Source organism: Paenibacillus sp. J22TS3, assembly GCF_018403205.1.
Lineage (GTDB): Bacteria > Bacillota > Bacilli > Paenibacillales > Paenibacillaceae > Fontibacillus > Fontibacillus tuaregi.
The window spans coordinates 57672-173014 of the sequence record NZ_BOSF01000002.1 but is presented as its reverse complement, the minus strand read 5'-3'; the positions used below and the strand labels follow the sequence as shown (position 1 = coordinate 173014).

The window sequence follows — 115343 nt, the reverse complement described above, 5'->3', positions numbered from 1 at the left end:
GATTGTGTACTGGACTGTGATTGGCCATCGGTTCCTGCGGTCTATGAGGACGTGGATACGCTCTGCCCATCAGCTAGAACACGCCGTGCGGTTACGAAAGTCCGATCCCAAGCGCTCCCCGCAAAATTCGAAATCGTTACACCGATACCCACTCTATACGTATGAAGAAGCTTTCCATTCCCCATATAGATGCTTACATGGTTGATGACGCCATCCCGGTTCGTATCACTGAACACCAAATCGCCCGGCTGCAGCTGATCCTTGGACACCGCTCTGCCTACACCCGCTTGTTGTCTCGATGAACGTGGCAGATTAATCCCATTTTGCTTGAACACGTACTGGGTAAAAGACGAACAGTCGAACGCATCCGTCCTCCCTTCTTGAGCTCTAAAGCGGTAAGGAACTCCAAGAAATTGCTTGCCTGTTGCAATAATGCTGGCAGCCATCGAAGTGCTGGCCGCTGCCGCCGCATGTACGGCTCCAGGTGTAACTAGCATGCTTCCCGACAAAGAAACCAGAAGGCTAAGACTGATTCCTACGATTGTTTTACCGATACGGTTATTCTTCGTGTTGTTCATGTCCTACTCCCTTGTGTATGGATTTGAGGTGTTCACCACCTGAAACTAAAGTAACACACGCTAAACTTCCAGGAAGTTCCACCACCTAGGCAAACTACCATTAGACAAGGGTTTATTAGGATTTATGAAAAGACTATTAAAATTCTCTAATCCAATTGTCATTGACAAGTTGTTTGGCTAAATCCCCTCTCCTACCTTCCCCATAATATAGAAAGGGAAAGTCGCCCTCTCGGATGCCAAGGAGTTAGCGCTCTATCCTTCATGTGCATCCCCCTAAATTATCTCTATTGATCTTATGCTATCATGAGAAATAACAACAGAATGCAGCTTTAATTAAGGAGTGGAATATTTTGAAACAGATCCTTATAAATAACTTTAAATGCTTAGAAGGCAGTTTTATTTACGGTCTTCATGAAAATGCTCACTTTGACGTATCTGCTTTTTGGGACTACTACAATTCTCTGGTCTTTATCACCAAGGAGACCAAAGAAAACCGGGATTTAGATAGAAAAACTACAGATATGGTGTGTTATACATATTCATATATCATGAGAAGTCTGGTGTGGAATTTTTGCCCAGATGACTTGTATTCTATTTCTAATCTCCCTGCCGATGACCTTAACCTGTACGTAGAGCGATTGGAAATTGCTTTTATGGGCTATATCAAAGGACAAGTTATTAATGATAGCAGCTTTGAGCTTGTGAACCCGACCAAACAGTAGCAATTTACTTGAAACAGATTATCGTCACCCGATAGACGTGTAAGAGGTAGAGGTGGCAGGAATATCCTGCCTTTGTCGAGTTGCGAAGTGTTCTAAGTACTTCTGCTTTTACATATATTGAAGCGGCGTGATGCCCAGAAAGAATCAGGGACACATCACATTATCGCTCTCTATTTTGCCAGAGTAACACATTCGCTTCGCCTATAATATGATGAGTCTAGAAACCTAAAGAGGTGAGCCAATGGCAGTCGTAAAAGCCAGAAAACAGGATATTGATATGTTGGCAAGGTTGCTTCGAGCTGAGGCTGAGACCGAAGGCGAACAAGGCATGCTCCTTGTTGGAAATGTGGGCATTAACCGAATAAGAGCGAACTGCTCCGATTTTAAAGGAATCCGGACGATTCCCCAAATGATCAACCAGGCGCACGCGTTCGAAGCATTGCAGCATGGTTTGTACTATCAAAAAGCAAGAGATAGGGAACGCCGGCTGGCGCAGCGGTCTGTGAATGGGGAGCGGAGTTGGCCAGCCAAATTCTCCCTTTGGTATTTCCGTCCAGGAACGTTCGAAAATCCCGGACCATGTCCGCCAACCTGGTATAATCAGCCTCTCGCAGGACGTTGGAAGAAGCACTGTTTTTATGAACCGACCGCGGAAGAATGTGAAAATGTATATAGTACGTTTTAATTTGCATGGAGCGATACCGGCGTGACAGGCGGAGCGATGCTGGGTGACCAGAGCATAATAAACGTTAGAGCCGAACGGGCAGTTAGCGTGTGTGCTGATTTAGACTTTACTTTTGTCTTTGAATGGTTGGAAATAGCTTAATAAACCGCCCTTTACGGGGCGGTTTATTTTTTGATTAAAAATCAACATTAAGATTTAGCCTAGCCTTCAACCTAAGCCGATTGAATCCCTTTCTCCGGCTGCGTAGCCACCTTGGTATGGGTGATGCTGCGGCGGCCGTCGATGCTGACCGGCACATCCCCGTCAATCGTGACTCTGCGGACAACCCGGTGCTGATCTCCATAATCATTCACCGCGTAATGCTGGGTTGCCCGGTTATCCCAGACCACCACGTCCCCGGCGGACCAGCGCCAGCGCACCGTGTTCTCCAGCTTCGTAATGTGGGATTGGAGCAGCGAGATCAATTGGGCGGAGTCATTGGCAGAGAGCCCTTTGATCTTTTTCGCAAAATGGCCCAGCAGCAGCGACCGCTCCCCTGTCTCCGGGTGTACCCGGACTAGCGGATGCTCAGTCTCATACAAGGTAGAGACGAACACCTCCTTATGATGGCGGGCCGCCTCTTCGGATACGTGCTCCCGGTGTGCCGCATAATCATATTGATTCGTGTGAACCGCCCATAAATGGTCCACGAAATTCCGCAGCTCTTCCGGGAGATTCTCATAGGCCGCCACCGTGTTGGCCCACACCGTGTCTCCTCCTGCGGCTGGCACTACAACAGACCTCAGAATGGATGCTTGCGGATAGGCATCCACAAAACTCACGTCCGTATGCCAGGAATCCGCTCTCCCGCCATGTGAGGAGTCCAGCTCAAGCACATAATTAGTTCCGTCTTTGATCGGTACCGTCGGATGAGCCACCGGAGCGCCGAAAATTCCGGCAAGCGCTTCCTGCCCGGCATCGTCCAAGTGCTGCTGTCCACGGAAAAAGATCACCTTGTACTTTAGCAGCGCCTCCCGGATCGCTTGCACCGTATCCGTGTCCAGATCGGCACTTAAATGTATACCGCGGATCTCTGCACCAATTCTCCCGCCAACCGGATGAACCTCAATACCGACATTTACGCTTTCGTTAACCAAATGACTCATTCACCATTCCTCCTTATATTGGATCCTGATTAGGGTTGAAACCACTCATTAAGAAGTCGCCTGTGAAGCGGTATAGGTAAAAGCTGCCGGATGCTCGGGCCGTCTCAGCCCCAGGTGATCCCTCAGCGTTGTTCCCGAATACTCGGTGCGGAACAATCCGCGCCGCTGCAGCTCGGGCACAACCAGATCCACGAATTCCTCCAAGCCTCCTGGCAGATAAGGAGGCATAATATTGAATCCGTCTGCGGCCCCACCGCGGAACCATTCCTCCAATTGGTCCGCAATCTGGACCGGGGTGCCTTTGATCTCGCGGTGCCCCCGAGCTCCGGCTATCCGCTGGTACAGCTGGCGGATCGTCAGCTGCTCCCGCTCGGCCAGATCCTTCAGCAGCGTAAAGCGGGTCTTGCCGCCGTTAATCTCCGCCAGGTCAGGCAGGTCCGGCAGCGGCCCGTCAACCGGATATGGCGAAAGGTCCACACTGATAAGCTGGGACAGCAGGCTTACCCCTGCCTCCACAGGGATCAGCTGCTCCAGAAGCGCCTTCTTCTCCTCAGCCTCCGCTTCCGTTCTTCCGATAATCGGGAACACACCCGGCATGATCTTAAGGTCGTCCGGCGAGCGCCCGTATTTCGCCAGCCTTCCTTTCACATCGCTGTAGAAATGCTGGGCTTCCTCCAAGGTCTGCCAAGCGGTGAAGATCACCTCGGCTGTGCGGGCGGCAAGCTCCTTGCCGGGCTCCGATGAGCCGGCCTGGATAACAACCGGATATCCTTGAACCGGGCGGGCCACATTGAGCGGGCCTTTCACCGAGAACCACTCCCCTTTATGATGAAGGGGATGCAGCTTGCTCCGGTCAGCAAAAGCCGCGTTATCCTTATCGTACAAGAACGCGTCATCCTCCCAGCTGTCCCAGAGGCCTGTCACCACGTTCAGGAACTCTTCCGCCCGCTCATACCGGAGGGAGTGAAGCAGATGCGCCTCCTTGTTAAAGTTATGGGCTTCGTCCGGGTTCGCCGACGTTACCACATTCCAGGCTGCCCGTCCGCCACTCAAATGATCCAGGGAGGCGAACTTCCGGGCGACATGGTAAGGCTCGTTATAGGTGGTGGATACGGTTGCCGCCAGACCGACATGATCGGTGACCGCCGCGAGGGCGGACAACAGGGTGATCGGCTCAGGCCGCACCGTGACCGTCTGGGCGATGGCTTCGGGATATTTGTCCGAGACGGAATATCCGTCCGCAAGGAAAAGCATGTCGAACTTCCCCCGTTCCGCCGTCTGGGCCAGCCTCTTGTAGAACTTCAGGTTCAGAACCTCAGAGGCTTCCGCCCCGGGAAAGCGCCAGGCTGCCACATGATGACCCGGGGTCATCAGGAAGGCGCCCAGCTTGATCTTCCGCTGCTCACTCATCGATATATTCCTCCTTAAGATTCGCGTGTGAATTAATGTATTCCAATTAATTTACTTGGTTTTGGTGATGTAAGGTATACCCTCTGATCTGTGTACGACCTGTTCCCAGTACAGACCCTAACAAACAAGCAGTTCAACAGCTCAGTATCACAACAATCAAGCAACCGAACAACCAATTCATCTTTATCAGACTCACTCTATTTATCAGACCCTACGAATCCTCTGCTAAGCTCTACCGTATCCCTCCTTACCCTTCATTCACTCTGTGTCTGCTTCCAGGAAGTCAGACGCCTCTCCAAGGTAACCAGTGCATAATTAAGCAGGACACCAAAGATCGAGATGGTCAGAATTCCGGCATACATTTCAGAGATTTGGAAGCTGAACTGAGTGTACTGTACGAAATAGCCGAGGCCGGATTTCGCGCCGGCCATCTCCGCCGCAATCAGCACCAGAATGGAGGCGGCACCGGCCTGCCGGATGCCTACGAAAATCGTAGGTACCGACGCCGGCAAGACAACTTTCAGGAACAATCCCACCGAAGTCAGGCCCATGGAACGGGCAGACTTGATCAGCAGCGGATCCACATTACGGACCCCACTGATTGTATTCAGCAGCAGCGGGAAGACGCAGGCATAGAAAATAATTGCGATCTTCGAGGTCTCTCCAAGCCCAAGCAGCATAATAAAAACGGGAAGAAGTGCAAGTACGGCGGTATTGCGGAATAATTCGAGCAGCGGGTTCAAGTATTGTGCCGCCGTCTTCCACCAGCCGATAGCCAGCCCGAGCGGAATGCTAACAAGCAGAGCCAGCAGGAACCCTCCGAGAGATCGGGCCAGACTGACCTGAGTATGCTCCGCAAGCTCTCCTGAAAGAAGCAGCCTCCACCATGTCTTAAGAACCTCGGTAAGAGGAGGAAGAAACGTAGCGTTGGTCCAGCCAAGCCGCGGGGCCGCTTCCCACAGTGCCAGAAATGCGGCCAGTACGATAACCGCTTTAAAGACCCGGTGAATCCTTCCAAGTCCCCATCCCAACAGACTCCTTGCCCTGCCTGGCGAACTCCTCCTGCCGCCCTCAAGACGGACCAGCGCCTCTCCTGTACTTGGATTAGCCATTGAACCCTGCCCCCTTCATTGGTATTTTGGAGCCGGCTGCCTTCAGCCCACGGCTCTTCTCCTGCTCTTGTGCCCGCTGTACCTCATCCTTTAGCAAATCCCAGATTTGGTGTCTTACCCGCACAAAGTCCGGGTGGGCGCGCAGATCCTCCTCCGAGGTTCTCGACTCGAACGGAACCGTAATCACTTCCTTAATCCTTCCCGGACGGGAGGTCATGACCGCAACCCGCTGGCCCAGATATACCGCTTCTTCAATTCCGTGCGTGATGAACAGAATCGTCTTACCCGTAGCTTCCCAAATTCGCAGCAGTTCACTCTGCAGGGTCTCCCGGGTCTGGGCATCCAAGGCGGCAAAAGGCTCATCCATCAACAGCACATCCGGATCATACGCGAGGCTCCGGGCAATGGCGATCCGCTGCTTCATGCCGCCCGAGAGTTCATGCGGATACCGGTGCTCGAACCCGGCCAACCCGACCAGCTGGATGTATTCCAAGGCAAGCTTCCTCCTTTCCTTACGTGGAACCCCCTTGGCCTCAAGACCAAACTCCACATTCGCCAGAGCCGTCTTCCAGGGGAACAAGGCGTACTGCTGGAACACAATGCCCCGGTCAAGGTCAGGACCGGTAATCGGTCTTCCATCCAGAAGAACCTGCCCGCTGCTCGGCTTCGTCAGGCCTGCAACCAGATCCAGCAGGGTGGATTTGCCACAGCCGGATGGTCCTACAATCACCATAAACTCCCCAGTGTGGATGTCCAAATTAATATTCTGGAGTGCGGTAACCGGCTCCGAGCTGTCCCTGGATTGATCTGTATTCCGCCTGATCCGAAAAGATTTATTTACATCCTGTATGCTGATTTTTACGGGTAGGGCAGTGCTCGACATATCAAACCACTTCCTCTCATTTCACTGGTATTAATCAAACCTCTTCACAAGTTCTGCCTGTTTCACTTCCCGTTCGCATAGGGGTTGAACTCATTGGTATACAATTCCTTCGGATTCAGTTCCCCCTGCTTTAGCGTGCCTTCCTTCACCAGCCAATCGACCCAGGTGCTGAACTCCGCCTCTGAGATCGTTCCTCCCTTTCCCGCAACTCCTGTGCTCTTCCAGAACTTAATGGCGGTGGTGTCTTCCTTGCGGCCACGGCTGTTAATAATCTTCTCGTATCTGGCCACGACCTCATCGCGGGGTGTAGTCCGTGCCCACTCAATCGCTTGGGCTGTAGCTTCCACAAATTTGCGCGCTGCTTTCGGATTTTGCTGGATAAATTGCTTGGTCAGCACATAACTTCCGGCACTAAAGACACCGAACAAATCCTTATCTGTGAACAGCGGATGAATGCCTCCGCGCTCCAACGCTTTATCTCTCAAAATTCCGCCAAGGGTGGCCACATCAATTTGCTGGGCCCGCAGTGTCTGTTCTGAGGTGACCGGTGGAACAATAACCAGGGTCACTTGATTGATTTCCTCCTTCGTTAATCCCTGACGGTGCAAATATTCCTTGATCACGAACTCATGATGGGCCCCGAGCGTATTGACGGCGATCTTCTTGCCAATCAAATCTCTGGCCGTCTTAATCGGACTCCCGTCCAGCACGTAATAACCTGTCCATGTGTTGTCATCCACACCGTAATAAGCAATCACGGGCGTAATTGGGGCCTTGGCTGCAAGCAGCTTTACAATCGCTCCGTTAAAAGCGCCCCCGAAATCCGTATCCCCGGTAACAACTGACTGGATATCCTGAGGTCCACTGATCGTATTTCCGATGTACTTAAGTTTCAGCGGAGCCAGATAGCCCAAATCTTCAGCCAACTCGGGATAAGTAACTGCGCCCACGCTCCCTTGATACCGGAGCTCGGATACCTCGAGCCCGCCCTGTCCAGCGGCGCTTGCCGTGGTTGTCTTGCTTCCGCCGCATCCGGATATAACCAGTGTTGACACCAGCAGCAGGGCTGCGGCTGTGGTACCTGCAATTTTGGAAACAGCAATCATGAGCATGACCTCCATCTCAAATCAAATTTTCATTTTCCATACTGCCAGCTCGTTCAACCAATCAACCAAAGCGGAATGTGACAGGGAACAAAAAAAGACACATTCATCTCGGGGATGATCGTGTCTCCGGTGGTCCGGTCGATTAAATTAACAAATACCAATAAGATTACTAAGATTTAAAGGTGATATTACAGTCTCTCACCTATGTAGTCAATACCTTTTCTGGAAAAAATATTATTCGCCCTCTTTCTACATTTCCTGCCAAGCGAACCTGTAGCCTATGCCTGGCTCCGTCAGGATATATTTCGGCCTTGCCGGATCTTCCTCGATTTTCTTCCGCAAATGGCCAACATACACCCTCAGGTACTGGCTGTCGGACTCATACTGATGACCACCCCATACCTGCTTCAGCAGCTGCTTGTGGGTCATGACACGTCCCGCGTTAATGGCCAGGACTTTAAGCAGATCATATTCTGTCGGTGTCAGCTTCAGCTTCTCACCATGAAGCTCCACCAAGCGCTGGGACAGATCGATGACCAGTCCGCCCAGCCTTAACACAGGCTCATCCTGGGTCTTCGCGGTATGCCTGAGAGCGACCCGCATGCGGGCAAGCAGTTCACCCATCCCAAAGGGCTTGGTGACATAGTCGTCCGCCCCCAGGTCGAGCGCCTCCACCTTGTCCTGCTCCTGATCCAGCGCCGTAAGAATAATGATCGGCATCTGTGCCCACTCGCGGATCTGCCTAAGTACCTCCATCCCGGTAATATCAGGCAGTCCCAAATCCAGCACGATCAGATCTGGGCGGATCATCGTGGCCTGAACTACCCCTTCCTGTCCAGTCGCCGCCTCTGAAATATCATAACCGTGTGCGTTCAACGTCACTCTTAGCAGCTTGCGAATCTGGGGTTCATCATCAATGATTAGTATCTTCGCGCCTGATAGGCTCATATCTTCCCATCCTCTCCCTCTGCCATGTGGACCGGCAGAAGAATTACAATTTCGGTCCCTTGTCCAGTCCCACTTCGTGCGGTAATTCTTCCTCCATGTGCTTCCACAATGCTTTTGCAAATGGCAAGCCCAAGTCCTGTTCCAGGAATTGAGCTGGTTGCCTTCCCCCTGTAGAACTTCTCAAACACCATCTGAAGCTCGCCCGCCGGGATTCCTTTACCCTCGTCGCGCACCTTCAGCTCCAGCATTGCCCCGCTTCGGCCTGCCTCAATTAGAATCCGGCTGTTCTCCGGCGAATATTTCACCGCATTGCTGATCACATTGATCAGCACCTGCTCCATCAGCACTTCATCTAGTGGAACTGAAGGCAGATCCGGGTCAAAACGGACGTCCACCACCCGCTGCTGTAAGCTGTCCTTCAGCTGGGTAAGCGCAACGCCTACGATATCCTCCACCCCGCACCAATGCTTGTTCAAGCGCAGCATGCCGCTCTCGATCCGGACCATGCCCAGCAGGTTGCCGACCAGCCTGTTCATCCGGCCCGCCCCCTCACGTATCGTGACCAGCAGCTCCCTGCGATCTTCCGGGGTAAAGAGGGACTCGTGTTCCAGAAGACTGGTCACCGAACCGGTAACCGCCGCAAGCGGGGTCCGCAGCTCATGAGAGAGTGAATCGAGCATCGCCGTCCGCAGCTTCTCCGACTCCGCCGAGAGCTGGGCAACCTTGGCTTCACTGGCGAGCTTCACCCTAGAGATGGCCACGGCCACCAGGTCTGACAAAGCTTCTGCCGTCAGGATTAAACCCGGCATCTCGGCCAGCGGAATGTCCCCAACACTAATAACCAGGACACCGTGAACCTGACGGCCTGTATGCAGGGGGACATACAACTCCGAAGCTTCCCGTAGGGACTTGGTCCCCCGTCCTGCGATGGCATTATGCCGGTATACCCAGGCGGCCACCGACACATGGGCCTCATCTGCCGCCCATGCTTGCGCATCCATGGGATACACCTCCATGGACATCGGCTCTACTCTAGAGGGCAGCAGCACGGCGGCCTGCGCCTTCAGCATTTCCGAAATATGAGGCACAACCTCGGCCAGCAAAGCCTCCAGGTCCGACACAGCTGTAATCTTGCGGCTCAAGGCATACAGCGCGGCCGTGCTCGCTTCTCTCTGCCGGGCCTGAACTATTTGGCTTCTCAGCTTGGAGGCAAGCCCTGCTGTCAGTCCGGCTACGGACATGAATACTATAAATGAGATCAAATATCTTAGATCCGATACCGTAAAGCTGAATACCGGGGGCACGAAAAAGAAGTCAAAGGCGAGAATGCCTATCCCCGCAGTGAAGAATGCAGGTCCCCTTCCCCATCTCACGGCACTGTACAGCACAGGCACCAGATATAGAAGCACCGCATTAACCTGGTCAAAAAAATCCCTGGTGGCCCGAAGGCCAATCGTCATCAAAACAATAAACAGCACCGTAATCAAATACGGTTTCCATATGAATGATTCCGTCGTTTTCTGTTCCATATTCCTATTTTATCCGATTTCCGCAGGATTGCCACGTTCCCGAATCAGCTGTGATCAGCACGTCGATATTTCGGGTTAATGGCAGCAGCCTCCGGGTCACGGACAGGTCCTTCCCGAGAATAATCTGTGTGGCCCCGGCTGCCCTGGCCTGATCAGCGAACAAATAAGGAATCCGCTTGGCACTCTCCACCTCGTGAACAGAGAATTGGCCGCCCAGCCGGACCGTTAGCTTCTCCAGCTCGGTTAACCGGCTGCCCAAATCTTGTGCCTGTCTGTTTCGAAGAACACAGCTTACATGCCACTTGGCCTTCAGCCGATAAGCAATCCGGAACCCTCGGCGGATTAACCGCTCCGCCTGGCACTTCGCCGTCACACACACATAGATGACTTCGGTTCTCCGCCAAGGTCCCCGCAGTGAGTGATTCCGCTCCATGGACTCAAGCCTCTCATCCACATCATCTGCAATCTCGCGCAGAGCTAGCTCCCTGAGTGCGATCAAATTGCCTGTCTTGAAGAAGTGATTCAGAGCCTGGTCCACCTTGGCCATTGCATATATTTTCCCTTCCCGCATCCTCGTCTGGAGGGCTTCAGGTGACACATCAATCAACTGGACCTCGTCTGCAGCACGCAGGATGCTGTCGGGAACCGTCTCCCGGACCCGAATGCCTGTGATATGCTCCACCGCATCGTTCAGACTCTCCAAGTGCTGAACATTGACGGTCGCAATCACGGAAATCCCTGCATCCAGAATATCCAAAACATCCTCGTACCGCTTCTCGTTCCTGCTGCCGGGAACATTCGTATGGGCCAGCTCATCCACCAGCACCACCTCGGGGGCGAGACGGATAATCGCTTCTGTATCCATTTCCTCCAATCTGACATTCTGATAGAGGACTTCCTTGCGGGGAATCACCTCAAGACTTCCGAGTTGGGCGATCGTCTCCTCCCGGCCATGCGTCTCCAGCAGCCCGATTCGGACGTCCACTCCTTTTTTGAGCAGGTCATTCCCCTCCCGCAGCATCGTATAGGTCTTGCCTACCCCTGGGGCGGCACCGATATATACCTTGAATTTCCCGCGGGTAATCTGCCCGATCTTCTCCTCGACCTCCTGGCGGCTCAGCCTGCGATAAGCCGTAGGCTCTTTGCTTTTACGCAGGCTTGCCGGCAGAATCCTCTCCCCCTCCTGCAATGCCCGGTCAGCCACTACGAACACATCCAGATGGGAGGACTTCCGCAGCACCTCATCGACGATGGAGCCCTGCCACAAGGTCTGCCAGGGAGTCTGCCTGGAGTGGCCCAGCACCATCCGGGTCACCCGGTTCTTCATGGCATAATCGACCAGAGCCCTTGAGATACCGCGACGGGAGTGAAAAGGCAGCTCCTCGAACTGCCCCCCCACCTTATCCACCAGCTTCATAATAGATTTGCAGAAGGCCACGGCTTCCTTCGACAAGGGTTTGCGAAAATTGCGGAGGGTTACCACAAGCAGCTCTCCGTTCAACCGTTTAGCAATCTGCTGTCCTCGCCGCACATAGATAGAGCCGTTCCAGTGATATTGGGTGGAAACCAGGATACGCTCGGAAGCTCCTGAAGGCCCCGTAAAGCCCATCTTCTCCCGGTGGGCCTCCAAGGACTCGTTCACCCCTTCAGCCACAAGACGCAGGGCAAGCTCCCGAAGAACGCCCAAGTTGCCCCTCTTGAAAAGATTTGATGACAGGCTGCGGTCAAGGTGTCCGTCCTCAAGCCGTCCTAGAATGGTTTCAGGCGTGACGTCAATCAGTCTGACTTCATCGGCCAGCTCCAATGTATCAGCCGGCACATACTGGCTCACCTCAATGCCGGTCAGCTTCTGGGCCACCTCCATCGTCTCTTCCAGTTCATAGACATTGACCGTGGTGATCACGCTGATGTTATGGGACAAAAGGTACTTGATATCCTCGAGTCTGCTCGGATTCCGGGCTCCCGGCCGGTTCCGGTGGGCCAGATCATCAACCAGCACCACCTCAGGATTCCGCTCGATCAGCGCCTCGATATTAAGGTCCTTGCACTCCCTTCCATCCTTGGTCCAATGAATACTAGGGATTCGCTCCAGGTTCCCAAGCTGCTCCACGGTTTCCGGACGTTGTAGCGTGGATACCGCACAAATCACAACATCAATGCCCTGCTGTCTGAGCGCCTGACCTTCCCGCAGCATATGATAAGTCTTGCCAGACCCGCTTACCGCACCGATATAGATCTTAAAGCTTCCCCTGTGCAGCTTGGAAATAGACTGCAGAATCTCCTCCGGCGACTTTCTATGAAAACCCTCCATGCCGATCTCCCCTTCTTCTCCGCTTTGTCCGCATTCTCCGCCGTTCAATATTCCCTGTTCTTAGGAATTATGTACAACCGTTTGCTGCTCCATTACTCTACACTTCAGCATTTCTGCCTATGGCGTGCGGTGCTGTTCCGTTACTTCGCCCTGCCTCGACCTGTACAGCTCCAGTTACACACAGAAGCCACCCCCGGTATTCCGGGAGCGGCCGTCGTTTTATTTCATTTCACTGAGAAGCGCCTGGTTCAGCTCCAGCACATTCACCCGGGGTTCGCCAAACACACCGAGCTGTCGGCCCGTTGTATGGTCGTCGATCAGCCGGTTCAGCTGCTGTTCGCTGATTCCAGTCTCCTTGCTGACTCTCGGAATTTGCGCCTTGGCCCCTTCCGGGGACAGGTCCGGGTCAAGACCCGAGCCGGAGGCGGTCACCAGGTCCGCAGGCACGGACTGAAGTCCCGGATTCTCTTTGTAGAGGCTGGCTATCTTCTCTTTCATCTCCTTGGCATACTCGCTTGAGGCAACCGCCCGGTTCGAACCGGTTGAGGCCGCCGCATCATAATCCCCGGCGGACGGACGGGAATGGAACCATTTTGGCGAATCGAACTTCTGCCCAAGCAGCTCCGAGCCGATCACCTTGCCGCCGGATTCCACAAGACTGCCATTCGCCTTGTCATGAAAGACCGCTTGGGCAACACCTGTCGTAACAAGCGGATAAACCACTCCGCAGATCAGCATGAGCACCAAGGATAGCCGAATCGCTATAGTCACAGATTTAAGCATGTTATCTCCCCGTTTCTTGTCATCGCATCCATTTTTACACCAGATTCAATCCATGCAGCAGCATGTCAATCAGCTTGATACCTAGGAACGGCACCACAACCCCGCCGATGCCGTAGAGCAGAACATTACGCAGCAGCAGCTTATCAGCCGACACAGCCCGGTACTTCACACCCTTCATCGCTATAGGAATCAGCAGCGGAATGATAATGGCATTGAAGATCAGAGCGGAGAGAATCGCCGATTCCGGCGAGGCCAGCCCCATGATATTCAGCCCCTGCAGCTGGGGCATAGCCAGAATGAACATGGCCGGGATAATCGCAAAGTACTTGGCGATGTCATTGGAAATCGAGAACGTGGTCAGTGCCCCCCGGGTAATGAGCAGCTGTTTGCCTATGGAAATGACAGACAACAGCTTGGTTGGATCGGAATCCAGATCAATCATGTTGGCTGCCTCCTTGGCGGCCATAGTCCCCGAATTCATTGCCAGACCCACATCGGCCTGAGCCAGAGCCGGGGCATCATTCGTACCGTCTCCGGTCATCGCCACCAGCTTGCCCTCCTGCTGCTCCTTTTTGATAGCGGCGATCTTATCCTCCGGCTTCGCTTCGGCAATGAATTCATCCACTCCGGCCTCAAGGGCAATCGTAGCTGCAGTCAGCGGATTATCCCCGGTGCACATAACCGTCTTGATGCCCATAGCACGCAGCTCAGCGAACCGCTCCTTAAGTCCTGGCTTCACCGTATCCTTAAGGTAGATCACTCCATATACCCGGTCGTTTACCGCTACAGCCAGCGGGGTTCCTCCGGCTTTGGCTATGGTGTTTGTTATGGATTCCAAATCGGCAGGTGCTTTGCCGCCAAGAGAATGGACATGATGAACAATAGAATCAACCGCCCCTTTGCGAATCTTCGTCCCATCCGCAAGATTAAGCCCTGACATCCGGGTCTCTGCCGTAAATTCCACCACTTCGGCTCCTTCATAGGCAGGCTCTGGCCAATTCTCGCCAAGCCGGTGCGCCAATTCAACAATCGATCTGCCCTCTGGCGTTTCGTCCTTCACTGAGGCTTGAAGGGAAGCGAAGGTCACCTCTTTGCCGCTAACCCCGCTCACCGGTACGAATTCGGAGGCCATCCGGTTCCCGAACGTAATCGTTCCGGTCTTATCCAGAATCATCGTATCAATGTCGCCCGCCGCCTCCACCGCGCGGCCAGACATCGCCAGCACATTATATTGAGTCACCCGGTCCATCCCCGCAATCCCGATAGCAGACAACAAGCCGCCAATAGTCGTGGGAATCAGACAGACAAGCAGGGCAATCAAGGTCGAAATTTCAAGCTTTACGCCCAAATATTGAGCCATGGGAACCATCGTGACAATTACGATCAGGAAGATCAGGGTGAGCACGGCAAGCAGCGTGGTCAGCGCGATCTCATTTGGCGTTTTCTGCCGCTTGGCTCCCTCCACCAGCGCAATCATCCGGTCCATGAAAGACTCGCCGGGATCAGTCGTCACCTTTACAACAATGAAGTCGGAGGCAACCCGTGTCCCGCCGGTAACCGAGGAGAAGTCGCCTCCAGCTTCCTTGATCACAGGCGCGGATTCCCCGGTTATAGCCGACTCATCGATGGAGGCCAGGCCCTCAATAATCTCTCCGTCAGAAGGGATTACTTCCCCGGCCTCTACCCGGACCACATCGCCAATGCGAAGTTGGGTAGAGGAGACTTCCTTATAGGAGCCATCCTTCTGAACCACTCTGGCCATCGTATCCGACTTGGTCTTCCTCATGGAATCGGCCTGGGCCTTGCCCCGTCCTTCAGCAAGCGCTTCGGCGAAGTTGGCGAACAGCACAGTGAAGAGCAGGATCAGGAACACGGCAAGATTATAACCGCGCCCCACATCTGTCGCTCCGAACAAATCTGGCACAAGAGTCAGAATCAATGTGATCACAGTCCCGATCTCCACCACAAACATAACTGGATTCTTCATCATCACAAGTGGGTTCAATTTCTTAAATGCATCTATAACCGCCCGGTTCACGAGCTCTTTATTCAGCGTTGGTTTTCGTTCCACAACACGCCAGTCCTCCTTCTCTATTACACTTTCCGTTATAATGCGGCCATATGTTCAGCAATCGGTCCCAGCACAAGCGCCGGGAAGAAAGTAAGCGCCCCGATGACCACTATAATCATGATCAGAATCCCGGTGAACAGTGGCGTATTCGTCCGCAGCGTTCCCGAGGTCACCGGAACAACCCGTTTAACTGCCAGCGAACCTGCGATAGCGAGCATCACAATGATTGAAATATAACGGCCCGCAAGCATTACAAGTCCGATCGCCACATTATAGAAGACCGTGTTGGCACCAAGTCCGGCAAAAGCCGAGCCATTGTTGGCAGCTCCAGAAGCGAAGGCATACAGCACTTCCGACAAGCCGTGCATGCCCGGATTCGCTATGGAAGCCGTAGCACCCGGAAGAGCCAGGGCCAATGCGGTAGGGGCCAGGATAATTAACGGATGAATAAGGATGGCCACAGCGGCCAGCTTGACTTCGCGCCCCTCGATCTTTTTCCCCAGAAATTCCGGTGTCCGTCCCACCATAAGACCGCAGATAAATACCGATAGGATCAAGTACAGCAGTCCATTCAGCAGCCCTACCCCTTTGCCCCCGAAGACGTTATTCAGCATCATCTGGGCAAGCGGGACGAATCCGCCCAGCGGGGTCAGAGACTCGTGCATATTATTGACACTACCTGTCGTCGCCGCTGTAGTTACCGTAGTGAACAGGGCTGATTCCGAAGCACCCAGCCTGACTTCCTTGCCTTCCATATTTCCTTGAACCCCAACCGCCTGAACAGCAGGCACACCCCGGTATTCCGAATAGAGTACGGTAGCCAGCATAACCAGAAAAATAAGTCCCATGGCGGTGAATAAAGCCCAGCCCTGACGTTTGTCTTTAACCCACAGTCCGAACGCGTATACAAGTGCCGTTGGCAAAAGCATCATGCAGACCATATGCACCACGTTCGACAGCGGTGTCGGGTTCTCAAACGGATGAGCTGCGTTCGTACCGAACCAGCCGCCCCCATTCGTACCCAAATGCTTGATCGATTCAAAGCTGGCCACAAGGCCTCGCGTAATGGTCTGACCTACCCCATCCAGCGTCGTCGCATGCACCGCTCCAAGCAATGTTTGTGGAACCCCCTGCGCAACGAGGACTATAGCTACCACAAAACTCAAAGGAAGCAGAACCCGCGTAATCGTGCGGGTCAAATCAACATAGAAATTCCCCAAGTTGTCCTGCCGGCCAATCAATCCGCGGATAAAAGCCACCGCGATGGCAAATCCCGTGGCCGCTGAGGTGAACATCGGGAATGTGATAGCGATCATTTGTGACAAGTACGACAGCGTGTTCTCCCCGCTGTAGGCCTGCCAGTTCGTGTTCGTAATGAACGACACCGCCGTATTAAAAGCCAGGCCAGGCGGCACATTGTCCAGCCCGTCCGGATTGAGCGGCAAATATTTCTGAATGCGGAACACGATGTACATCAGAACCAGCATGACGAAGTTGACCAGCAGCACAGCTCCCGCGTATTTTTTCCAACCCATTGATTCCTGCTCGCGCACACCCATAATCCGGTAGATTACCCGCTCCACAGGGCCGAACACCTTACCCAGCCTGCTCTCCTCATTCCCGAACACCTTGACCAGATAAATGCCCATCGGCTTTACGAGAAGCAGAAAAATTATGACGATAATTCCAACCTGCAACAATCCCATCCCCATATCAGGTCTCTCTCCTTGCTCACATTAGTTCAACTTCAAGATCAAAATTTCTCAGGCTTGATCAGCACAAATCCGAGATACACCATAATGGCTAACGCAATCAGCCCCATTACGATCACAGCTGCTTCCCCCTTACGCTTTCTCACTTAATTTCACAATTCCCCAGAACCCCAGGAAGCTTAGTACAAGCAGTCCGAGCATCACCAGATCATTGTCCACAGCCAGCACCTCCCTGCCATGGACTCATTGTAGCGCCAAGCCGTATAAAAAAGCGGTTAAGAATCCCTGGCGTACCTGTAAAAAAAACATAAAAATTGGGCGAAATCCGGTCATTTCAGCAAGCCCGCAAGCAAAGAAACTGGAGTATAACAAACAAGAGACTGCCAGGCTGTATGCCCGATCAGTCTCTTGTTTTGAATTTGGACGAGGGTTATACATTCCTCTAATTTTCACAAAATTAGTTGGATAATAATACAAATTTATCCTATCCAAATGCTTGAAGAAGTGAAACTTTAGGATTAGAATAAGTACCTGTCAGGAGGAATTACAATTAATGGATTAAATAAATATTTAAGGCAATTACCGAAATAAAGGCGGCTTTAATTAGGTAAGTCCGTCTCTATAGATGTCCCTTTTTCCGGCAAGAGAGAGTGCCCGTTGGATTCCATGAAAGGAGGTGAACTAAGCAACACACGGAATCTGCAAGGCATCTTGGGCGTCATGTTCAATGGATATCCGAACATGCCCGTTCAAGCATTTCAAACCGAAAGAAGGGTGAATAATGCACGTAAAGCAAATTAAGAAAAAGGCCTTATTCGTATTGCTAAGCTTTCTTCTGATTCTCTCCTCCTGGACACTCACACTGGGAACCGGCACCGCCCGGGCCGAAGCCGGAGGCTCCTCAAGCTCCTCCTATAAGGTTGTTGGATATTACACCAACTGGGGCATCTACGATCCGAATTACCAAGTAGAGAATATCAATGCTTCGAAATTAACACATATCAATTACGCTTTTGCCGATCTGTGCTGGAACGGGCGACACGGCAACCCTTCCCCGGACCCCGGCAACCCTAACCCGAAAACATGGAACTGTACCGATAAAGGAGTTCCAACCCAGACCGGGTCAGTGCCTAACGGGGCAATCGTGCTCGGCGACCCTTGGGCGGATGTGAACAACAGTGACGGAGTGCCTCTCGAATGGGAGGAGTGTGAAAAAGGGAAATGCGGGAACTTCTACAAGCTTCAGCAGCTGAAGAAGTCCAATCCGAATCTCAAGACGCTGCTGTCCGTTGGCGGCTGGACTTGGTCCAACCGGTTCTCGGATGTCGCCGCAGACCCGGTAACCCGGACGAATTTTGCAAACTCCGCCGTAAATATCATTCGCACTTATGGTTTCGATGGCATTGATATTGACTGGGAATACCCGGTAAGCGACGGATTGCCGGATAACAGCCGCCGCCCGGAAGATAAACACAACTTCACACTGCTTCTTCAAGAGACCCGCGCCAAGCTCAACGCCGCTGGTGCCCAGGACGGCAAATCGTACCTGCTGACGATTGCAAGCCGTGCAAATGAATCCTATACCCAAACCACTGAAATCTCCACGATCGCCCAAATTCTTGACTGGATTAACATTATGACCTATGACTTCCACGGAGACTGGGAGCAGAGCACCAACCACAATGCCCCGCTCTATTCTGATCCAAGCGATCCAGATCCTAATAAGCTCAGTGCTGATTATGCCATCAATGCCTATGTGAACGCAGGAGTCCCAACTTCCAAGATTGTGCTCGGTGTCCCATTCTACGGCCGCGGCTGGAAGAACTGCGCGCCAGGACCAAACGGTGACGGCCAGTATCAGGCCTGCACCCCGGACTTTAACGGCAGCTATATCCCTAACGGAACCTGGGATACTTTCGAGACCGGCGCCTCCGGCATGTTCGATTATGGCGACCTCGCCGCGAACTATGTGGGCAAGAACGGGTTTGTAAGACACTGGAATGCAGCCGCCAAAGTTCCTTACCTCTATAACCCTACAAGCAAAATTTTTATCAGTTATGAAGATTCACAATCCTTGACAGCCAAAACCAGCTACATCAAAACCCGTGCGCTCGGGGGAGCTATGGTCTGGGAGCTCAGTGAGGATTGCCGGACAAGCCCGAAATATGCATGTACGGGACCGAAGCTGCTGGACCAGCTCGCCACTGAACTCGGATCATCTTCCATACCTGTCGATACTACTGCACCAACCATCCCATCCAATCTAATCTCACCGTCGCAATCATCGAACTCGATCACTCTGAAATGGGACCCATCCCAGGACAACGTAGGTGTCACCGGCTACGACATTTATCAAGGAAACACACGACTTACCCGCACTACAGGCACCACCTATACCGTAAACGGACTTACTCCGCAAACGTCTTATACTTTTACCGTTAAAGCCGCAGACGCCGCAGGCAACATATCGGCTGCCAGCACACCTCTTACCGTCTCTACCAAAGCTCCATCCGCAGATACGCAGGCGCCTTCAGCCCCGGCGAATCTGACATCTTCAAGCCATACGGATACAACCGTTGTTCTCCAGTGGTCCGCTTCCACGGATAATGTTGGGGTCACCGGTTATGACATTTACAAAGGCTCTGCGTTGGCAGGCTCGGTATCCGGCTCCACGCTTACCTATACCGCTACAGGCCTGACTGCCGCAACGGCTTATACCTTTACGGTCAAGGCCAAGGATGCCGCCGGGAATATATCCGCTGCCAGCAACGCGGTTACGGTTACAACTGATTCCTCAGGTCCAGTTACCGCACCTGCCTGGGCTCCTAATACAGCCTATGCGCTAAACGCCGAAGTCACTTACAACGGAGCTGTCTATAAATGCCGATTGGCTCACACTTCCTTAACGGGCTGGGAGCCGCCGAATGTGCCTGCACTCTGGAGCAAGAAATAAAAGATCTAAGGATACAGGGAATCTAAGGGATCTAAGAGACTTAAGAACTTGGAATTAAACAATGTGATTTATATTAAGGGGGCAAATCCATGCGCGGAAGCAGGTTATGGAAGACGGCTCTATTCACACTGCTCAGCTTTTTAATTTCCTTCTCTCCGATCCTCCAAGGGGAGACTAGCGGCACTGCCGCAGCTGCCCCGGCTAACAGCAATTACAAAATCGTTGGCTACTTCCCTTCCTGGGGAATCTACGGCCGGAGCTACAACGTGTCTGACATCGATGTATCCAAGGTCACACATATCAACTATGCTTTCGCGGATATTTGCTGGAATGGCAAGCACGGGAATCCGTCCACCGATCCGTCGAATCCGAACAAACAAACTTGGCCGTGCACCCAAAGCGGAATTCCTCTCCAGTCAGGCAATGTGCCGAACGGCAGCATTGTACTTGGTGATCCCGACGCCGATGCGCTCCGTCCTACTCCAGGTGGACCGACAACGGGCTGCTGGGCCGACGCGGCCTGCGGGAATTTCGGAGCCCTCCGCGCCTTGAAGGCCAAGAACCCGCAGCTCAAGACGATTCTGTCGGTTGGCGGCTGGACCTGGTCTAACCGATTCTCGGATACAGCAGCGACCGATCAGACCCGGAGAACTTTTGCCAAATCGGCCGTGGATGCATTAAGAGCCTACGGATTCGATGGCGTCGATCTTGACTGGGAATATCCGAATGTCGAAGCCATTCCTGGCAACAGCTACAGCCCAGCGGATAAAGAGAATTACACCCTGCTCCTTCAGGAAGTCCGCAATCAACTGGATGCCGCCGGCGAACAGGATGGGAAGCGATATCTTCTTACCATCGCTTCAGGGGCCAGCCAGAGATTCGTGGACAACACCGAGCTGGCCAAGATTGCCCATATTCTCGACTGGATTAATATCATGACGTATGATTTCCACGGCGGATCTTTTGAAGATACAACCAGCCACAATACCGGCCTCTATGGAGACCTGAGGGACCCTTACCTCAGCTCCAACTTCACAGTAGACGGTGCGATTCAGGCATATCAAAAAGCCGGAGTGCCTCTGAACAAAATTGTGCTCGGCCTGGAATTCATGGCGCGGAGCTGGAAGAACTGTCCGCCTGGGCCGAATAATGACGGACAATTCCAGACCTGCGCAGCGGACCCAAGCTCAACCTACAAATGGTCTCCCGTAGGAACCTGGGATGACCAGAACTCTGGCAACACGGGTGTGTTCGATTACGGAGATATTGCAGCCAATTATGTGAACAAGAACGGATACACCCGTTATTGGAACGATACGGCCAAGGTGCCGTACCTGTACAATCCGAGCACCAAAATCTTCATTTCATATGACGATGTGGAATCCATCGGTTACAAGACGGCTTACATCAAGAACAAATATCTGGGCGGAGCGATGTTCTGGGAATTCAGCTCAGACTGCCGGATCAGTCCGAAATTCAGCTGCACCGGACCGAAACTGCTCGATAAAGTGGTCAGCGATCTGAGCACAGGAACTCTCCCGGCAGACACCACCGCACCAACCGCACCAGGGAATTTGACCTCGCCAAACCACACAGACAAGAAGGTCACCTTGAGCTGGACCGCATCCACAGACAATGTCGGGGTGATGTCCTATGAGGTATACCAAGGCAATACTCTGGTCAAAACGGTGGATGGAGCAACCACAACCGCGCTCGTTAAAGGACTAACCGGCAGCACCTCCTACACCTTCACCGTTAAAGCCAAGGATGCTGCGGGCAATACATCACCCGCCAGCAATGCCTTGACTGTGGTGACTGCCCCACCGATCGTGGATCATGAGCCGCCAACCGTGCCTGCAAACTTAACTGCTGCGGCCAAGACGAAGACCTCCGTCACTTTGACCTGGAGCGCCTCTACGGATAATGACGACATCGGCAGTTATGACATCTACCAGAACGGAGATCTGGTCAAGTCCACCCAGGATACCAAAGAGACGATCACAGGATTAACGGCGGGAACCACCTACAGCTTCTATGTAAAAGCGAAGGACCTGTCGGGCAACGCCTCAGCGGCCAGTCCGAGCATCAGTGTAACCACCCAGGCCGACCCGAATTATCCGGTCTGGCAGCCAAATACGGCTTATACCTCCGGTTCCTATGTGACTTATAATGGCAACCTGTACAAATGCATCTATGCCCATACTTCACTGACCGGCTGGGAGCCTTCTTCCTCGCCGACCTTGTGGCAGCTTCAAGCCGCACCTCCTGCAGACACCCAGCCACCTTCGGCACCAACCGGTCTGACTGCTGCAGCACAGGGTGCGGGATCGGTGAAGCTTACCTGGACTGCGGCCAGCGACAATCTTGGCGTCACCGGCTATGATGTCTACCAGGGCAGCGCCCTGATCGGCAGCGCGGCCGCTACGACTTACACGGTGAACGGGCTTGCGGCCGGAACGGCCTATGCCTTCACCGTGAAGGCCAAGGATGCCGCGGGCAACGTATCCGCGGCGAGCAATGCGGCCACGATAACCCTGCCCGCGTATGACACCACTGCGCCCTCTGCGCCGGCAGGCTTGACCGCGACAGCCAAGACATCCACCTCAGTCACCTTGAAGTGGTCGGCTTCCACCGACAATATCGGAGTCACCGGCTATGAGGTGTACAGCGGAAGCACGCTGGCCACCTCCGTGAACGGAACCACGCTCACGGCTACGGCAACCGGCCTGACACCAAGCACGGCGTACGCCTTCATCGTGAAAGCCAAGGATGCCGCGGGCAATGTATCCGCAGCCAGCAATGAAGCCGCCGTGACGACGGACGCTCCGTCTTCGGATACAACGCCGCCTACAGCGCCAACAGGTTTGGCCGCTGCGGCCAAAACGCAGACGAGTGTAACCCTAACCTGGTCGGCTTCCACCGACAATACCGGGGTCACCGGATATGACGTGTATCAGGGAAGCACGCCCGTCACTTCGGTAAACAGCAGCACACTTACCGCTGTGGTGAATGGGCTTACCGCAAACACCGCGTATACTTTCACAGTGGTGGCGAAGGATGCGGCCGGCAACGCTTCACCGGCAAGCAGTCCTTTGACGGTAACGACTGACCCTGCCGCTCCCGCCGCTCCGGCATGGGTGGCCAACAAGGCTTATGTGAAAGACGACCTGGTTGCTTATTCCGGCAAGGTGTACAAATGCACACAGCCGCACACCTCGCTTCCAGGATGGGAACCGCCGAACGTCCCGGCCTTATGGAGCCTTCAACCTTAAAGCCATAAGCCCTTAGCTGCCGCTGATCGACAAGAACAAAATTCCCAAATTCGCCGCTTCCCCGGAGACGTCCTCCAATCTGCCATGGTTTGGCCAGCAGATGTCAGAACAAACAGCTGTTTGCTTGCCTGGCCCAGGTCAACAACTGGTTGTAAAACCTACAATTTCGCCATTCGTTAACATAAAATGAACATGCAAAAAGGGTACCCGACAGGCTCTAGTCAGTCGGATACCCTTCTGTTTGTTTAACGTTGCACATGCGCTCTCCATATTAGCTCAAGTTAACCTGCCGGGCTCTTTTTCGGACAGATTCCCCTTTGATGAGTGTGACATAGATGCGCTCATGCTCCACTTCCTCGCCGGATAAAATCTTGATCAGCTGCTCTGCCGCCAGCGTCCCCCATTTGCGTTTGGAGTAGTTAATGGTCGCCAGGCGCGGCTGCATGTAGTTCGTCAGCTCAATATTATCAAAACCGATCAAATGCACATGCTCCCCGATCCGGTAATCGGTCTCCGCTAGCCGGTTGCAAAAGCCGATGGCCATTTCATCATTGAGACAAAACACGGCCGCCGGGCCGGTATACTCCACGATGACCTGTTCGGCAGCGCGTTCCCCCCCACTTTTTTTGAAATTGCCGGGGATCTCGATCCATTCCACATCTTCCGTGCGGTCCGCAACCATTTTGACCGCCTTCATGCGCTGTATGGAGTCAAATGAGTCATCAGGTCCCGTCACGATGTAAATCTTCTTATGGCCTTGCTCAACCAAAAATTCAGTGGCCAGCGTAGCCCCTGCCTTATTATCCAGCAGCACCTGATTGATGTTGGGATGCTCCAGTTCCCGGTCGAGCACGACGATTTTGTGGTTCCGCTCAGCATATTTGAGCAGCTCGGCGCTCGTAAAGGCATGATCCAGAATAATGGCCCCGTCGATCATCCGCTCCGGAAGCATCCGATGGGACTGCTTGCCGCTGCATACGATCAGGTCGTAGCCCTGGGCGTTACAGACTTCCTTCATTCCGTCGAGCAGGTCCCCATACACGTCCCCCTTAAAATCCGTCAGAAATACCCCGATGATGCGGGACTCCCGCTTCTTCAGCGATCTCGCAGCCGCGTTCGGCACATAGTTCAGCTCCTTGGCGATCGCCAAAATTCTCGAGCGGGTCTCATCCGTCACCTTGCTGCTGCCGTTAAGGGCATATGATACCGTCGATATGGAAACCCCGGCTTTTTTAGAAATATCTTTAATACTAACCAATGTTCCTCTCTCCCCCGTATCAAACCATTCCTATATAAAATGAACTTATGAAAGTTACCCTAATCGGGGCGCTGCGATGCCGAGTGTTCTTTAAGGCCACGGTTGTCTCGGAAATGCTTGAACTAGATATCCAAACAGAGGCATTTCGGAGACCAAAGCGGACGCTCCGCTTACTTCAGAATCACTCGGGATCGAAGCTGAGATTGGTTAATTCTAAAGTTCATTTTATATAGGTCAAAATTATCATTCCAGTTCTCATGGAAAAGGGCGATCTCTCAAGATCGCCTTAAACTGCTATATAAAAATTTCAACCACATTGTGGTGGTCCGGCATCATTCCCTGCTCGAACAAATCCTTCGAAATCCGCAGACCGCCCTCGCGGTACGGGTTGCTCACCGCAGAAGCTTCCAGCTCGCGGCCGTTCAGCTTCACGCGACGCTCGCCGGTGCCCTTCAAATGGTAAATGAAGGCTACGTCCTGTCCGTCGTAGCGGAATTCGAAGCGCAGGCCATCCAGCGCCTTCGGCAGCACCGGGTCCACGATGAGATCCTGCTGCTCCTGGCGGATGCCCAGCGCGTTCGAGATCAGCTGATTCATGTAAATCCCCGGGCCGCTGGAGTAAATGCGCCATCCGCCTTTCACCTGCACGCTGCCGCTGCGCAGCTCATCGAAATGCTCCTGAGCGTCATAACGCGTGTTGAACTTCCCGTCAGAGCTGCTGAAATAAGCGTTGCTTTGACGCAGCTCGGCGTTCGGCACCACGTTCCGGATCCCGACCGGATTGATCACGTTCAGACCGTTCCATACATCCTCGGCATGCCCGAGCTTCGCCATCGCTTCGATGAAGCGGATATGGGCGTGAACATACTGCAGGCCCACTTCGCGCCCGAAGTTCGACGCCTGCTCCGCCCGCTTGAAGTGCGTGCTGACGCCGCCGGCATACTGGGCAGGACGGTCCATCAGACGGACGCCGTCCGGGAAGATGAGCTTCTCTTTGATCAGTTCATAATGAGCCTTCGCGTGCTCCGGATCCAGCAGCTCAGCAATCATACTGCGGGTCATCGGCAGCAAACGGTACTGAATGCCGGTCTCCTTGTCGGTCAGATGGAGCATCAGCTTCACCTCAGCCGGATTCTCCATATAGAGGAACCCGGGAATGACATCCGTTCCGAGTATATATTTTTCGTAATCGCGCTTGATTCCCTGTGCCATGTCTTGAAGCTCCTGAGCCAATTCCGGCTTGGCGGATTTCAGAGCGTCTGATAGCTGGCTCATTGTCTGGTACGTCAGGGCGACGGTCCAGCTGCTGACCATGTACTGCTTCAGCTGGGCGTTGGCCGGCTGCAGCGTATCGTCCCAATCCCCATCTCCATAGGAGGACAGATGGGTATCATGCAGGAAGTGACTGCGAATGTAACCGATCTCCTTGTACACGTGATCCAGAATTGCAGCTGTTTCTTCGGTAAAATGGAACTTGTGCTTGACCGTATAAGGCACCTTCTCCTCGAGAATGCCGAAGTCTTCAGTCGCCCGCAGGTAATCGCTGAGCACCTTCAGCGGCCATACGATGATGTCGCCGTGGCTTTCCTCCTGCTGGACAGTAAAGTAGTTGTCGAACATAAACCACTGCGGCCAGTTGCCGTCGTCTTCGTATTGGTGAGAGTACACCATTTTCAGAATATCGCGGACCTGTTCGAACTTCTGCGTTGCCATAAAATACTCGGTCGGCCCCTGGCACACGTCCCGCGTTCCCCAAGCCGCGCCTCCGTACTGTTCCAAGCCATGCGGCACCGAATAATGGACCAACATGTTATGCGTGTACCACCAAGCCAAGGCGTTCACTTTGAAAAGGTCCTTGCCTTCCGAACCATCCCTGCCAGTTAAGCGGAAACCATTCATCACGTCCCGGAAGAACTCCCGGTACTTCGCGATTTCCTCCTCTGCGCTGCGGTTTGCCTCAGGAAGGTCTTCCCCGTCCAGCAGCCCCTGCATCGTTAAAGTCCACTCCGCGGCAGCTTCCAGCTTGTGTGTTACCACCGACGCTTCCCCAGCACGAACGCCGCTTGCGAGTGCCGTTTCATCACTAACAGCCACCTTGGCGCCGTCGATCCGCATGGTGTATTTCAGGTGCGGATAGGCGTCCTTCCGGAGCGCATCCTGGGCGCCGTGGAACGTCAGCACACCCGCTGATTCCGTCATGCGGACCGGCGCTTCGAACTCGTTGACATCCATGGTGACCTGACTGGCCACCAGGAATTTATAGGCTTTGCCGCTCTCCGAGCGCACATGAAGGCGTACTTCAGGGGCATCCGCCGCTGCAAAATTGGTGATTACCAGCATGTCATCCGCTGTTTTGTAATACCAGCGCACGTAGTTGAAGCCGATCTCGAACAGGGATGGCATGGTCAGAAGACGGTACGTTCCCCCAATGTCCACATATATCCGCTGTCCTGCGGTTTTCGGCACGTTCAAGGCGCTGCGGGCATTGCTCATCATTTTGTTGAAGTTGGTATTGCCCACCACCAGATGGGAGTTGAAAATGCCGTACATATAAGAAGTCGTTGTTACGACTTTGGCCCCCAGCTTCACGCTGCCGCCGCTCATCAGGATATGCCCGTGCGGACGCTCCACGCGCAGCTCCTTCTCTTTCAGCACGACATGCTCATAGGTGTCGGTAAAGAACGCGAGAAGCTGTCCGTTCTCGGTTTCCTCCTCCTGTCTTCCAGCTGCTGGGAAAAGAGCTTCGAGCTCCTCAGCGGTCAGCGGCAGGGTATGCAGCGGTTCGCCGATTTCCGGATTCAGGCGGACCTTGGGCAGTTCATGCAGGGGACCGGCTGAAGCAGCAAGACTCTCCTGCACCTGATCCCAGGCCTTCAGAACCTCATCCTTGAATTCCAGCTCGGTTACCGCAGCCGCATGATCCGGCTTGAACAAACCGTAGAACACGAAGCGCGCTTCCCCGTCAAGCGTTACCGCTTCGGACTGGAGTGCCGTGTAGGCGAATTCGTATTGGTAGACCTCGCCTGCCAATTGAGGCTGGCTGAGGCAGGCCGGCACGTTCGTTTCTTTATAAGACAGACCGAAGAACTGGAAGCCGTCCGTAGAGAACCCCGCGGCACGCGTCAGCGAACCCTGCTGTATGTAAGGGAACGCACCGCCCTGCGGCTGGTTTTGGCGCGAGCACACCACATAGCCGTGGTCTTTGTCTTCGAAGACCGTATGGTCGATATATTGGGACAGGTACGCCTCGTTACTGCGAACGGCGCCCGTATCCGCGTCCCCGATATCCTGGCCGTATACAACATCGATTTTGAGGCCATGACCTGCCGTCCGGACGTCCCAGAACCATACGCCGAGCGGGCTAAGTGCAAACGTCACGCTGTACGCTACCCCTTCGGCTTCGCCTGTCCAGACGATGCGTCCCTCGCCTGAGCTGACCCGGCTGTCCGAACGGATGCCGAGCAGCGGGTAGAAGCGGATAGCGGAGTCGTCATGGATGCGCAGATACAGATTATTTAAAGCTCCGTCAAGGGGGCTGCTCATTAGCTGGTTGATCATCGTCTTGCCGCTGACGGCCTGGAACAGGTCGCCGCTTTCCCAGAACGTAAAGATCAGCTCGCCGGCCTGGACGTGAATCTTGGAATTCGTAATGGTTGTCATGGTTATTCATCCTCCTATCCACGAAGCCAACCGAACCTGACCGGTACGGCTTCAAGGCAGATTTTTACAGTATTTTTCATCCTACATCGTCTTGTTGTCAGCTCTCTCCAAGACCATGGCTGTTCTTTGTGTGCGCGCATGGTCGGCTGTTCAATAAACCATCTGGAACGACTTAACCAGGGGGTACCGGCTGGTAGACCGACAAACACCTGGAACGTTCCCGGATCGCTGGCTTGGGTAAGATCGGAAATGATGATAACGGAGCGCCAGCGGTCACCATCGATTCGGTGATCCCTATCGCCTCCATACAAAAATCGTATGATGTTCAGGCCTTCCGGATACGAATTGTCAGGCTCTTTCAGACCCCTTCTCCTTTCTCAGGAGCTTGCACAAAACCTGGCTGATAAGAGCAGCAAGGATACAGCTCGATCTTGGTTGTTTATCTTTTGTGCAAATTCCTCATTAAGAAAAGCGTCTATCGATGTACATTCATAGAAGACAGACCGCATTTAGCGGTAGTTTTTCTTGCGAGATACTGATGTTTAACCTCTGAGGCCTATACTTGCTTATCTCTAATGAAAAGCGTCTATCGATGTACATTCTATAATCTAAAGAAGAATCATTACTGTCTCCCCTCCCTGTGGCCAGGCGGACCTAATTTTAATAGAAGAAACCCGCCCGGCACCACCGTGGAAGAGAAGAACCCGGCTGCATCAAATCTGCTGCACACCGGGTTCCTTAGACTCGGACTGCGTATAAGTTCTCTGTGCTTATCTTGATTTCAAATCTATTGGTTACTTGGCGAACTTGCTGTTCAGTTCATCCAGCACTGGCTGAACGAGGGACTGCTTGCTTTGTACCCATTTCTTCCAGTTTGCTTCCAGATCGCCGCTTTGCAGAATCAGGTTGGCATACTCGCTTTGGTAGTCAAAGGATGCCTGGCTCTTTGCTTTGGAATCGTACAGCTGCACATCCCAGTCGTAGGTTGCCAGCTTACCGCCTTCGCTGCCCAGCTTCGCTTTCTCTTTGAACAGCTCAACGGCGCGGTCGCGGTATTCCTTCTTGATCGAAGGGTTCACGATACTGAAGTCGTCGCCCAAAATGTACAGTCCTTCAAAACGTGCCGGATATTTGTCTTCCAGGGTCTTTCCTTCCGGAAGCAAGCTGACCGGCTCCTTCTTATCATCGTACTTCCAGTCCTTACCTTCAAAGCCCATGTTCAGGAGCAATTGTCCTTCTTTGGTCGTCGAATAATCGATGATATCCATGATGCGTTCAAATTTCTCTTTGCTGATTTTCGGTGAGAAGATGAGCGCGGACCAGAAGTTCGGCTGCTCCAGGTTGCGGTATTTGCCGTCGTCACCCAGGACGATCGCCGTATGGACGAGATCATCGCTGCTTACGCCCAGGTTCTTCTGCATATTCTTTTCCATGTCCTGTCTGTACGAAGCCAAGCCGCCCAGGGACATCATCGCAGCAACGCCTTTGACTCTAAAGTTGTCGCTGCCCTCGTTGTTTTTCCAAGTATAGAATTCTGGGTTGAGCAGGCCTTCTTTGTATGCTTTTTGCATCAGCTTCAGACCGGTCAGCGTCTCCGGATCGGCTGGTCCCCAATGGAACTTGCCGTCTGCTCCCTTGTAGAAAGCTGATTCCACACGGGAATGCTCGCTGTTGGCCATGATGATATTAGTCAAGGCATCATCCGCCGTATAAGAAATCGGAACAAGTTTGGAACCGACCTTCCCTGGATCTTTCTCTTTGACCAGTTCCGCATAATGGATCAGTTCGCTTGTCGTATAAGCATCCTTCAATTCAAACCCGACGGCTTTGGCCCAGTCCTTGCGGATGGCGATGACGCCGATTTGGTTCACAAGCGGATCAGCCGGCTTGTTTTGGAAGTACACCGGTTTTGGCAGAATGTAAGTGCCGCCTGTCAACTGTTCCAGCTTGTCGCCTAGGCCGGTCAGCTTGTAGGCCGCCGCCACGTTCGGCCAGCGCTCTTTCCAGTCATCCGGGAATTTATAGAGCAGTCCCTGATCGACATAGTTCACGAAATCGCCGTGCACATAGTTCCAGCTGGCCACGTCAGGCAGATCGCCGGAGTTGATCCACAGGCGGAGCTTCTCCGGCCAGGAATCCCATTGTACATAGTTGTAATCCCAATCGACGTTGAATTTGTCCTTCCAGTACTTGTGGAACTCGTTGTCGAGCACGCCGGGTTTCACTTCCGTGGTCTGTGCGACGGAAATTTTCAATTTGTCCTTGTAACCTCCGGCCGCGTCTTTTTGGTCACCACTGGTTGATGCCGAGTCTTTCCCGCAGGCTGTGACCGTCAGCATAGCTGCAGACAGTACAACAGCCAGTAGCGGCTTGAACATTCTTTTTGTGTTCATGTTTTTTCCCCTCTTTTGATCAGATTTTTTTGCGGTAAAAAATCTATTGTGTAATCAGGTCTTGATAGCCCCTGTTAACACCCCTTTGGCGAAGTGCTTTTGCAGCATCGGGAAGAAGCACATGATCGGCACCATCGTTACGAAGACCGAGGCCATCTTCATTCCCGTGGAAAAACCGGATTTGTTCAGGGCGTCCACGCTGCCCGCATTCGAAACGTTTGTCGTTGATTCGACGATAATGGTCCGCAGGACGTTTTGCAGTGGAAGCATATCCGCTTTTCGCAGGAAGATCATCGCATCATACCATCCGTTCCAGAAGGCTACGCCGTAGAACAGCGTAATGGTCGCCATAATCGGCGCCGCCAGTGGAAGGACGACGGAGAACAGGATGCGCCATTCGCCCGCCCCGTCAAGCCTTGCTGATTCCATCAAGGATTCCGGCAGGCCCTGGAAGTAGTTCATCATCAGGATCATATTGAAAGCGCTGAAGCTTCCTACCAGGATGACGGACCACAGGGAACCGGTGAGGCTCAGCGATTTCATAACCAGGTACAGCGGCACGATTCCGCCGTTAAAGATCATGGTGAACAGGACAAGGAAAAAAATGAACTTTTTCCCCGGGAACCTGTTGCGGCTGAGGCCGTAAGCCATCGTAGTTGTCAGGAACAAGCTCAGCGGCAGCCCGATCACCAGAATTTGAATGGTGTTCCAGAAGCCTGTCAGCAGCCTGCCGTCTTGGAACAGCTCCCGGTAGGCATCCAGTGTTGGATGCTTCGGCCACAGCATCATCGGATTATCTGCATATTCCTTCTGCGAGGCGAGTGAGACCGCGATCACGTTCAGGAACGGAATCAAAATGATTAAAGCCAGAACAATCAGCACTGTAAACAAGATGTAATCGAGAAGCGTCATTTTACCGATCCGGTATTTATGCCGTTTCTCAGCATGCGTACTCATCTCTTTAACACTCCTTTCCTAACGGAACAATCCGTCTCCGCCCATCAGTTTAGCCACGCGGTCCGCAGCAAGCAGCAGAATCATGTTCACAAGCGAACGGAACAAGCTAACCGCCGTCGAGAACGAGAAGTCCGTCGAAGACAGGAACGTGATCCGGTAAATGTACACGTCGAGCACCTGGGACACGTTCTGCGTCGCCGCATTCGCCAAGTTGAAGATCTGGTCGAAGCCAGCGGACATCAGGCCGCCCACGTTCAGGATGAACATGACCGTAACGGTCGGCAAAATGTTCGGCAGCGTAATTTTAAAAATTTGCTGCATCCGCGAAGCGCCGTCGATCTGCGCCGATTCGTATTGGTCCTGGTCGATCCCCGAGATGGCCGCCAGGAAGATGATGGCCCCCCATCCGGTGGATTTCCAAATGTCTGTCAATATCAGCATCGGCAGGAACATTGGCTCGGAGCCGAGGAAGTTGATCGTTGGAAGTCCAAGAAGCTGCAGCACGCTGTTCAGCAGACCGTCATAGGAAAGGACATTGATCACGACCCCTGAGACAATGATCCATGACAGGAACTGCGGAAACGTAAAGATTGTCTGGAACAGCTTCTTCGTCTTCCGCATACGGAGCTCGTTCAGCAGGAGCGCCAGCAGAATCGGGAACGGGAAGGTGATAATCAGCTTGATAATGTTGATGTACAGTGTTCTCCACACCGCTTCGGCAAACATGGGGTCGCGGAAAACATACTTAAAGTTCTCCAGGCCGACCCAGGGGCTGCCCCAGATTCCCATGTTGGCTTTGTAATGCTTAAATGCTAGCGACAAGCCGCCCATTGGCAGATAAGCAAACAGGATCAACCAGATTAGACCGGGAATAAGCAGCGTATACGTCATCCGGTGCTTCCAAATTTCCGTAAACAGATTGCCGGTTTTGGAACGCCCCTTTGTATTTTTGTTTGGCCCTAAGGCTGCAGGTTTCAATTGGCATCTCCTCACTATTCTTGGGTCTTGTCTTTAAACAGAAAATCAAAAGCTGTCTTCAAATGCTCTTCCCAAAAGAGCCAGTCATGCGTTCCCGTCCCTTCAACGTACCGGAAATCGAACGGGCTGTGCTCCATGTAGCCGGCAAACTGCCGATTCATCACCACGAACGGATCTTCCGAACCGCAGCAGCACAGCACCTGAGGCAGCCTCCGGCCCTCTTCGATCAACTTCGCGGACAGCGCATACAAATCCTGATCCGGCTTCACCTCAAGCTCCGGTCCGAAGACGGCCTGCATCTCCCTGCGCATCTCTTCCGGCATCTCCGGGTCAGCCAGACGCTGGCGGATGTCGGTCGGGCCCGAGAAAGATACCGCTTTGGCATATCGCTCCGGATAAGTGAGCGCGCATTTGAGCGCTCCGTAGCCGCCCATCGACAAACCCGCCACAAACGTGCTTGCAGGATCAGTATTCAAGTGCAGAAGGCGTCTGCACAACTCCGGGAGCTCCTCCGTAATGTAGTGGAAATAGTCCAGCCCATAAAACATGTTGGTATAAAAGCTTCGTCCTGCTTCCGGCATGATCACCGTACAGCCGTACTTCGCCGCATACATTTCCACGGTCGTCAGGCGGTGCCAGGTGCTGGCGTTGTCCCCCGCTCCATGCAGGAGGTACAGCGTGCTTGAAGTGGGGACGCCGGTATCGACCGGAGAGATCACATGGATGTTGGTCGTCATCCGCAGCGTTGGTGAGCCGGTATCGATCATTAAGTGCGCCACTTGTAACCCCTTTCATTTCAGTTCGACTGCTCTATTGTGTTGTCCGCCTTAGTCAGCGGCAGCCCCCTTACGGGAAGCCGGTTCGGCTGAGCCGATAACGGACAGTTTCGGCCCGTCATTGGTTCTTGTGATCACCATTCGCGTTCCTGCCAAGCAAGATCCGATTTCAGCCTTATCAAGCATTATCGGGGTAGATGCTGCAGGTCGTTAATAGCGATGAAAGCGATTTTTCGAATCGTTTCGATTACATCATAATCCCGTTGCCTAAACCTGTCAACAATCTTTTTTAAAAAGGCCCAGCGATCTGTATTTTTGTGCAAATCCCTGATTTCCCCTGCGTTAACAAGACAAAATCCTCGCCGAAAGATAGATAGTAACCGCTTACAAATTATGGTTGACAAGAGGGAGCGATCTGTAATAATCTCAAGATTAACGAGTAAATATGAAAACGTTTCTATAAATTTCATCCTATTCCACACGGCCGGAACGGCATATGACCTGTTTTAGTCATGGGAATCAAGCGGAAGGAAGGCTTAACGATGACATTTCAAATCGGCGGTTTTGTCGATTACCTCACCATGAGAAAACTGAACGTCTTATCTGTCCGGGTGCTGCAAAAGGAGCAGCTGCTGGGGCAGTGGGACCGGGATGGTGACGCCCGCCGGCTTCAGCATTCGGTTAGCAAGTCCTTTACAAGCATGGCGGTCGGACTTGCCGTTGCCGAAGGAAAGCTGACGCTGGATGCACGGTTAAACGATTTTTTCCCGGATTACGGGAAGTCGGTAAAGGATTCGCCCTATCCTCCGGGAGAGCTGACGCTTAGGAATCTGCTCCGGATGACCTCCGGCCACGATGCACCGCCACTCTCTGTGGAAGAGCGGGAAACGCTGCAGGAGAAGGATTGGATCAAATACTACATGTCTCTGCCCTTGGACCGGCTGCCCGGAGAGATCTTCACATACAGCAGCGGCGATACGTTTATGATCTCGGCCATGGTTCAGGCCGCGGTCGGGGAGACGGTACGCGACTATTTGGTGCCGCGGCTGTTCGAGCCGCTCGGCATCCGGGATGTCCGGTGGGACACGTCACCGCTCGGCATCACACTCGGCTGCACCGGGCTGTGGCTCACCTGCGAAGAGCTGAGCCGGTTCGGCCAGATGATGCTGCAGAAGGGACGGTGGCAGGGCGCCCAGCTGATCCCGGAGGAATGGGTCGGTGAGGTTACGCGGAAGCAAATCGATACGCCGGGAACGGCAGACTGGGGCGCGGGATACGGCGGCCAATTCTGGATGTGCACGCACGAAGCCTACCGCGCTGACGGCATGCACGGACAGTTCTGCGTCGTCATCCCGGACAAAGAGACTGTGATCGCCATCAACAGTGACGAGGATGATATGCAGGGCATTCTTGATGCCGTCTGGGCGGATATTTTTCCCCAGCTCTAAGCGGATTACATTTTCGTGATATGTCAGAAAATACAACAAAACGGTGCGTCCTATTTATGAGGACAGCACCGTTTTTCTTGCTTGGGATTGAATCTGGATCTTACATGTCTGTCATTCCATTAAAAAATGACCCTTTTGATTCGAAACGTTCCAATTCGGTGAACCCCGACTCTGCGTAAAACACAGGGCGGGGGTGTTACTTTTAATAACGCTCTACAGAAGCTAAGAAAAACATAGGACGGCGGGTCTCTTCCTGCCAATCCGGATTTCTCTTCAGCATCTCTTCCGTCGGCTTAAGCTCGGAAATTTCTTTAACAACAAAGCCGGCTTGGATTAAGGAATTGATTATAGAAGCCACAGTTCGATGATACTTGACCACTTCATGATCTAAAAAAATGGTTCGCCGTAGTCCTTCCTGGTGATAGTGGTCAACCGGCCAGTGCAATTTCTCCCCTTGTGGCCCATAGAACCAGGCTTGCTGCGCAAGAGCCGTATAGATTGGATGTTCAACGGACATCACAAAGCTGCCTCCGGGCACAAGACAATGATGGATTTTGCGGCAAATAAGATCGAAATCTTCAACATAGTGAAGGGCAAGAGAGCTTATAACTACATCAAACTCCCCTTCGTTGAAGTCAATATCTTCAATCGCAAGGCGGCGGTATTCAATGTTTGGATCGTCAGTCATTATTCTGGCGCGTTCCAGCATGTTCTCAGACAGATCGATTCCCACTGCGGAAGAAGCTCCCTGTTCACGGGCAAATCGGCAGTGCCAGCCGAAGCCGCACCCCAAATCGAGCACCTTTTTATCCCGCAGATCAGGCAGCATGGACCGGAAAGTCCCCCATTCCCCAGCAGCGTCTAATCCCCCGGTGGAACGGGCCATTTGACTGTAGCTTGTAAAGAAACCCGTCTCATCATATTTGTTTTGCTTCATGATTATATCCTTTCCTGACAGCGGCCGGCCCGACTACCAGTAATTATCAGTCATTGTGTTTCTATAATCTATTCTAAATTATGGGAGCAACACCGTACAATTGTATACTTTAGCTTAAATCAAATTATACCCTTAGCCTAATCAGAGTCCTTACCCTACTAAGAATCCCTACACTTCTCTCACGACTTCCTAACAAACCACACAAAAAATCCGCGGAGCCTTTCCCGCGGACTAACACTATACATGAACAGGCTTAGTCAAGAGATGTTTCTGGAATTCTAGCTCCCCACGCACACGGTCAAACGACAGCTGCGGCGAAGAATCCCAACTCATTGAATCCTGCTTAATGTGGGACAGCACTTCCTCACAGCTTTGGCTAAACCTCTCCGTAGCAGAGTGACCTGAACTGGTCATTATTTCAGCAGCCTCTTCCACAAGCTTGATGTACACGGAATACAGCTTGCATTGAGCTTTCCTTCCCGGCTGTTCAAGCTTCGACCAGGTATAGGCCCCCGTGTCTACCACTTCCACCGATCCCTCCATATAACTCAGTTCAGAGTACTCAAGAAGGAAAATCCGAAGCTCATCTTCCACAGTCTGGTAGCGTTCCAACAAAGATTGTACATTGTTCATAAATCGCCCCAATCTCACTTCTAAATGCGGCAAGGGCCCCCTAATGCCACAGCGACCGGGAGCCCTTGAAACTTCTAACGCAAATAGTAAGTTGACCTAAGTATACCTTAGCTGGGATAAAAAGTATACCCATTTCCATTTATGTGGAAAAGTAGATATCCTGCTTCCCTGTTGGTGGAGTCGTTGCATTCCATACTGCAGCCAGCGTATCCGGCAAACTTGTGGCCGCCGTAATATAATCTCCGATCAAGGCCACCGGCGTTGGAGAGTTGCCATTCGGATCGAAGGACGCGTCGGTAAGGCGGCGGTTCGTAAACGATCCACCCCCGTTAAAAGATTCAGCCACGAACACATCCAGAAGGAAACCATTGACTCTATTCGTGTAATAGATTACCCTCACTGTCCCCGTGGAGGGCGATACCGTAATCGCGGGGAAAAAGTTCTGGGTTCCCGGTGGTGCACCGGTAATACTCTTCGGTATTGACCAAAGCTGTCCGTCCGGTGAGATCGATAGAAATATGTCCGCATATCCGTTCCGGTAATCATTCCAGGCGGCGTAGACGTTACCACTCCCAAGTCCGCTTGAAATATCCGCCCCCAGTGTCAGATTCGTCTGTACGCGGAAGCCGTAGCCGGTAACTGGAAGCGGAGATGGCACTGGGACCACAGATGAAATCAGGAGTGATTCCCTCGCAATATCCGGGTAATAGCTCACTCCTCCGTTATAAGAAATCCGCAAATTCGCCGCAGGATTCACAGGTCCGGTCAGAATGTACCCGGAGTACACCTCACCGGACAGGCCAATAGCCACAGCTGCCCTGTCATGAAATCCTCGTGGATCACTCAATCTCTGCGGAGTCTCCCAAGTAGCTCCTTCATTCAGAGATCGCTGGATAAAAATTGCTGAGTAGTTAAACAGCGGAGTGTAGCTTACATAGGCATTTCCCCGATATGGACTGCCCGGTGAACGGTCCACCGCAATGAACGGTTCATCATTATGGATGATCGTGCCATATCCCCGCTGTACAATCACAGGCGGATTGAAGTTGGCTCCGTTATCAAATGAAGTATAACTGACAATCGTTCCGTCATTGAAGTCATTATACACGTGGCAGGCCACTATGAAAGTATTAGGAAAGGTATAATCAATCGTCGGGGCCTCGGCACTTGCATATCCTGGCGGCTGTGGAAGAATCGCACTGGTCCACGTCTGGCCCCCATCCGTTGACCTTGACACGCCGATCCGTCCGGTCCCCAGACTGTCATCCACATAGACAACACACATAAAGTTAGCCAGTACCGAGTTTACTGCGATGGAAGGCTCGAAATGATTGCCCGGCAGAGCCGCGGTAATATTTACGACAGGCACAGGTATCGCTCCTTTCACATAGATTTAAGGAAGATTCGTCAGCCGGTCAATTTGGCTCATTTCCCATTGCAGCACTCTCTGCACAACGCCTCCAACCGCATCCAGACCAAATACATTGACCACAGCGCTTGTTGCACTGAAGTAATCCACTTGCACCTCATAATACACTGCCGCGTTCAGCGGATACGTAAAGCTCTGAACAGCCTGGGGAGGCAGCGCAATCAGGTTATGCCCCAGCGGGGTTCTCGGCCCATCCGCGACTCCCCATTGGAACACCTCAAGTTCAATGTTGGCTGTCAAATTGGCGGAGTCATTAATGCAGACCACCAGGATCTGGCCTGCTGCAGTAGGGACTGTTGAGGGATTATATATAGCTCCGGTTGTATACGGCATTCTCCATCCTCCTTTCGCGGATTTATCACCAAGAGCCGCATCAAGACAGGCATTTTAGCCTCTTATTTATAAAATATGCAAATAGCCGGACAGTGAACAGGCATTCCGGCAATAACTTTCGCTGTCTATTTGCGGGCATGGCCAAATAAACAAGAAGATAGGGAAACTCCGCATATCCTGTCGGTGTAGGATATTTCCCCCGCAGGAGGTGATTAGATGACTCTATCGATCGTTGATTTTGGAAGAAGTATTCCAAACAGCTATACCTTCTCTACCAATATTCCTCTTGTCGCCACGCCAAGCGCCAACACCTTGGCCAACTTCGGCATATTGGCTTACACAGGTGGCCTGGTTGAACTTCACGCAAGCATAGGACTGCAGGCCACGGCTGGCTCCCCTTTTGTTCTCCTGTCCATTATCCGGGATGCCACTGAAATTGCCACAACTCAAACCGCTATCTTCACCAGTACTGCTTTGGAGACGTTAAGCTTTACATTTGTGGATACGAATGCGGTGAGCGGTTACCACTCCTATATCCTTCAAGCCTCCGTCTCGAACAACTATGCTGTTAACAGGGCGAATGTTATTGGCCCTATTGTATTCACTGGCACTTCCCTGGTGTGACACGGATGGCTTCCTGGAATGCATGCCTAGAATACCCCCTGATGCACGTTCCTAGGTTACCTTCTCCGTGACACAACAAAGCCGGAAGCTCATCATGAGCCTCCGGCTTTGTAAATTCCTATTCCTGATGATTCCCAGCTTCCTTATAGCTGATATTCAGAAGTTCACCCGTGTCTTCATTAAACCTCACATTCACATATACCCCGAACTCCTCAAGGGGCTTCTTAACTATAAGCTTAAATTTCTCTTCGTAGACGTGGTCACGGAGCGTTTTGCGTCCGATATGCTTGTAGTCCGTAATCTCAGCATTATACTTCTTCTTCGCCTCAAGAACGGCTACTCGTCCCCACTCCGCATAGGACGGTTCTGCTTGGGCATGATGAGTTCCCCAAACTGTCACGCCTGCACTTAATAGCAGCCCCGCGATTAGTGTAACTACCCATCTTCGCGCTGATTGCATGATCCATCGCTCCTGTCTTTTGGAATTGAGCTTATTATATGGATCTTTGTGAAATATTAACCGGATTGCGTATATCACAAGTGAGCTTATTCTATTCTCTAGAAGCTGCGCTGTATTCTAATCTTCGTTTATTTCATCTTGCACAAAATTAAGCACCCGTTCATCCAGCTTCGCCGTGTCCCCAAGATCCGGCCTGTCATCAAACTGAACCGCAGGCACGCCCGGACAAGCATGCAGCTCGAAGATCACAATTTCATTGGTCCCCTGCTTGAGCAAAGGCCCCGGTACATACAACGCCTTCTGTGGACCAGCTTCCCAATATCGTCCCAAATTGAAGCCATTGATCCAAGTCACACCCTTCTTCCATCCGCCCACCCGCAGGAATGTATCCCCGATGATGTCCACCTCAAAGTGTCCACGATAGAATGCCGGCTCTTCCCGTACTTCTACTGCTGTCTGAGCTTGCCCTGTCCCCTGCACCACCGCTTCGGTTCTTGTATAAACAACCTTGGACAGGCATTCGGGTTTCATCGGAAGCGGCAGCACCGTCCAATTATATTGGAACTGGTTATCAATTAGCACACCCTCTGTTATGCCTTTAGGGTCTCTTAAGTAAGGGCCGTAATTTACCCGTCCCATGTTCTCGACCAGAATATCCAGCCGGGCTCCCTCCTCCGGCACGCAGATATCCAGCGGCTGTGGATTCCAGCGTTCCACCACACCCAGCAGCTGCCCGTTCAAGAACACCTGGGCCCGGTCGCGGACTTCCCTGATATACAACTTCTGTCCGGTACGCGGTCCCCGGACCCAGGTTGAGTACAGAATGAATCCGTAAGATTGGCCGAGTTTCTCCATAGGCAGAATCGAAGTGCTGTCCACCCGGCTGCCGGACCAGCTCTCAAGCTGCAGCTGGCTGAATAACGTCCCTTTTTCCAGGAGCTGCACCGTTCCATAAGCAATCTTCGCTGCCGGTTCGGGAAGCGGGCTGGCCGGACTGGCTCCATGCTTCAGCATAACTTCACGGACAGCCTTATACTTAGGGGTTATATCCCCCCACTCAGTGAGGGGAGAGTCATAATCATAACTGGTTACGGTAGGCTCATAGGTGTGAATATGATTCGCTCCATTATAAAATCCAAAGTTGGTGCCCCCGTGGAACATGTACAAATTAACCGATGCTCCGCTTTCAAACATCTCATCCAGAACCGAGGCCACATCATCCCCGTCCCGGACATGGTGCGGCTCCATCCAGTGGTCAAACCATCCATTCCAATACTCCATACACATCAGCGGTTCATTCTTCCTGTACTCCCGGTACTTGTCAAAGGACTCTTTCACCCGTGAGCCGAAATTCACGGTAGCATGCACACCCTCAATGGTTCCTCCAATCAGCATCTCATCCGTAGGTCCATCTGAGGTGAAGAGCAGCACATCTATGCCCCGGCGGATCAATCCGTCCCTCAAATATTCCAAATAGGCAGTGTCGTTCCCGTAGCTCCCATATTCATTCTCCACCTGGACCGCGATAACCGGCCCGCCGTGGGTGGACTGAAGAGGCACGAGCCTTGGAATAAGCTCATCATAATAGCGGTCCACTTTGTCCAAATAGGCTTTATTCATACATCTTAGCTGGATTTCATCATACTTTAACAACCATGCCGGGAGTCCACCAAATTCCCATTCCGCACATATATAAGGGCTGGGCCGGACAATAACATGCAGTCCGAGCGAACCGGCAAGCTCAATGAACTTGACCACATCGGCCATTCCAGTGAAATTGAACCCTCCCTCTTCGGGCTCGTGCACATTCCAGGCAATATAAGTCTCCACAGTATTAAATCCACAGGCTTTAAGCTTCTCCAGCCGGTCACGCCAATACTCCGGCACCACGCGGAAATAATGAATCGCTCCTGACCAAATCCGAATAGGCTGCCCATCTAGCAGGTACTCCCCATTGTTCCAATCCAATCGGCTCATGTTTCTTCCTCCTTGTCCCTTCTAGGGTCTTGAATACAGAAGAGCTTGGAGCGGCCTTTGGAAATCTCACTCCAAGCGCTCCAAGCTCTTGATGGTATTTGCGGATCGGCAGATATGGACTATTTGGATTCTTTCTCTTTAATCACTTTTGTCGCTTCATCTACCATCCACTTCTGAACTTCTTCAATAGGGGTGTTCCCCAGCATGAACTTGCTGAACCCATCGTCCTCAATGCTCATCATCTCGGAGTCGGTTGTGCTGACAACCTGAGAAGCTTCCAAAAACTGATTATGCTCTCCGAAGAGGGTGCTCTTCAGGGAATCCACATCATACATATTGCTGTTCTTGCCAATCAGACGGTTCAATACGGCATTGTTGTCGGCTTTCTTCCAGCCGGAGAATTCCATCTTCGAGTCGGAATCCACAGTGGTCATAAAGCGCATCAGCTTGAAGGATTCCTCTTTGTGCTTGGAGCTTGCGCCCATTACAACATGGTTACCGCCGACAAAATATTTTCCACCTTCATAATCCTTAGGCTCGGCATTCTTAGGAGGCAGTGGCACTGGAGCAAAAGCTGTCTTGAACGTGTGCGGATACTGCTCCGTATTCCCCGGATCCGGTGTCATGAAACTGCCGGACAGAATCATAGCCGCATCCCCGTTAAAGAATTCCGTACGGTAATTCAGCTTGGCCGCAAGCACATCAGAGTATGGCTTAGCCGATTTATCAACGGTTTCCATATCCTTGCGCAGCTGGAAGAAATACTTGTAAGTAGGATCAGAGAAGTTCGAAGTACCATCCTCGTAACGGAATGGGTTCTTCATAACCGTCTGTGCAGGAGCATTCATGTACAATTCCCAAGTATGGAAGTAGGAGCCGTAACGCTTATCGACGCCCTCACCCTTGGTCAGCTTCTTCGCATAATCCCGGTAGTCATCCCAAGTCCATCCGTAAGTTGGAACCTTCAGTCCTGCCTCATCCAGTGCATCCTTGTTCAAGAGCACATATTGATAACTGTTTGTAAGCTGCATGCCATAGTACTTGTCCCCAATTTTCGGATTGACATAATACTCGTCTTCAGGAACCAGATTGCTGGCTTTATAGTAATCATTCAACGGGGCAAGAGCTCCTCTGGCAGCCCGCTCGTTAACGGCTCCAAGACTCGGCATGGCCACCACATCTACCGCTTCACCGGAAGAGATGAGGAAGTCCAGCTTCTTCAGCATTTCCTGGGAGTTCCCCGGCACCAGCACCACATGCTCTACCTTGATGTTCGGATTCTCCTGCTCGAACTGCTTCAGCAGGGCATCCGTCTTTGGCGTCTGATCCGCATTATCCCAGTTATAGTATTTGATCGTAACCTGTTCGTTTTTTCCGCCGCTTCCGCTGTCTGCGGCACTAGTATCTGTACCCGTTTTGCTGCCACATCCGCTTAAGAGGAGTGTGAAAGTCAGCATCAGACATGCCGCGATGGAGAGCTTGCGTTTACCCTTTTGATTCATTTGTGTTATCCCCCTTTGTTTAAGCGTTTGTTAACCGCTTACATCGTTTAGTATAAGGACTGCGCTGCCTTGCCAAGTGTGTAATTTTGAGGTGTGAAGATAACATTTTTGACTTTTTGACACAGACTGCTTAACCCTTGACTCCGCCTAAAGCGATTCCGTTAATGACCTGCTTCTGAAGAATCACAAAGAGGATTAGCAGCGGAACGATCGCAGACAGTGAGGCCATCATCATTATGGCATCGTTGTTGGTATAATCATCCCTGAACAATGTCATTCCTAGCGGAATAGTATACAAGTCCTTGCTCAGCAGGAAGATCAGCGGATTCTGGTAGTCATTCCAGGTCCAGATAAATTTGATAATCGCCACGGTCGCCAAAACCGGTCTGCACAGCGGAATCATGATCGATACGAACGTCCGCATATGACCTGCCCCGTCGATTCTTGCGGCTTCAATGAACTCATCGCTTACCCCGGCCATAAATTGGCGCAGCAGGAAAGTGAAATAAATCGAGAACATGCTCATCAGAATCAACGAGCCATGGGTGTCATAGAGACCGATCCAGCGAATGAGCAGAAACCGTGGGATCAGCGTCGCCTGATCCGGAATAATCATGAAGGAGATCAGCGCAAGGAACACCAGATTTCTGCCTTTGAAGCGAAGCTTCGTTAGAGAATAGGCCGCCATGGACGAGATGACCAGGGTGATCAAAGTAACGATAACCGCAATCTCGATTGAATTAAAGTAGAACTGATAGAAGGGGACACGCCCCATCCAGACTGTTTTAAAATTGTAAACCACATTTATGGATTTGGGTATCCATTCAATCGGGAACCTCATGACATCCTTTTCAAACTTGAAGGCAGATGAGAGCATCCAGATGAACGGGGTTAGAAAGAAGATGGACAACCCGGCCATAAGCACGGTAATTATCAGTTTGGAACCATTTTTCTTGATGTATTGCACCTGTATTCCCTCCTTGATCTAGATCGCATCGTCTTGTCTCAACTTCCATGTAGCCGCGGTGATCAGCCCGATAATGGCGAACAGCAGCCAGGAGATAGCCGAGGCGTATCCCATGTTGTAATTTTTGAAGCCTTCCTCATAAATCCGGAATACAAGTACCGTTGAAGCATTGTCCGGACCACCTTCGGTAAGGAAAGAAATAATATCGAACACTTTGAACGAGCCGATCAGCATCGTAATGAACAGGAAGAACGTTGTTGAACGGAGCAGCGGAACCGTAATCCTGAAAAATTTCTTCAAAGATGTGGCTCCGTCAATCTCTGCTGCCTCGTACAGCTCGTTAGAAATATTGGATAATCCGGCAAGGTAGATGATGATTGTGTATCCAAGCCCTGCCCAGATACTGATGATCGCAATCGATATTAGAGAAGTCTTCGGATCAACCAGCCATTTTGGCGGGTTCTGGATTCCGAGATCCATCAGAAACTGGTTGATTGGACCCAATGACGGGTGGAAGAGCGCACTCCATACCGCAGCAATGGCAATAATGGAAGAGATATACGGAATGAAGAATACAACTTTGAAATAGTCCTTCACGTATACCTTGCTGTGAATCAGGACAGCCAGCACCAGGGCAATGGCGATGGGAATTGGAACTGTCAGCACGGTGTACAGTAAGTTATTCTCGAGCGCTTTCAATACAGTAGGGTCCTTGAACATTTGAATATAGTTATCCAGTCCAGCGAACTTAATGCCGGAGACGCCTGACAGCAGGTCCCACTTGGAAAAACTCAAGTACAAGGAGAAGCCTAATGCGAACACGTTCAGCATGATCATTCCTATGATTTCCGGTGCCAGAAACAACCAGCCAATCAGAGCTTCCTTCCGCTTGGGGCTCCAAAATTTTCGGGTCTTGTGAAGTTGTTCTGGAGCTATCATTGGTTTTGCAGCTTCCACTTTGTATCACCTCAGCAATTTAATATGTTGGTATGTAATTATGATAAAATATTGTCCTTCTCTCCAAGGGATGGATTATGACCAGGAAGGAGTAAGATTTTGACCTCTTGCCAAAAGACCTTGTTTTAAGCCAAAGCTATATAAAACGAACTTTAAAAATTAGTCGTAAGAACACTCGGCTCGCAGCGCCCCAAGGGTAACCTTCATAAAGTCATTTTATATAGACACAAAAAAAATAACCTGTCCGTTATATCGGAACAGGTTATTGCTCAATTAGTGCTTAACCGGGGTGTACTTGGCCTTATACTCGCTTGGCGTCAGCCCCATATATTTCTTGAATACTTTCGAGAAATAGGTTCTGTCTGAATAACCAAGCTCTGCGGCAAGATTCTCCAAGGTCTGGCTTGACGATTTCAGCATCTTGGCGGCAAGCTTCATCTTGTATTGATGGGTATAGTCCGTAAAATTAATCCCGGTCAGCCGCTTGAAATACCGGGAGAAGTAACTTGGATTCAAATACAGATAACGAGCGATATCAATCGAAGTCACATTCTCGGATAAATGCTGGTCGATAAACTGCTGGATGACCTGCAGCTTCGGCTCCTGCACACCTGCATGAGTGTCCTTGGGCCGTTCATGGGCAATGCGGGTCAGCTTATGGCTGACCAATTCGGCCACATCCCGCAGCGTTCTAGCTGAGCTTAAATAGAAATAATATTCCTCGTCCGACCGCCATTTAGCGAATAGCAGCTCTACACTGCGAAGTAGTAGAGAAATCTCCTGAATGAACTCGCCGGGCTCAATCCGGCTTCTCTTCGCTGTGTCTTCCAGCTCCCGCATGATCCGATGGATCTCCCCCGGATCATTCTTTAATACCACGCGTTCCAGCTCAGACTGGTAGGGTTCAAGAAGTCCCTGGGGTGAAGGATGATAGGTCTCTGGTCCGAAATGATCCAGGTTAAGATCCGTCTTCCCAGAGTCGGCCTCATAGAAACCGTACTTGGTTTGGCTTAACCGTTCATACCAGGTTCCAACCGCCGGCAGCTCAAGCTTGTCCTTCACGGTGACCGTGTTCAATTGAACCTTAATTAGCCTTTCACACTGCCATCTCAGCTCCTGCAAATAATTCTCAAAGTTCTGATGAGTGTTCTCGACTAAATTGAACCGGTAATTATATAAAACAATCAGGTTGTTATCTTGTCCCATAAACGTCGTGATTCCCTCGTAGGACGCGGACAGTTCACTCGCAATGTTGCCGATAGCATACCGGATTACAGACAGATTGCTGTATTGATAATACTTCACGTAACTGGAGAAATGAATGCTAACGATCCCGAACATAAAGCAAGGGTAGCTCCATGAGATACCGATCCTTGAAGCGTAGGAGGCCGCTGCATCCAGGCCAACCCCATCAAGCACTCTTTGCCACAAAGCTTGTTTAAGCAGCTCCTTGTTGTGATTCAGCACCTCATTATCCATTCCGGTAGTCCGCAGCTTGATCATTCCAAGCGACTTCTTCAGGCTTGACGTCAACTGATCAGGGGTCAGCTGATCCTTTAACAGATAATCGTCGGCATTCAGCTTAATCGCCTGCTGCGCATAATGAAAATCCTCGTGGCACGTTAGAAAAATAACGCGGGTCTCCGGCTTCAATTGGGTGAACACCGAGGCCAGCTCAATTCCGTTCTGCTGGGGCAGGCCGATATCCGTAATTACGATATCCGGCAAGCTCTCCTTGAACAAATGTAATGCTTTTACACTGGAATAAGCAGTTCCCACGATCTTTAGATCGAGTTCCTCCCATTTAATCATTCTTTGCAGTACTTTCAGCATCGGGACATCATCATCAATCAACATTACTTTGTGCATTATCCCTGACCTCCCTGTAAGAAAGCGACTCTGTCCGTCACCGGTATATTCAGATAGACTGTGACGCCGCCTTGGCTGTTACCTCCTAGATGAATGAAGGCCCCTGTTCCATAGGTTAACTTCAATCTCTGCACCACGTTGATCAAGCCAACTCTTGGGTAAGAGCCGAGCTGCTCCGGATCACCGGACTGCAGCCGCTGGTTCAGCATGGCCAATTGCTGCTCCTCCATGCCCTCCCCATTGTCTCCGATCTCGATAATAATCTGGTCCGCCTCTCTCCTTGCGCCCACCCGGATTCTGGCATCAGGGTGATCCACCAGTCCATGCACGATAGCGTTTTCAACCAGCGGCTGAAGCAGCAGCTTCGGGATAACGAACCGGGCCAAATCAGGCGGAAGCTCCACCTGAAGCTCCAGCGGAATTTCATTGCGGATCTTCATAATATCGACGTAATGACCGAGCAGGCTGCACTCTTCCTGAAGTGTGGTTGGTTCATTGATCTTCAAATAGGCACGGAGCAGACTCATCAGGGAGTCGATAATTCCACTGTGCATCCGATCCTCCTGCAGCAGCAGGCTGCATTTGATGGAATTCAGCGTGTTCATCAGGAAGTGGGGCCTGATCTGCATGAACAGAGCCTCAAGCTCCATAACCCTCTTCTGCTCCTGCTCCTGCTCAATATCCAAGATCAGCTGCTGAATCTGATCCAGCATTCCGTTCAGACTGCTTCCAAGCTCGGCAATATCATCTTTTCCCTTGACATCCAGTCTCACTTCCCGGTTGCCTTTCACGAACTGGCGGACCACCCGCTGCAGCTTAAGAATCGGGCTGTGCAGCCTCTTGGCGAAGACCATCGACGTAAACAGGAAAATAATAAAGAACAAAATGACCCCGCCGATCCCGGCATAGAACGTGCGGGAGATTTGGCCGGTGAACACTTCCTTGGAAGCCCCGTATACAAGCGTCCAATCTGTTTTATCCAGAGCCACGACCGAGCGCAGCCCTGAGTCCGCAGTATCCTTCGAAACGCGAAGAGGCAGCTCCGCACTCCCGGCAATCCGGCTTCCAGACGCGTCGAACAGGGCCAGCTTGCCGAACTCCACAGGCTTCAGCACCCCTTCAAAGTAAGAAGCGGATATGCTGATGAGAAGTACGGATACATAGTTGCTCTCGGCATTGTCCCGAATCACCCTGGCGATGTAATAAGCTCCCCCGCTGCCCGAGGGGTCACGGACCATTCCGAGCCATTGAAGGGCCTCCGGTTTGTTCAGGTCTACCCGCTTGAACAGCCCATCAATGCTGCCGTTCACTAAGGTCAGATCATCCGCTGTGGAGGAAATGACGAACTGCCGCCGATTGATCAGGTACATTCGGATATTATTGTTCAGCGGTTTGGAGGTGATCAAGGAGAAGCCGTCCTTGATCTGGGTATAATTAACATAATCGTTATAAGTTCGGATCCGGTCCGTATCCGCAAATTTTTTCAAATATGTTCGGAAGCTCGTATCGTTGACAATGAAGTGGGAGGCGAATGTTACGTCATCCACCGTCTTGCCAATTTCCTTCACAATCACATTCAGCAGATTCTCATTACTGAGCTGCAGCTTCTCTACCATCGTCTCCTTAATTAGGACAAAAGAAATGACCGACACCGTTAATACTGGCAGAATAATGAACAGAAGAAACGACAATTGAATTCTGCGGTAGTAGGTCAGCTTAAACATTAATTATCGCGCCTCTTTCATGCTGCATAATGTACTATTATAGTGCAGTAATAACGGGCGGTCTCTACCAAATTTCAAGCAAAAGAACGGTTATTTCACCACGATCATTTCACTTTCTTCCAGTCCTTGGTTGATAACCACCACTTCTCCGAAAATCTGGTTGCCCTCTATCACGTAAGAGTCTAAAGGCCCCGCAGGCGCGTGGTGACAGACCGCAACCAGTACAGTGCGAAGCGAGGCTGGCAGCTGAATCCGCCAAGCCAGAACGTCTTCATCCGAAGCTGGCTCCCCGGTATAGCGGCAGACCGGGACTTTCTCCACAACTGGAATCTGCTCATCCCCTGGAGCCAGCGGATACAAGACCTGCATCAAGGATGTCACCTTAGTCCCTTTCCGTTCATATTCCACATAAGAATGAGGCTCTGCCCAATTGTACTCGCGGGACAACGTGCCTGCATGGAGCCCGGCCCGCAGATGATCAGGCTCTGCCGGAATGATGGCAAAGTTCGGCTCTCCTTTTCCGTTCTCTGTCCGGCATATGCCGCTATCCCCGTCCAAACAGACTTTTCCCGGTGCAAAATGAAACAATTGACTGTAGCTGTGCAGCTCCCCGCTTATAAATGTATCTATCAGAATCCAGAAACCCGGCTTGATAAATAGAATTTTCCGGATGGGACGGACAGGATCTTTCAGGCCAAAATATCCATCATGGCTTCCTTCGGCATAGTCGATATCCCGCCCCGGAATCCATCTTGTACCTGAAGGATGTGCGATTCGTCCATACGCCCACGTGCCGGTGACCTCTGTGAAGTCCACCCCATCCACGAGCGTTGTATTATGCGCACGGCAGCATTTGAGCTCCCGCCGAAGCGGCGTATGCTCGCTGTAGTTATAGCGGCCTAAATCCGTTAGAAAGTCCCGGCCATAAGCATGAACATCGATATGCAGCATGTCCGCATGGCCGTGTCCTCCACCAAGCGGCCCGCAGTGGAAGTTCAGATACATCGCATGCTCATCCCAACCAGATCGCATAATGTAGTGACCAGCATGCTCGAAGCCATGGGAAATCTGGGTCGGGGCAGATAACGGCATTTTGGCATACCTCCTTACTTCCTCTATCCCAAAGCTCCAGGCATTGTCATAATCCACCTGGTCATATCCCCCGAACCTAAGCTCCGCATCTCCGAACAAAAGTGCCGCTGCAGTAAGAACCGATCTGACATCATTATCATCGCTGTCTCCCCGCAGAGGCTGCCTATGGTTCGGCTTGGCTTCCAGCAAAGAGGCATAAGCCATCTTCCTCGCCGCTTGGATTACCACCCCAGGCAGCGGGATGGCCTCTTGGCAGGCCACCCGGATTACGTCCAAGTAGCAGTTCAGCACTTCATGATGATAGGTCGGAGACTGCTCCCAATGAATTCCGTCTTGCAGTACTTGCAGCCGTGCGGTCTCTTCCAACCTCTGAAGGCTGAGCTGCCTCCAGAGTGGGGCACGCCGAAATTCCGGGGCGAATACAGAGACCATGAATAGGCCGCAGCTTTCCAGAACTCCCCAGTTGCTGATCCTCTTCCACCCGCTAAATGAGGAAGCTAAATACTCAGCATGCTCATGAAGCGATACCAGCACTTTAGCAGTAAGCCGGGGTGTCATATGCGAACTGCGCAGCAAATAAGGCAGAGATTTAATCCAGTTCACACAACGAAGTCCCGCCTCAATGGAGCGCCAGGCAAGCGTTTCGTTCTCCGGAATCGCATTCGGGCTAGAGTGCTGTGGTACAGGATTTCTGTCGATCCAATCCTCCATCTGCTGGCAGCACACCGCCGCATATTTCCCTTCTCCCGTTAACAGATATGCCTGGCCTAGAGCTATCCAATAGCGGTGCCGGTTCAGCATGTAAGACCATTCCACGTCCCGGTCGGGCACATGATTCCAGTCTACCAGACCGCTGAAGGTGACTGGCACACGCGTGCGTTCCATATCCCAGGGGAAGCGGAACAAAAAGGTGCCCGATACGACTTCATCCGCCGTCCGCATCGCCTGCTGAAGCGCTTCGCCGCCGTATTGTCTGACATACCGGCAAATCTCTTCCGTCTCTTCCTGTCGAACAAACATGACCAGTACCTGTTTTGTGATCCAGTGCTGCTTTAGATCCGCGTATATTTTATCTGGCTGTTCCCCCTGGCCTGCGGCTTTCCTCACCCGGTCGAGACTTGGATGCCTCAGGTCCAGCATATCCATTAGGCGGGACTCCATCTCCATGGGTGCCGGTGTATTAGCGCTCATACCAATATCCCCCGGCTCCCCTTTCCAGTCTCATCAAAGCTTCCAGGTAGAAATAGTCCCCCCAGATGACATAATCATCCGGCGAAATCCCTCCGCGCACATGGTAGGAACCGCGCTTAAGCAGACCTTCTGCTTCCGGTTCATCCGCAGTTGAATAATTATTTATGAGTGAGGTCATCTTGTTCATTAATGCTCTCTCGAAATAAGCCCGGTCTAAATCGTCTTCCGGTAAACAAGCCAGCAGCTCCTGAAGGCCGGCGCATACAATAGCTGAAGCGGAGCTGTCCCTGTAAGACCCGATCCCCGATTCTTCCACCGGAACATTGAAATCCCAATATACCACATGGTCCTCCGGCAGGTGCTTCAGGAAATAGTGGGCCATGCGCTTGGAAGTCTCCAGAAATGCGGACTCCCCGGTATAACGGTAAGACAGCGCGAACCCGTATACACCCCATGCCTGCCCGCGGGTCCAGGTCGAACCGTTCGTATAACCCTGATGCGTGGACCCTCCAATCGGCTCTCCGGTCTTCGGATCGAAGAAAAAGGTATGATAAGAGCTGTCATCCCCTCTTACAAGATAACGCCTGGTTTTCTCGGTCTGTAGAACGGCCGCTTCCTGGTAACGTGAATCTCCAGTCTGCTCCCCCGCCCAGTACAGCAGCGGCAGATTCAGCAGACAGTCGATAATAATCCGTCCGCCCTCCACCGGGTCCCCTTCCGGTCCCCAGGCTTGGATATAACCTCCCGGCTCACGCCAGCGCCTCAGCAGCACATCCGCCGCCTGCAGAGTCAGCTGCCGCGCAGCCTCATCGCGCTCCAAAATCCACTGGGCCTTGGAAGAAAGCGAATACAAAAATCCGATGTCGTGATGATCCAGAACCACATGCTGCTCCATGCGTCGCCGAAAGCTGGCGACGGAACGCTCCGCAGCCTTCTTGAACCGATCATCCCCGGTATATTCATAACAGAGCCACAGAATTCCACTCCAAAATCCATTGGTCCAATCCTCATTATCGATAAGCTGATACACGCCATTACTGCTTACATGAGGGAATTTCTCTCCGAATTTGTCCAAATTTCTCCGTGTCTTTGCAACAGCGTCTTCAATTGCGGCATGCCACATCACCCTTGTCTCCCTTCCTGAGCTGAACCTTGTCGTTACTTACAAACCTGACTGAACCTTGCAGGCAGAAGTATACTATCGGTGGCCCGTTTAGGCGGGTACGAATTTTGCCGGGAGTGTGCACAATTTTGACCTATGCAGAATTGTGCAGTTCCCATTCCCTAATCGCCAAGGCCCATCCGCTAGCCTGCGGCCCTTCAACAGAGTAAGGTCTGCCACCTTCATGAGCGGCAGACCGAGTAAAGAAAGCTGCGTACGGAAGCGTCATTATGCTCCGTTCTTGGCTTCCCGGAAAGCCCGCGCATACTCCGATGCTTTCTTGGCTACAAGGGTGTAATCCCCCGTCGAAACGGCTTCCGTGGTCAGATCTGATCCGATCCCCACAGCTGCCGCACCGGCATTCACCCACTCCTTCAGATTGTTCAGCGATACCCCACCGGTCGGCATTAGATTCGCCTGAGGCAGTGGACCCTGAATCGCTTTAATCACGGAAGGTGAATACAGATTGCCGGGGAAGAGCTTCACAATGTCAACGCCCAGCTCAAACGCTTCCTGGATTTCCTTCACGGTCATGGCCCCAGGCATCACCGGAACCCCGTACCGGTTGCATAATCTTACGGTGTCCGGGTTCAGAGACGGGCCTACGACAAACTCTGCTCCGCTTAAGGTAGCAGCCCGGGCCGTCTCCGGATCAAGCACCGTTCCCGCCCCAATAATCGCCCGATTCCCCTCGTCCTCCGCGTTCCAGCTGTACCTGCGTGCCAGCTCCTCGATGGCCTGCAGCGCGAACGGTACCGTAAGCGTGACTTCGATGACTTTAATTCCCCCAGCGATGGCCTGCCCGGCCATCTCTACGACCTGCTCGGGAGAATTCCCCCGCAGAACAGCAACGACCCCATATCCCGTAATCGCTTGAAGCACTTGAATTTTTTTCATATCCTCTTCCCCTTCTCCACATGTTTACAAACACAATGATTATGTCTTCCATTCGCCCGAGACTCGCAGTCTTATCCTCATTCGATCCGTCTCTCGTCCCGGAATCACAAATATGCTTAGCGCTCCACATGCTCCAAGCCATCCATATACGCCCTGACCTCTTCTTTCAGCGGCAGCCCCTCCCAATCTCCAGTCACTTGAATCACCATGGCTCCGACCAGATTGCCGAGCTTAACCGCATCGGCGGCCGTCTTTCCTTCCAGCAGACCTGACAGAAAGCCCGCACAGAAGCCATCTCCCGCTCCAACCGTATCTGTAACATGATCCACCTTGTAATAAGGGATCGGAGTAATCAGCCCTTCCTCAACGAGCAGAGTCTCATCCTGCCCTCCCTTAATGACGGTGATCGCTGACAGCTCGTTCAGATAACGGAGAATCATCCCCATGGATTCCGTCTGATAGAGCAGCTTCAGCTCATCATAACCAGGCAGGAAGTAATCGACTTTCCTCAGCAGCGGCAGAATAACGCGCCGTGCCTCTTCAGCGCTCCACAATTTAAGCCGGATATTCGGATCGAAGCTGACTTTCACGCCATTCTGCTTGGCTATGTCAACGGCGGCTAGAACCGTGTCCAGACAAGAAGGGCTGAGCGCCATGGAAATGCCGGTCAGGTGGAGGATCGAGGCTTGCTTGATATACTCCTCGTCCAGATGCCCCGGAGTCATCCGGCTTGCCGCCGAGTGCTTACGGTAATAATGCACTGAAGTCCGTCCCCGGATCTGCTCACGCATCATAAATCCTGTTGGCGCATCCACAGCCAATGCAGCGCGGGACACATCTACCCCCTCCCCTTGGATCGCTCTGAGAATTTTTCGTCCGAATGGATCATCCCCAAGCCTGCCGCACCAGCCAACCTTGTGGCCGAGCCTAGATAGGCCGATGGCAACATTGCTCTCCGCCCCGCCGAATGAGGAGTCCAGGACCGCTGAATATTCCAGCCCTTTAGGGCCTTGAGGCATCAAGAGTGCCATTGATTCTCCAAAAGTTACTACCTCCGGGCTTCCTGATAATTTCGAATGAAATGATTCCATCTGCGATTTCTCCTTTGTACAGTACAAAAATTAGAGCGTCAAAGACTGGGACTTCTCCCTCATCCTTTACCACTCTCTCTTTTTGGTTTATATTACTTCCATTTCACTTGAATTACAAACAAAAATAATATAATATGAACACAAATGAACAATAAAGAACAACAAAACACACAGAGGAGATTTTAATATCATGGAAAATCGTTATGCTTCCCACCCCAATGAAGTCAAACAATTCAATACGGAGCGTCTGCGCCAGGAATTCCTGATCGAGAGTCTGTTTGCTCCTGAGCAGTTAAATCTAGTCTATTCGCATGTGGACCGCTTTATCGTTGGTGGCGCTTATCCGATACACCAGCAGGTTGTTCTTGAAGCCGATTCCAAAGAAATTGGAGCGGATTCGTTCTTGGAGCGCCGGGAGATTGGAATTATCAATATAGGGGGACAAGGCATCATCACCGCAGATGGTACCGATTATGTATTAGAGCCGCTGGAGTGCTTGTACATTGGCCTTGGTGTCAAAGAAGTTGTGATGAAAAGTACGGATGCCGCACAGCCTGCTAAGTTCTACTTCAACTCCACACCTGCACACCGCAGCTATCCGATCGCCAAAACCGGGCCGAATGAAGCATTCAATATGCATTTGGGAGACATCGTGAATTCAAATGAACGGACACTGTACCGTTTTATTCATGAGAAAGGCATTCAGAGCTGTCAATTGGTCATGGGCATGACCATGCTGGAGAAGGGGAATATGTGGAACACCATGCCGGCTCACACGCATAACCGCCGCTCTGAAGTATATTTATACTTCAACCTGCCAGAGGATGCTGCTGTGTTCCATATGATGGGTGAGCCACAGGAGACAAGACATATTGTTATGCGCAACGAACAAGCCGTTATTTCACCAAGCTGGTCCATTCATAGCGGAGTAGGTACAAGCAATTATACATTTATCTGGGGAATGGCCGGAGAGAATCAAGTCTTCGAGGATATGGACGGCGTGGCCATGAAAGACTTAAAATAGAAGCTAAAGATTTGATATAGAACGGATGGACAAGAATGAATTCAATTCGACGATTCGAAAAAATCATGGAAGTGCTGCTCAACGAGAAAGAAGTTACCGTCAACGAACTAAGTGAACGCCTGGCTGTCACTGGCAAAACAATTCGTGATGATCTGAGCAAGCTCGAACAGCAGGGGCTGATCCGACGAGTGCATGGAGGAGCGATCCTGGCCCAGAGTGACCAGTTCGGCATCCTCTCTACCCCGGAATCCCAAGTCAAGCATTTGGCCGAGAAGAGCCAGATTGCCGAAAGGGCGATCCGGCACATTGAGCCCAAGGATATCATCGCTCTCGACGGGGGGAGCACGCTGCTGGAGCTTGCCCGCAAGCTCCCCGAGCTTCCGCTGACCGTTATTTCCAATGACGTTCATATTATCAATGAGCTGACACCCAAGGAACACATTCGTCTCGTCGTGCCCGGCGGTTACCGGGTACGTAATATGCTGGTTGGGCCGGAGGCCGTCACCTATATCCGCAATCTCAATATTAACAAGGCTTTCATTTCTTCTACCGGTGTTCATCTGGAGCAGGGACTTTCGGTGTACACAGGGGATCTGATTGATTACAAAAGAGCACTGATCGAGACGGCGGCCCGCTCCTATGCCGTGGTGGACAGCCACAAATTCGGCCAGAGCGCGCTGCGCAGCTTCGCCGCTCTGACCGAGATGACGGCTCTGATTACGGATAACGGACTTTCTCCCGAAGTAATCCAGCAGTACCGCAGCGCCGGGGTAAACCTCGAAGGATAGCAGGCTAAGCCATTGCGCCTTCGGTAATTACAGCCATAATACGGAGGTTACCCTTATGAACATATTTGATCTTAAAGGCCGTACGGCCCTTGTGACAGGCGGTTCCAGCGGGCTTGGGCAGGGCATTGCACTTGGGCTTGCTGAAGCAGGAGCGGATATCATATCTGTCTCCAGAACTTCAAGCCGTGAAACCGTTGAACAAGCCCGCGCTTACGGAGTGCAAGCAGCCGATATTCAGGCCGATCTTAGTGATCACAGCCAGCTGGAAGCAGTATTTCAAGAAGCTCTCGGCCTAAACGGGCATATTGATATTCTTGTTAACAATGCCGGAATTATCCGCAGAACCCCCGCAGCCGAGCACAGCAGACAAGACTGGTTCGATGTCATTAATCTGAATTTGAGCACGGCTCACTTCCTCTCCCAGCTTGCAGGCGGGCATATGATCAGTCGCGGAAGCGGGAAGATTATTAATATCTGTTCCATGCTCTCCTTCCAGGGCGGCATTAACGTTCCAGGTTATACCGCAAGCAAGCACGGGATTGCAGGCTTGACCAAGGCGATGGCCAATGAATGGGCCAGCCGGGGCGTGCAAATCAACGGAATTGCTCCTGGATACATGAGCACAGACAATACCACTGCCATCCGCGAGAATGCAGCCCGGTATGAATCGATTTCGGAGCGGATTCCGGCAGGAAAATGGGGCACGCCCGATGATCTTAAGGGTGCTGCGATCTTCCTGTCCTCCTCCGCCTCCGATTATGTGAACGGGCATATTCTATGTGTGGATGGCGGCTGGCTGACACGTTAGTTCATAAGAATAACAACCAAGCGGCCCCAGGTGCTCTCTTACAGCACCCGGGGCCGCTTGTTTTATGAAGCTATCATGAAGTGGCGGCTCCTACAATGTCCCTGATCTTGATCCATTGCCAGTCCTGACCCAGCTGCAGCTTAATTTCCCGGCTGTGTGTATGGATGGAGGTCACAACTCCCCGCAGCTCCACGTCCTCATATTCGCCCCAGAGCCTTACGGTTACAGCGGTGTGTCCCCGCAGAGACTCACTTAAGGCACGCTCAATCAGCTCCAGCTCCTGGGCATCTATGATCGGCCTTATACGCCGGTTCAGCTCACGCCCTGCCCTGATAATCGCCTCCTTATGCTCCGGCAGCATCATTCTTGAGGATTCCCACAGCCCATTTGCTTCCAGCTTACCTGCCATCTTCCATTCCTCCTTAACAGAATCAGCTCTTTTATATATACGAACATTTGTTTGTATTATATCCGCAATTTCAGAATTAAATCAATGTAAATTCACACCAAAAAACCTCCAAGCAGTACCCGGAAGGTAGGATGATAACCCGCGCGGGTTAAACGATCGTATGGAAAAGAGTCTGAATAAACAATATACTAGCTATAAAGTTATTTGTTGAGGTGAATATCAGATGGATGAAGTCGATGAATCAAAACAAATTGTATTACAAATCGGCGGTGCCTTGAAAAAGTACAGAAAAGAAAAAAATATGAGCTTAGACGACTTAGCGGAATTAACCGGCGTAAGCAAGCTTACTCTAGGAAACATCGAACGTGGCGATACGAATCCAACTTTGGCTATTATATGGAAAATTTCAAAAGGCATATCTTTACCGCTATTAGCTTTGTTCAAAACAGAGGACCCTGTTAGTATGTATCGGGCAGGCGAAGGACTGCGGTTTTCTAACGATCAAAAAAATTGGACCATTGAACCCATCTTTAAAAACGCAAGCAATGACATTGAAATGTGTCGGGCTTACTTACAGCCACATAGCTCGTATCACCCTGAAGGGCATCACGAGAATACAACTGAAATTGCGACAGTCATGACGGGTTCCATTGAAATCCAAGTCAATGGAGAGCTCTACACATTAAATCAATATGATACGATCAGTTTTCGTGCAGATTGTCCTCACTCTTATACCAATCATACGAATAGCGAAGCAGTGCTGCATATATCCTTAAAGTATGGTTTCTAAAAAGTCGAAAGTTCCACACCCTAAATACAACTTCGAATTCCATAACGGGAATTCAGAGTTGTATTTTTGTTTTCAGATAAGTTTTGATGAATTATAAAATACTTCTTGTTAAAATCAGTATACTATAATATACTTTTGTTGTTCGCGCGGATATTATAACATAGTTTTTTCAATCAGTATGTAACAAATATTACGTAACAACTCAGGAAGGAGAAAATGAAGAATGCCGAACAAACAACAAACTAAAGCCGTACCCTCCTCTATAGGGTTGATCATACTCGGCATTATTTTTATTGCAGCCAATTTACGTACTCCCTTAACCTCAGTCGGTCCTTTAGTGAGTCTTATAAGGGATAACGTTCATATTTCAAATACATTAGCAGGCCTGATCACAACGGTACCCTTGCTTGCTTTTGCTCTATTATCGCCTCTAGTACCAAAATTGGGACGAAGGTATGGGGTTGAACGTATCATTTTGATTGCCCTAATCTTCCTGACTATTGGTATAGTAATACGTTCTTTATCTGGCGCAGCTAATCTGTATATTGGGACAGCCATTCTTGGATTCGCAATTGCCGTATGTAATGTATTATTGCCAAGTATAATCAAGAGGGATTTCCCAAATAAAATTGGCTCCATGACAGGTGTTTACTCCATATCAATGAGTTTATGTGGAGCCATCGCATCGGGGATGAGTGTGCCGCTAGCCGTGAACGCAGGGCTAAAATGGCAGGGAGCACTGGGAATATGGGGGATCCTAAGCTTTGTTTCGATCCTCTGTTGGTTGCCCCAATTAAGAAATCAAAAGAAGCAAACAGCCACGACGAGTCAACAGATGGCCGGCAACGATGTGAATGTTTGGCGTTCCCCTCTTGCCTGGCAAGTAACCTTGTTTATGGGTATACAATCTATGGTTTTCTATGTGTTGATCGCATGGTTGCCTGAAATTTTAAAGCAGCAAGGAATTGACTCAAACCAATCAGGGTGGTACCTCTCGATCATGCAGTTAGCTCTGCTTCCATTTACCTTTATTGTGCCTGTTATTGCTGGGCGCATGTCTAACCAACGTTTGTTAGTAGTCATCACAACCATTTTACTTGTGACGGGAACGCTCGGCCTTCTTTATGGAAGCTCCGATTTGATTCTGTTGTGGATCATAATCCTTGGAATTGGTGGAGGCTTCGCCTTTAGTTTGTCCATGATGTTCTTCGGATTACGTACTGAAAATGCGCACCAAGCAGCAGAACTGTCTGGCATGGCACAATCGATCGGATATCTTCTTGCTGCGGTCGGTCCTGCCCTAATAGGATATTTACATGATGTCACAAATAGTTGGAACCTGCCACTTTTCATTCTGCTTGGCGCTTCGGTCTTACTCTTGGTAGTCGGTAAAGGAGCAGCAAGAAACCGTTTTGTAGGCAGCCGAAATAGTTATGAGCTGCCACGGAGAGGAGAATAAATATGTTTGACACAATTATTGTGGCCATTGATAAAGCTGAGATCACGAACAAACTCCTTGATGCAGCCGTTGAAATAGCCCGAAACAAACAAATCCGAGTTACCTTGGTTAATGTCAGTCCGGAATATGTATCGAATGGCATGACATATATACCAGAGAATTTCTTGGAAGAAGTATTAAATGAAATGGAGAAAGCGAGTTTGGAGCTGTTGCAGCAAGCCAAATCTAAATTAGAATCTGCGGGGATTAACGCGGAAACCGTTCATCTTAAGGGAGATCCTGCACATGAAATATTAAATTATGCAAGAGATACCGAGCAGCAGCTTATTATTATTGGAAGCCGTGGGTTAAGGGGCATCAAAGAAATGATGCTTGGAAGTGTCAGTCACAAGGTTTCCCAGCTATCAAGCTGCCCAGTCCTTATTGTACATTAACCCCTTCGGGAACTGCAGAGATGAGGCGTAGTAACTAACGGGGAACGTTATAGTTGAAATATACAGCGGCATTCTAGGATATTTGTGTCCTACAATGCCGCTGTTTTTCAATGAGTTAAGCGCTTAGACAAGCAGCCTGTCCGCCATATGGTCTGCAGCCGCCTTACCGTGCTGGATACAATCTGGAATACCTACACCGTCGTATCCGGAGCCGCAGATCAGCACACCAGGATACCGGCTCTCCAATGCTTCGCGTAAATGTCCTATCCGCTCCTTATGGCCAACCCTATACTGGGGCATGGACTCCGGTAACCGGGATACCACAGCAAGTTCCGGCTTGGCGGTGATGCCCATGATCTCTTTCAGCTCTTCCCTGACCCGGGCCACGGTCTCCCGGTCATCCATGGTGGCCGAAGCTTCGGCTCCCGCCCTGCCGATATAGGCACGCAGCAGAACTTTTCCCTTCGGTGCGGTGTGAAGCCATTTGGATGAAGTCCAGGTGCATGCGGTCATCATTCTCCCCTCAGTCCGGGGAATCACAAAGCCCGATCCCTTCAGATCGTGCTGAAGCTCCTCCGCCCGGTAGCCTAGCGCAACATTTGCAACAGACACATACGGAATGGAATCGAACACGTCCGCAGCCGAGAACGGCTCCAAGAGCCTGCCGCAGGCATATGCGGGCAGGGCCATAACAATCCCGTCTGTCTCACAGACCTCCCCGTTCTCCAGCGTCACCCGGTATCCGTTCTCATAACGCAGTACAGAACGGACTCCGCAGTTCTTAAGGATTGTTGCTCCAGACAGCTCTTCCTCCAGCTTCTCGACCAGAGTCGAGAGCCCGTTCTTGAACGTCAGAAACATGCTTCGTTTCGCAATTTCGGGAAGCTCCTCCGGGCCTGTCTTGGTTGGAGCGGTCCGGCCCGCGATCATGCCCAGAATCAGGCTGCGGTACTTCCGTTCAATATCGTGGAACTGTGGAAAGGTCGCCTGAAGGCTGAGATTCCCCGTATCTCCGGCATAAATACCGGCCAGCAGCGGTTCAACCAGCCGCTCCAGCACCTCCCTGCCAATCCGCCGCTCAATAAAAGCGCCAAGTGCCTCATCGCCCACGGTCTTTCTTCGCGGCAGCAGAAGATCCATGGCGGCTCTTGCCTTACCCGCCAGCGAGATCATGTCCGTCTTGATGAAGGGTCCCACCCGCGTTGGAATGCCAAGAGCCAGGCCGGCGGGCATGGTGTGCAGCTTGCCTCGATGCAGGATATAATTTGTCCGGGCCAAAGGGTTCGTTCCGGTCAGCTCCTCTTCGAGCCCGAGGGACTTGGCCAAATGGAGCGCAGCCACTTTCCGCCCGAGGAAAGAGTCCGGCCCGGTCTCAATCACATATCCGTCCTGGCGGAGCGTCCGGATTCTTCCGCCGAGCCTGTCACTTTGCTCGGCAACCGTAAGCTTGAGCGGGACTCCCTTGTCCTTAAACCGCTCTTTCAAATAATAGGCTGCACTGAGCCCGCTGATCCCCCCGCCGATGATAACAATCCTTTTTGCCTCCATAGCTATCCCCTTATTCAAGCATTTGCTTTTAACTTAGCATAGGTGGAACCGGGCAAATTGTGATAATGATCACAACCCTAATCGCATATCATCTTGGGTATCTAATCCGCACATCATCTTGCAATTAAGTCGTTATATGGAATTCTCCAGGGATATATGCACAATAGGGATCACTCTCCAGATAATCTCCCGTCACTGCGTAAGCTCTGGCCCGGGACCCGCCGCACAGCGCTTTGAACTCACAGGAGCCGCACTTGCCCTTCAGCCGGTTCTTGTCACGCAGCTCTTTCATAACCGGGGAATGACGATAAATTTCGCCCAGGGTCATCTCCCTCACATTCCCGCAGATCACCGGCAGGAATCCACTCGGGTACACCTCCCCGGTATGACTAATGAACACAAATCCATCCCCGTCGTTCACACCTTGAGGCGCCCTCCCGAGCACATCCCTACGCTTTGCGACCGGTATGGCGGCACCGGCATCAGGTGTGCCATCATCCGGTAAGGCTCCCGCTCCAATCTCTGCCCCGATCCCTGCTCCAACCTCTTGCTCCGCTCCGTCACTCATCCTTCTTCCGGCCATCTGGCCCTTGGCAGCTGCCCGGCCTTCCCCAAGTTCCCTCCGCTGCCGGTTCATCTCCTGGACATATACCCGCCGGTAATGGGGAGCTTCCGTTGCTTTGATCCCGTAGGGCATGGACGCTGACAGCACCGCGAGCCATTTCATCACTTCTTCATGCTGCTCCGCCGAAATCATGTCCTTGACCATCCCGCGGCCGGTTGGAACAAGGAAGAACAGGCTCCACAGCACCGCCCCCATTTCCCGGACGATACCTGAGATCGCTTCAAGATCGTGCAGATTATACCTGGATACCGTCGTATTAATCTGAATCGGAAGCTCAAGCTCCCTAAGCCATTTAATCCCTTTCATCGTCATCTCAAAGGAACCCTTCGTCCCGCGGAAATGATCATGAATCGCTGCAGATGAACCGTCCAGGCTGAAGGCCCACCGGGATAGGCCGGCTTCCTTGACCCGCTCGATCGCCTGCCTTGTTACTCTCGGCGTTGCACTCGGTGTCATGGACACAGACAAATGCTTCTCCTCTACAGCATACTTAATCAAGTCATACAGATCAGGACGCATCAATGGATCTCCACCGGTGAACACCAGCAAGGGGTTATCCAGCTCAGCGATCTGATCGATAAGCGCCCTTCCTTCCTCTGTCGTTAACTGTCTGGGATCGGCCGCATACTGGGCTTCTGCCCGGCAGTGTAAACATTTCAGGGCACAAGCTCTTGTAACCTCCCAAATTACAATAAAAGGGGAATCGGCATAGTTCCTCTTCCCAATTAGTTCCCTCAAGCTACAGCTCCTCCTAACTTGGACTTTTTAATTCCAAGCTATCACAAACCCCTTGTTCATCTTGTGACTGCTCTCACTCTGGGTTCCCGAATATAACGGAATATTTTACAAACCTTCCGGGAACAGTACGGATAAATGACTTTGGAAAGCCGGGTGACCTATATGCCTGCCACTGCGCAAACTTCAACCTCATCCTTATCCAGCAATGTTAAATATATAGAAGAAGCGTTGTTTAACACCAACGATCTCAAGCAAAGAACGCTGAGGGGCCCAAATACATCCGGCACTCTTCTCTATCTGGAGTCCCTTGTTGATCCTATGCTTATTGAACGGAATATCATTATACCGTTCAAACATCAGGAGGATAAGGAACTGGACGAGCTGTTTACCACGCTTGAATATGAGCAGCAAACAGATCTATCCAAAGGAGTCGACGGGCTCATTCAGGGAAGCTGTGTATATTTTCAGGAGGGCAAACCGGAATTTTATATCCTTGCTGCGCCTGCCAAATATGATCGGAGCATTACTGAGCCTGAGAACGAAGGAATCATTCGGGGACCCCACAACGGGTTTATCGAAAGTCTGACAGTAAATTTGTATTTGATCCGCAAGGCGATCAATGCATCAGATCTCATAGTTAAATACTATACTCTGGGCAGCACCGCTCCCAGAAGAGTAGCCCTAATCTATCTGCACAGCCTTGCCCAACCGGAAACCGTACAGAAAGTAGAATCGAGACTTGAGAGCATCTCCATTGATTCTGTGATCTCCACCGGTTTCCTTCAGGAAAATATGGAGGATAACCCCTATTCAATTTTCCCGCAGCATCTGAACACCGAACGGCCTGACCATGCCAGTTCCTACCTGCTCACCGGGAAAATCGCTATTCTGCTGGAGGGCGATCCGACGGCATTGATTGTGCCTGCAAGTTTTTTTGCTTTTTACCAGACACCTGATGATTACAATAACCGCTGGATAATCGCCTCCTTCGTCCGGATTATCCGTCTGATCAGCTTTATCACCGCCTTCCAGCTTCCTGCCATTTATATCGCAACCGTCTCTTTTCACTCGAACGTGCTGCCTCTTCAGTTATTCTTCACGGTTCAGGGATCGCTGACACGAGTGCCCTTTCCGCCTTTGGTTGAGGCTATGCTGCTTGAGTTGATATTCGAGCTGCTCCGTGAGGCCGGGCTCCGTCTACCCAGCCGGGTTGGACAGACTATCGGCATTGTCGGCGGTCTCGTAATTGGGGATGCGATTGTTAAAGCCGGACTCGTCTCCTATACCATGATTATTGTGGTCGCCCTTACCGCCATCTCCTCCTTCCTCATCCCTTCCAACGAGATGAGTTCTTCGATGCGGATTCTCCGGTTTCCACTTATGGTCATGGCGTCAATGTTCGGGTTCATTGGAATTTCGTTTGGCCTAACCATCATGTTCATCCATCTATGCAAGCTTGAATCTTTCGGGAAGCCTTACTTCTCTCCTCTGGCCCCCTTGAAATTCAAAAAATTAAAGGATACCTTTGTGCGGTTTCCGATCTGGAATTTATGGAAGAATTCGGATTCTCCCGGCAAAGGAAACTAACCTTCATCGATGATACCCTGAACTAAGGAGGAACAGCTGTTGACTCATAAAGAAAAGATGATATCAAGAGACCAGCTTTTCCTGTTCATTATCCAGGCGCAAATCGGAGTAGGGGTTCTATCCCTTCCTTATAAACTGAATAATTCCGCCAAAGGTGGCGGCGGTCTATCCGTACTTATAGCCGGGATGATCACCCAAATGATTATTATCCTGATGTGGGCCATCATGAAGAAGTTCCCTGGGCTCAGTCTGTATAACATCTGCCTTAAGCTTTTCGGGAAATTTATAGGACGGATCTTCATCATAGCCTATATCGGATACTTCGTTCTTCTTGGGGCCAACATCATGCTCAGTGCCGTCGAGGTGCTGCATCGGTGGCTGCTGCAATCTACGCCCCGATGGGTCTCACTGGCTTTGTTCTCCGCCATGACCCTGTATCTTGCCAGAGAGAAGCTGACTGTCCTGGCCAGGTTTTACACTTTGGCCACCTTCTTGTTCATTCCTTTAATTCTGCTGATCAGTTATGGGCTTACCCAGGCCCATATGGAGTATATGTTCCCTCTGATGGAAAAAGGAATTGTGAATATCATTAAGGGGGCTAGAGAAACAACCATTTCCATGTATGGATTTGAATTAATGCTGATCATCTATCCGTTCTCACAAGGAACGGACAAACAGAAACTCCTTTCCATCAGCTTGGCCAACTTGTTTGTGACCCTGTTCTACGTATTTGTCGTGGCAACCTGTCTGACGGTATTTAATTCCGAACAGTTGAAGTACATTCCCGAACCAGTGATCTATTTGATGAAATCCCTTAACTTCTACATCGTGGACCGTGCAGACATCCTGTTTCTACCCATTTGGGCCATTACACTCGTGTGCTCGATCGTCAGTTATTGCTATGGAGCCGCAGTTGGGATGAGCGTTCTGTTCGGCAAAAAGGAACATACGCCGTTCTCCCCTTTGGTTAAAGTTTTAACTTTTTCGATTGCCCTTGCCCCCATGACCCCAGCTGCTGTTCACAAGCTGGATAAAATTTCAGAGTACACTGCCTATCTGTTTCTTGCCGGCCTGCCGCTGATTATATATATATTCTCACTCTTTATGAGCAAAAAGACAGGTGATCCCGCATGACCAGACGGATCTCTAAGATTCTTATTGTACTGCTGCTATCGGCCTGCCTGACCGGATGCTGGGACAGGGAATATCTGAAGGATCTGCACCTGGCCTACACTGCAGGGTACGATCTAACGGAGGATGGCATGATCAAAGAAACGGCGGAGTTAATTATTCCACCCGAAAGCGAGCAGTCAACCACCAAGAACGAAGTTCACTCCAGTGTTGGATTCACACCGCGCAGCGCCTCAGATAATTTGAGAACCAAGGTACGCGGGAATATCCGGTTTAACAAAAATGGTTTTATCATCATCGGGAAACCTCTGGCCCAGAAGGGAATCTCTCCTATCCTGGATGTGAGTTACAGAGATCCCAGCAACCCGACATCCAATGTGCGGCTGATTATCACAGACACCGATTCCTCGGATCTTTTTGAGCCTAAGATGGTCGGTGAACTGAAACTCGGGGAATTCATCAACGACAAAATCAAAAGCCTTGAGCAGATGAGTGTATTCTTTCCTGCTGAAACGGTGGACACCGTCTTTCGCTCCATGATGGATCCGGGTCAGGATTTCGCTGTGCCCTTTCTCAGCAAAGAAGGGGACAACATTATTGCCAAAGGAGTGGCTCTCTTCCATGATGAATACTACTCCGGCATGCTGGACTATGAGAAGTCCGTGATGCTGGTTCTCCTGAAAGGCAAGAAAGGCAACAATGCACGGATTACCAAAAGAGTGGATACTGAAACGGGTCAGAAAGACAGAGGGACCATCACCATCAATGTCGGAAGAAAAAGAATAAAACGGAAGTTTGACGTTAAAGTCAATGACAAAGGGGAGGTTGAAGTTGACCTGAAACTGAACCTTCAGGCCGTAGTTGAAGAATATACCGGTGGCCGCAAGCTGGACGAACCCGAAATTAAGAAGATCAACCAGGATCTATCCGAAATGCTGACCAGAGATGCGGAAACCGTGCTCCATGAAATCCAGAAGGCGAATTCAGATGTCCTCGGCGTTGGCAGGAAGCTCATTGCCTATCACAATAAAGAGTGGAAGACAATGAATTGGTCTGAGGATTACCGGAAAGTGCGGTTCCGCCCTCAGGTCGAGGTCAACATTGTGGATACCGGTATTCTTCAATAATTCAGGCATTTGGACTCTATGATAAGCAGAGAACAGGCCCCTTGAGAAGATCAAGGGGGTTTTGCCGTTCCCGGATATACCGGAATATTTTACAAACCTTCCGGGAACAGTACGGTTAAATAACTGACGAGCCAAATCATCCGGCACTCTTCTCTACCTGGAATCTCTTATTGATCTCATGCTTATTGAGCGGAATTGGGTTTATTCAGGGATACCTTTGCACAGTTTCCGATCTGGAATTTATGGAAGAATTCGGATTTCCCCGGCAAAGGAAGCTAACCTTCATCGATATATCCTGAACTAAGGAGGAACTGCTGTTGACTCAAAGAGAAAAAATGATATCAAGGGACCAGCTTTTCCTAGTCATTATCCAGGCGCAAATCGGAGTAGGAGTTCTATCCCTTCCTTATAAACTGAATAATACCGTCAAAGGTGGCGGAGGTCTATCCGTACTTATAGCCGGGATGACCACCCAAATGATTATTATCCTGATGTGGGCCATCATGAAGAAGTTCCCTGGGCTCAGTCTATATAACATCTGCCTTAAGATTTTCGGGAAATTTATAGGACGGGTCTTCATCATAGCCTATATCGGATACTTCGTTCTTCTTGGGGCCAACATCATGTCCAGTTCCGTCGAGGTGCTGCACCGGTGGCTGCTGCAATCTACACCCCGATGGGTCTCACTGGCTCTGTTCTCCGCCATGACCCTGTATCTTGCCAAAGAGAAGCTTACGACTATAGTCAGATTCTATGCCTTGGCCACTCTCTTGTTCATTCCCTTAATTCTGCTGATCAGTTACGGGCTTACCCAGGCCCATATGGAGTATATGTTCCCTCTGATGGAAAAGGGACTTTTTAATATCATAAAGGGGGCTAAAGAAAGTGCCATTTCTATGTACGGTTTCGAAATCATGCTGCTTATCTATCCCTTTTCGGAAGGAACGGACAAACAGAGGCTTTTTACAATCAGTATGGCCAACCTGTTTGTCACCCTGTTCTATGTATTTGTCGTGGCAACCTGTCTGACGGTATTCAATTCCGAACAGTTGAAGTTCATTCCCGAACCAGTGATCTATTTGGTGAAATCACTTAACTTCTACATCGTGGACCGTGCAGACATTCTGTTCCTGCCTATTTGGGCCATTACACTCGTATGCTCTATCGTCTACTATTGTTATGGTGCCGCGGTTGGGATGAGCGTTCTGTTCGGTAAAAAGGAACACAGGCCGTTCTCCCCTTTGGTTAAAGTTTTAACTTTTTCGATTGCCCTTGCCCCCATGACCCCGGCTGCTGTTCACAAGCTGGATAAGATTTCAGAGTACACTGCCTATCTGTTTCTTGCCGGCCTGCCGCTGATTATATATATATTCTCACTCTTTATGAGCAAAAAGACAGGTGATCCCGCATGACCAGACGGATCTCTATATTTCTTATTGTAATGCTGCTTTCGCTCTGCCTGACCGGATGCTGGGACAGGGAATATCTGAAGGATCTGCACCTGGCTTACACTGCAGGGTACGATCTTAATGACGAAGGCATGCTCCAAGAGACCGTGGAGTTGATTATTCCGCCCGAGAACGAACAGTTAAACACCAAGAACGAAATTCACACCAGCGTTGGGATAACGGCTCGCAGCGCCTCAGATAATCTGAGAACCAAGGTACGCGGGAATATCCGGTTTAACAAGTATGGCTTTCTCCTCATCGGGAAATCTCTGGCTCAAAAGGGGATCTCCCCTATTATGGATGTGAATTTCAGAGATCCCAGCAACCCGACATCCAATGTGCGGCTGCTGATCGCGGATGGAAAGGCCTCGGATCTTTTTGAGCCTAAGATGGTCGGTGAACTGAAACTCGGGGAATTCATTAACGACAAAATCAAAAGCCTGGAGCAGATGAGTGTATTCTTCCCTGCAGAAACGATGGACACCGTTTTTCGCGCCATGATGGATCCGGGTCAGGATTTCGCTGTGCCCTATCTTGCTAAAGAAGGGGACAACATTGTCGCCAAAGGCGTTGCGCTGTTCCATAATGACCAATACACCGGCAGTCTGGACGTCGAAAAGGGCTTGATGCTGGTTCTCCTGAAAGGCAAGAAAGGCACCAACGCACGGATTACCAAAAGAGTGGATACTGAAACGGGTCAGAAAGACAGAGGGACCATCACCATCAACGTCGGAAGAAAAAGAATAAAACGGAAGTTTGACGTTAAAGTCAATGACAAAGGGGAGATTGAAGTTGACCTAAAACTGAACCTTCAGGCCGTAGTTGAAGAATATACCGGTGGCCGCAAGCTGGACGAACCCGAAATTAAGAAGATCAACCAGGATCTATCCGAAATGCTGACCAGAGATGCGGAAACCGTGCTCCATGAAATCCAGAAGGCGAATTCAGATGTCCTCGGCGTTGGCAGAAAGCTCATTGCCTATCACAATAAAGAGTGGAAGACAATGAACTGGTCTGAGGATTACCGGAAAGTGCGGTTCCGCCCTCAGGTCGAGGTCAACATTGTGGATACCGGTATTCTTCAATAACTCAAGCGTTAACGAGCTGTTTCAAATAAGGAAGCAGAAGCGGAACCAGTTCCTTCTGCTGGAGCCCGATCTCAAGCGTAGCCTGAATATAGCCGAATTTATCCCCGATATCGTATCTCTTCCCGGCAAGTTCCAGGGCGAGCAACCCTTCTCTGCCGCAAATTTCATGAAGCGCGTCGGTGAGCTGGTACTCTCCCCCGGCTCCACGCTCAATCTGCTCCAGAACCGAGAAGATCGACGGCTGGAGGATGTACCGTCCCATTACGGCCATGCGCGATGGAGCAAGCTCTGGCGAGGGCTTCTCAATGAGCCCGTTCACGCTGTACAGACCATCTGTCCCGTCTCCCGGATGAATGATGCCGTACTTGCTTACATCTGGCAATGGGACAGGCTTAACACCAACGATGCTCTTGCCCGTCTCTTCAAATACCGTGACCATCTGCTTCAGCGCAGGCGGGTCAGAGACCATAATATCATCGCCAAGCAGCACGGCAAACGGCTCATCCCCGATGAACTGGCGGGCGCAGAGAATGGCATGGCCGAGGCCTAACGGCTCCTTCTGCCGGATATAATGAATTCCGGCGAGCTCACTGATCGCTTCCACCTTATGAAGCAGCTCCTGCTTCCCCTTTTCCCTGAGGATACGCTCGAGTTCTATGGATTTATCAAAGTGGTCCTCAATGGATTTCTTATTCCGGCCTGTTACAATGATGATGCTTTCAAGCCCGGCCTGCACGGCTTCCTCAACAATGTATTGGATAGCCGGCTTGTCTACAATCGGCAGCATTTCTTTGGGCTGCGCTTTGGTAGCAGGCAGGAACCTTGTGCCTAGTCCCGCCGCAGGAATTACTGCTTTTCTGATTTTCATGCCGTTCACTCCTTCTCTCTCTTGATCTGACGGGTAAATACGAAATAGCGGCTCCCCGCATAATTGATTAGAAGGCTGGCGGCAGTCGCTGCCAGCTTGCACAGGATAAGACTTATTCCTGATCTTCCATACATGAGCTTCAGCAGAAGTGAAGATACCGCCAGGGCCGCCAAATTAATCAGGATAAATCTGGGGATTTCCTGCTGTTTGCGGCCGCTCTCCTCACGGAAGGTCCATCTGCTGTTAAGCACATAGCTGTTAAGCACTCCGCAGCTGTAAGAGATGATCTGAGCCGGGATAGCCGGAAAGCCTCCAGCGATCAGAAGCGTAAATGTCCCCAGATCAATCCCCGTATTAAGCAGACCTACAATCCCAAACTGAATCCACTGTTTAAGATTGCCTCTCATACCTTGGTTGTAAGCTCCTGCCGGGTGCTATTCCTGTCATCTTGAATACCGTGAAGTTCATTTACGATATACAGCGGCCGTCCCTTGGTCTCATCATAGATCCGGCCAATATATTCTCCGAGCACTCCCAGCATAATTAAGACAAATCCGTCAAAAATCAGCATAATTCCGATCAGGGAGGGCCAGCCTTTGCTGGTGGCCTCCGTGAACAGTGCCAGATAGAGCACATACAACAGATAAATAAATCCCATGGCCGATAGAGTAATCCCTGTATACCCGGCCAGCTTGAGCGGCTTGTACGAGAAGGACATGATTCCGTCTAAGGACAGCTTGATCATCCGTTTGAGCGGATACTTCGTCTCCCCGGCCAGACGTTCATCGCGTTCGTATTCGATTGCGGTCTGGCGGAAGCCAACCCAGCTCACCAGGCCGCGTACGAACCGGTTCTTCTCCGGGAGAAGCTTCATCTGCCGGATCACCTTCTTGTCCATGAGCCGGAAGTCACCCGTATCCACCGGGATATTGATTTCCGTAGAAGCCCGAAGCACCCGGTAGAACATGCTTGCCGACAGCTTCTTGAACAGAGTCTCTCCGTTTCGCTTCACCCGCTTGGCATAGACCACATCGTAGCCTTCCTTCCACTTCTCGGTCATGGACAAAATCAGCTCCGGCGGGTCCTGCAGATCGGCATCAATTACGATGACCGCTTCCCCCAAGGCATAATCCATACCAGCGGTGATGGCAATCTGATGGCCGAAGTTCCGTGAGAAGTCAATCAGCTTCACCGTCTCATCCCAGCAGCTGTAATCTTTAATAATCTCGGCACATTGATCCTTGCTGCCATCATTAACAAAAATCAGTTCATACGGCCCGTCGACACTGCCCATCACTTTCTTAAGCCGTCTATACGTTTCCTGAATAACGGCTTCTTCGTTATACATAGGGATAATGATCGAATACATCATTTGCGTACTCATTCGCTTAATCCTCCAATCCTCCAAGCTTTAAAATTTAGTTCACACTTACCTCGTACAGCGTCATATTGCCATCCGGGCCATTCTGAACCGCTCCCGAATCCGCCTGATTGTCTGCCGTCCCATTCCATTCGCTGGATGGTATCTCAGTACCGTGCTCCTTGATCCATGAAGTAATCTCGGTGCTGCCGCCCCGGCCTCCCATACCGCCGCCAACCAGAAAATACTTGACCTTATTGCTCTTCACCATAGCTTCGAGCTTCTCCGTGGTATAGACCGGATCGGAGCCCGAGAACCCGCCCATAATGATGACGGATTGTCCTTCATCAATCATGTAAGGGGCCGCCGTACCGTAATTATTTGTAGCGAACAGATACGTCTGTCCGGTGTTGTTCTTCTTTAAATAAGCAAGCAGCTTGGCATTAACCTGCCCGCTCTCACCTCCACGGCCTCCGTCCATCCGGAAATCTGACCTAGTACTATCTGATGAAGCTGCTGATCCAGCTGTACGATCTGACCCTGCTGCTGGGGCCGTATCTCCAGAACTGCCGCTATTACCTTCAGCATTCATTCCCGGAGGGGTCATGCCACCTTGCCCGCCACCTCCAGGGAAGCCCATGCCCCGGCCATCGGCTGTTCCAGGTCCAGCCTGGGGAATCATACTGTTCAAGCCATAAGTGATTGGGGTTAGTGCCCAGTAAGCCGGGCCAATAAGCAGCACCAGCAGTCCCGCCATCACAGCTGCCTGTTTCCAGGCTTTTTCCTGACTGCGGATTAGGATCAGGAGAACGGCAGCTGTTACACCAGCAGCAGCGATCAGGATAGACCAGCCCATACCGATCGTGCTGTCGTAGGCCTGAACGATGTAATATTGGAAGGCAGCTGTAAGCACGATAGAGATTGGAAGAAGCCAAGTCTGCCAGCCATCCCGTTCGCGGTATGCCTTCCACATTGCCATGAAGCCAGCCCCGGCAAGCGCCGCAATCGGTGGAGCGAGCATAATAAGATAATAATGATGGAAGAACCCGGCTATGCTGAAGAAGACCATCGCCGGTCCCAGCCATGCAAGCCAGAATAGACCTTCTTTATGTTTCTGTGTGATCTGGTTTCTGCGGATTCCCGCGAATAAGGCAATCAGACCGAATAGTACAAAAGGAAGAAGCCAGCTGGCCTGACCCGACAGCTCGGTCTGGAACAAACGCAGCGCGCCCGGTGTACCGGTACCGAAGCTGCCTCCCATGCCTCCACCACCGCCGTCCCGGCTGTTATCGCCAAAAGGGGGCTGCCCTTGGCCATTCCAGGAAGTCCGTCCAGCCTGATCGGTTCCGTCGGCAGGAGAAGTCTGGCTGCTGCCGGACTGCGGATTGGTGCTTGGCGGAGTACTGCCTGCACTCATATCATCCCCCGCAGAAGCGCCTGAATTAGAGGTTCCAGGAGTCATTCCTCTCCCTCCACCTTGGTTCCCTGTGAGGCGGGAGACGCCGTTATAGCCGAAGGCCAGTTCCAAAACGGAGTTCGTCTGGCTGCTGCCTATGTAGGGACGCTGGTCCTTGGATATCGAGTCCACTGTAACGGCCCAAGAAAGGGACACTGCAATCAGAACCGCCGTGGAGCCGGCAAGGATGCCCAGCTTTCTTTTCCAATTCACCTTGGCCGCCAGGAGATAGAACAGATAAAACGCTGGAGCCACCATATAAGCCTGAAGCATCTTCATATTAAAGCCGACCCCAATCATGGCAAAGGCCCCAAGCAAACAGCCCACACTGTTGTTGCGAATTCCCTTAAATAAGAACCAAGCCCCCAGCAGCAGGGTAAATACAAGCATACTGTCAATATTATTGGTCCGGCTGACCGCGACCGCTACAGGCATGAGAGCCATCACAAGCGCAGAAATCCGGGCCGCTGCAAGGCCAAACGTCGGCTTAATCAGGAAATAGATCAGCAGAACGGAGCCTATCCCCGCCAAAGCTTGAGGAAGTATAACACTCCAGCCATGCAAGCCAAAGATATAAGCGCTTATGGTCTGAATCCAGAATGTAACCGGCGGTTTGTCCACCGTCACCGAGCCTGCCGAATCCAGCGACCCGTAAAAAAAGTTGTGAAAGTTCTGCAGCATGCTCGCCACCGCTGTGGTGTAATAAGTGTTCGCATACTTGTCATTCCAAATGCCGTACAAATTTAGAAAAGCGGCAAGCAGGACAATCAGAATCATTATTTTATCCGTGCAAATCTTCTTAAGCAGTTTCATAACTCAAATTCACTCCCTTGTTTATCCTGAGCCCATTGTGCCATCCTTAGCTGAACCCAGATTGAATCCCCGCTGAATGTTCGCTGAATATTCGGACAGGGAGTCATTCATACCTGCTTTTTCAGACAAAATTCAGATAAATCACCGATAATAAGATTAATATATAAGTTGAACTTAAGAATTACTATTAAGCCTCAGAGAGGAAGATCCCACACAATGAAAACAGCCAAAGGCATAAAAATATTACTCGTGGACGACGAGCCTCATATTCTTCAGTTCCTGGAGATGGGGCTGGTTAATGAAGGATTTGAGGTACAAACCGCTTCAGACGGAGCGGACGCAATAGAGCAGGCAGCTGATTTCAAACCCCATGTTGTTATATTGGACGTGATGATGCCGGAAATGAACGGTTTCGAGGTTGTCAAAGAGCTGAAGGGGGACGGCAGCAGCCAGGTCGGGATTATTATGCTGACCGCCAAGGATGAGGTGGAGGACCGGGTTAAGGGTCTTACACTCGGGGCCGATGATTATATGGTGAAGCCATTCAGTTTCGAGGAGCTGCTGGCGCGCATTCAGGCCCGCTTGAGAAACCAGTTCCCTGATCTGCTCGGCGAGGTGGTTCAGGGCCCGTTCCGGCTTGATGACCGGAGGAAAGAAATTATATATATGGACAAGGTGCTTGAGCTTTCACCTACAGAATACGAGCTATTAAAATTTATGATTATAAACTGCGGTATCGTGCTCAGCAAGACCCTTATCCTGGACCGGGTATGGGGGTACGATTTCGGTGGAGAAGAGAACATTGTGGAAGTATATGTGCGTTCTCTGCGGGAGAAGCTCGGCGACAAGGAGCATAAGCTGATCCGGACGCTCCGGGGCGTGGGCTACAGGGTGGATTTGCCATGATCCGCCGGGCTCGCGAGTGGGCCAGGGCCAGACTGGTCCCGGGTTCCCTGCGCTCCCAACTGCTCGTCCGCTCGTTATTTATACTTGCCGCCCTACTGCTTCTTATAGGTGCCCTGCAATACTGGCTGATGAAGGATTTTCTGTATCAAAGCCGGGCGGAGGGGCTTAGAGCCCAGGCAATGTCAGTTCCAATGGGACTGCTCAAGCGGCAGGAAGAAACCCCTGGCCTAGATGCGAGAACAGAAGTGGGAACCGATACAGGCAGTTCTCCGGCGAACCCGAATCTGGATCAAGATGACGATGGGGATAAGCCAAGAAGCCAAACCGGCATGAATCAGGAAGGAAGGCCGTTTGTATTCAGGGACATCTCGCTCGCTCTGATCGATAGTGAGGGCAGCTATACTGATGTTTCTGGCGAATTCGGGATGCAATCCCCCCAGCTGGCTAAGACGGAATATGCCGGGATTGCTGCCGGGATGACAACTGGGCATAAAGAGCACCGCGCTCCTGACGAATACAGAATTGTTCAGGACTCTTCAGGCACCGAGCAGCTGGTTGTGTTCAGCCCGCTCCGGCATCCGGGCCAACCGGGCAGTCTTATCCAGATGGGCACAAGCACAGAGCCCCTTAAGGAGCAGCTTCTCCAGCAGCTGTTAATCTTTGTGGTCCTGTCCTGCCTGGCTCTGGCCGGTGGAATTCTCCTGTATATCCCGGTGCTGCGCAGAACGCTTGTCCCGTTGTCCAGAATGGTGGAGGTTGTTCAGCAGACCGATGCCGGAAATTTAGCCGAACGGCTGCCGGTCTCGCAGGGACAGGTGGAAATTGACCGGCTGTCGCGTTCCTTCAACGGCATGCTGGAGCGGTTAGAGCACTCCTTCGAAGCGGAGCGGGAATCCAAGGAGCTGATGCGGCAGTTCATTGCAGATGCTTCCCACGAGCTGCGGACCCCGCTCACCTCAATCCATGGATTCCTGGAGGTGCTGCTGCGCGGAGCGGCCGACAATCCCGAGAAGCTGCACGCCGCCCTAACCAGCATGCACGGCGAATCCCGGCGCATCAACAAGCTGGTCGAAGACCTGCTTCTGCTCACGAAGCTGGATCAGGCTCCCCAACTCCAGTCAGGGCCGCTGCGGCTGGATGCGCTTCTGCGGGAGATGCAGCCCCAGCTGCTCATGCTTGCCGGGAACCGGACAGTCCGCCTGGATGTCACGGCTGATGTGACGGTATGTGCGGACCCCGATAAGATGAAGCAGGTGGTGCTGAATCTGTTCCATAACGCGGTCCAGCATACCTTGGAAGATGGAGGCCTTATCATTCTCTCCCTTCACGCTTCCAAGGAGCAGGTGGACATGCGGATTCAGGATAACGGCAGCGGGATTGATCCCCAGCACCTGCCCCATATCTTTGACCGGTTCTACCGGAGTGAATCCTCCAGAACACGCAAATCAGGTGGTGCCGGTCTCGGGCTCTCCATTACGAAGTCCATCGTTGAAGCCCATCACGGGACCATCCGTGCCGAAAGCACGCCTGGAGAAGGCACTTGCTTTCACATTACACTGCCTTCCGCAAATTAATTAGGTGGTTCAGCTTCGTTTGTATATTCAATATCTTCCAAAAAAGCATGCGGCAGGCCACAATAGCAAAGCGCCAGCCCAAGGGTAGCCCCCCTTGGACCGGCGCTTTGCTTTTACGAAAGGCCGTTCACTCTGCTGTAAGCTTACCTGCTTTGTAACGGTCTCCCTTATAGTTCACTAACTTACAGGAATATTGTACGGGATACAATTACAAGCAGAATGAACAGAACAAGAATAGTCCCAGTAGATGTGAATCCACCGTATGCTCCACCAACATTGCCGCCGCCGCAGCCTCCACCAATTCCAGACATTTGAACTCCTCCTTTTGTTATAGCGTACGAGACAGTTTATGTTTCCCATCCAGGGCATGACATGGACAGCAACCCAAAAGCCACCCAAGCGTTCTGTCTTTATTTCTGCCTCTAACCAGCCGATATACAATAAATAAAGGAACACATAGGTTTTTGGATGGCCTCACTTCATCAGGTAAGGAGAATGTTTGTGTCTTTTCGTTTGCGCACGTTTTTCACCCTGGCCTTTGCGTGCTTAATTATAGTGCTAACCGCGCTGTTAAGCCTGATTATCGGCCGGGAATCCTCCAAAGAGATCGAGAATACGATTGGCTCCTCACTTGCCGAGGTCTCCTATCAAATGGCGGAGAAGCTTGACTATTTCATGTGGTCACGGGCTGGCGAAATCCAGGTGCTCAGCAAGCTGGATACGTTCCGCAGCCCAGGCAGCCCCGCTGATGTACGAAGGCTGCTGGATGAACTCAAAACGAACTTTCCCGTCTTCACATGGGCCGGTCTTACGGACACCACAGGGAAAGTGATCGCTTCCACGGACGGCATTCTAACCGGCGCGAGCATTGCCGAACGTCCGGTTTTCAAGAATGCGCTTACCAAGTCTTTTATCGGGGATGTGCATGATGCCAAGCTGCTTGCCAAGCTGCTTCCCCATCCAAGCGGGGAGCCGCTGCAATTTGTCGATATCAGCACACCTGTATTCGGCAAGGATGGCAAGCTGACCGGGGTATTAGCCGCCCACTTAAGCTGGGAATGGTCGCGCGAAGTCGAGAAGTCCATCCTGCTTCCGCTGGAGAACCGCCTCGAGAAGCTGGACATTATCGTCATTAGCAAGAAAGACAATACCGTCATTCTAGGCCCCAAGAGCATGCTTGGCAAGCCTCTAAATTCGAGCATGACTGCTGAAGCTCAGTCCGGAAAGAATCATTGGGGAACCGCAAGGTATCCTGACGGCAAGTCCTATCTCACTGGCTATGCTTATGGAAAAGGTTACTTGACCTATCCCGGACTTGGCTGGTCCATCCTAATCCGCCAGCCGGTAGAGGTAGCCTTCGCCTCAGCGGATAAACTTCGGATGATGATCCTTATGACCGGAATTATTGCAGCCGTTCTGTTCGCAGCCTTGGGATGGGTGGTTGCCGGGTGGGTAGCAGGACCCTTGAGCCAGATAGCCAAGGCCGCCGATCGACTCCGCAGGGGCGAACCGGCCGAAATCCCGCATTACAAGCATATTCGGGATATTGAGGAGCTCTCCTCTTCGCTGCGCAATCTGGTAGCTGATCTCACTCATACTGAAGATAAGCTCGGAGAAATGTCGGTCCTCGCTATGCATGATAAGCTCACCGGGCTGCCTAACCGGATTGCACTTAGTGACTTCCTCTCGCAGGCCCTGCGGGAAGTTACTGGGAAATCCTCTACGCTCACCATTCTGTATATGGATCTGGATGGATTCAAAGCCGTTAATGATTCATTGGGCCATCCGGCCGGTGACAAGCTGCTTCAGTTGGTCGCCCAGCGACTCAAGGAGGTTGTGCGTGAAGAAGAACTGGTCTGCCGCATGGGCGGGGATGAATTTGTCATCGTGTTATGTACTTCGGTCCACAAGCCGTTAACCGAAGCCAAGGTCGTGGCCGACCGGATCATTAACTCGATCAATCAGCCGTTTGAACTGGATGGCCAGAGGGTAGCCATCGGCTGCAGTATTGGTGGCGCCATATATCCGACGGACAGCCCGGACCCGGTTGAAGTGCTTAACCAGGCGGACGAGGCGCTGTATCTCTCCAAGGGCGCCGGCAAGAACTGCGCGACTTTTATCTCCAAGCAAGCCGTATAAACGTGAAAAGCGCCTTAACTCTAAAGAATCCCCCGCCTACCCGGCGGGGGATTCTTTAGGCATACGCATGTCTCGCCTGATTGTGACATGCTGCTGCCATCCGTGGACCGGCACGGTTGGGAGACTGGCCGGTCCTATATATATAAGGCGAAGAAGAGGGATGTCCTAACTATACCTCCGTTTACTTAAATAAACCTTATAGTAATCTGAAGATCAGATTAAAATTGTAAAATGCAGCTGCTTCTACTATTTAATCACACCAGCGAAAGCAAGCCGGAAGTCTGTCCCTGTACAGCCATCTGCACTGCCGTGGATGACTTCAAGCTCGAACCGGTGACTGCCCTTCGGAAGATCGTCCGCAATCAGCTCCAGCCGGAACCAGCCCTCATCTCCCACCCAGGAAGGACGGTCACGAGATGATACTTTGAAGTCTCCCCCGTCCAGACGGTAGCGGAATTCAGCTGAGGATTTGCCAAAGTCAAATCCAAGCGCAAGTCCCCGGCCTTCAAAGCTGAACTCCAGCTTCGCCCCGACGGCCGCCGTCTCAAGCACCTGGTCAATCCACTCCAGATTGACCCATCGGCGGATGACCCAAGGACCCTCACACTTGATCTCCTCGAAGGGCAGTAGCTCCACATGTTCCCAGTTCCCGGCATTCATAGGAACAGGTCTGTCCTCACAAGCAGCAGGTCCGGTCCCATTTGGCTGGGCAACCAGTTCCTGCTCAAGGAAACGGATGACACTTTGCGCATAGCTTAAGCTGCCGCGATGAGTGGGATGCAGCCCGTCAGGAAGCCATTCCTGCCATCTCATACGGCCTTTCTGCACCTCATCCAGCGCATACCTGCCCATCCAGACGGAACCTAGCCCATAATGCTCACCGAGCTGTTCAAGCTCGGCAATGGAGTCCGGCACTCCGCCCATCATCATGATCTCGTACATCTCCTGCATGTAAGTATACGTGAGGACTACATCCCGGCCTGTCCCGGCCAGCAGCTGACGAATCAGCCCCTCACGTGTCCGGGCCCGCTTCTCCTTCGGCTCACCATAATCATTAACCGCATATTCAACGAAGACAAGATCGCAGCCGCGGTTAATCAGATCCCGCTGTGCGCGGAATGCGGCCAGATCACTGCCCGTAGCGCCAATAGCCGCGTTCTCCACATATATTCTCATCTCTGGAAAGGTCTCCGCGAACCACGAAATGACCGGCTCCGGCCAGTTGTGACGTGGTCTTGCATCGGTAATCGACCCTCCGATGAATCCAAGGGTCAGAGAACCCTTGCGGATTCCCTCCAGGGTCCGCTTTAAACCCCCACGATGATTCCAAATCTGTGTCATATGTCAGTCCTCTTTCCCCTACTATAATTCAGACATAACCTGAAACACTTTGTCAGACAGATAAGGCATATACTCATGTCCATATTCATGATAGAGCAATACGTCCTTCTCGGACTTAATCTTGTTGTAGGCGGCAAATTGGGTAGAAGGCGGACATATCGGATCGCTTAGTCCCGTGATCCATAGCACCTTGGCTTTAATGCGGTCCGCAAGATTCTGAATGTCAATATAACCGAGCCTGTGGAATATTTCATCCTCGCGCTGATGGTTCGGATCGAACATCCGGAAGTAATACACAAGCTCTTCATACGCGCTGCTCGTAATATTCGTCTCCCAGGCTCTCTTGTAGTCGGACAGGAAAGGATGAACTGGCACGAGCATCTTCACCCGGGGCTCCAGGGACGCACACGCTACAGCCAGGGCTCCGCCCTGGGATTGTCCGTATACACCGATGCGCTTCGGATCTACCCCATCCATGCCCATGAGAATTCTTACCATCTGCACCGTATCAAGAAATACATTCCGGTAATACAGTTTGTCAGGATTCGGATCATCCAGCCCCCGGATGATATGTCCGCGAATCGTAGTCCCTTTCACATTCAGATTATCCTCGGACAAGCCTCCTTGTCCCCTGCAATCCAGAGCCAGGACGGTAAAGCCGTGTGCAGCATAGGCCGCTTTCTCAAGCCAGTCTCCGCTGTCACTAGAGTATCCGTGAAAAATCGCCAGGCCAGGCCCTTTACGATCTGTCAGCTTTCTGGGTCTGGCCATTTTGCAGTGAACCCTCGCTCCGCCTACACCCTTGAAATATAAGTGAAAACACTCTGCCAACTCCGTCTGGAACTGAGCGGGGACGAGCTCATAATCCAAGCCCTGCTCTTCTAACTCCTGCAGCGCCCGCTCCCAGTACAGGTCAAAATCGTCAGGCTTCGGACTTCTTCCCCCATATGTCTTCAATTCCTCTATCGACATTTCAAAAGCCATTCCGCTCTCTCCTCTCCATACCCAAACAGCCCGTCTGAGACGGGCTGCGGATTATACGAACCTATTAATTATTCGCGTAGAACTCCTTGATCACCTGCTCAGCAGGCTTGCCAAACACATCATATCCATCGTTCCCGGATGCTTCAGCCTCCGCGTATAATAGATGATTCCAGTCCCACAGGCCGAATCCCTGCACCCACTCCCTCCGGGCGCATTTGTCGAACATGTCCCTGTAGAAATCAGCCTGCTCCTGTACATTTACACTTCCCTCATGATTCCAGTCATTCGGAATCTGGGAAGATCCTGTACGGCTCGGACAGCCCGCCTCCGCGAAGAAGAACGGCTTGCCAAATGACTTCACGATCTCCCCAATCCGGTCAAGCTGCCTATCCCAATCCCCCAAGGGATAGTAACCGCTGGAGGAGATCACATCCACGGCATCCCACCAGCTTACATTCCCTTCCTGGTATTTGTCCGTGTTATAAGTAACAGGTCCATGATAATGCTCACGAACCTTGGCGATCACTTCACGCCATTCATCAGCGCGCCGCTCCGTCTGAACCATCTCACAGCCCGCGATATACATATCACAGCCGCATGCCTCGGCGATCCGGGCATAATGCTCCTGATACTCCGTATAACTGGCGAACCAATCACGCCATTTCGGCTCACACGGCACATCAAGATCGAAGAAATTGATATGCGCCCGCCAGGTGCCGTCCGTAACATTCACGGTCGGCTTCAGAATCGTCTTGAATCCGAGGCTCTGGGCGTAACGAATCATAACAGCAAGCTCTTCATCACTGACCATGTGATCCCCTGTATAATCAATCACGGTAGATTGGGGTTTAGCCTGGTGAGCGGCCAAGGCAAAGATCACGTGGGTAGTTCCTGTTCTTTCCTGCAGCAGCCGAAGCGATTCCCTCGCCTCAGGCTTCAGAAATTCCCCTTTACGGGCCATCCAGCCGTAAGTAAATCCCTTGATGTATTCCATGTGGCTGGCTTCCTCCTTACATAATTCCGATTTCCTGATCATCTCCAACTACTTCATTGGTCTCGATAACATAGTTCACAATCTCATCCACTGTGGTATAAGCAACACCTACATAGGTATCCGCTGCGCCGTAGTAAATCGCGATTCTTCCTGTTTCGGCATCATGCAGCGTTGCACATGGGAACACCACATTGTCTACAAAACCTCTCTCTTCATACCATTCCTCCGGAGTAAGCACATAGTTGGAAGAACGGTATTTCACTCTTGACGGCTCGTCTTTGTCAAAGATCACAGCACCCATGCTGTAGACGAGGCCATTGCAGGTTCCGGTTACCCCATGATAGAACATCAGCCAGCCTTCGGACGTCTCAATTGGTGCTGGTCCGCCGCCGATCTTCACGGACTGCCACCATCCGTCCCCACCCTTGGACATCACATGACGATGCTTGCCCCAGTATACGAAGTCAGGGCTTTCACTTAAGAAAACATCACCGAACGGGGTATGTCCACTGTCGCTCGGACGGGACAGCATGACATAATTGCCGTTAATTTTCCGCGGGAAAAGAACGCCGTTACGGTTGAACGGCAGGAAAGGATTCTCAAGCCGCACAAAGGTCTTGAAGTCATCGGTCTTCGCAACACCGATAGCTGCACCATAGAAATCCGTACACCAGATAATATAATAAGAGTTCTCCACCTTCACAAGGCGTGGATCATAAGCATACCGCGGCTGGAAAGGCTGGCCTTGCTCGTCGACAAACTCAATCCGCTTCTCATCAATCGTCCAGTTGAGCCCATCCTCACTTGTTCCCATGTGAAGATGAGGGCGGCCGTTAATCGTCTCGGCTCTGAACACACCGATGAATTTGCCTTCATAAGCAACAACCGCGCTGTTGAAAATGCGCGCAATCCCTTTAGCGGGATTTCTGTGAATGATCGGATTCTCCGTATGGCGCCATACAGGCCCCACAGCGCCTGCCGGCTTATCCTGCCAAGGCATTTTGTCCAGTTTCTCTCCAATAATTTTGTACTGTCCCATGATAGATTTCTCCTTTGATTAATATGTCTATATATTTTGGATAGAGCTCGTGTTACTTTACGGAACCTTGGGCAAAACCGTTATAGATATACTTTTGCAAGGATACAAAAGCAATGGTAATCGGAATGATTGAGATAATGATCGCCGCGCAAATGACTTCCCACTGCGAGCCGTACGGCCCTTTAAATTTGAACAGCGCTGTGGATATCACCTGCAAATCCTGGCTCGGCATGTACAGGAAAGGTGTGTAGAAATCGTTGTAAATATTAACCCCTTTCACAATAATCACGGTTACGATAGCCGGCGCAAGCAGTGGAAGAATGATTTTGAAGAAAATCGTAAAGTAAGATGCACCGTCAAGCATGGCCGACTCATCCAGCGACTCGGAGATCGAATCGAGGAATTGCAGGAAAATGTAAACTGCGATAATATCTGTACCCAAATAAAGCAGGATCGGAGCAAAACGGGTATCTACCAAATGTAGAAAATCGATAATTTTAAACGTGGCCACCTGTGTGGTTACACTTGGAATCAGGGTAGCCAGCAGAAAGGCTCCCATTAGCAGCTTGCTTCCACGGAACTTGAACCGGCTGAGCACAAAGGCGATCATCGAGCCAATCAATGTCGCACCGGCAATCGAGACAATGACGATAAAGATTGTGTTTGCGAAGCCAAGCAGCATTTTCCCATCCACAAAGGCTTTCCGGTAATTATCGAAATTGAGCCAGTTAGTCGGAGGCTGAAGCGGACTCGTTGTAGAATACTCCTGGCCTGTCTTGAGTGAAGCGAACAGAACCACCACAATCGGAATTAATACAACGAAAACAGCAAGAATCAAAGAGAGGTATTTAAATATGCCGGCTGTTGCATACTTGAGTCTATACATATTTAATCCTCCTTCTTGGACAGCAGGTTCTGAAGCACCGTTACAATAATAACGATAAACAGCAGCACAACCGCCATCGCAGATGCAAGTCCAAGTTTGCTATATTTGAAAGCTACGTCAACCGTCTGAATTACAAAGGTATTACTTCCGTTCGAACCGCCTGTCATAATATATGGAATATCAAAGGCGCTGATCGCACCGCTGATACCAAGAATGAGATTAAGCTGAACGATACGTTTGATGCTAGGTATGATGATATGGCGGAATTGATGCCATTTATTCGCTCCGTCAATATCCGAGGCCTCATAAACATCCTTGCCTACGGAAGAAATGGCTCCCAGGAAAATGATGAAGTTGAAGCCCATGTATCTCCATATAGAGGCACCGGCAAGCGAGACATTAATAATATTTGGATTGAGCAGCCATCCCTGTGAGAGATTGCTAAGCCCAAGGAAGTTCAGAATTGTGTCCAAAGTTCCATCCGGCTTAAAGAAGAACAGGAAGATGAAACCGATCGCCACCCCGTTAAGCAGTGAGGGGAAGAACAGCACACCCTTGAAGAAATTTTTGGCCCGCACTTTAAAGCTCAAGATGGTCGCAAAATATAAAGCCAGACCCATCTGAATAAATGTGGCTACGAAATAGTACAAGCTGACTTTAAATACGGTGAAATATTTGGGATCGGTAAAGATCGTTTTATAATTCTTGAATCCGACCCATTTGTAATTTGGACTGTATCCATTCCAGTTCGTGAAGCTGTATTTAAACATATTGATTACCGGAAGATATGCAAAGGTAAACAGTAGAATAACCGGTATCAATGAAAAAGCTATAATGATGACTTTTCTCTGATTTTTATAACTCATATTTTTAAACACCACTCACACCTCCAATATTCCCTTCCTCCCTCTAAGGAAAGAGAAGGAAAACGAACTTGTGCTCGTTTTCCCATCTCCTCATGAGAAGCTTTTTGTCTGTTGGTTCCTCTGTTATTCGCTTGCAACGGATGCGCGTGATGCCTTCCATCTGTCATTAAGGTCTTTCATGATGTCGTCATAGGATTCTTTCTTGTTACCTACAGCGGCTTCAATAATTCGTTTCTTGAAGTCCGGCTGCCATAGTCCGATCTCGGAGTCTTTATCAATCTTATCCACGAGACCTTCCTGCCCAGCCTTAGCCGGAGTTTGGAACTTGAACTCAATTCCTGTTCCTTCGAACTGTTTCAGTGCGGCAGGAAGCTCTGCACCAACCGCCGGGCTCATACCGCCGCCCTCGGTTGTAGGGTAAGTGGATTTATTAATGAACCAGTCCACCCACGCTTTGGCAGCTTCTTTGTTGCTGCTCTTGGAGCTGACACCAATCGTGTAGTCATCTGCAAGCGGCACAATCACTTTACTTGCATTGGTAGGGAAAGGCATAAATCCGATATCGTCCGGATTCTGGCTCTTGCTTTGGATTTGTCCAACAGCCCAGGAGCCAAGAACCATCGTTCCGATCTTGCCGTTAGCCATATCAGCCTTTGAAGATTCCCAGTCCGTAGTAGTAGGGTCCTTCTCAATCAGACCTTTCTGTGCCACATCATACAATAGTTTGTACAGCTCATAGTGCGGCTGGCCCTTAACGAAATTGTCATCCGTAGTAGGCTGGGTTACATTTACGTAGTCCACGTTGCCTGCAACGGTGGTCAGATCGGCTTCCCACTGGGTCAGCGGCCAGCCTGCGGCATAGTTCGTATAGAGCGGTACAGCTTGGCCTTTGTCTTTGATTTTTTGCAGAGCGGCCAGGAATTGATCCGGCGTTTTTGGAACCTCAGTTACACCCGCATCCTTGAACACTTTCTTGTTGTACACAATTCCGGAATAGTTGATCGTAGTTGGAATCCCGTAGACCTTCCCGTCTACGACTCTTTCTTCCAGACCGTTATACTGCTTCTTCATATCCTCATAGTTGCCAAGCGGCTCAAAGAATTGAGGAAGATCAGCCAGCGGAACGCTGGTAGGCAGCAGAAGAACATCGCCATAGTCGGAGGAATTCATACGTACCTTGATTTGTCCCTCATAATCAGACATCGCTTGGAACTTCACGCTGATATTTGGGTATTCTTCGTTAAATTTCTTCGCATAATCTTTGAATACCGTATCCACGATATCTGTTTTCTGAGTGATAACGGTAATCTCCCCTTTAAGGTCTTTACCTGTAGCAGCGGTTCCGCTTGATCCGGTATTGGTGCTTGGTTCCTCACTTTTAGCGGATGAGCAGCCCACCATTGCAAAAACCAGGAGAGCTGACATAAGTCCTAACAGCATTTTACGTCTTTTCACTTTATGAACCCCTCTCTTTAACTTTTGTTAAGTTATCGTTTAAGTTACAAATTGATATTACATTGTTAGCGCTTACCCGTCAATTAATTTTTTTTGACGTTTTTTATTAGCTTTTTCAGTCAAAAGAAAAAACCTTTAATATCAAGGCTTTTTCATCAAAATTGGCTGTGTTTTTATTGTTTTACTCATAAAAACAAACGCTGCTTACTTCGCTCATTTCCTTACACATTGACAAAAAATTTAGGGGTAATTAGAATATCACTATAAGTTAACGGTAAACATAACTTTAGATAACCTAACTTACCCGCATTTAAAGATCATTTGATAGTTACGGGTATTATCCACTAACTTATAGGATTTATTCTTTAACATCCGCAAGTTAGAATGTATACTAGGATTGATTATTTAGGTGATTTGGTAATGAGATCAGCTATGAACAGGTGGTGGTGATCGGATGAAGAACAATGTTACTATGCGGGACATAGCCATGAAGCTGGGTGTGAGCAGCGTTACGGTTTCCAAAGCCTTAGGGGATAAAGAAGGCGTAAGTGATGAGCTTAAAGCCAAGATCAAGAAGGTTGCCGCAGAAATGAATTACCGCTATAATACAACCGCCAAATCCATGAAGGAGGGCCTGTCTTATAACATAGGCGTGATCATTCCCGAACGGTTCACCGGGCTGGCCCAATCCTTCTATTTGAGAGTGTATCAGCATATTTCCAGTCTGCTGGACAGCTATGGCTATTACGGCATTCTTAATATACTGAACAGTGAAGACGAGGATCAGTTGAATCTTCCAAGAATCTATTCGGAGAAGAAGGTCGATGGAATCATTGTCCTTGGGCAAATCAGCAAGGAGTACATTGAAATTATTCAGAGCATGGATCTGCCAAAGATCTTTACGGATTTCTATGACGAGCATGCGGATATTGACTCCGTAATCACGGATAACTTTTATGGCTCGTATGAAATTACCAATTATCTTATCCGTAATGGTCATAAGAACATTGCTTATGTGGGTAACATCCATTCCACAAGCAGTATTCAAGACCGCTTTCTCGGTTACTACAAATCTTTGTTGGAGCACAATATCCCGCTCAAGAATGAATATATTATTAATGACCGCGACGAGCGCGGCAAATATATTGACATCCAGGTTCCTGAGCAGCTTCCAACCGCCTTTGTCTGCAACTGTGACCAGGTGGCTTACCTGCTCACCGACAAGCTAAAAGCCTTGGGGTACAGCGTTCCCGCAGACTGCTCTGTCGTCGGATTCGATAACGATATCTATGCCACGCTGACCGTGCCCAATTTAACAACGGTTGAAGTGGACATTGAGCAGATGGCAACCACCTCGGTGAACTCGATCATGCAGAAGGTCACGAATCCTACCAAACGGTTCGGTCGTGTCCTCGTGCAGGGCAAGATCATCTATCGTGACTCCGTTGGCAATCTGGACCAGACTCAGGATGAGAAACAGCAATCTTTTGCAGGTTAAAGATGATCCTTGGGAGCTTTGGGAGTTTTGGGAGTTTTGGGAGTAAATCTATACAACACAAAACCTCGTCAGCTTTGACGAGGTTTTGTGTTGTTTTTCTTAATTGAACTGATTAATACGCGGTCCAACCCGCATCTGCTGTGATTACCGTACCATTTACAAAGCTCGATTCATCGGAGGCCAGGAATAACGCAACCTGCGCAATCTCCTCAGACTTCCCTATCCGCGGATTAAGACCCAGCCCAACCTGTGTGCGGCCCATCCCGAATTCATTAATATTGGTCATGGAAGCACCGATGTTCGTCTCTACCCCACCGGGTGCAATGGCGTTACAGCGGATTCCCTGCTTCGCATACATGTAACCGGTATTCTTGGTGAACCCCACTACCGCGTGTTTAGAAGCTGTATAGGCTGCACCTGCGCGTGCCCCATATAGTCCACCTGCCGAGGCTACATTCACAATAACCCCTTTTTGCTTCTCCAAAAAGATGGGCAGCACTTTACGTGTTGCACGCATAACACTTGTTGTATTAACAGCAAAGACCCGCTCCCATACGTCATCACGAATATCTCCGGCTGCTTCAAAATTGTCCATAATTCCCGCATTGTTAACGAGAATATCCACCGTACCAAATTGCTCCACAGCTGTGTCAATCAAGTTCTGGATATCTTCCTCTTTGGCAACGTTAGCTGTCACCGCTATGGCTTCGCCGCCCTTAGCTTTAATCTCTTCTACCACACCGTTCGCCGCATCTGAATTGATGTCAGATACGATCACCTTTGCGCCCTCCTGTGCATATACCAGCGCAATCGCTTTGCCCATACCGGAAGCCGCCCCGGTAACTACCGCAACTTGATTCTGAAGTCTCATATTAGTCCTCCAATTCCCGAGTGAATACGTTTACATCTAAATTTAATAAACAAATGTTCGTTAACAAACATTCATCTATAGTATAATAACTTCAATTCCCCGGCATCAATATGCAAATTCATTGGATATTGTTTACTAATTAACACTTACCCGGGCAAGTGTTCGTTATTTCCCAAGGAGGCAGTCCCTTCCCTATGCCCAATCAAACAACAGCTATCGATAGAAGAATTAAAAAGTCCAAAAAGGCCCTTAAGGAATCACTGCTTAGTCTAATGCAGACAAAGGAGTTCAAGGAAATATCCATCACCGACATCGTACACTTGGCAGATCTCAACCGCGGCACTTTTTACAAGCATTATCAATACAAAGAGGATCTATTACAGGAAATCATTGACGATGTCATTACAGATCTCATTGCTTCTTACCGCGAGCCTTACCAGGGCATCGAAGTATTCGATGTAACCAAGCTGACTTCATCAGGCATCAAAGTATTTGAACATGTCGAGCTGCATGCAAGCTTCTACACCCTTATTGTGCGCTCCAACGCCTTTGCAGGATTCCAGAATCGAATTTGCAGCGTATTAAGAGACTTGACCTTACAGGATTTGGGTGGTTACCGGATAAGCCCCGCAATTAACCAAGAGCTTCAAGCCAGCTATCATGCTTACGCCATCCTGGGCATGATTATCGAGTGGGTCAGCGGCGGATTCAAGCACAGTGCCGGCTACATGGCGGATCAGCTGCTTGCGATTATAAAAACCAGTCTCGTAAGCCCCTCTCTTAGGCCGAATTTTTCCGAACTAGGGACAGGTAAAGGTACTAACGGGAAGCCTAATCTATGACCGGAAAATGCAGCAGGAGGCAGCAAAGCATTGCCGCCTCCTGCCTATGTTTTTAGTTATTACTCTCCTACTCCCACAAGGGCGACATCATCCATGTAGAGGATAGCCTCTCCGGTCCCCGTGAAGGATTCCAGCTTGAGGCCCATGGATTTAACCTGGTTCAAGTCCTTCACCTGATCCAGCGGCAGCGTGATTGTCGTGAAGCCATCGCTCGCGCTGTCCACATTTGCCGTCTCCGGCAGTCCGCTATCATACCAGGTCCAGCCGCTTCCTGTCTTGATATAAAGCCGTGCTGCGGCAGTTCCCGCAGACAACTTCACTTTGAGCGTAACCGCCTTAATCCCCGACAGATCCAGCTGTGCATCATTCTTCAATTCAAACGAGCCACCTTTGCTTAGGGTAAAGGCCGACTGCAGCGCCTGCTTTCCTTCTGCATACACATCTGAGGTTACAGATGGCGTCTTGGCGCTTGCCTGATTATCATTCAATTCCCAACCTTGCGTGTCCGACTCGAAATTATATAAAATTCCCGGTACATGCCCACCACCAGATCCGCCACCTCCGTCTGGAATGGTTCCAGCTGCTTGATCGTATACGGCTTTGATATCATCAAAGAACATCGTACCGGTTCCAGTAAACCCATCTACCGAATTGGTATAAATCGAGAATTTGCTCACACCCTTAAGCTTCTCTTTGGTTAGTGTCCCCGATGCGCCATGTACAGGTACAAATTTAAGGAAGTCCATCTTCTCCAGGCGGCCCTCATCCGTCTTGGTATCCGGATAATACTCATAATCGCCGTCACTGACATGAATCTGGATAACCAGCTTCTGTCCTTTCCCATCCGGCTTGATCCAAGCCTCAAGCTGGTTGAATCCGGACCAATCCACATCATTCAGGGTTTTGGATACACCGGCATAGGTCTGGGCTGCAAGCGTGTATTCGTAAGCTGCTCCGTAATCGCCAGTCTGTTTCTTATCCGCTACGAGTGATATTTTTGCTCCGTCTCCCTGGGAAATATACTTGGCGGCCGCAGCGTCCGACAACCCTTGATAACCTTCAAAATCATCCACTACCGCAGGATCAGATACAGGCTCCTGATAGATACTGAACAGCTGAAGATCATCCAGGAAGACCGAACCGGAACCGGCAAGCCCGTTTCCCACTAGGGAGAACGCCAGCCCTTCAGCCTGTCCGGAAATCTTCGCATCCGTCACATCAATAGATACCGGATATATGTAATGCCTCTGATCCTCCGTCTTCGCCAGATCTGACAGTTTCTTCATCGTTGTAGTCAGCCCAAACTTTCCGGCGTCTGAATAATCAGGCGGCAGCTGCACAAGTGCACGGACATTTGCATCCACATTCTCCGATCCTAGTTCCACCGGGATATAAGCATTAAATTTCACCCGCTTTACCTCTTTAGGCAGCTCGGGTCCGAGATCAGTTAGGCCCAGCTTGAGCTCCTGCCAGGTATCAGCCGCATCCAATCCGGTCACATCCAGCTTAAGCGCCCCATCCCCGCCAAAGACAGCTTGGCTTGTATTCAGTTCAATGGATGTTGGATTATTATTTAGCCCCGACCAGGTTCCGTTATTGCTAATTCCCCCAATACCCGATTCAAACGTATACTCCTTCAGCAAAGCTTCCTCAATCTTTACAAATACCGTATTCGTCTGGGTCAGCTGCGGCTGGAGAGCTCCATTCGCATCATACACCCTCACAGTAAATGCTGCCGTCTTGCCGTTTAGGGAGGCATCCGGTGTCCAGCTTGTGGTGTAATAACCTTCAGCAGCATCCCAGGTCATTGGGACTTCCTCATTCGATCCATCAGCGGCAAAAGTCACCTTGGACGGCTGCTCATGAAGCACTCTAGCCCTGATCTTGATGGAAGCCGATCTAACCGTGGCCTGGTCTACCGGGGAGGCGATATGCATGAACGGTTTTTCGGGACCTGCCTTTACCGCTGCTCTAGACAAATTGCCCACTTCCCTGCCAAACGCGGTATAAGGATCATCGTAAAATTTGATGAAGTCCGGCAGCAGCTCATGACTGCCTAGCTCACCGGCATCCTTGTAAGGTACAAACAGGTTGCCGTTTAGATTAAAGTTGGCCCAGGTCAGCATGTAGGCGATCCGCTTTGCATCCGGATCACTCTTGATTGCGTTCAGAAGTTTTGTGAACCACTGCAAGTCCTTGTTGCCTGAGGTCTTCATCCCGCTTGGGCTATAACCGAACTCGGAGAACGTTGCGATTTTGCCTTTGGAATCGGCCAGTCTGGAGATCATGGCCAGATCGCTGACCAGACCTTTCAGGAACCCATCGGCCCCTGGTGAATCCTGATTATCATATTGGTCCATGCCCAGAATATCGACATAGTCATCTCCCGGATAAGTGGCCAAGTACTTCGATTCTGATCCACTGAATGATCCGTTAGGCGAATATACGTACAGCAGATTGTGCACATGCTTCATATCCCGCAGGTATTCTACGGTGTATCTGAATATTTCAACATATTCACTCTTGGTGGTCGTCTGGGCTCCCCACCAGAACCAGCCGCCGTTCTGCTCATGAAACGGCCGGAACATAATCGGAATCAGCTTGCCTTGATCATCCTTCAAATGATTCGCAAGCTCAGCGACTTGGTCAAGATAAGAATTAAATTCGGCATTCTTATCCCCGCCTGGTAAAATGTGCTCCACCACACTGCCCTTCGTATCATTAAAGCTGCCTTTGGTGACAAAATTCGGCATGTGCGCACTCAGCGTAATCATTCCGTTATTGTTGTGCGCCTTCTTCATCAAGTCCGCCAAGTTCTCCCGGCTCTTGGCCGGATCGCCGCTCACTCCTGGCTTCTCCTTCCCTTCCAGGCTCAGCGTGTCCCATCCGTATACAGCCGGGAAATCGCCAACCGAATTCAGGACATCCGATTTCGTCCCACTGGCGGTTGTCTCGCTGAAGGATAATCCCACATCTGTAGCATGCTGATGCCCAAAAAGCACCTGCTTCCCGCGGGTGTCCGCCAAGTAAGCAAACAATGAACGTGTGCTGTCCGAAGCCTCGGCATCCACAAGATTTGCCACTCTGGCAGCCGGACCATTGTCTCCACCGGTTCCACCGCCACTGCCGCTGCCCGGAGATGCAGGCGTTCCGCCACTGCTGCCAGTTCCAGAACCTGGAGAAGCGGCTGCTGTACTTCCACCGGCTACCAGTTGGCCATTTGTAATACTGAAATCCCCTATCGGAGCTGATTTCCCATTAACGACGACCTGCTTCGACTGATTGGTCGATAAGGTAATCGTACCTTGGGCATTAATCGTTGTACCCTCGGCTGTACCGAAGATCTCAAGCTTGCCGATGGTTGCGGCGCTGGCGCAAGTGAGATCCAGGGGCTGATTGACCTGAATATGGCTGATAGCGACTCCCGTACCGAGGTCCAGTCTGGATTTGCTGTTCACAATCAACTGTTCGATCCGGGTAGTGCCTGTGGTCAGCACTCTCACACTCCCTTCCTTGCGGTTAACATCAACATTACCAAGCTTAGAGTTATGAATGATTACCGAATGATCTCCGCCACCAGCTACAAAGGTTGTCCCCAGTACCGTCACGTTATCCAGCGTGACCTCGCCATTTGCAATTCCGGAAGAAAGATACAGGTTGCCGGAAATTGTTGTATCCTTCAGGATTACACCATCATGATTAATTACCACGTTCCCTTGGATGTTCCCGCCCTCGACAGGACCAGGCGCTGAATAGTAGCCGCGGGCCAGCTTATCAACCAGCACAGCGGCTTCAGCTCTGGTTATAGGAGCATCCGGTCTAAACGAGCCATCAGGGTAACCGCTTACATATGATTGCAGAGCTTGAACGGCATCCTTGGCATAGGGTTTGATTTGTGCCTGATCCGTAAATTTAAGGCCGCTCCCATTCCCCTTGAGCTGAAATGCTCTTACAAGTAAAACCGCTGCATCCTGGCGGGTGATCTCTGTGTTCGCCCGGGCCTCATTATTCTCGAATCCTTGATAATAACCGGCCTGCTTCGCCAGGGATAGCGCATCCGAGTACCAGGCACCGGCAGACACGTCTGAGAATGGCTGTACGGATTTCTCATAATAACCGAACATCCTATTAAGCAGGGTGGCGAACTCGGCCCTTGTCAATTTCTGATTGGGAAGAAAAGCTCCACCCGGATACCCCTGGATGAGACCGCTGGATTTCCATCTTTCAATGCTGCTTGCTGCCCAATGTCCGCTGGGCGCAGAGGATTTGGCAGCCGCGCTCCCTTCAACCGCAAAGGCACTGCCGGATGCCGACAGCAGTGAGAGCACAAGCATGGCCGCTGTGGAGGCGGAGATTATCTTCCTCATCTTCATAAACTAACCCCTTTCACTTTTTCATTTTTATTAGGTTAACGGTAAACTTAGAAAGATTTTATATTGAAAGCGTTTACCCGTCAATACCAATCCAGAATATTTGCCTTTCCACCTTATGTTCATGGGGTATTCAAGCCTTTTCTTTTCTCAACCACTCTTCAATAATATAAATTGACATAAAGAATTTAGAGCTTTAGAATCTAAATATAAAGTTATCGTTTACTTTACAAAAAAAGGTGTGAACTTCATTTGCAAACATTAAAAACAGAAGTATCCAGGGAGCTTCATGAACATATCCTTCCTTTCTGGTCAGCACTTAAAGATGACACGTATGGCGGATTCTACGGTGAAGTGAATTATGGACTGCAAACCGATCATGAGGCGGATAAAGGCGGAATAGCCGCATCCCGTATTCTATGGGCGTTCTCTTCCGCTTACGTCATCACCAAGCAAGAGAAGTACCTGCCTTATGCAACCCATGCTTATAAGTTTCTTAAAGATAAGGTTATTGATCATGAATTCCGCGGTTTGTATTGGATGGTGGATTACCAGGGGAACCCGAAGGACACACGCAAACATGTTTACACCCAGTCCTTTGGGATTTACGCACTTAGTGAGTATTACAAGGCGTCCGGAGATGCGGAAGCTTTGGATCTGGCCAAGCAGTTATTTCATTTGGTTGAAGAGCTTGGTTTTGATGCAGAGATCAATGCTTACAAAGAGGAGTTCGACCGCCATTGGAAAGAAACCCCGAATGAGATGTTAAGCGAGAATGGGGTTATAGCTGATATCACCATGAATACCCATATTCATGTTTTGGAAGCGTATACCAATCTGTTCACCGTGTGGCCGGATTCAAAGGTGCGGTCAGCATTAGAGAACTTGCTGGAAATTCTGTATTCCAAAGTCTACAATGCCGAGACGAAGTTCCTTGGCGTATTCTTTGACAGCAAATGGAACTCCTTGCTTGATCTCAAATCATTCGGTCATGATATTGAAGCCAGCTGGCTGATGGATCAGACGCTGAGAACCCTCAAACTGGATAAACCTGAGTATGTGCAGATGGTGATTGATATCGCGTACAACATTGCCGATCACGCCATGCAGGAAGATGGTTCTATGATGAATGAACAGGAAAGGGATCACCTAGACAAGACCCGTGTTTGGTGGGTGCAGGCCGAGGCCATCGTCGGATTTTACAACGCTTATGAGCGGACACAAGATTCAAGATTCCTAAAGCTGGCTGATCAGTTATGGTCCTATATTAAGAACAACCTTGTGGACAAGCGGAATGGCGGGGAATGGTACTGGTCCATCGAACCGGATGGCACCCCGACAGCAAGAGAAATCAACGGGGCCTGGAAATGCCCTTATCATAACAGCCGCTTTTGTCTCGAAATTATCGAAAGGGTGAACTAAATCAAATGATACATCCAAAATACAATGAGATCCTGGCCAAGCAGGAGCAGCTAATCACTCGCAAGAATGAATTGAATGAAGAATTCTACAATGGTGTGTACGACCGGTATAAATATCCGGTGATTACCCGCCATCATGTTCCCATTCACTGGAGATTTGATCTGAATGCGGAGACGAATCCGCACTTCATGGAAAGACTCGGGATTAACGCCACGTTAAATCCGGGGGCGATTTATTTTAACGGCAAATACTATCTGGTGGTCAGAACCGAGGGCCTTGACCGCAAATCCATCTTCGCCCTGGCGGAAAGCGATAATGGCTTGGATAACTTCCGGTTTATCGATACCCCGCTAACCTGGGAGGATGTGGATGCGGCAGAGACGAATATGTACGATATGCGTCTTGTCCTTCATGAGGATGGCTGGATTTACGGAATTTATTGCTCAGAGAGCAAAGACCCTGAGGCAGCCCCATTTGATACCTCCAGTGCAGTGGCACAAGCTGGCTTTGTAAGAACCAGGGATCTAAAAACTTGGGAGCGCCTTCCGAATATCCAGACGAAATCTCCGCAGCAGCGCAACGTTGTTCTTCATCCGGAATATGTTAAGGGCAAATACGCCTTTTATACCCGGCCTCAGGATGGTTTCATCTCCACTGGCTCTGGCGGCGGCATTGCTTTTGGACTGTGTGATGATATTCTGAACCCGGTTATTGATCAGGAAGATATTATTGATGAACGCAGATATCACACCGTCTATGAAGTGAAGAATGGACAGGGACCTGCCCCAATCAAGACGGATAAGGGATGGATTCATATCGCTCACGGTGTGCGGAATACGGCTGCAGGCCTGCGCTATGTTCTTTACACTTTTGCAACAAGCCTGGAAGATCCAACCCGGATCATCGCCAAGCCCGGTGGCCATTTCATCGCACCTTACGATGATGAGCGTGTGGGTGACGTGTCGAACGTAATCTTCTGCAATGGCGCAGTCGTAAATGAGCGCAACGAGGTCTTTATCTATTACGCCTCCAGTGACACCCGTATCCATGTGGCAACCACCACGGTTGAGAAACTGATTGATTACACCTTTAATACTCCTGAAGATCCGTACCGGTCCCTGGACAATGCACTTCAGCGGAAGAGCTTGATTGAACAAAATGAAGCCTTGTTGAAGAACAAATAAACATAATGTATTAATTTATTCATAACAGTTAAGGCTCCCACTCAGATGGGAGCCTCGACTGGTTCTTCTAATACTGAATTCTTACCTATCCTAGCTTATATCTCGTAATGCGGCGATACATCGACTTATTGCTCAGCTTACGAAAATGGGACCTAGCTGGATACAGATTGGCTTCTATAATCGCAATTCGCCCTTTTTGATCTGTTGCAATATCTAGCCCATACATACGGTGCCCGGGGAAAAAAGCTCTTAATCTCTTCGCGGAACGTATGGAAATGCGATCAATACGGGATTCCAACTTTTTGACAGACAGGTGATTAAGAGTTGAGTGACGAATTCCGGTTCCAAACTCATACAGCGATCCCTTACTCCGCGTATTGTTGGAAACAATATAACCCTCACCTGCAACTTTGATCACCTTTCCTGTGACCACCCACTTCGGTGAGTGTCTTTTCCGCTGAATGATGACCCTCATATCAAAGGGACGGCTATCTATGGTTGGACGATTAATTCTGCGTTGAACCATATAACTGGCAGATCCAATTTTTCGTCTAATATAACGATAGGTATCTGATTTTCCATTTATAATCATTATTTCTTTCTCATAATGAACGGCGTACTTCCCTCCTCCTAAATAGGAGACTTGAATAACACCCCGGCCACGGCTCCCCCATACTGGCTTAACGATAACATGCCTGTATTTTTTGAGAAGTTTCCAGAAAGCGTGACGGCTCATAAGTTTTGTTTTGGGAACGTAACGCGTTAGCGGGGGATAGCTTTTCAAGTATAAATACTTTAACCATTTATTTTTTGTTGCCGATGCCATGGAACTCCACCTTTCTCATCCACACTCAATGCTGCTGAGATAGCTTTCAAGCAATTCCAAAAACAATTCAATTTCCTTATATGTGATGTCACCTATATTGGCAATCCGGAACGTATTTAGCTGTTCAAGCTTGCCGGGATAAATCATAATGCCTTTACTGTAAAAAAAGTCATGCATAGATTTAAAATCATAACCCGCACAATCAGGCTCATGAATGGAAGTGATGATCTTGGAATGGTGCTCTTCGGGGACAATATAGGTTAGACCTAATCTTGCTAATCCGCTAATCAAGGTTTTCCAGGATGTAATGTATCTTTCGTACCTCTTCTCTATCCCTTCTTGCTTTAATTCCTCAATCGCCTGCTTCAGCGCATATAAGGTTTGTACAGGTGGTGTAAACCGCATTTGCCGATGTTCCGCAAAGTATTTGTATTGAGCATACAAATTCAAATAATAACTTCTCGGCTTCTTGTCTTTTAATGTCTCCAACTTGCTTCTTTCTGCGATCACGAACGAAACCCCGGCCATTCCCTGTAGGTTCTTATTGGAACTGGCCGCCAAATAAGAAATGTTCATTTCCTTCATCTGAATCGGAATAGCTGCAAAAGAGCTCATGGCATCCACAATCATCTCAATGTGATACTTTTTGCATAAATTCCCGATATCTTTCACCTTGTTAAGCAGACCGGTTGTGGTCTCATGATGTACGACGGCAAGATGAGAGATGGTGCGGTTGGAAGACTGGATATATCTTTCTAAATCAAGCAGATTAACTTCCTCATCGGGAGGGCTTTTGAATTCTAAATAATCCAATCCATAGACCTCAGCGATCTCGCACATCCGTTTCCCATAAGCGCCATTACTCACAATAATCACAGCATCCTTGTCTGGGACTGAACTGATCATGGATTCTACCGCTGCAGTACCCGATCCACCAAATAAAATGGCCGTATAGTGATCTGGATCCGCAACCAACTGAGTAAGCTCGGTAGAAATATACTCCATAATCTCGCCAAACACGGCCTCACGAGGGCAAATATCCGGAACTACCTGCGACCATTTGACACTTTCTGTAGTAGTTACCGGGCCTGGGGTAAGCAAAATCGTTTTCTTTACAGAAGAACTCATGAACTCCCCACATCCTTATCTTCCAAAGGAATATTATGAATAAAACGCTGCAGACGTTCTCTTACTTCGTGAGGCTTCATTAGAGGGCGGGCAAGCTTCTCCTTAGAGTATTTCGAAATTTTCATATGCACGAAAGTAAGGCCTTTAGTGTCTTTCCATTCTTGCAAAGAGGCCTTTAGTTCTTCTAGATTGTGAACATAGATGGAATTTGTATATCCGCAGGAGGCGGCAATATTAATGAAATCGATATTATGGGACACCGTGCTTTGTCCGCCAGTTGATTCATGGGCGTTATTATCGAGCAGAATATGAATCATATTGTTTGGATTGTAATACCCGTTTGTCGCAAGGCTTCCCATACGCATCAGCAGAGACCCGTCTCCATCAATCACGACGATGTTCTTGCTTGGTTGACTCAAGGCCAACCCCAGCCCGAAAGAGCTTATGCACCCCATAGAACCTACCATGTACAGATTATTGCTGGCATCTTCAATTTCATATAACTCACGCCCGGTTTTACCAGTTGTTGCGAGCTGTACAGTATTGTTGTCTTTCAACGAGTTAATTACAGACAATGCATCATACCTCGTAGGCATTTGATTGTCCGTGTGAGCAAGCTTTCTAACCTGGTTTAAGTGGACAGTGACTTGTTGTTTTTTCAAAGGCTCTTTGTCAAAGGTCCCTTTCTTAACAACAAAAAAGAACGCCCGATTCCGGGAAATTTGCTCATTAGCGAAAGCAAGTTGATTCTTAGCCTCCTCCAAATCGTTGGAGAGATACTGCCATTCCACATTCATTAAATTCAGCATCTGCGTTGTGATCCTGCCCATCAATTCATGCTGAGGCTCGTCAGGGATACCTGGTTCTCCGCGAAGGCTGACAAATCCAAGCAGCGGTATACGAAAAGGGTAAGTGAGGGAGGTTAATGGCGAAACGGCATTAGTCAGTCCTGAATTTTGCATAAGAACAACCGGCTTCTTTCCTCCTATATAAGCAGCGGATGCAATAGCAACCGCATCTCCTTCGTTAGCAGCAGCAACATAATCGCATTCATTGATGGCAAAATTGATCAGGCTTTTCAAGAAGGAGCATGGCACACCGCTAAAAAAAGTAAAACCTAATTTCCACAGCTCTTTGCCAAACAGCTTCGTATCCATTATATGCGCTCATCCAAATCCTGCTCCGACGATGGGAGATATTGTTCTTCCGCAGCTTCCAGCTCTTCTACTCCTTGAAGTCTGAATACTTCTTCAAGTGAAGCTACGTCCTTTTCAATTTGGACTAGGCTCTCATCCCGGTATATTCGGGCAGATATATTTTTCATGGCTTCAATGGAAGACCTCAAATTATGGTTGGCCCAAATAACAAGACTAATCCCCAACTCCTGAAACTTTGAGGTTGGAGTCATATAATACTTTGTAGGGACAATGACTACCGGCAATCGGCCTGCCCATTCCTTCATGAATGCTTCGATCTCAGCGATGTCCGATCTTTTGCTGTGTATCAACACGGCATCCGCACCCGCCTTCCGGTAGGCTTCTGCCCGCTTCAGCGCCTCTTCTAGTCCCCTCCCTGTAATAAACGCTTCCACTCTGGCCACAACCACAAAATCATCATCGTTTTGTGTATCTTTCATCGCCTTAATCTTTCCGGAGAACTCATCGATATCAGCCATAGGCTGCAGCTGACCGTTAATGAATGAATTCATTTTAGGGAATTGCTTATCTTCGATGCAAACGCCTGCTATATTGCGCTGCTCCAGCTTTTTCACAAGACGTCTTGCATTGTTGAAGTTACCATACCCCGTATCTCCATCCAACAAAATCGGAATGGAGGTGGCGTCACTCATAAATTCCAGAACATCTAAAACTTGAGTCCAGGAGGCTTCATTGTTATCCCTTACTCCCATCGCTGCAGAAATGGACAGCCCGCTAGCCCAGATTCCTTTAAATCCTGTCTCTTCCACGATTTTGGCAGACAGACCATTATGGGCCTCCATGATAAACTCCAGCTTTTTAGAATTGATAAGTTTTCTAAGCCGCTTTGTTTTTTTCATTGTGACTTTCTCCTCCCCCTCAAATATGGGCGGATTGGAAATCTACCCGCGAATAAGTTGCTTGTTACGCATAATCGTTCTGATCATGGTTTGATCGGGAAGTTGAGTAAACAACATATGACCGGGATGTGAATTAGCTTCAATGATCCAAATACGCCCTTTTTTATCTATAGCAAGATCAACACCTAACTCACGAATGGAATGCCGTTTGTTGATGATCTTGGCAATGGCGATGGATAGTTTGTTTATTTTACGATGATAGGCATCCACTTTCGATTGGTTATTCCCGGTTAGGCTTAAAAGTACTGTACTTAAAGGTGCGGCATGCCCTCCCTTAAGATAATTGGTTACGAATTTATGAGGTGCAGCTACACGGGCAGCGGTACCCGCAATCATCCATTTTCCCGCGGGCTTCTGTAAGTATATTCGGATATCAAAAATAACCCCATGATACTTCGCTAATCGAAGTCCTTTCTGCACCAAATAACGATGTTTAGTTTTGCGATAAGATTTTATTACTTTTAAGACAGAGTGAGATCCAACCACCTTCCGACTTGAACCACAACGAACCTCATAACCCTTTTTCAATCGCTTAGCCCGGATAATTCCGCTGCCACCACTCCCATGATTAGGTTTTATGAAGACAGAGGAATATGCTTTCAACATCCGTAAGGTCCTTGAATCCGTCATCCAGTGGGTTTCAGGTAAATACCGGCGCAAGACAGGATGCTTTAACATTTCTTTATGCTTCTTCATTTTTCCGATGGGCACAGACATCCCTCTTCTCTTTTGGGTTTTGTGCATGTAAAAGGATATTCATCAAATAACCCTATTGCGAGGGCCTCTGTCCATTTAGAAAATTAACCTACTCGACTTTTTTTTGAGTAAATCCAATACTACACGAACGTAATTCTCGATATGTACGGGAGAAAAATAAAACCCCGCCTAATGCTTAGGCAGGGTTTGCGCTGTTATTTTAGTGATTTACTGTCTAGCCCGAAGGCTCAGCTTCTGACTAATCTTAAGTCCGGCAAGTGCACCGGCTGCGCCGCATAGACTGACCAGAATTATCAGATCGTAAGATTGCCAGCCCAGCAGGAATGAGATTCCGCTGCCAAATGTAGTTCCAGCCAGGAATCCAAGTGATAATCCCACACTCTTCTCTGTGCCCATCTTAGAATTTCCACCTACATTCTTCTTAATCGTCCACTGCTGTATTTTTGGACAGCAGGCTCTTTAGCTCCTTCATAAACATGTTAATGTCTTTGAATTGCCGGTATACTGATGCAAAACGGACATAAGCCACCTCATCCACAGGATAGAGCTGCTCCATCACCAGCTCACCGATATAGCGGCTCTCTACCTCAGCAATGGCCGTGTGGCGAAGGGATCTCTCCACCTCCGATACGATCGATTCAAGCTGCTCTACGGACACCGGACGCTTCTCACAGGCCCGGATCAGCCCGCGCAGCATCTTCTCCCTGCTGAATTCTTCTCGGCTCCCGCCTTTCTTCACAACAATCAGAGGTGTCTCCTCAACCATCTCAAATGTCGTGAACCGGCGGCTGCACTGCTCACATTCTCTTCTACGGCGAATAGAACGATTATCGTTGGCCGGCCTTGAATCCAAGACCTTGGTGCCTAAATAATCGCAGTAAGGACATTTCAATTCATCACTTCCCTCATCTTTAAGATTGCCAATAAATTCATTTTTATTTCCGTAATGATATTTGAAAATACGAGACATAATAGTTGTACCAACCGGAGGGAGGTGAACAACAATGGCTCAAAACAACAGCGGTGGAAGTCGTAATGATTTGGTCGTAAGACAAGCAAACGGAGCACTGGAGCAATTGAAATATGAGGTTGCTCAAGAACTGGGTATTAATTTTCCTCAAGACGGTTATGCAGGTAACCTGACTTCCTATGAGAACGGTTCAATCGGGGGTACTATTACCAAACGTCTGGTAACCCTGGCTGAGCAGCAACTGGCTGGTCAATTCCGCCAATAGTTCTTTAGATGAGGAGCATTGGACAGGGTTCTCCTGTTCAATGCTCTTTTCTATTCCAATAAAGCCTAGAACTCCTTGTAGAGATCCTGGTACTGCTCATAATAGTGAGCTACCCGCTGTACATAGTGTCTTGTCTCACCAAAAGGAATATCCTTGGACGTCTCCAGACGGCCATCCCACTTCCCGCTTTTGATCCAGCTCTTCACCTTCGTTGGACCCGCATTATAAGCCGCAATTACCGCAATTTCATTACCTTCGAATTGATCATAAAGAGACTTCAAATACCAGCTTCCGATCTGGATGTTCTTATCCGGCTCCTGCTTCAGGCTCTCCAAGGACACATCCGGCAGACCCGCCTTGCTGATCACCCATTTTGCGGTATCGGGCATAATCTGCATCACGCCAAGCGCGCCCTTGGACGATTCCTGGTTAGCCTTATAATTCGTCTCCACCCGAATAATAGCCGCAACCATGAATGGATCGATGTGATTTACCGCCGCATGATGCCGGATTTCGTCTTTATAATATATAGGATAGAATAGCACCAGCCACTTGGAGTTGAAAAAAATCAACACAATAAAACTCAGAAACAACAGAAGCAGCACCCTCTTCTTACGCAGCCACTTCATGATAATCCTTTTCCTAACCAAAATTGGTTAATCTGCTGCTCTGTATGCTCCAGCCCCAGACTATTGTCAATAACAATGTCAGCAAGCCTCTTCTTCTCTTCAATATCCATCTGCGCCGATATCCGTGCAAGAGCCTCTTCCCGGGTCAGATCATTGCGCTTCATAAGCCGGCTAAGCTGCATCTCCCGCGGGATGTACACTACCATAACCTCGTCAAAGGAATCTCCCTGGCCCGTCTCATAAAGCAGCGGAATATCCGACACAATAAGCTTTCCCGGGTGCTGGGACTCCAATGCCGCGGCTCTGCTCCGCATCTCTGCACGGATCGCAGGATGGGTAATCCCTTCGAGTACTTTTCTTTCTTCCTTATGGGCAAAAATATGCTCTCCTAACTTCTTACGGTTCAGTGTCCCGTCCGGGAGAAGCATCGCTTGTCCGAAATGCGCCACTACCGCGTCCAATACCGGATGACCTGGCAGCATCACTTCCCTGGCTACAATATCCGCATCAATCAGCAGCGCCCCACGTTTCACAAGCATTTGGGAAACTGTACTCTTCCCGGTTGCTATTCCGCCGGTTAGCCCGATATTCATTTCGTCACCTCTTTAATGCTTCTTCATTCCTATATAAAATGAACTTATGAAGGATACACTTCTAGGTCGCTTCGATGCCGAGTGTTCTTACGACCACTGTTGTCTCCGAAATCCTTGAAATAACTATCCAGTGGGGCATTTCGGAGACAAAGGCGGACGCTACGCTTCTTCAGAATCACTCGGCCTCTCCGCTGAGATCGGTTAATTCTAAAGTTCATTTTATATAGTAACTTTACTTCTTCTTATTGTTCTTAAGCTTCATGACCTGACAGCTTGGACAAAAATGGGTTCCGCGCCCCCCAACCACCGACTTCTCCACAGGAGTGCCGCAAACCACACAAGGGGCGGATTTGCGCCCGTAAATTTGCAGGGAATGCTGGAACATGCCCATCTCCCCCTGGCCATTTACGTAAGATTTGATGGAAGATCCGCCCGCTTCGACGGCCTCGGTCAAAGTAAGCACAATCGCTTCGTACAGCCGTTTTAGCTCATCCGTCTTCAGCTCTGAGCAGATTCTCTCTGGGTGAATTCCCGCCCGGAACAAGGCTTCATCTACATAAATATTCCCAAGCCCCACCACATATTCCTGGTTGAGCAGGGCGGGTTTGATTTTCGTCTTACGGGAAGCAACGGCCGCCTTAAATGCCTCGAAGGTAAACCCTTCATCCAGCGGCTCGAGGCCAAGCTTAGCCAGAGGTTTCTCGGTAAATTCCTCACCCGGATAGAACAGATGCATCGTGCCGAACTGGCGGACATCCTTGTATCTGAGCTCCGATCCATCGGTGAAGTGAAAAATGACATGGGTATGCTTCTCTACAGGTTCACCACTCTGGTAGACTCCGTATCTTCCCTCCATCCTTAGATGGGACACCAGCACGAGCCCGTCCATAATGATTCGCAGAAATTTCCCTCTCCGCCCTACCTCCAGTATAGTGTGTCCCTGAAGTTCAAGCCTAAACTGCTGGATATCGTCCGGCCGCTGAATGATCCGCGGCAGGGATACCGTTACATCCTGAATCGTCTTGCCAGTCACCAGTTGACTGAGTGTTCTTCTGACTGTCTCTACTTCCGGTAATTCCGGCATGATCTATTCACCTCGGTACTTCCTATTCTAACGGACTGGATATGGCCTGGGCATGGCGTTTAGACCTTTATTTCGCCTCATACCAGTTCAGCCCGCTGCTGACCTCCGCCTTCAGCGGTACAGATAAAGGCAGGGCTTTCTCCATCGTCTCCGGCACGAGACGGGTCATAATCTCCAACTCGTCCTCCGGCACTTCGAATACAAGTTCGTCATGCACCTGAAGCAGCATGCGGCTCTTCAGCTTATGCTCATGCAGCGTATCGTTCATCAATACCATAGCCAGCTTGATGATATCTGCCGCTGTGCCCTGGATTGGAGTATTCATCGCAGTACGCTCTGCGAAGGAGCGCAAATTGAAGTTAGACGCATTAATCTCAGGCAGATATCTGCGGCGCTCGAGCAGCGTCTTCACATAGCCGTCGCGCTTCGCTTCCTTAACGATATCTTCCATGTAGCGCCGGACTCCCTGGAACACTTCAAAGTACTGATCAATGAACTTGGCCGCTTCCTTACGGGTAATGTTCAGGTTCTGGGAGAGCCCATAGTCACTGATTCCGTATACAATACCGAAGTTTACCGCCTTGGCAGAACGCCGCATATTGGAATCCACGTGTTCCGCCGGAACGCCAAACACATCACTGGCAGTCTTCGTATGGATGTCCATATCGTTGACAAAAGCTTCCTTAAGCCGCTCGTCACCCGAAATATGCGCAAGCACCCGCAGCTCGATTTGGGAGTAATCGGCGGCCAGAATATGCCATCCCGGTTCTGATGGGACAAAGACCTTACGGATTTTGCGGCCCTCTTCCATCCGGATCGGGATGTTCTGGAGGTTCGGGAACTGGCTGCTAAGTCTGCCGGTGGCTGCAATGGTCTGCCGGTAATACGTGTGGACCTTGCCGGTCTCCGGCCGGATTTCCTTCAGCAGTCCCTCCACATAAGTGGACTGGAGCTTCGCCAGCTGGCGGTATTCCAGGATGGATTGCACGATATCATGGTAAGGGGCAAGCTTCTCCAGCACCTCCGCATCAGTGGAATAACCCGTTTTGGTCTTTTTAATCACAGGAAGCCCCAGCTTGTCAAACAGAATTTCTCCAAGCTGCTTCGGCGAATTAATGTTAAACTCCATACCGGCAAGCTCATAAATATGCTGTACCAGCTTCTGAATCTGGCCCTCGAACTCCTTGCCCAAGGCAGCAAGATCATCCCGGTTCACCGAGATTCCCTGCTTCTCCATATCCGCCAAGATTCGGGAAAGCGGCATTTCAAGCTCGAAGAACAAACGGTTCATCTCGTTCTTCTCCAGCTCTTCCTGCTGATATGGAATAATCCTCTGGGCAGCTGCAGCCTTATGGGCCAGATGTCCACTTAGCACTTCCACGTCCGGCACTTTATACTTTGCCCCCTTGCCGAACACCTCATCATCCGGCGTCAGGAACGGCAGACCATATTTGGAAGCCAGGCCGCTAAGGGTCTGATTGTTCTCCGTCGGATCAAGCAGGTAGGCGGCAAGCTGGATATCGAAGGAAGCCCCTTCAAACCGGATTCCATGCCAATGGAGCGCAAGATCCACCCGGTGCAGATCATATCCCCGCTTAGGCGTGCCTGAATCGGCAAGCCACGCGCGTACAGGCTCACCGGCTTCTTCTTTTATAAAATCAAAAGCAACATAGTAATGACGCTCCGAAGTGGAAAGAACCAGACCCACAATGTCCGCATGGTGCGGATTCTCCCCGTTCGTCTCGACATGCAGCACGTCGATTTCACTAAGCTGTGAGGCCAGTTCTCCTACAGTGCCTTCGTTCACTACAACAACCTCAAGCTGAACAGCTTCAGCTGTTTCATCTGAAGCTCCTTCGCCCTGATTCGCCCCAGCCGTGAAGGATAGACGCTCCAGCAGCGATTTGAACTCCAGCTTCTGCAGCATAGGAGCCGCTTTCTCTTCCTGAAGCCCGCCGAACACCATATCATCCCAAAGGTGCTCCAGCGGCACCTCACGGAATATGGTGGCCAGACGCTTGCTCATCCGCGCATCTTCAGCATGGTTAATGAGGTTCTCTTTCTGCTTGCCCTTCAGCTCATCCGTACGGGCCAGCACCTCTTCAACCGAACCGAACTGATGCAGCAGCTTCAGCGCCGTCTTCTCCCCGATTCCTGGCACGCCAGGAATATTGTCCGAGGTGTCTCCCATCAGCCCTTTCAGATCCACGATCTGGGCCGGAGTCAGGCCGTACCGCTCCTGAATTTCCTGGATTCCGTAAGGTTCAACTTCTGACACGCCCTTACGCGTCAAAGAAACCTTGACGTTATCGGAGACAAGCTGAAGCATATCCTTATCCCCGGTAACTACAACCACCTTGCGGCCGGACTCGTCCGCCTGTCTGCTGACCGTCCCGATAATATCATCCGCCTCATAACCTGGAAGCTCAAAGCGTGCAATTCCAAAGCTGTCCAGCAAATCCTTAAGAATAGGGAACTGTTCAGATAATTCCGGAGGCGTCTTCTCACGCCCTCCTTTATAGTCTTGATAGCCTTCATGGCGGAACGTTTCCTTGCCCGCATCGAAAGCCACCATCATATGTGTGGGTTTCTCTTCCTGAATCAGACGGAGCAGCATATTGGTGAATCCGTATACCGCATTCGTATGCATCCCGCTTGAGTTGGTCAGCGGCGGCATCGCAAAGAAAGCCCGGTAAATAATGCTGTTGCCGTCAATGAGAATTAATTTCTCCATACTGCACCTCGATCCTTCGTACTACGTTCTATCTCATATGATAACACAAGGGCTGTCCGATTAAGAAATTTAAAAAAGCACCGGATTTCTCCGATGCTCTTCCTTCCCTGCTATTCGATTACTGGTTCAAATCCGGCCGCTGCCCGGTGGCCAAATACACGGCGCTCTCCCCAATATTAGTTGCGTGATCCGCGATCCGTTCAATATAACGGCCTACCAGAGTCAGCAGCATCGCCTGCTGCACATTCTCAGGATTCGAAGCCATAATACCGTACAGGTCACGGATAATCTGGCTGTAGAGGTGATCGATTTCATCGTCATCCTGGGCCATTTTATAAGCTAGATCCGTGTTCTCATCCAGGTAAGCCTGCAGTGACTCCTCAATCATAATCCCTGCCAATTCCGCCATCCGCGGGATATCCACCAGCGGTTTGATTAACTCCTGCCCCTCAAGGCGAAGTGTAATCTTCGCGATATCAATGGACAGATCCCCCATGCGCTCAAGATCGCTGGAGATCTTGAAGGCTACGATAATCCGGCGCAGATCCTTCGCTACCGGCTGCTGGGTCACGATGAGACGGGACCCAATCTCCATAATCTGGTCTTCCATGTAATTCAGTTCAGCATCCCGCTTAATAATAACCTCCGCCTTGGCGGTGTTCGTGGTCTGAAGGGCTTCAATGGCCCCTTTCAGGGCTTCCTGTACGTGCTCGCCCATGGCGCGCAGCAAATTACGCAGTTCTTCAAGGTTCTGATCAAACTCTTTTCTCCGAATCATCCCTAAGATGCTCCCTTCTACTTAACCAAATCGGCCCGAAATGTAATCCTCGGTTCTTGAATCCTGCGGCGTGGAGAACAGCTTCTGGGTCTCATCCGCTTCAACAACTTCCCCGTTCAGGAAGAAGACGGTTCTTCCCGAGATCCGGGCTGCTTGATGCATGTTATGCGTTACCATCACGATCGTATACCTGTCTTTTAACTCTTGTACCAATTCTTCAATCTTCAGCGTCGAGATCGGATCGAGGGCAGAAGTGGCTTCATCCATCAGCAGGATGTCAGGCTGAACCGCAAGCGCCCTTGCGATACACAGACGCTGCTGCTGTCCCCCGGATAAACTTAAAGCGGAGCGTTTGAGGAAATTCTTAACCTCGTCCCACAGCACGGCCTGACGAAGACTCTGCTCAACGATTTCATCAAGCTCGGATTTGCTGCGGATGCCGTGAAGACGCGGTCCATAAGCAATATTGTCATAAATGGACTTTGGAAAAGGATTGGGCTGTTGGAACACCATACCGACCCGTTTGCGGAGAGCCTCAACATGAACGTCATCACTGTAAATGTCCGTTCCGCCGATCTTCACGGCTCCTTCGATCCGAGTTCCCGCGATCATGTCATTCATCCGGTTAAGCGTCCGCAGCAGCGTGGACTTTCCGCAGCCGGACGGTCCGATGAAGGCGGTGATTGCCTTCTCCGGGATGTCCATGGAGACATCCTTAAGCGCATGATAAGATTCATAGTACAAATTCAATTTCTCAATATTAATGATCGCTTCCATGTCACTTCTCCTTCAATTACGCCTCATAGGATAATAAGATAAAAGAAGCCCGCAGGCTTCGTTGTAAATTCGGATAATGTGGTTTCTAGTCAATACCTCATCATCTTACCTGTTTTGTGTTAAGACCAATGTACAGAATTGTAAACGCAGTGTAAAATTATCGGATTTTGCCGTATTCCGGCTTCCAAGGCTCACTCCTGCTCTATAGGCCCGGCAAGACGTTCCAGCTCCTTCATAACCTTATGCGCTCTTTGGGCAGCCTCGTCCGAGGACTGGTGCATTTCCCTGCCCCGCAGTTCAGCTTGATGCACTGCCTCCACCAGCGATTCAAAGGTGGTGTCCGCCTCCGCGACGTGCTCCCGGCTTCCCTCAACCTCTGCCGCAGAGGTCACGGCCATGGCTGCGGTCTCCCGGACCATTTCTCCGATCCGCTGCAGCGTCTTCCCGATTTCCTCCGAGAACTTCTTCGTCTGGGAGGACAAACTGCCCACTTCGCTTGCGACCACTGCGAATCCGCGGCCATGTTCCCCTGCATGAGCAGCCTCAATGGCCGCGTTCATCGCCAGGAGTCCGCTGCGGTCCGCAAGCTCGCGGATGCTGCCGGTAATCTCGGAGATTTCAACCGTCCGCTCCAGCAGCTCTTTGACCTGCTTCTCCTGACGGCTGGTGATGCTGAGCAGCCGCTCGAATGACTCCTTCACCTGCTGAAGCTCCGCCCGTCCCGCCGTAACCAGACGGCTCATCATCTCCGCTTCGCGCAGGCTTCGCCCGGCAGCCTCTGATACATGGTGCACGGATTGTCCAATTTGGCCCAATCTTCCGTGGCTTTCCTTGACCGTCACAATTCTAGCTTGATCCGCCTGCGTCTGCAGATTTCTCGACATAATCATGAGGTCCTGTACGGTCAGAACTCCCTGTACCTGATCCCGTTCTGTCAGGATCATACACTGGTAGAACTTTGAGCCCTGTCTGCTCAGGGCCGCATCAATCAGCTCACCGGGATCAGCCGACACTTCCCGTACAATCGGAGCCTGTTCCGCAAATAAGAGGGCCGGCTTGTCGTAGAACAGATCCGAAGCGAAGCGACCGGCGAACAAGCGGTAGAATGCATCCCGCATAATCAGTCCCAGCGGGGAGTTCCCCTCATCCGCAATCACAATGCAGGGAATTTGTTCATCTGCCCGGAGCGTACGCAGCACCTCACCGCAGATTTCCTCCGCATGAATAACAGGGACCTTCCGGCAGTATTGAGCCGCTGAGACCTCTGTGGAAGGCCTGTTCACTATTCGTTCGGAGACTGCTTCCTCCAGCATCCCTGTCACGTGTTCGACTGGAGGTTCGTGTTGCTTATCCTGTTTAACCAAAGGTCTTTCAAGCACGGCGATGGCCTCGTTATTCATAGTCTTCACTCCTATGACTTTTTTCCTATATTCCAAAATATAGGACAAAACTATTCACAGAATGTTAGGAAGACCGCGTTTTATTGTTAAAAGAGTTATCTTAATACAAAAAACACCCATCATTTAACCGAAATGATGGGCGCTTCTTTTCTTATTTACGACAAGCTTATAACCTACTCCACGAATGGAGTCGATGTGCACGGACCCCGGATCAAGCTCAAGCTTCTTCCGGAGTGAGCTCACATGGACGTCTACAGTCCGCTGTCCTCCGATATAATCAAAACCCCATACCGCGTTCATGAGATCATCCCTGGTCATGACGACCCCCGGCTTCCGGGCCAGATACAGAAGAACCTCGAACTCTTTGGGCCGGAGGGTGATATGTTCCCCGCCAAGGGTAACCTCATACTTCTCAGGGTAGATCGACAGCTCTCCAAGACTGATCTGTGACTCAGGATGAATGGAGGCTTTATCCCGCTCATCCTGTCCCGTTGACCTTCTAAGCACAGCAGCAACGCGAGCGAGCAGCTCCGCCACTCCAAACGGCTTGGTAATGTAATCGTCTGCTCCCGACTTAAGTCCTTGAACAACCTCTTCTTCCGCATTCTTGGCCGTGAGAATCACAATCGGTGTTTTCACGCCCTCACTCCGCAGCCTGGACATGATCTCGAACCCGTTCATTCCCGGAAGCATGAGATCAAGCAGAATCAGATCGAAATCCGATTTCAATGCGGTATCACAGCCTGACTGCCCATGTTCCTCAACGGTCACTTCATAACCCTCATTCGATAGGTTATAAGATAATAATCTGGATAAGGTTGGCTCATCCTCAATAACCAAAAGTCGTTGCGCCATATATACTCTTAGTACCCCCATTTTTATCAAATCGGAATAATGATGACAAATGTTGACAAGCTCAGCATATCACGAGAGTGTTAACGTTGTGTAAAAAAGGAAACTTTATTCATAATCTACTCTACATTATGAAGTAAAGGTAAATCGAGGATAAACGTTGTTCCTTCTCCGACCTTGCTGTCCACCCGGATTGTGCCTTCATGAAGCTCCACCAGATGCTTGACAATCGAGAGGCCCAGCCCGGTACCGCCTGAACTGCGAGAACGCGCTTTATCCACCCGGTAGAACCGCTCAAAAATCCGCGGCAGATCCTTCTTCGGAATACCGATTCCGGTATCGCTAATCGTGAACCGGACCTTCTCTTCCTCGTCCTTCTCACAGATGCTCTCCACCGTCACCTTCACCCTTCCTCCATCAAGGGTGTAGCTGATTGCATTGGACAACAGGTTCATGAAGATCTGCCGCAGGCGATCCTCGTCCGCTTCCATAAACAGCTCATCAGGCACCTCCAGCTTCATCGTGATGGACTTCTTCGCTGCCGAGGAACGCAGCACTTCAAAGATGCTGCCGAGCAGACTCTGAACGTGAACAGGCGAATACTCCAGAGGGACCCTTCTGGATTCAATCTTGGATAATTCCAGAATATCGCCAATCAGGCGGTTCAGTCTATCTCCTTCATCATAAATAATTTGCAGGAATGACCGCTTCGTCTCCTCATCCTGCACCCCGCCGCCCAGCAGGGTTTCCGCAAATCCTTTTACGGCCGCAATTGGGGTCTTCAGCTCATGGGATACATTAGCTACAAACTCACTTCGCATCACTTCAAGCTTGCGGATTTCTGTCACGTCCTGCAGCAGGAACAGCGTTCCCCTGTAAGAACCGTCATCCTCGAACATAGGCACACTGTCAAAATGCAGAATTTTCTCCTCAGGGTCATAGATCGTCCGCTCTTCCTTCATATATTCCTTGCGGGATATCCCCTCATCCATGAACCGGGTGAGCTCATAACTGCGTTTGATCTCATGATACAGCCTGCCCAGTATTGCGGTATCCTTCAGCCGCAGAATCCGCTCCGCCTCCTTGTTCACAAGGGCGATCCGGTCGCCCGTATCCACCATAAGTATCCCGCCGGTCATGTTGGAGAGTACACTTTGCAGCAGGTCCTCATTGTCGCGGATACGCTTCAGCTGCTGCTGCAGGCTGTCAGCCATCGCGTTGATAGCCTCGCCGAGCTGCCCGATCTCATCCTTGCGCTCTAACTGGACTCTGGCATCATAATCCAGCTTGGAGATCCGGTGAGCAACGGTAGTAATCTTCTCCAGGGGCCGGGTAAGCCCAGTGGCAACCCGGTAGCTGGTCAGTGCTGCAGCAAGGAACAAAACGATGAGTCCGCCAATCATCAAGGTCCAGCCCTTATGCAGGCCTTCACTCACTGTCTCCAGACTCATAGCCAGGCGGATATATCCGTTGAATCCCCCTTGCTCTGCAGCGACATGTTTCGCAACATACAGCATGTCTTCATGTATCGTACTGCTGAAGCGGATCGCTGTGCCGATTTGCCCAGTTTGTTTGGCCAGCTTAATCTCTTCCCGGGAGCTGTGATTCTCCATCTTGGACGGATCGCTCTCCGAATCCCCGATTACGGTACCATCCAAATTAATAAAAGTTACCCTTGATTTGGTCAGGCTGTCCATCCTCTTCGCCTGTCCAGTATAATAGGCCATAGCTTCCGGGTTCCCATTGATCTTGGGCAGCTGCAGCGTGCTGGAGATGAGGTTTATTTCCCGGGCCATATTCTCTTCCAGTGCGGACACGTGCGATTCCTTAAATACCTGGGCCATAATTAACCCGGCAGCAAGCATCGAAATCCCGACCAGCCCCATTAGAATTAGGGATAAGCGCATTCGAAATGTCTTCATTAGTTCTTCCTTTTTTTAAATGTAATTTAGGTAACTATATAAAATAAACTTTGAAGGTCACCCTTTTGGGGCGCTGTGATGCCGAGTGTTCTTACGAGCCCTGTTGTCTCCGAAATGCTTGAACTATATAAGATGAACTATTGATTTACACGTAAGGAAGACGTATGAAATGTTCCGTAGGGTCGCTGTTGCTCCCCGATTTCTTGAATTAAATGTATAAGGTTGAATTCCGGTCACAAAGCTTATGCTTCCGATGTAGCTTTCTTTCAGAAAGCTTGTAGGCGAACGCTTCGCTTCCCCAGAATCATTTCACACTCTTTCCTATTGGTAATTCTTTAGTTCAACTTATATAGATGTTCAGCGGGGCATTTCGGAGACAAAGGCGGACGCTCCGCTTCTTCAGAATCACTCGAGATCGAAGCTGAGATCGGTTATTTTTTAAAGTTCATTTTATATAGCTTGCTTCCGTCATCTTCTCTTCGTTAACATTGTTAGTATTATAATAACACAATGTAATCCCCGTATTATGATCTATTAAATCCGTTTGAAAGAGGGATATGACCTATGAACTATCACTTCTCGGCCTATATGTACAGGCTTCGGTCCATCAGCCGCTGGAGCCTGATGCGCAGCACTTCAATTGAAAATGTCGCCGAGCACTCTTTCCATGTCGCTCTTCTTGCCCATTTGTTATGCGAAATCGGCAACCGTCTCTATGGCAGGCAGCTGCAGTCCGAGCGTGCTGCCACACTCGCTCTGTTCCATGATGCGACAGAAGTGTTCACCGGGGATATTCCTACTCCGGTCAAACATCATAATCCCCGCCTGCTGTCGAACTTTAGAGAAATGGAGGCCATTGCAGCAGAACGGCTGACCTCCATGATTCCTCCCGAGCTTGCGCCAGCATATGGACCTCTGCTGAATGCGGATGATCCTGCCGATCAAGAGCTGCGCAAATATGTAAAAGCCGCCGATACACTTGACGCTTATCTCAAATGCACCTGGGAGCTTGCCTCCGGCAACAGGGAGTTCGCCGCCGCCAAGAGCCAGCTCCAGCAGAAGCTCGAAAGCCTGCAAATGCCGGAAGTCTCCTACTTTCTCGTTCATCTTGCGCCCAGCTTTGAGCTCACCCTGGACGAACTGTCTGCAGATTTATCCGATTAGAAGCAGCTTTCACTCAGAGCAACAAAAGGCGGCCGCCAGGTTCTTAAGCCTGGCGGCCGCCTTCATTAGGTCTTGAACTGATTATCCGTTCACAATCTCTCCACCGTTCACATGGATTACCTGTCCGCTGATGTAAGACGAATCCTCGGATGCCAGGAACACATAGGCTGGTGCCAATTCCTCCGGTTGTCCAGGGCGCTGCATTGGTGAATCTGCCCCGAACTGCTTCACCTTCTCTTCGTCAAAGGTGGAAGGAATGAGCGGTGTCCAGATAGGTCCCGGGGCAACGGCGTTGACCCGGATGCCTTTTTTGCTAACCAGATTCATCGATAACGCCCGGGTAAAGCTCACAATAGCGCCTTTGGTCGAAGAGTAATCCAGCAGTGTCGGATTCCCCTTGTAGGCGGTAACCGAAGCGGTGTTGATAATGGTGCTGCCCTTCTTCAAATGAGGCATAGCCGCTTTGGTTAAGTAGAACATAGCGAATATGTTCGTACGGAATGTCCGTTCAAGCTGCTCTGAAGTAATATCCTCGATGTTCTCCTGCGGATGCTGTTCACCCGCATTGTTCACCAGGATATCCAGTCCGCCCAGCTCACTTACGGTCTTCTTCACAGCTTCCTGGGCAAAAGCCTCCTCCCCGATATCTCCAGGGATCAAAAGCGCTCTGCGCCCGTGCTTCTCCACTTCCGATTTCGTCTTCTCCGCATCACTATGTTCGTTCAAATATACAATAGCCACGTCCGCTCCTTCTTTGGCATAAGCAACGGCTACGGCCCGTCCAATTCCACTGTCTCCTCCAGTAATAAGCGCAACCTTGCCCTTCAGCTTGCCTGCGGCCTGATAAGACCCTTCATATTGCGGTAGCGGGTTCATCTGGTCTTCCAGGCCCGGTCTTTGATTCTGGTGCTGTGCTGGCATGGTTTGTTTAGGCTGTTGATTGTTTGATGACATTTCAAGTTCTCCTCCTTGTGATGGCTGGAATTCATGATTATGTCTAGGATGCCAAGATAACCTTGGACATTATTCCTAACATACTTACCACCTGAGAAAGAATTGAACCTCTCATCACTAAACTGACAAAATTGTAGATAATATCGCAGCTTTCCAATTCGCAATCATAATCAAGTTTGTGAAACCGGATTTGACCTTCCATTTACCAAAAAAAGATTATTCCCAATTAGTACTCAATCTGGTACCGGTCAAAAAACCAGCTGTCATCAAACTGCCTGCGTGCCAGATACTGCTCTCTAAGCTGGAGCACACCATCCTCCAGGAGCTCGCTCTCCCATTTCTGCAGTTCGCCTCCCTCGCCAGCTACCCTGCGGGATTTCTCCAGCCTCTCCTCATTGAAATGCAGATACGCCAGCCGGAGAAGATGATAATCCCGGTAATCCACAGGAGGTACGTATGGAAACACGGTACGGTAAACCAGCGAAATGTTGACGGAAGGCTCAATCCTGCATCTAAAGCCCAGCAGCCTCATCCGGAGCGAGAACTCTGCCGCCACGGCTTCTTCCTGCCTAAAGCCTGCCTCGAACCCCTGATTCTCAACAAAAAGCTCACGCCTGACCGCTATACACTGCCAAGGCAGGACGGGCGCCTCCCCAAGATCATCCCTGTCTGTAATCCACTCTACTGTTAATTCCGGCAGCTTCAGCGACAGTCCATATCCAATCCTGTCTTGTTGCTGGTGAGCAGATATACTAGGACTTACACAATCAGCTGAACCCGATCTGATGGATTGAACTAATCCCTCCATCCAATAATCATCAACATACATATGGCCCGAGCAGAATACACATATCTCCCCCTTGGCTGCCAAAGCCCCCCGATTCCTTGCTGCGGCCGCACCAATGCCCTCTGTCTTCACATAATGGATAGGCATAGGGAACCGGTACTCGTACAGGAATTCACAACAGCAATCCATAGACTGATCATCAACAATAATAACTTCATAAGGGATGTCTGTCCTGGAGAC

The 115343-nt window shown here is 50.5% G+C and carries 95 protein-coding genes (1 of these 95 only partly in view); 26 read left to right on the top strand and 69 right to left on the bottom strand.

The window, feature by feature from the left end; translation table 11 throughout:
- Positions 1-41: 41 nt before the first annotated feature.
- Entirely contained in the window at positions 42-578 is a 537-nt protein-coding gene (locus tag KJS63_RS06655) for a C40 family peptidase (RefSeq protein WP_213618451.1), read from the bottom strand.
- 350 nt (positions 579-928) lie between these two features.
- Here KJS63_RS06655 and KJS63_RS06650 point away from each other — a divergent pair, with 350 nt between their 5' ends.
- Positions 929-1300, top strand: coding sequence for an Imm41 family immunity protein (locus KJS63_RS06650; RefSeq protein WP_213618450.1), 372 nt, complete (start codon positions 929-931; stop codon positions 1298-1300).
- Between the two features lie 241 nt (positions 1301-1541).
- Positions 1542-1985: a cell wall hydrolase gene (locus KJS63_RS06645; RefSeq protein WP_068619826.1), complete on the top strand. Its 444-nt coding sequence runs from the start codon at positions 1542-1544 to the stop codon at positions 1983-1985.
- A gap of 212 nt (positions 1986-2197) precedes the next feature.
- On the opposite strand, the gene KJS63_RS06640 is transcribed toward KJS63_RS06645, so the two are convergent.
- The 12 genes from KJS63_RS06640 to KJS63_RS06585 form a co-directional block, all read right to left on the bottom strand.
- Positions 2198-3130 (bottom strand): TauD/TfdA dioxygenase family protein, encoded by a 933-nt coding sequence (locus tag KJS63_RS06640; protein ID WP_213618449.1) that lies wholly within the window; start codon positions 3128-3130, stop codon positions 2198-2200.
- A 48-nt stretch (positions 3131-3178) separates the two neighbouring features.
- A complete protein-coding gene (locus KJS63_RS06635) occupies positions 3179-4540 on the bottom strand; it encodes an LLM class flavin-dependent oxidoreductase (RefSeq protein ID WP_213618448.1) in 1362 nt (453 codons plus the stop codon).
- Positions 4541-4794: 254 nt separating this feature from the next.
- On the bottom strand, positions 4795-5652 hold the full coding sequence (locus KJS63_RS06630) for an ABC transporter permease (protein ID WP_213618447.1): 858 nt from the start codon (positions 5650-5652) through the stop codon (positions 4795-4797).
- On the bottom strand, positions 5645-6535 hold the full coding sequence (locus KJS63_RS06625; protein ID WP_213618446.1) for an ABC transporter ATP-binding protein: 891 nt from the start codon (positions 6533-6535) through the stop codon (positions 5645-5647). The genes KJS63_RS06630 and KJS63_RS06625 overlap by 8 nt, the downstream gene beginning before the upstream one ends.
- Positions 6536-6597: 62 nt before the next feature.
- Positions 6598-7647 carry an ABC transporter substrate-binding protein gene (locus KJS63_RS06620; protein WP_374706260.1) on the bottom strand — a complete coding sequence of 350 codons (1050 nt, stop codon included), beginning with the start codon at positions 7645-7647 and terminating at the stop codon, positions 6598-6600.
- A 243-nt stretch (positions 7648-7890) separates the two neighbouring features.
- Positions 7891-8589 (bottom strand): response regulator, encoded by a 699-nt coding sequence (locus tag KJS63_RS06615; protein WP_068619831.1) that lies wholly within the window; start codon positions 8587-8589, stop codon positions 7891-7893.
- Positions 8586-10118, bottom strand: coding sequence for an ATP-binding protein (locus KJS63_RS06610; RefSeq protein WP_213618444.1), 1533 nt, complete (start codon positions 10116-10118; stop codon positions 8586-8588). Before KJS63_RS06610 ends, KJS63_RS06615 begins: the two co-directional genes overlap by 4 nt.
- A 4-nt stretch (positions 10119-10122) precedes the next feature.
- Positions 10123-12429: a histidine kinase gene (locus tag KJS63_RS06605; protein ID WP_213618443.1), complete on the bottom strand. Its 2307-nt coding sequence runs from the start codon at positions 12427-12429 to the stop codon at positions 10123-10125.
- Positions 12430-12648: 219 nt separating this feature from the next.
- Positions 12649-13212, bottom strand: coding sequence for a potassium-transporting ATPase subunit KdpC (gene kdpC, locus KJS63_RS06600; RefSeq protein ID WP_213618442.1), 564 nt, complete (start codon positions 13210-13212; stop codon positions 12649-12651).
- 34 nt (positions 13213-13246) lie between these two features.
- Entirely contained in the window at positions 13247-15283 is a 2037-nt protein-coding gene (kdpB, locus tag KJS63_RS06595; RefSeq protein WP_068619835.1) for a potassium-transporting ATPase subunit KdpB, read from the bottom strand.
- Between the two features lie 35 nt (positions 15284-15318).
- Positions 15319-16989: a potassium-transporting ATPase subunit KdpA gene (gene kdpA / locus KJS63_RS06590; RefSeq protein ID WP_213618921.1), complete on the bottom strand. Its 1671-nt coding sequence runs from the start codon at positions 16987-16989 to the stop codon at positions 15319-15321.
- 47 nt (positions 16990-17036) lie between these two features.
- Positions 17037-17141: a potassium-transporting ATPase subunit F gene (locus KJS63_RS06585; RefSeq protein ID WP_213618441.1), complete on the bottom strand. Its 105-nt coding sequence runs from the start codon at positions 17139-17141 to the stop codon at positions 17037-17039.
- A 635-nt stretch (positions 17142-17776) separates the two neighbouring features.
- Here KJS63_RS06585 and KJS63_RS06580 point away from each other — a divergent pair.
- Both KJS63_RS06580 and KJS63_RS06575 read left to right on the top strand, forming a co-directional pair.
- A complete protein-coding gene (locus tag KJS63_RS06580; protein ID WP_213618440.1) occupies positions 17777-19948 on the top strand; it encodes a glycosyl hydrolase family 18 protein in 2172 nt (723 codons plus the stop codon).
- Positions 19949-20037: 89 nt separating this feature from the next.
- The gene (locus KJS63_RS06575; RefSeq protein ID WP_213618439.1) at positions 20038-23220 is read left to right on the top strand and encodes a glycosyl hydrolase family 18 protein; all 3183 of its coding nucleotides are present in this window, start codon (positions 20038-20040) and stop codon (positions 23218-23220) included.
- A gap of 271 nt (positions 23221-23491) precedes the next feature.
- Here the strand turns inward: KJS63_RS06575 and KJS63_RS06570 are convergent, their stop codons facing one another.
- From KJS63_RS06570 to KJS63_RS06545, 6 genes are all read right to left on the bottom strand, one after another.
- Positions 23492-24478: a LacI family DNA-binding transcriptional regulator gene (locus KJS63_RS06570; RefSeq protein WP_213618438.1), complete on the bottom strand. Its 987-nt coding sequence runs from the start codon at positions 24476-24478 to the stop codon at positions 23492-23494.
- A gap of 294 nt (positions 24479-24772) precedes the next feature.
- Positions 24773-28138, bottom strand: a complete 3366-nt coding sequence (locus tag KJS63_RS06565) for a GH36-type glycosyl hydrolase domain-containing protein (RefSeq protein ID WP_213618437.1) — start codon at positions 28136-28138, stop codon at positions 24773-24775.
- Positions 28139-28932: 794 nt separating this feature from the next.
- Positions 28933-30531, bottom strand: a complete 1599-nt coding sequence (locus KJS63_RS06560; RefSeq protein ID WP_213618436.1) for a type 2 periplasmic-binding domain-containing protein — start codon at positions 30529-30531, stop codon at positions 28933-28935.
- Between the two features lie 54 nt (positions 30532-30585).
- Positions 30586-31488: a carbohydrate ABC transporter permease gene (locus KJS63_RS06555; RefSeq protein WP_068619841.1), complete on the bottom strand. Its 903-nt coding sequence runs from the start codon at positions 31486-31488 to the stop codon at positions 30586-30588.
- An 18-nt stretch (positions 31489-31506) separates the two neighbouring features.
- Positions 31507-32466: an ABC transporter permease gene (locus KJS63_RS06550; protein ID WP_068619842.1), complete on the bottom strand. Its 960-nt coding sequence runs from the start codon at positions 32464-32466 to the stop codon at positions 31507-31509.
- Between the two features lie 14 nt (positions 32467-32480).
- Positions 32481-33233, bottom strand: a complete 753-nt coding sequence (locus KJS63_RS06545; protein WP_244862516.1) for an alpha/beta hydrolase — start codon at positions 33231-33233, stop codon at positions 32481-32483.
- A gap of 551 nt (positions 33234-33784) precedes the next feature.
- On the opposite strand from KJS63_RS06545, the gene KJS63_RS06540 reads away from it, so the two are divergent.
- Positions 33785-34690 (top strand): serine hydrolase domain-containing protein, encoded by a 906-nt coding sequence (locus KJS63_RS06540; RefSeq protein ID WP_213618434.1) that lies wholly within the window; start codon positions 33785-33787, stop codon positions 34688-34690.
- A gap of 202 nt (positions 34691-34892) precedes the next feature.
- Here the strand turns inward: KJS63_RS06540 and KJS63_RS06535 are convergent, their stop codons facing one another.
- The 4 genes from KJS63_RS06535 to KJS63_RS06520 all read right to left on the bottom strand — a co-directional run bounded on the left by KJS63_RS06535 (position 34893) and on the right by KJS63_RS06520 (position 38022).
- The gene (locus KJS63_RS06535; protein ID WP_213618433.1) at positions 34893-35627 is read right to left on the bottom strand and encodes a class I SAM-dependent methyltransferase; all 735 of its coding nucleotides are present in this window, start codon (positions 35625-35627) and stop codon (positions 34893-34895) included.
- A gap of 237 nt (positions 35628-35864) precedes the next feature.
- Entirely contained in the window at positions 35865-36260 is a 396-nt protein-coding gene (locus KJS63_RS06530; protein WP_213618432.1) for a hypothetical protein, read from the bottom strand.
- 139 nt (positions 36261-36399) lie between these two features.
- The gene (locus KJS63_RS06525; protein ID WP_213618431.1) at positions 36400-37629 is read right to left on the bottom strand and encodes a sialidase family protein; all 1230 of its coding nucleotides are present in this window, start codon (positions 37627-37629) and stop codon (positions 36400-36402) included.
- A 24-nt stretch (positions 37630-37653) separates the two neighbouring features.
- Positions 37654-38022, bottom strand: a complete 369-nt coding sequence (locus tag KJS63_RS06520) for a hypothetical protein (RefSeq protein ID WP_213618430.1) — start codon at positions 38020-38022, stop codon at positions 37654-37656.
- Between the two features lie 216 nt (positions 38023-38238).
- Between KJS63_RS06520 and KJS63_RS06515 the strand changes: the two genes are divergently transcribed.
- On the top strand, positions 38239-38646 hold the full coding sequence (locus KJS63_RS06515; protein WP_213618429.1) for a hypothetical protein: 408 nt from the start codon (positions 38239-38241) through the stop codon (positions 38644-38646).
- Between the two features lie 118 nt (positions 38647-38764).
- Here KJS63_RS06515 and KJS63_RS06510 read toward each other — a convergent pair whose 3' ends face one another.
- The 11 genes from KJS63_RS06510 to KJS63_RS06460 form a co-directional block, all read right to left on the bottom strand.
- On the bottom strand, positions 38765-39106 hold the full coding sequence (locus KJS63_RS06510) for a DUF3889 domain-containing protein (RefSeq protein ID WP_213618428.1): 342 nt from the start codon (positions 39104-39106) through the stop codon (positions 38765-38767).
- A 117-nt stretch (positions 39107-39223) separates the two neighbouring features.
- A complete protein-coding gene (locus KJS63_RS06505; protein ID WP_213618427.1) occupies positions 39224-41083 on the bottom strand; it encodes a glycoside hydrolase family 35 protein in 1860 nt (619 codons plus the stop codon).
- A 119-nt stretch (positions 41084-41202) separates the two neighbouring features.
- On the bottom strand, positions 41203-42585 hold the full coding sequence (locus KJS63_RS06500; protein WP_213618426.1) for an ABC transporter substrate-binding protein: 1383 nt from the start codon (positions 42583-42585) through the stop codon (positions 41203-41205).
- A gap of 130 nt (positions 42586-42715) precedes the next feature.
- Complete coding sequence (locus KJS63_RS06495) at positions 42716-43504, bottom strand: carbohydrate ABC transporter permease (RefSeq protein WP_068622439.1); 789 nt, start codon at positions 43502-43504, stop codon at positions 42716-42718.
- A 66-nt stretch (positions 43505-43570) separates the two neighbouring features.
- Entirely contained in the window at positions 43571-44491 is a 921-nt protein-coding gene (locus KJS63_RS06490; protein ID WP_213618920.1) for a carbohydrate ABC transporter permease, read from the bottom strand.
- 291 nt (positions 44492-44782) lie between these two features.
- The gene (locus KJS63_RS06485; protein WP_213618425.1) at positions 44783-46378 is read right to left on the bottom strand and encodes a response regulator transcription factor; all 1596 of its coding nucleotides are present in this window, start codon (positions 46376-46378) and stop codon (positions 44783-44785) included.
- Positions 46378-48102, bottom strand: coding sequence for a sensor histidine kinase (locus tag KJS63_RS06480; protein ID WP_213618424.1), 1725 nt, complete (start codon positions 48100-48102; stop codon positions 46378-46380). Before KJS63_RS06480 ends, KJS63_RS06485 begins: the two co-directional genes overlap by 1 nt.
- 90 nt (positions 48103-48192) lie before the next feature.
- On the bottom strand, positions 48193-50385 hold the full coding sequence (locus KJS63_RS06475) for an alginate lyase family protein (protein ID WP_244862515.1): 2193 nt from the start codon (positions 50383-50385) through the stop codon (positions 48193-48195).
- Entirely contained in the window at positions 50375-51508 is a 1134-nt protein-coding gene (locus tag KJS63_RS06470) for a glycoside hydrolase family 88 protein (protein WP_213618423.1), read from the bottom strand. The genes KJS63_RS06475 and KJS63_RS06470 overlap by 11 nt, the downstream gene beginning before the upstream one ends.
- Before the next feature lie 267 nt (positions 51509-51775).
- Positions 51776-52444 carry a bifunctional 2-keto-4-hydroxyglutarate aldolase/2-keto-3-deoxy-6-phosphogluconate aldolase gene (locus KJS63_RS06465; protein WP_213618422.1) on the bottom strand — a complete coding sequence of 223 codons (669 nt, stop codon included), beginning with the start codon at positions 52442-52444 and terminating at the stop codon, positions 51776-51778.
- Positions 52445-52560: 116 nt separating this feature from the next.
- On the bottom strand, positions 52561-53535 hold the full coding sequence (locus tag KJS63_RS06460; protein WP_213618421.1) for a sugar kinase: 975 nt from the start codon (positions 53533-53535) through the stop codon (positions 52561-52563).
- A 190-nt stretch (positions 53536-53725) separates the two neighbouring features.
- On the opposite strand from KJS63_RS06460, the gene kduI reads away from it, so the two are divergent.
- Genes kduI through kduD form a run of 3 tightly spaced genes read left to right on the top strand, consistent with a single transcriptional unit; the run spans position 53726 to position 56155 of the window.
- Positions 53726-54559: a 5-dehydro-4-deoxy-D-glucuronate isomerase gene (gene kduI / locus KJS63_RS06455; protein ID WP_213618420.1), complete on the top strand. Its 834-nt coding sequence runs from the start codon at positions 53726-53728 to the stop codon at positions 54557-54559.
- A 35-nt stretch (positions 54560-54594) separates the two neighbouring features.
- Complete coding sequence (locus KJS63_RS06450) at positions 54595-55347, top strand: DeoR/GlpR family DNA-binding transcription regulator (RefSeq protein ID WP_213618419.1); 753 nt, start codon at positions 54595-54597, stop codon at positions 55345-55347.
- 55 nt (positions 55348-55402) lie between these two features.
- Positions 55403-56155 (top strand): 2-dehydro-3-deoxy-D-gluconate 5-dehydrogenase KduD, encoded by a 753-nt coding sequence (kduD, locus tag KJS63_RS06445; protein ID WP_213618418.1) that lies wholly within the window; start codon positions 55403-55405, stop codon positions 56153-56155.
- Positions 56156-56228: 73 nt separating this feature from the next.
- Here the strand turns inward: kduD and KJS63_RS06440 are convergent, their stop codons facing one another.
- A complete protein-coding gene (locus KJS63_RS06440) occupies positions 56229-56564 on the bottom strand; it encodes a YolD-like family protein (RefSeq protein WP_068619861.1) in 336 nt (111 codons plus the stop codon).
- A 223-nt stretch (positions 56565-56787) separates the two neighbouring features.
- Between KJS63_RS06440 and KJS63_RS06435 the strand changes: the two genes are divergently transcribed.
- From KJS63_RS06435 to KJS63_RS06425, 3 genes are all read left to right on the top strand, one after another.
- Positions 56788-57354, top strand: a complete 567-nt coding sequence (locus KJS63_RS06435) for a helix-turn-helix domain-containing protein (RefSeq protein WP_213618417.1) — start codon at positions 56788-56790, stop codon at positions 57352-57354.
- 223 nt (positions 57355-57577) lie between these two features.
- Positions 57578-58813, top strand: a complete 1236-nt coding sequence (locus KJS63_RS06430) for a CynX/NimT family MFS transporter (RefSeq protein WP_213618416.1) — start codon at positions 57578-57580, stop codon at positions 58811-58813.
- A gap of 2 nt (positions 58814-58815) precedes the next feature.
- On the top strand, positions 58816-59247 hold the full coding sequence (locus KJS63_RS06425; protein WP_213618415.1) for a universal stress protein: 432 nt from the start codon (positions 58816-58818) through the stop codon (positions 59245-59247).
- Between the two features lie 123 nt (positions 59248-59370).
- On the opposite strand, the gene hemY is transcribed toward KJS63_RS06425, so the two are convergent.
- Both hemY and KJS63_RS26140 read right to left on the bottom strand, forming a co-directional pair.
- Positions 59371-60795, bottom strand: coding sequence for a protoporphyrinogen oxidase (gene hemY / locus KJS63_RS06420; protein ID WP_213618414.1), 1425 nt, complete (start codon positions 60793-60795; stop codon positions 59371-59373).
- 124 nt (positions 60796-60919) lie between these two features.
- Complete coding sequence (locus KJS63_RS26140; protein WP_244862514.1) at positions 60920-62158, bottom strand: radical SAM/SPASM domain-containing protein; 1239 nt, start codon at positions 62156-62158, stop codon at positions 60920-60922.
- Positions 62159-62293: 135 nt separating this feature from the next.
- Here KJS63_RS26140 and KJS63_RS06405 point away from each other — a divergent pair, with 135 nt between their 5' ends.
- The 5 genes from KJS63_RS06405 (at position 62294) to KJS63_RS06385 (ending at position 68539) form a co-directional block, all read left to right on the top strand.
- Complete coding sequence (locus KJS63_RS06405; protein ID WP_244862513.1) at positions 62294-63745, top strand: spore germination protein; 1452 nt, start codon at positions 62294-62296, stop codon at positions 63743-63745.
- Between the two features lie 39 nt (positions 63746-63784).
- Entirely contained in the window at positions 63785-64879 is a 1095-nt protein-coding gene (locus tag KJS63_RS06400; RefSeq protein WP_213618413.1) for a GerAB/ArcD/ProY family transporter, read from the top strand.
- Complete coding sequence (locus KJS63_RS06395) at positions 64876-66003, top strand: Ger(x)C family spore germination protein (RefSeq protein ID WP_213618412.1); 1128 nt, start codon at positions 64876-64878, stop codon at positions 66001-66003. The genes KJS63_RS06400 and KJS63_RS06395 overlap by 4 nt, the downstream gene beginning before the upstream one ends.
- Positions 66004-66320: 317 nt before the next feature.
- Positions 66321-67415: a GerAB/ArcD/ProY family transporter gene (locus KJS63_RS06390; protein WP_213618411.1), complete on the top strand. Its 1095-nt coding sequence runs from the start codon at positions 66321-66323 to the stop codon at positions 67413-67415.
- Complete coding sequence (locus KJS63_RS06385) at positions 67412-68539, top strand: Ger(x)C family spore germination protein (protein WP_213618410.1); 1128 nt, start codon at positions 67412-67414, stop codon at positions 68537-68539. The genes KJS63_RS06390 and KJS63_RS06385 overlap by 4 nt, the downstream gene beginning before the upstream one ends.
- Position 68540: 1 nt before the next feature.
- On the opposite strand, the gene galU is transcribed toward KJS63_RS06385, so the two are convergent.
- Genes galU through KJS63_RS06365 form a run of 4 tightly spaced genes read right to left on the bottom strand, consistent with a single transcriptional unit; the run spans position 68541 to position 73036 of the window.
- Positions 68541-69407: a UTP--glucose-1-phosphate uridylyltransferase GalU gene (gene galU, locus KJS63_RS06380; RefSeq protein WP_213618409.1), complete on the bottom strand. Its 867-nt coding sequence runs from the start codon at positions 69405-69407 to the stop codon at positions 68541-68543.
- 5 nt (positions 69408-69412) lie between these two features.
- Entirely contained in the window at positions 69413-69814 is a 402-nt protein-coding gene (locus KJS63_RS06375) for a GtrA family protein (RefSeq protein WP_213618408.1), read from the bottom strand.
- The gene (locus KJS63_RS06370) at positions 69811-70791 is read right to left on the bottom strand and encodes a glycosyltransferase family 2 protein (protein WP_213618407.1); all 981 of its coding nucleotides are present in this window, start codon (positions 70789-70791) and stop codon (positions 69811-69813) included. Before KJS63_RS06370 ends, KJS63_RS06375 begins: the two co-directional genes overlap by 4 nt.
- A gap of 34 nt (positions 70792-70825) precedes the next feature.
- Positions 70826-73036, bottom strand: coding sequence for an ArnT family glycosyltransferase (locus KJS63_RS06365; protein WP_213618406.1), 2211 nt, complete (start codon positions 73034-73036; stop codon positions 70826-70828).
- Positions 73037-73252: 216 nt separating this feature from the next.
- Here KJS63_RS06365 and KJS63_RS06360 point away from each other — a divergent pair, with 216 nt between their 5' ends.
- On the top strand, positions 73253-73942 hold the full coding sequence (locus KJS63_RS06360; protein ID WP_213618405.1) for a response regulator transcription factor: 690 nt from the start codon (positions 73253-73255) through the stop codon (positions 73940-73942).
- On the top strand, positions 73939-75516 hold the full coding sequence (locus KJS63_RS06355) for a sensor histidine kinase (RefSeq protein ID WP_213618404.1): 1578 nt from the start codon (positions 73939-73941) through the stop codon (positions 75514-75516). The genes KJS63_RS06360 and KJS63_RS06355 overlap by 4 nt, the downstream gene beginning before the upstream one ends.
- 182 nt (positions 75517-75698) lie before the next feature.
- Here KJS63_RS06355 and KJS63_RS26420 read toward each other — a convergent pair whose 3' ends face one another.
- Entirely contained in the window at positions 75699-75827 is a 129-nt protein-coding gene (locus tag KJS63_RS26420) for a hypothetical protein (protein ID WP_262363158.1), read from the bottom strand.
- A gap of 190 nt (positions 75828-76017) precedes the next feature.
- Here KJS63_RS26420 and KJS63_RS06350 point away from each other — a divergent pair, with 190 nt between their 5' ends.
- A complete protein-coding gene (locus KJS63_RS06350; protein ID WP_213618403.1) occupies positions 76018-77655 on the top strand; it encodes a sensor domain-containing diguanylate cyclase in 1638 nt (545 codons plus the stop codon).
- Positions 77656-77901: 246 nt separating this feature from the next.
- Here KJS63_RS06350 and KJS63_RS06345 read toward each other — a convergent pair whose 3' ends face one another.
- The 7 genes from KJS63_RS06345 to KJS63_RS06315 form a co-directional block, all read right to left on the bottom strand.
- On the bottom strand, positions 77902-78996 hold the full coding sequence (locus KJS63_RS06345) for an SGNH/GDSL hydrolase family protein (protein ID WP_213618402.1): 1095 nt from the start codon (positions 78994-78996) through the stop codon (positions 77902-77904).
- Positions 78997-79017: 21 nt separating this feature from the next.
- The gene (locus tag KJS63_RS06340; protein ID WP_213618401.1) at positions 79018-79980 is read right to left on the bottom strand and encodes an acetylxylan esterase; all 963 of its coding nucleotides are present in this window, start codon (positions 79978-79980) and stop codon (positions 79018-79020) included.
- 64 nt (positions 79981-80044) lie between these two features.
- On the bottom strand, positions 80045-80974 hold the full coding sequence (locus tag KJS63_RS06335; RefSeq protein ID WP_213618400.1) for a glycoside hydrolase family 113: 930 nt from the start codon (positions 80972-80974) through the stop codon (positions 80045-80047).
- A gap of 16 nt (positions 80975-80990) precedes the next feature.
- Positions 80991-82013 (bottom strand): glycoside hydrolase family 130 protein, encoded by a 1023-nt coding sequence (locus tag KJS63_RS06330; RefSeq protein WP_068619880.1) that lies wholly within the window; start codon positions 82011-82013, stop codon positions 80991-80993.
- A 52-nt stretch (positions 82014-82065) separates the two neighbouring features.
- A complete protein-coding gene (locus KJS63_RS06325; protein WP_213618399.1) occupies positions 82066-82899 on the bottom strand; it encodes a carbohydrate ABC transporter permease in 834 nt (277 codons plus the stop codon).
- A gap of 2 nt (positions 82900-82901) precedes the next feature.
- Positions 82902-83765 carry a carbohydrate ABC transporter permease gene (locus KJS63_RS06320; protein ID WP_374706259.1) on the bottom strand — a complete coding sequence of 288 codons (864 nt, stop codon included), beginning with the start codon at positions 83763-83765 and terminating at the stop codon, positions 82902-82904.
- A 123-nt stretch (positions 83766-83888) separates the two neighbouring features.
- Positions 83889-85220: an ABC transporter substrate-binding protein gene (locus KJS63_RS06315; RefSeq protein WP_068619883.1), complete on the bottom strand. Its 1332-nt coding sequence runs from the start codon at positions 85218-85220 to the stop codon at positions 83889-83891.
- Positions 85221-85674: 454 nt separating this feature from the next.
- Here KJS63_RS06315 and KJS63_RS06310 point away from each other — a divergent pair, with 454 nt between their 5' ends.
- Entirely contained in the window at positions 85675-86718 is a 1044-nt protein-coding gene (locus KJS63_RS06310; RefSeq protein WP_213618398.1) for a substrate-binding domain-containing protein, read from the top strand.
- Between the two features lie 112 nt (positions 86719-86830).
- Here the strand turns inward: KJS63_RS06310 and KJS63_RS06305 are convergent, their stop codons facing one another.
- Positions 86831-87589: an SDR family oxidoreductase gene (locus KJS63_RS06305; RefSeq protein WP_213618397.1), complete on the bottom strand. Its 759-nt coding sequence runs from the start codon at positions 87587-87589 to the stop codon at positions 86831-86833.
- A 194-nt stretch (positions 87590-87783) separates the two neighbouring features.
- Between KJS63_RS06305 and KJS63_RS06300 the strand changes: the two genes are divergently transcribed.
- Entirely contained in the window at positions 87784-88431 is a 648-nt protein-coding gene (locus tag KJS63_RS06300; RefSeq protein ID WP_213618396.1) for a TetR/AcrR family transcriptional regulator, read from the top strand.
- A gap of 59 nt (positions 88432-88490) precedes the next feature.
- On the opposite strand, the gene KJS63_RS06295 is transcribed toward KJS63_RS06300, so the two are convergent.
- Positions 88491-92798, bottom strand: coding sequence for a glycosyl hydrolase (locus KJS63_RS06295; RefSeq protein ID WP_244862512.1), 4308 nt, complete (start codon positions 92796-92798; stop codon positions 88491-88493).
- 255 nt (positions 92799-93053) lie between these two features.
- Here KJS63_RS06295 and KJS63_RS06290 point away from each other — a divergent pair, with 255 nt between their 5' ends.
- Both KJS63_RS06290 and KJS63_RS06285 read left to right on the top strand, forming a co-directional pair.
- Entirely contained in the window at positions 93054-94223 is a 1170-nt protein-coding gene (locus KJS63_RS06290) for an AGE family epimerase/isomerase (RefSeq protein WP_213618395.1), read from the top strand.
- Between the two features lie 5 nt (positions 94224-94228).
- The gene (locus KJS63_RS06285) at positions 94229-95407 is read left to right on the top strand and encodes a glycoside hydrolase family 130 protein (RefSeq protein ID WP_213618394.1); all 1179 of its coding nucleotides are present in this window, start codon (positions 94229-94231) and stop codon (positions 95405-95407) included.
- An 85-nt stretch (positions 95408-95492) separates the two neighbouring features.
- Here the strand turns inward: KJS63_RS06285 and KJS63_RS06280 are convergent, their stop codons facing one another.
- From KJS63_RS06280 to nrdR, 7 genes are all read right to left on the bottom strand, one after another.
- Positions 95493-96233, bottom strand: a complete 741-nt coding sequence (locus KJS63_RS06280; protein WP_213618393.1) for a YheC/YheD family protein — start codon at positions 96231-96233, stop codon at positions 95493-95495.
- A gap of 15 nt (positions 96234-96248) precedes the next feature.
- Positions 96249-97361, bottom strand: a complete 1113-nt coding sequence (locus KJS63_RS06275) for a 2-aminoethylphosphonate aminotransferase (RefSeq protein ID WP_213618392.1) — start codon at positions 97359-97361, stop codon at positions 96249-96251.
- A complete protein-coding gene (gene aepY, locus KJS63_RS06270) occupies positions 97358-98518 on the bottom strand; it encodes a phosphonopyruvate decarboxylase (RefSeq protein ID WP_213618391.1) in 1161 nt (386 codons plus the stop codon). The genes KJS63_RS06275 and aepY overlap by 4 nt, the downstream gene beginning before the upstream one ends.
- Positions 98518-99417, bottom strand: a complete 900-nt coding sequence (aepX, locus tag KJS63_RS06265) for a phosphoenolpyruvate mutase (RefSeq protein WP_213618390.1) — start codon at positions 99415-99417, stop codon at positions 98518-98520. Before aepX ends, aepY begins: the two co-directional genes overlap by 1 nt.
- 42 nt (positions 99418-99459) lie before the next feature.
- A complete protein-coding gene (locus KJS63_RS06260) occupies positions 99460-100188 on the bottom strand; it encodes a YheC/YheD family protein (RefSeq protein WP_213618389.1) in 729 nt (242 codons plus the stop codon).
- Positions 100189-100401: 213 nt separating this feature from the next.
- Entirely contained in the window at positions 100402-100590 is a 189-nt protein-coding gene (locus KJS63_RS06255) for a hypothetical protein (RefSeq protein ID WP_213618388.1), read from the bottom strand.
- A gap of 25 nt (positions 100591-100615) precedes the next feature.
- Positions 100616-101086 (bottom strand): transcriptional regulator NrdR, encoded by a 471-nt coding sequence (nrdR, locus tag KJS63_RS06250; RefSeq protein WP_068622449.1) that lies wholly within the window; start codon positions 101084-101086, stop codon positions 100616-100618.
- A gap of 112 nt (positions 101087-101198) precedes the next feature.
- On the opposite strand from nrdR, the gene KJS63_RS06245 reads away from it, so the two are divergent.
- Entirely contained in the window at positions 101199-101429 is a 231-nt protein-coding gene (locus tag KJS63_RS06245) for an alpha/beta-type small acid-soluble spore protein (protein WP_068619894.1), read from the top strand.
- Between the two features lie 65 nt (positions 101430-101494).
- Here the strand turns inward: KJS63_RS06245 and KJS63_RS06240 are convergent, their stop codons facing one another.
- The 9 genes from KJS63_RS06240 to pnpS form a co-directional block, all read right to left on the bottom strand.
- Complete coding sequence (locus tag KJS63_RS06240) at positions 101495-102058, bottom strand: lytic transglycosylase domain-containing protein (protein ID WP_213618387.1); 564 nt, start codon at positions 102056-102058, stop codon at positions 101495-101497.
- Positions 102055-102651 (bottom strand): dephospho-CoA kinase, encoded by a 597-nt coding sequence (gene coaE, locus KJS63_RS06235; RefSeq protein ID WP_213618386.1) that lies wholly within the window; start codon positions 102649-102651, stop codon positions 102055-102057. The genes KJS63_RS06240 and coaE overlap by 4 nt, the downstream gene beginning before the upstream one ends.
- 232 nt (positions 102652-102883) lie before the next feature.
- A complete protein-coding gene (gene mutM / locus KJS63_RS06230; RefSeq protein ID WP_213618385.1) occupies positions 102884-103735 on the bottom strand; it encodes a DNA-formamidopyrimidine glycosylase in 852 nt (283 codons plus the stop codon).
- A gap of 67 nt (positions 103736-103802) precedes the next feature.
- Positions 103803-106469 carry a DNA polymerase I gene (gene polA / locus KJS63_RS06225; RefSeq protein ID WP_213618384.1) on the bottom strand — a complete coding sequence of 889 codons (2667 nt, stop codon included), beginning with the start codon at positions 106467-106469 and terminating at the stop codon, positions 103803-103805.
- 118 nt (positions 106470-106587) lie between these two features.
- A complete protein-coding gene (phoU, locus tag KJS63_RS06220; protein ID WP_068619899.1) occupies positions 106588-107247 on the bottom strand; it encodes a phosphate signaling complex protein PhoU in 660 nt (219 codons plus the stop codon).
- Between the two features lie 21 nt (positions 107248-107268).
- Complete coding sequence (pstB, locus tag KJS63_RS06215) at positions 107269-108024, bottom strand: phosphate ABC transporter ATP-binding protein PstB (RefSeq protein WP_068619900.1); 756 nt, start codon at positions 108022-108024, stop codon at positions 107269-107271.
- 191 nt (positions 108025-108215) lie between these two features.
- Entirely contained in the window at positions 108216-109424 is a 1209-nt protein-coding gene (locus KJS63_RS06210; RefSeq protein ID WP_213618383.1) for a methyl-accepting chemotaxis protein, read from the bottom strand.
- Between the two features lie 123 nt (positions 109425-109547).
- Positions 109548-110279 (bottom strand): response regulator transcription factor, encoded by a 732-nt coding sequence (locus KJS63_RS06205; RefSeq protein ID WP_068619902.1) that lies wholly within the window; start codon positions 110277-110279, stop codon positions 109548-109550.
- Positions 110280-110395: 116 nt separating this feature from the next.
- Positions 110396-112198, bottom strand: coding sequence for a two-component system histidine kinase PnpS (gene pnpS / locus KJS63_RS06200; protein WP_213618382.1), 1803 nt, complete (start codon positions 112196-112198; stop codon positions 110396-110398).
- A 564-nt stretch (positions 112199-112762) separates the two neighbouring features.
- Here pnpS and yfbR point away from each other — a divergent pair.
- On the top strand, positions 112763-113362 hold the full coding sequence (yfbR, locus tag KJS63_RS06195) for a 5'-deoxynucleotidase (RefSeq protein WP_213618381.1): 600 nt from the start codon (positions 112763-112765) through the stop codon (positions 113360-113362).
- An 81-nt stretch (positions 113363-113443) separates the two neighbouring features.
- On the opposite strand, the gene KJS63_RS06190 is transcribed toward yfbR, so the two are convergent.
- Together KJS63_RS06190 and KJS63_RS06185 are read right to left on the bottom strand one after the other, a co-directional pair.
- Positions 113444-114316, bottom strand: a complete 873-nt coding sequence (locus tag KJS63_RS06190; RefSeq protein ID WP_213618380.1) for an SDR family oxidoreductase — start codon at positions 114314-114316, stop codon at positions 113444-113446.
- Between the two features lie 226 nt (positions 114317-114542).
- Positions 114543-115343 carry the 3' portion of a glycosyltransferase gene (locus tag KJS63_RS06185; protein WP_213618379.1) on the bottom strand. It continues 87 nt past the right edge of the window, so only the last 801 of its 888 coding nucleotides appear in the window; its start codon lies off the right edge, out of view; it ends in the stop codon at positions 114543-114545.

Coding starts and splice junctions, on each gene's coding strand:
- KJS63_RS06620 (WP_374706260.1), bottom strand. CDS start 7,647: ATGCTCATGATTGCTGTTTCCAAAATTGCAGGTACCACAGCCGCAGCC.
- KJS63_RS06275 (WP_213618392.1), bottom strand. CDS start 97,361: ATGAGTTCTTCTGTAAAGAAAACGATTTTGCTTACCCCAGGCCCGGTA.
- coaE (WP_213618386.1), bottom strand. CDS start 102,651: ATGAATATCGGGCTAACCGGCGGAATAGCAACCGGGAAGAGTACAGTT.
- KJS63_RS06440 (WP_068619861.1), bottom strand. CDS start 56,564: ATGGCAGGTAAGCTGGAAGCAAATGGGCTGTGGGAATCCTCAAGAATG.
- KJS63_RS06485 (WP_213618425.1), bottom strand. CDS start 46,378: ATGCACAAAGTAATGTTGATTGATGATGATGTCCCGATGCTGAAAGTA.
- KJS63_RS06645 (WP_068619826.1), top strand. CDS start 1,542: ATGGCAGTCGTAAAAGCCAGAAAACAGGATATTGATATGTTGGCAAGG.
- KJS63_RS06345 (WP_213618402.1), bottom strand. CDS start 78,996: ATGACACAGATTTGGAATCATCGTGGGGGTTTAAAGCGGACCCTGGAG.
- KJS63_RS06535 (WP_213618433.1), bottom strand. CDS start 35,627: ATGAAGCAAAACAAATATGATGAGACGGGTTTCTTTACAAGCTACAGT.
- KJS63_RS06625 (WP_213618446.1), bottom strand. CDS start 6,535: ATGTCGAGCACTGCCCTACCCGTAAAAATCAGCATACAGGATGTAAAT.
- KJS63_RS06395 (WP_213618412.1), top strand. CDS start 64,876: ATGACCAGACGGATCTCTAAGATTCTTATTGTACTGCTGCTATCGGCC.
- KJS63_RS06300 (WP_213618396.1), top strand. CDS start 87,784: ATGCCCAATCAAACAACAGCTATCGATAGAAGAATTAAAAAGTCCAAA.
- KJS63_RS06515 (WP_213618429.1), top strand. CDS start 38,239: ATGACTCTATCGATCGTTGATTTTGGAAGAAGTATTCCAAACAGCTAT.
- yfbR (WP_213618381.1), top strand. CDS start 112,763: ATGAACTATCACTTCTCGGCCTATATGTACAGGCTTCGGTCCATCAGC.
- KJS63_RS06330 (WP_068619880.1), bottom strand. CDS start 82,013: ATGGGACAGTACAAAATTATTGGAGAGAAACTGGACAAAATGCCTTGG.
- KJS63_RS06385 (WP_213618410.1), top strand. CDS start 67,412: ATGACCAGACGGATCTCTATATTTCTTATTGTAATGCTGCTTTCGCTC.
- KJS63_RS06240 (WP_213618387.1), bottom strand. CDS start 102,058: ATGAAGTGGCTGCGTAAGAAGAGGGTGCTGCTTCTGTTGTTTCTGAGT.
- KJS63_RS06610 (WP_213618444.1), bottom strand. CDS start 10,118: ATGGAACAGAAAACGACGGAATCATTCATATGGAAACCGTATTTGATT.
- KJS63_RS06340 (WP_213618401.1), bottom strand. CDS start 79,980: ATGGCTTTTGAAATGTCGATAGAGGAATTGAAGACATATGGGGGAAGA.
- aepY (WP_213618391.1), bottom strand. CDS start 98,518: ATGGATACGAAGCTGTTTGGCAAAGAGCTGTGGAAATTAGGTTTTACT.
- KJS63_RS06575 (WP_213618439.1), top strand. CDS start 20,038: ATGCGCGGAAGCAGGTTATGGAAGACGGCTCTATTCACACTGCTCAGC.
- KJS63_RS06635 (WP_213618448.1), bottom strand. CDS start 4,540: ATGAGTGAGCAGCGGAAGATCAAGCTGGGCGCCTTCCTGATGACCCCG.
- KJS63_RS06460 (WP_213618421.1), bottom strand. CDS start 53,535: ATGGAATCATTTCATTCGAAATTATCAGGAAGCCCGGAGGTAGTAACT.
- KJS63_RS06310 (WP_213618398.1), top strand. CDS start 85,675: ATGAAGAACAATGTTACTATGCGGGACATAGCCATGAAGCTGGGTGTG.
- KJS63_RS06245 (WP_068619894.1), top strand. CDS start 101,199: ATGGCTCAAAACAACAGCGGTGGAAGTCGTAATGATTTGGTCGTAAGA.
- KJS63_RS06655 (WP_213618451.1), bottom strand. CDS start 578: ATGAACAACACGAAGAATAACCGTATCGGTAAAACAATCGTAGGAATC.
- KJS63_RS06520 (WP_213618430.1), bottom strand. CDS start 38,022: ATGCCGTATACAACCGGAGCTATATATAATCCCTCAACAGTCCCTACT.
- KJS63_RS06565 (WP_213618437.1), bottom strand. CDS start 28,138: ATGACAACCATTACGAATTCCAAGATTCACGTCCAGGCCGGCGAGCTG.
- KJS63_RS06255 (WP_213618388.1), bottom strand. CDS start 100,590: ATGGGCACAGAGAAGAGTGTGGGATTATCACTTGGATTCCTGGCTGGA.
- polA (WP_213618384.1), bottom strand. CDS start 106,469: ATGGAGAAATTAATTCTCATTGACGGCAACAGCATTATTTACCGGGCT.
- KJS63_RS06375 (WP_213618408.1), bottom strand. CDS start 69,814: ATGAGAGGCAATCTTAAACAGTGGATTCAGTTTGGGATTGTAGGTCTG.
- hemY (WP_213618414.1), bottom strand. CDS start 60,795: ATGGAGGCAAAAAGGATTGTTATCATCGGCGGGGGGATCAGCGGGCTC.
- KJS63_RS06285 (WP_213618394.1), top strand. CDS start 94,229: ATGATACATCCAAAATACAATGAGATCCTGGCCAAGCAGGAGCAGCTA.
- KJS63_RS06475 (WP_244862515.1), bottom strand. CDS start 50,385: ATGAGCGCTAATACACCGGCACCCATGGAGATGGAGTCCCGCCTAATG.
- KJS63_RS06480 (WP_213618424.1), bottom strand. CDS start 48,102: ATGTTTAAGCTGACCTACTACCGCAGAATTCAATTGTCGTTTCTTCTG.
- KJS63_RS06210 (WP_213618383.1), bottom strand. CDS start 109,424: ATGAATAACGAGGCCATCGCCGTGCTTGAAAGACCTTTGGTTAAACAG.
- KJS63_RS06495 (WP_068622439.1), bottom strand. CDS start 43,504: ATGGCCGGGTTGTCCATCTTCTTTCTAACCCCGTTCATCTGGATGCTC.
- kduD (WP_213618418.1), top strand. CDS start 55,403: ATGAACATATTTGATCTTAAAGGCCGTACGGCCCTTGTGACAGGCGGT.
- KJS63_RS06470 (WP_213618423.1), bottom strand. CDS start 51,508: ATGTGGCATGCCGCAATTGAAGACGCTGTTGCAAAGACACGGAGAAAT.
- KJS63_RS06430 (WP_213618416.1), top strand. CDS start 57,578: ATGCCGAACAAACAACAAACTAAAGCCGTACCCTCCTCTATAGGGTTG.
- KJS63_RS06305 (WP_213618397.1), bottom strand. CDS start 87,589: ATGAGACTTCAGAATCAAGTTGCGGTAGTTACCGGGGCGGCTTCCGGT.
- KJS63_RS06280 (WP_213618393.1), bottom strand. CDS start 96,233: ATGGCATCGGCAACAAAAAATAAATGGTTAAAGTATTTATACTTGAAA.
- KJS63_RS06295 (WP_244862512.1), bottom strand. CDS start 92,798: ATGAGGAAGATAATCTCCGCCTCCACAGCGGCCATGCTTGTGCTCTCA.
- KJS63_RS06190 (WP_213618380.1), bottom strand. CDS start 114,316: ATGTCATCAAACAATCAACAGCCTAAACAAACCATGCCAGCACAGCAC.
- galU (WP_213618409.1), bottom strand. CDS start 69,407: ATGAAAATCAGAAAAGCAGTAATTCCTGCGGCGGGACTAGGCACAAGG.
- KJS63_RS06630 (WP_213618447.1), bottom strand. CDS start 5,652: ATGGCTAATCCAAGTACAGGAGAGGCGCTGGTCCGTCTTGAGGGCGGC.
- mutM (WP_213618385.1), bottom strand. CDS start 103,735: ATGCCGGAATTACCGGAAGTAGAGACAGTCAGAAGAACACTCAGTCAA.
- KJS63_RS06580 (WP_213618440.1), top strand. CDS start 17,777: ATGCACGTAAAGCAAATTAAGAAAAAGGCCTTATTCGTATTGCTAAGC.
- KJS63_RS06540 (WP_213618434.1), top strand. CDS start 33,785: ATGACATTTCAAATCGGCGGTTTTGTCGATTACCTCACCATGAGAAAA.
- KJS63_RS06560 (WP_213618436.1), bottom strand. CDS start 30,531: ATGAACACAAAAAGAATGTTCAAGCCGCTACTGGCTGTTGTACTGTCT.
- kduI (WP_213618420.1), top strand. CDS start 53,726: ATGGAAAATCGTTATGCTTCCCACCCCAATGAAGTCAAACAATTCAAT.
- KJS63_RS06615 (WP_068619831.1), bottom strand. CDS start 8,589: ATGAGCCTATCAGGCGCGAAGATACTAATCATTGATGATGAACCCCAG.
- pnpS (WP_213618382.1), bottom strand. CDS start 112,198: ATGAAGACATTTCGAATGCGCTTATCCCTAATTCTAATGGGGCTGGTC.
- KJS63_RS06505 (WP_213618427.1), bottom strand. CDS start 41,083: ATGAGCCGATTGGATTGGAACAATGGGGAGTACCTGCTAGATGGGCAG.
- KJS63_RS06450 (WP_213618419.1), top strand. CDS start 54,595: ATGAATTCAATTCGACGATTCGAAAAAATCATGGAAGTGCTGCTCAAC.
- KJS63_RS06320 (WP_374706259.1), bottom strand. CDS start 83,765: ATGAGTTATAAAAATCAGAGAAAAGTCATCATTATAGCTTTTTCATTG.
- KJS63_RS06500 (WP_213618426.1), bottom strand. CDS start 42,585: ATGAATCAAAAGGGTAAACGCAAGCTCTCCATCGCGGCATGTCTGATG.
- phoU (WP_068619899.1), bottom strand. CDS start 107,247: ATGATTCGGAGAAAAGAGTTTGATCAGAACCTTGAAGAACTGCGTAAT.
- aepX (WP_213618390.1), bottom strand. CDS start 99,417: ATGAAAAAAACAAAGCGGCTTAGAAAACTTATCAATTCTAAAAAGCTG.
- KJS63_RS06435 (WP_213618417.1), top strand. CDS start 56,788: ATGGATGAAGTCGATGAATCAAAACAAATTGTATTACAAATCGGCGGT.
- KJS63_RS06465 (WP_213618422.1), bottom strand. CDS start 52,444: ATGAAAAAAATTCAAGTGCTTCAAGCGATTACGGGATATGGGGTCGTT.
- KJS63_RS06530 (WP_213618432.1), bottom strand. CDS start 36,260: ATGAACAATGTACAATCTTTGTTGGAACGCTACCAGACTGTGGAAGAT.
- KJS63_RS06425 (WP_213618415.1), top strand. CDS start 58,816: ATGTTTGACACAATTATTGTGGCCATTGATAAAGCTGAGATCACGAAC.
- KJS63_RS06205 (WP_068619902.1), bottom strand. CDS start 110,279: ATGGCGCAACGACTTTTGGTTATTGAGGATGAGCCAACCTTATCCAGA.
- KJS63_RS06370 (WP_213618407.1), bottom strand. CDS start 70,791: ATGAGTACGCAAATGATGTATTCGATCATTATCCCTATGTATAACGAA.
- KJS63_RS06365 (WP_213618406.1), bottom strand. CDS start 73,036: ATGAAACTGCTTAAGAAGATTTGCACGGATAAAATAATGATTCTGATT.
- KJS63_RS06360 (WP_213618405.1), top strand. CDS start 73,253: ATGAAAACAGCCAAAGGCATAAAAATATTACTCGTGGACGACGAGCCT.
- KJS63_RS06490 (WP_213618920.1), bottom strand. CDS start 44,491: ATGATAGCTCCAGAACAACTTCACAAGACCCGAAAATTTTGGAGCCCC.
- KJS63_RS06325 (WP_213618399.1), bottom strand. CDS start 82,899: ATGTATAGACTCAAGTATGCAACAGCCGGCATATTTAAATACCTCTCT.
- KJS63_RS06510 (WP_213618428.1), bottom strand. CDS start 39,106: ATGCAATCAGCGCGAAGATGGGTAGTTACACTAATCGCGGGGCTGCTA.
- KJS63_RS06640 (WP_213618449.1), bottom strand. CDS start 3,130: ATGAGTCATTTGGTTAACGAAAGCGTAAATGTCGGTATTGAGGTTCAT.
- kdpA (WP_213618921.1), bottom strand. CDS start 16,989: ATGGGATTGTTGCAGGTTGGAATTATCGTCATAATTTTTCTGCTTCTC.
- KJS63_RS06355 (WP_213618404.1), top strand. CDS start 73,939: ATGATCCGCCGGGCTCGCGAGTGGGCCAGGGCCAGACTGGTCCCGGGT.
- KJS63_RS06555 (WP_068619841.1), bottom strand. CDS start 31,488: ATGAGTACGCATGCTGAGAAACGGCATAAATACCGGATCGGTAAAATG.
- KJS63_RS26420 (WP_262363158.1), bottom strand. CDS start 75,827: ATGTCTGGAATTGGTGGAGGCTGCGGCGGCGGCAATGTTGGTGGAGCA.
- KJS63_RS06405 (WP_244862513.1), top strand. CDS start 62,294: ATGACTTTGGAAAGCCGGGTGACCTATATGCCTGCCACTGCGCAAACT.
- pstB (WP_068619900.1), bottom strand. CDS start 108,024: ATGGAAGCGATCATTAATATTGAGAAATTGAATTTGTACTATGAATCT.
- KJS63_RS06545 (WP_244862516.1), bottom strand. CDS start 33,233: ATGATCGATACCGGCTCACCAACGCTGCGGATGACGACCAACATCCAT.
- KJS63_RS06335 (WP_213618400.1), bottom strand. CDS start 80,974: ATGGAATACATCAAGGGATTTACTTACGGCTGGATGGCCCGTAAAGGG.
- kdpC (WP_213618442.1), bottom strand. CDS start 13,212: ATGCTTAAATCTGTGACTATAGCGATTCGGCTATCCTTGGTGCTCATG.
- KJS63_RS06605 (WP_213618443.1), bottom strand. CDS start 12,429: ATGGAGGGTTTTCATAGAAAGTCGCCGGAGGAGATTCTGCAGTCTATT.